This window comes from Hymenobacter glacieicola (assembly GCF_014640315.1).
Classification (GTDB): Bacteria; Bacteroidota; Bacteroidia; order Cytophagales; family Hymenobacteraceae; genus Hymenobacter; species Hymenobacter glacieicola.
In genome coordinates this window covers 227,866-343,208 of the sequence record NZ_BMGS01000004.1, presented here as the reverse complement: position 1 = coordinate 343,208, position 115,343 = coordinate 227,866, and the positions used below count along the sequence as shown (strand labels likewise).

General features: G+C 60.1%; 88 protein-coding genes and 3 tRNA genes (1 of these 91 running past the window's edge). 48 read left to right on the top strand and 43 right to left on the bottom strand.

The window, feature by feature from the left end; genetic code table 11:
* Positions 1 to 4,126, top strand: the 3' portion of a protein-coding gene (locus IEW18_RS09390) for an Ig-like domain-containing protein (RefSeq protein WP_188557579.1). The gene continues 533 nt to the left of window position 1, outside the view; the window shows 4,126 of its 4,659 coding nt (coding positions 534-4,659); its start codon lies beyond the left edge, outside the window; the stop codon is at positions 4,124 to 4,126.
* 176 nt (positions 4,127 to 4,302) lie between these two features.
* Here IEW18_RS09390 and IEW18_RS09385 read toward each other — a convergent pair whose 3' ends face one another.
* The gene (locus IEW18_RS09385; protein WP_188557578.1) at positions 4,303 to 5,352 is read right to left on the bottom strand and encodes an LLM class flavin-dependent oxidoreductase; all 1,050 of its coding nucleotides are present in this window, start codon (positions 5,350 to 5,352) and stop codon (positions 4,303 to 4,305) included.
* Between the two features lie 362 nt (positions 5,353 to 5,714).
* On the opposite strand from IEW18_RS09385, the gene IEW18_RS09380 reads away from it, so the two are divergent.
* Both IEW18_RS09380 and IEW18_RS09375 read left to right on the top strand, forming a co-directional pair.
* The gene (locus IEW18_RS09380) at positions 5,715 to 6,353 is read left to right on the top strand and encodes a sulfite oxidase-like oxidoreductase (RefSeq protein WP_188557577.1); all 639 of its coding nucleotides are present in this window, start codon (positions 5,715 to 5,717) and stop codon (positions 6,351 to 6,353) included.
* Positions 6,350 to 7,090: a ferredoxin reductase gene (locus tag IEW18_RS09375; protein WP_188557576.1), complete on the top strand. Its 741-nt coding sequence runs from the start codon at positions 6,350 to 6,352 to the stop codon at positions 7,088 to 7,090. Before IEW18_RS09380 ends, IEW18_RS09375 begins: the two co-directional genes overlap by 4 nt.
* Before the next feature lie 15 nt (positions 7,091 to 7,105).
* Here the strand turns inward: IEW18_RS09375 and IEW18_RS09370 are convergent, their stop codons facing one another.
* The 3 genes from IEW18_RS09370 to IEW18_RS09360 form a co-directional block, all read right to left on the bottom strand.
* A complete protein-coding gene (locus IEW18_RS09370) occupies positions 7,106 to 7,876 on the bottom strand; it encodes a YdcF family protein (protein ID WP_188557575.1) in 771 nt (256 codons plus the stop codon).
* A 339-nt stretch (positions 7,877 to 8,215) separates the two neighbouring features.
* A complete protein-coding gene (locus IEW18_RS09365) occupies positions 8,216 to 8,563 on the bottom strand; it encodes a thioredoxin family protein (protein ID WP_188557574.1) in 348 nt (115 codons plus the stop codon).
* A gap of 133 nt (positions 8,564 to 8,696) precedes the next feature.
* Positions 8,697 to 10,478: a DUF885 domain-containing protein gene (locus IEW18_RS09360; protein ID WP_188557573.1), complete on the bottom strand. Its 1,782-nt coding sequence runs from the start codon at positions 10,476 to 10,478 to the stop codon at positions 8,697 to 8,699.
* A gap of 144 nt (positions 10,479 to 10,622) precedes the next feature.
* Here IEW18_RS09360 and IEW18_RS09355 point away from each other — a divergent pair, with 144 nt between their 5' ends.
* Positions 10,623 to 11,816 (top strand): lactonase family protein, encoded by a 1,194-nt coding sequence (locus IEW18_RS09355; protein WP_188557572.1) that lies wholly within the window; start codon positions 10,623 to 10,625, stop codon positions 11,814 to 11,816.
* Positions 11,817 to 12,196: 380 nt separating this feature from the next.
* Positions 12,197 to 12,679, top strand: a complete 483-nt coding sequence (locus tag IEW18_RS09350; RefSeq protein WP_188557571.1) for a hypothetical protein — start codon at positions 12,197 to 12,199, stop codon at positions 12,677 to 12,679.
* 4 nt (positions 12,680 to 12,683) lie between these two features.
* Here IEW18_RS09350 and IEW18_RS09345 read toward each other — a convergent pair whose 3' ends face one another.
* The 4 genes from IEW18_RS09345 to IEW18_RS09330 all read right to left on the bottom strand — a co-directional run bounded on the left by IEW18_RS09345 (position 12,684) and on the right by IEW18_RS09330 (position 19,990).
* Positions 12,684 to 13,886, bottom strand: a complete 1,203-nt coding sequence (locus IEW18_RS09345) for an acetate/propionate family kinase (protein ID WP_188557570.1) — start codon at positions 13,884 to 13,886, stop codon at positions 12,684 to 12,686.
* 73 nt (positions 13,887 to 13,959) lie between these two features.
* The gene (locus IEW18_RS09340; RefSeq protein WP_188557569.1) at positions 13,960 to 14,898 is read right to left on the bottom strand and encodes a DUF808 domain-containing protein; all 939 of its coding nucleotides are present in this window, start codon (positions 14,896 to 14,898) and stop codon (positions 13,960 to 13,962) included.
* A 133-nt stretch (positions 14,899 to 15,031) separates the two neighbouring features.
* A complete protein-coding gene (gene pta, locus IEW18_RS09335; protein WP_188557568.1) occupies positions 15,032 to 17,122 on the bottom strand; it encodes a phosphate acetyltransferase in 2,091 nt (696 codons plus the stop codon).
* Between the two features lie 267 nt (positions 17,123 to 17,389).
* Positions 17,390 to 19,990, bottom strand: a complete 2,601-nt coding sequence (locus IEW18_RS09330; protein ID WP_188557567.1) for a PAS domain-containing sensor histidine kinase — start codon at positions 19,988 to 19,990, stop codon at positions 17,390 to 17,392.
* 174 nt (positions 19,991 to 20,164) lie between these two features.
* On the opposite strand from IEW18_RS09330, the gene IEW18_RS09325 reads away from it, so the two are divergent.
* Both IEW18_RS09325 and IEW18_RS09320 read left to right on the top strand, forming a co-directional pair.
* Positions 20,165 to 21,616: a DNA/RNA non-specific endonuclease gene (locus IEW18_RS09325; protein WP_188557566.1), complete on the top strand. Its 1,452-nt coding sequence runs from the start codon at positions 20,165 to 20,167 to the stop codon at positions 21,614 to 21,616.
* Between the two features lie 199 nt (positions 21,617 to 21,815).
* The gene (locus tag IEW18_RS09320) at positions 21,816 to 22,979 is read left to right on the top strand and encodes an MFS transporter (protein ID WP_188557565.1); all 1,164 of its coding nucleotides are present in this window, start codon (positions 21,816 to 21,818) and stop codon (positions 22,977 to 22,979) included.
* Between the two features lie 209 nt (positions 22,980 to 23,188).
* Here the strand turns inward: IEW18_RS09320 and IEW18_RS21955 are convergent, their stop codons facing one another.
* From IEW18_RS21955 to rsmA, 4 genes are all read right to left on the bottom strand, one after another.
* Positions 23,189 to 24,064, bottom strand: coding sequence for a nuclease A inhibitor family protein (locus IEW18_RS21955; protein ID WP_188557564.1), 876 nt, complete (start codon positions 24,062 to 24,064; stop codon positions 23,189 to 23,191).
* A gap of 191 nt (positions 24,065 to 24,255) precedes the next feature.
* Positions 24,256 to 24,729 (bottom strand): transcription elongation factor GreA, encoded by a 474-nt coding sequence (gene greA, locus IEW18_RS09310; RefSeq protein WP_188557563.1) that lies wholly within the window; start codon positions 24,727 to 24,729, stop codon positions 24,256 to 24,258.
* Positions 24,730 to 24,925: 196 nt separating this feature from the next.
* Positions 24,926 to 25,870 carry an NAD(P)-dependent oxidoreductase gene (locus IEW18_RS09305; RefSeq protein ID WP_188557562.1) on the bottom strand — a complete coding sequence of 315 codons (945 nt, stop codon included), beginning with the start codon at positions 25,868 to 25,870 and terminating at the stop codon, positions 24,926 to 24,928.
* Positions 25,871 to 25,970: 100 nt separating this feature from the next.
* A complete protein-coding gene (rsmA, locus tag IEW18_RS09300) occupies positions 25,971 to 26,759 on the bottom strand; it encodes a 16S rRNA (adenine(1518)-N(6)/adenine(1519)-N(6))-dimethyltransferase RsmA (RefSeq protein WP_188557561.1) in 789 nt (262 codons plus the stop codon).
* Between the two features lie 217 nt (positions 26,760 to 26,976).
* Here rsmA and IEW18_RS09295 point away from each other — a divergent pair, with 217 nt between their 5' ends.
* The 11 genes from IEW18_RS09295 to IEW18_RS09245 all read left to right on the top strand — a co-directional run bounded on the left by IEW18_RS09295 (position 26,977) and on the right by IEW18_RS09245 (position 37,966).
* Positions 26,977 to 28,425, top strand: a complete 1,449-nt coding sequence (locus IEW18_RS09295) for a leucyl aminopeptidase family protein (protein ID WP_188557560.1) — start codon at positions 26,977 to 26,979, stop codon at positions 28,423 to 28,425.
* A gap of 181 nt (positions 28,426 to 28,606) precedes the next feature.
* Positions 28,607 to 29,659, top strand: a complete 1,053-nt coding sequence (gene pdxA, locus IEW18_RS09290; protein ID WP_188557559.1) for a 4-hydroxythreonine-4-phosphate dehydrogenase PdxA — start codon at positions 28,607 to 28,609, stop codon at positions 29,657 to 29,659.
* Between the two features lie 337 nt (positions 29,660 to 29,996).
* Positions 29,997 to 30,365 carry a helix-turn-helix domain-containing protein gene (locus IEW18_RS09285; RefSeq protein WP_188557558.1) on the top strand — a complete coding sequence of 123 codons (369 nt, stop codon included), beginning with the start codon at positions 29,997 to 29,999 and terminating at the stop codon, positions 30,363 to 30,365.
* Positions 30,366 to 30,441: 76 nt separating this feature from the next.
* Positions 30,442 to 30,981 carry a YceD family protein gene (locus IEW18_RS09280; RefSeq protein WP_188557557.1) on the top strand — a complete coding sequence of 180 codons (540 nt, stop codon included), beginning with the start codon at positions 30,442 to 30,444 and terminating at the stop codon, positions 30,979 to 30,981.
* Positions 30,982 to 31,046: 65 nt separating this feature from the next.
* Positions 31,047 to 31,271, top strand: coding sequence for a 50S ribosomal protein L32 (gene rpmF, locus IEW18_RS09275; RefSeq protein ID WP_188557556.1), 225 nt, complete (start codon positions 31,047 to 31,049; stop codon positions 31,269 to 31,271).
* Between the two features lie 137 nt (positions 31,272 to 31,408).
* Complete coding sequence (gene plsX, locus IEW18_RS09270) at positions 31,409 to 32,350, top strand: phosphate acyltransferase PlsX (RefSeq protein WP_188557555.1); 942 nt, start codon at positions 31,409 to 31,411, stop codon at positions 32,348 to 32,350.
* 65 nt (positions 32,351 to 32,415) lie between these two features.
* Positions 32,416 to 33,429, top strand: a complete 1,014-nt coding sequence (locus tag IEW18_RS09265) for a beta-ketoacyl-ACP synthase III (protein ID WP_188557554.1) — start codon at positions 32,416 to 32,418, stop codon at positions 33,427 to 33,429.
* Positions 33,430 to 33,619: 190 nt separating this feature from the next.
* Positions 33,620 to 34,183: an elongation factor P gene (gene efp / locus IEW18_RS09260; protein ID WP_188557553.1), complete on the top strand. Its 564-nt coding sequence runs from the start codon at positions 33,620 to 33,622 to the stop codon at positions 34,181 to 34,183.
* Between the two features lie 28 nt (positions 34,184 to 34,211).
* Entirely contained in the window at positions 34,212 to 34,703 is a 492-nt protein-coding gene (gene accB / locus IEW18_RS09255) for an acetyl-CoA carboxylase biotin carboxyl carrier protein (protein ID WP_188557552.1), read from the top strand.
* Between the two features lie 111 nt (positions 34,704 to 34,814).
* Complete coding sequence (accC, locus tag IEW18_RS09250) at positions 34,815 to 36,161, top strand: acetyl-CoA carboxylase biotin carboxylase subunit (protein WP_188557714.1); 1,347 nt, start codon at positions 34,815 to 34,817, stop codon at positions 36,159 to 36,161.
* Between the two features lie 305 nt (positions 36,162 to 36,466).
* Positions 36,467 to 37,966, top strand: a complete 1,500-nt coding sequence (locus tag IEW18_RS09245; protein ID WP_188557551.1) for an alpha-amylase — start codon at positions 36,467 to 36,469, stop codon at positions 37,964 to 37,966.
* A gap of 99 nt (positions 37,967 to 38,065) precedes the next feature.
* On the opposite strand, the gene IEW18_RS09240 is transcribed toward IEW18_RS09245, so the two are convergent.
* The 3 genes from IEW18_RS09240 to IEW18_RS09230 all read right to left on the bottom strand — a co-directional run bounded on the left by IEW18_RS09240 (position 38,066) and on the right by IEW18_RS09230 (position 40,509).
* Positions 38,066 to 38,548 (bottom strand): hypothetical protein, encoded by a 483-nt coding sequence (locus tag IEW18_RS09240; RefSeq protein ID WP_188557550.1) that lies wholly within the window; start codon positions 38,546 to 38,548, stop codon positions 38,066 to 38,068.
* Positions 38,549 to 38,665: 117 nt separating this feature from the next.
* Positions 38,666 to 39,244 (bottom strand): DUF3109 family protein, encoded by a 579-nt coding sequence (locus IEW18_RS09235; protein ID WP_188557549.1) that lies wholly within the window; start codon positions 39,242 to 39,244, stop codon positions 38,666 to 38,668.
* A 107-nt stretch (positions 39,245 to 39,351) separates the two neighbouring features.
* Positions 39,352 to 40,509: a glycosyltransferase family 4 protein gene (locus tag IEW18_RS09230; protein ID WP_188557548.1), complete on the bottom strand. Its 1,158-nt coding sequence runs from the start codon at positions 40,507 to 40,509 to the stop codon at positions 39,352 to 39,354.
* Positions 40,510 to 41,118: 609 nt separating this feature from the next.
* Between IEW18_RS09230 and IEW18_RS09225 the strand changes: the two genes are divergently transcribed.
* From IEW18_RS09225 to IEW18_RS09210, 4 genes are all read left to right on the top strand, one after another.
* Positions 41,119 to 43,371: an ATP-dependent helicase gene (locus IEW18_RS09225; protein WP_188557713.1), complete on the top strand. Its 2,253-nt coding sequence runs from the start codon at positions 41,119 to 41,121 to the stop codon at positions 43,369 to 43,371.
* A 273-nt stretch (positions 43,372 to 43,644) separates the two neighbouring features.
* Positions 43,645 to 44,346: a DUF4290 domain-containing protein gene (locus tag IEW18_RS09220; protein ID WP_188557547.1), complete on the top strand. Its 702-nt coding sequence runs from the start codon at positions 43,645 to 43,647 to the stop codon at positions 44,344 to 44,346.
* 102 nt (positions 44,347 to 44,448) lie between these two features.
* Entirely contained in the window at positions 44,449 to 45,753 is a 1,305-nt protein-coding gene (gene murA / locus IEW18_RS09215; protein ID WP_188557546.1) for a UDP-N-acetylglucosamine 1-carboxyvinyltransferase, read from the top strand.
* 168 nt (positions 45,754 to 45,921) lie between these two features.
* The gene (locus IEW18_RS09210; RefSeq protein WP_188557545.1) at positions 45,922 to 46,683 is read left to right on the top strand and encodes a DUF4349 domain-containing protein; all 762 of its coding nucleotides are present in this window, start codon (positions 45,922 to 45,924) and stop codon (positions 46,681 to 46,683) included.
* A gap of 170 nt (positions 46,684 to 46,853) precedes the next feature.
* Here the strand turns inward: IEW18_RS09210 and IEW18_RS09205 are convergent, their stop codons facing one another.
* The 8 genes from IEW18_RS09205 to IEW18_RS09170 form a co-directional block, all read right to left on the bottom strand.
* The gene (locus IEW18_RS09205) at positions 46,854 to 47,195 is read right to left on the bottom strand and encodes a phage holin family protein (protein WP_188557544.1); all 342 of its coding nucleotides are present in this window, start codon (positions 47,193 to 47,195) and stop codon (positions 46,854 to 46,856) included.
* Between the two features lie 158 nt (positions 47,196 to 47,353).
* On the bottom strand, positions 47,354 to 48,445 hold the full coding sequence (locus tag IEW18_RS09200; protein WP_188557543.1) for an agmatinase family protein: 1,092 nt from the start codon (positions 48,443 to 48,445) through the stop codon (positions 47,354 to 47,356).
* 139 nt (positions 48,446 to 48,584) lie between these two features.
* The gene (locus tag IEW18_RS09195) at positions 48,585 to 49,223 is read right to left on the bottom strand and encodes a chemotaxis protein CheC (RefSeq protein WP_229728666.1); all 639 of its coding nucleotides are present in this window, start codon (positions 49,221 to 49,223) and stop codon (positions 48,585 to 48,587) included.
* 60 nt (positions 49,224 to 49,283) lie between these two features.
* On the bottom strand, positions 49,284 to 50,915 hold the full coding sequence (locus IEW18_RS09190; protein WP_188557542.1) for a chemotaxis protein CheA: 1,632 nt from the start codon (positions 50,913 to 50,915) through the stop codon (positions 49,284 to 49,286).
* Entirely contained in the window at positions 50,912 to 52,000 is a 1,089-nt protein-coding gene (locus IEW18_RS09185; protein WP_188557541.1) for a chemotaxis protein CheB, read from the bottom strand. The genes IEW18_RS09190 and IEW18_RS09185 overlap by 4 nt, the downstream gene beginning before the upstream one ends.
* Positions 52,001 to 52,061: 61 nt before the next feature.
* Positions 52,062 to 52,445: a response regulator gene (locus IEW18_RS09180; protein ID WP_188557540.1), complete on the bottom strand. Its 384-nt coding sequence runs from the start codon at positions 52,443 to 52,445 to the stop codon at positions 52,062 to 52,064.
* 47 nt (positions 52,446 to 52,492) lie between these two features.
* Entirely contained in the window at positions 52,493 to 53,020 is a 528-nt protein-coding gene (locus tag IEW18_RS09175) for a chemotaxis protein CheW (RefSeq protein WP_188557539.1), read from the bottom strand.
* Positions 53,021 to 53,091: 71 nt separating this feature from the next.
* A complete protein-coding gene (locus IEW18_RS09170; RefSeq protein WP_188557538.1) occupies positions 53,092 to 57,459 on the bottom strand; it encodes a methyl-accepting chemotaxis protein in 4,368 nt (1,455 codons plus the stop codon).
* A gap of 330 nt (positions 57,460 to 57,789) precedes the next feature.
* Between IEW18_RS09170 and topA the strand changes: the two genes are divergently transcribed.
* The 5 genes from topA to IEW18_RS09145 all read left to right on the top strand — a co-directional run bounded on the left by topA (position 57,790) and on the right by IEW18_RS09145 (position 67,107).
* Positions 57,790 to 60,264, top strand: a complete 2,475-nt coding sequence (topA, locus tag IEW18_RS09165; RefSeq protein WP_188557537.1) for a type I DNA topoisomerase — start codon at positions 57,790 to 57,792, stop codon at positions 60,262 to 60,264.
* A 125-nt stretch (positions 60,265 to 60,389) separates the two neighbouring features.
* Positions 60,390 to 61,277 (top strand): DUF4846 domain-containing protein, encoded by an 888-nt coding sequence (locus IEW18_RS09160; protein ID WP_188557536.1) that lies wholly within the window; start codon positions 60,390 to 60,392, stop codon positions 61,275 to 61,277.
* Between the two features lie 79 nt (positions 61,278 to 61,356).
* On the top strand, positions 61,357 to 62,049 hold the full coding sequence (locus tag IEW18_RS09155) for an SIR2 family NAD-dependent protein deacylase (RefSeq protein ID WP_188557535.1): 693 nt from the start codon (positions 61,357 to 61,359) through the stop codon (positions 62,047 to 62,049).
* A 200-nt stretch (positions 62,050 to 62,249) separates the two neighbouring features.
* On the top strand, positions 62,250 to 65,978 hold the full coding sequence (locus IEW18_RS09150) for a BamA/TamA family outer membrane protein (protein WP_188557534.1): 3,729 nt from the start codon (positions 62,250 to 62,252) through the stop codon (positions 65,976 to 65,978).
* A gap of 136 nt (positions 65,979 to 66,114) precedes the next feature.
* Positions 66,115 to 67,107: a Ppx/GppA phosphatase family protein gene (locus tag IEW18_RS09145; RefSeq protein ID WP_188557533.1), complete on the top strand. Its 993-nt coding sequence runs from the start codon at positions 66,115 to 66,117 to the stop codon at positions 67,105 to 67,107.
* A 115-nt stretch (positions 67,108 to 67,222) separates the two neighbouring features.
* Here the strand turns inward: IEW18_RS09145 and ppk1 are convergent, their stop codons facing one another.
* The 6 genes from ppk1 to IEW18_RS09115 form a co-directional block, all read right to left on the bottom strand.
* Positions 67,223 to 69,508 carry a polyphosphate kinase 1 gene (gene ppk1, locus IEW18_RS09140; protein ID WP_188557532.1) on the bottom strand — a complete coding sequence of 762 codons (2,286 nt, stop codon included), beginning with the start codon at positions 69,506 to 69,508 and terminating at the stop codon, positions 67,223 to 67,225.
* 53 nt (positions 69,509 to 69,561) lie between these two features.
* Positions 69,562 to 69,942, bottom strand: coding sequence for a RidA family protein (locus tag IEW18_RS09135; protein ID WP_188557531.1), 381 nt, complete (start codon positions 69,940 to 69,942; stop codon positions 69,562 to 69,564).
* 60 nt (positions 69,943 to 70,002) lie between these two features.
* Positions 70,003 to 71,991, bottom strand: a complete 1,989-nt coding sequence (gene gyrB, locus IEW18_RS09130; RefSeq protein ID WP_188557530.1) for a DNA topoisomerase (ATP-hydrolyzing) subunit B — start codon at positions 71,989 to 71,991, stop codon at positions 70,003 to 70,005.
* A 439-nt stretch (positions 71,992 to 72,430) separates the two neighbouring features.
* A tRNA-Arg gene (locus IEW18_RS09125) sits at positions 72,431 to 72,507 on the bottom strand.
* 47 nt (positions 72,508 to 72,554) lie between these two features.
* Positions 72,555 to 72,631 (bottom strand) — tRNA-Pro (locus tag IEW18_RS09120).
* Positions 72,632 to 72,718: 87 nt separating this feature from the next.
* Positions 72,719 to 72,806 (bottom strand) — tRNA-Ser (locus tag IEW18_RS09115).
* A 192-nt stretch (positions 72,807 to 72,998) separates the two neighbouring features.
* Here IEW18_RS09115 and IEW18_RS09110 point away from each other — a divergent pair.
* The 5 genes from IEW18_RS09110 (at position 72,999) to IEW18_RS09090 (ending at position 79,850) form a co-directional block, all read left to right on the top strand.
* Positions 72,999 to 73,982 (top strand): vWA domain-containing protein, encoded by a 984-nt coding sequence (locus IEW18_RS09110; protein WP_229728664.1) that lies wholly within the window; start codon positions 72,999 to 73,001, stop codon positions 73,980 to 73,982.
* Positions 73,979 to 74,944, top strand: a complete 966-nt coding sequence (locus tag IEW18_RS09105; RefSeq protein ID WP_188557528.1) for a hypothetical protein — start codon at positions 73,979 to 73,981, stop codon at positions 74,942 to 74,944. Before IEW18_RS09110 ends, IEW18_RS09105 begins: the two co-directional genes overlap by 4 nt.
* 178 nt (positions 74,945 to 75,122) lie before the next feature.
* Complete coding sequence (locus tag IEW18_RS09100) at positions 75,123 to 76,304, top strand: acetyl-CoA C-acyltransferase (RefSeq protein WP_308428047.1); 1,182 nt, start codon at positions 75,123 to 75,125, stop codon at positions 76,302 to 76,304.
* Between the two features lie 218 nt (positions 76,305 to 76,522).
* Entirely contained in the window at positions 76,523 to 77,980 is a 1,458-nt protein-coding gene (locus tag IEW18_RS09095; protein ID WP_188557527.1) for a toxin-antitoxin system YwqK family antitoxin, read from the top strand.
* 202 nt (positions 77,981 to 78,182) lie between these two features.
* Complete coding sequence (locus IEW18_RS09090) at positions 78,183 to 79,850, top strand: SBBP repeat-containing protein (RefSeq protein ID WP_188557526.1); 1,668 nt, start codon at positions 78,183 to 78,185, stop codon at positions 79,848 to 79,850.
* Positions 79,851 to 79,888: 38 nt separating this feature from the next.
* Here the strand turns inward: IEW18_RS09090 and IEW18_RS09085 are convergent, their stop codons facing one another.
* From IEW18_RS09085 to IEW18_RS09055, 7 genes are all read right to left on the bottom strand, one after another.
* On the bottom strand, positions 79,889 to 81,190 hold the full coding sequence (locus IEW18_RS09085) for a sensor histidine kinase (protein ID WP_188557525.1): 1,302 nt from the start codon (positions 81,188 to 81,190) through the stop codon (positions 79,889 to 79,891).
* 94 nt (positions 81,191 to 81,284) lie between these two features.
* Positions 81,285 to 82,667 (bottom strand): sigma-54-dependent transcriptional regulator, encoded by a 1,383-nt coding sequence (locus IEW18_RS09080; RefSeq protein WP_188557524.1) that lies wholly within the window; start codon positions 82,665 to 82,667, stop codon positions 81,285 to 81,287.
* Positions 82,668 to 82,825: 158 nt separating this feature from the next.
* Positions 82,826 to 84,010, bottom strand: a complete 1,185-nt coding sequence (locus IEW18_RS09075; RefSeq protein ID WP_188557523.1) for an ABC transporter permease — start codon at positions 84,008 to 84,010, stop codon at positions 82,826 to 82,828.
* A gap of 43 nt (positions 84,011 to 84,053) precedes the next feature.
* Entirely contained in the window at positions 84,054 to 85,307 is a 1,254-nt protein-coding gene (locus tag IEW18_RS09070) for an ABC transporter permease (protein ID WP_188557522.1), read from the bottom strand.
* A 111-nt stretch (positions 85,308 to 85,418) separates the two neighbouring features.
* Positions 85,419 to 86,162, bottom strand: a complete 744-nt coding sequence (locus IEW18_RS09065) for an ABC transporter ATP-binding protein (protein ID WP_188557521.1) — start codon at positions 86,160 to 86,162, stop codon at positions 85,419 to 85,421.
* A gap of 248 nt (positions 86,163 to 86,410) precedes the next feature.
* Positions 86,411 to 87,970 (bottom strand): TolC family protein, encoded by a 1,560-nt coding sequence (locus IEW18_RS09060; protein WP_188557520.1) that lies wholly within the window; start codon positions 87,968 to 87,970, stop codon positions 86,411 to 86,413.
* A 7-nt stretch (positions 87,971 to 87,977) separates the two neighbouring features.
* Positions 87,978 to 89,225: an efflux RND transporter periplasmic adaptor subunit gene (locus IEW18_RS09055; protein WP_188557519.1), complete on the bottom strand. Its 1,248-nt coding sequence runs from the start codon at positions 89,223 to 89,225 to the stop codon at positions 87,978 to 87,980.
* Positions 89,226 to 90,175: 950 nt separating this feature from the next.
* On the opposite strand from IEW18_RS09055, the gene IEW18_RS09050 reads away from it, so the two are divergent.
* The 10 genes from IEW18_RS09050 to IEW18_RS09005 all read left to right on the top strand — a co-directional run bounded on the left by IEW18_RS09050 (position 90,176) and on the right by IEW18_RS09005 (position 102,648).
* Positions 90,176 to 92,638: a TonB-dependent receptor gene (locus IEW18_RS09050; RefSeq protein ID WP_188557518.1), complete on the top strand. Its 2,463-nt coding sequence runs from the start codon at positions 90,176 to 90,178 to the stop codon at positions 92,636 to 92,638.
* Between the two features lie 493 nt (positions 92,639 to 93,131).
* On the top strand, positions 93,132 to 93,515 hold the full coding sequence (locus IEW18_RS09045; RefSeq protein WP_188557517.1) for a hypothetical protein: 384 nt from the start codon (positions 93,132 to 93,134) through the stop codon (positions 93,513 to 93,515).
* 322 nt (positions 93,516 to 93,837) lie between these two features.
* The gene (locus tag IEW18_RS09040; protein ID WP_188557516.1) at positions 93,838 to 94,305 is read left to right on the top strand and encodes a carboxypeptidase-like regulatory domain-containing protein; all 468 of its coding nucleotides are present in this window, start codon (positions 93,838 to 93,840) and stop codon (positions 94,303 to 94,305) included.
* A gap of 213 nt (positions 94,306 to 94,518) precedes the next feature.
* On the top strand, positions 94,519 to 95,166 hold the full coding sequence (locus IEW18_RS09035) for a TIGR02117 family protein (RefSeq protein ID WP_188557515.1): 648 nt from the start codon (positions 94,519 to 94,521) through the stop codon (positions 95,164 to 95,166).
* A gap of 267 nt (positions 95,167 to 95,433) precedes the next feature.
* Positions 95,434 to 95,748, top strand: a complete 315-nt coding sequence (locus tag IEW18_RS09030; RefSeq protein WP_188557514.1) for a hypothetical protein — start codon at positions 95,434 to 95,436, stop codon at positions 95,746 to 95,748.
* Positions 95,749 to 95,846: 98 nt separating this feature from the next.
* Positions 95,847 to 97,244: a histidine--tRNA ligase gene (gene hisS, locus IEW18_RS09025; RefSeq protein ID WP_188557513.1), complete on the top strand. Its 1,398-nt coding sequence runs from the start codon at positions 95,847 to 95,849 to the stop codon at positions 97,242 to 97,244.
* 189 nt (positions 97,245 to 97,433) lie between these two features.
* Positions 97,434 to 98,933 carry a histidine ammonia-lyase gene (gene hutH / locus IEW18_RS09020; RefSeq protein WP_188557512.1) on the top strand — a complete coding sequence of 500 codons (1,500 nt, stop codon included), beginning with the start codon at positions 97,434 to 97,436 and terminating at the stop codon, positions 98,931 to 98,933.
* A gap of 168 nt (positions 98,934 to 99,101) precedes the next feature.
* Positions 99,102 to 101,045, top strand: coding sequence for a T9SS type B sorting domain-containing protein (locus tag IEW18_RS09015; protein ID WP_188557511.1), 1,944 nt, complete (start codon positions 99,102 to 99,104; stop codon positions 101,043 to 101,045).
* A gap of 120 nt (positions 101,046 to 101,165) precedes the next feature.
* A complete protein-coding gene (locus IEW18_RS09010) occupies positions 101,166 to 101,501 on the top strand; it encodes a YbaB/EbfC family nucleoid-associated protein (RefSeq protein ID WP_188557510.1) in 336 nt (111 codons plus the stop codon).
* Positions 101,491 to 102,648, top strand: coding sequence for a glycosyltransferase family 2 protein (locus IEW18_RS09005; protein WP_188557509.1), 1,158 nt, complete (start codon positions 101,491 to 101,493; stop codon positions 102,646 to 102,648). The genes IEW18_RS09010 and IEW18_RS09005 overlap by 11 nt, the downstream gene beginning before the upstream one ends.
* Positions 102,649 to 102,745: 97 nt before the next feature.
* On the opposite strand, the gene IEW18_RS09000 is transcribed toward IEW18_RS09005, so the two are convergent.
* Positions 102,746 to 102,964 carry a PspC domain-containing protein gene (locus tag IEW18_RS09000; protein WP_188557508.1) on the bottom strand — a complete coding sequence of 73 codons (219 nt, stop codon included), beginning with the start codon at positions 102,962 to 102,964 and terminating at the stop codon, positions 102,746 to 102,748.
* Between the two features lie 164 nt (positions 102,965 to 103,128).
* On the opposite strand from IEW18_RS09000, the gene IEW18_RS08995 reads away from it, so the two are divergent.
* The 4 genes from IEW18_RS08995 to IEW18_RS08980 all read left to right on the top strand — a co-directional run bounded on the left by IEW18_RS08995 (position 103,129) and on the right by IEW18_RS08980 (position 108,000).
* Positions 103,129 to 104,943 (top strand): tetratricopeptide repeat protein, encoded by a 1,815-nt coding sequence (locus IEW18_RS08995; RefSeq protein WP_188557507.1) that lies wholly within the window; start codon positions 103,129 to 103,131, stop codon positions 104,941 to 104,943.
* Positions 104,944 to 105,062: 119 nt separating this feature from the next.
* Positions 105,063 to 106,016 carry a bifunctional helix-turn-helix transcriptional regulator/GNAT family N-acetyltransferase gene (locus tag IEW18_RS08990; protein ID WP_188557506.1) on the top strand — a complete coding sequence of 318 codons (954 nt, stop codon included), beginning with the start codon at positions 105,063 to 105,065 and terminating at the stop codon, positions 106,014 to 106,016.
* Positions 106,017 to 106,209: 193 nt separating this feature from the next.
* Complete coding sequence (locus IEW18_RS08985; RefSeq protein WP_188557505.1) at positions 106,210 to 107,193, top strand: pyruvate dehydrogenase complex E1 component subunit beta; 984 nt, start codon at positions 106,210 to 106,212, stop codon at positions 107,191 to 107,193.
* Positions 107,194 to 107,463: 270 nt separating this feature from the next.
* Positions 107,464 to 108,000 (top strand): DinB family protein, encoded by a 537-nt coding sequence (locus IEW18_RS08980; RefSeq protein ID WP_188557504.1) that lies wholly within the window; start codon positions 107,464 to 107,466, stop codon positions 107,998 to 108,000.
* 83 nt (positions 108,001 to 108,083) lie between these two features.
* Here the strand turns inward: IEW18_RS08980 and IEW18_RS08975 are convergent, their stop codons facing one another.
* Positions 108,084 to 108,536: an acyl-CoA thioesterase gene (locus IEW18_RS08975; RefSeq protein WP_188557503.1), complete on the bottom strand. Its 453-nt coding sequence runs from the start codon at positions 108,534 to 108,536 to the stop codon at positions 108,084 to 108,086.
* Between the two features lie 83 nt (positions 108,537 to 108,619).
* Entirely contained in the window at positions 108,620 to 109,354 is a 735-nt protein-coding gene (locus IEW18_RS08970; protein WP_188557502.1) for a class I SAM-dependent methyltransferase, read from the bottom strand.
* 94 nt (positions 109,355 to 109,448) lie between these two features.
* Between IEW18_RS08970 and IEW18_RS08965 the strand changes: the two genes are divergently transcribed.
* Both IEW18_RS08965 and IEW18_RS08960 read left to right on the top strand, forming a co-directional pair.
* Complete coding sequence (locus IEW18_RS08965; protein ID WP_188557501.1) at positions 109,449 to 109,628, top strand: DUF2256 domain-containing protein; 180 nt, start codon at positions 109,449 to 109,451, stop codon at positions 109,626 to 109,628.
* A 98-nt stretch (positions 109,629 to 109,726) separates the two neighbouring features.
* Positions 109,727 to 110,107, top strand: a complete 381-nt coding sequence (locus tag IEW18_RS08960; protein WP_188557500.1) for a hypothetical protein — start codon at positions 109,727 to 109,729, stop codon at positions 110,105 to 110,107.
* A 266-nt stretch (positions 110,108 to 110,373) separates the two neighbouring features.
* Here the strand turns inward: IEW18_RS08960 and phbB are convergent, their stop codons facing one another.
* The 4 genes from phbB to IEW18_RS08940 are packed head-to-tail and all read right to left on the bottom strand — an operon-like array spanning position 110,374 to position 114,329.
* Entirely contained in the window at positions 110,374 to 111,120 is a 747-nt protein-coding gene (phbB, locus tag IEW18_RS08955; RefSeq protein WP_188557499.1) for an acetoacetyl-CoA reductase, read from the bottom strand.
* Positions 111,121 to 111,132: 12 nt separating this feature from the next.
* Complete coding sequence (locus IEW18_RS08950) at positions 111,133 to 112,101, bottom strand: alpha/beta fold hydrolase (RefSeq protein ID WP_188557498.1); 969 nt, start codon at positions 112,099 to 112,101, stop codon at positions 111,133 to 111,135.
* Entirely contained in the window at positions 112,101 to 113,159 is a 1,059-nt protein-coding gene (gene phaC, locus IEW18_RS08945) for a class III poly(R)-hydroxyalkanoic acid synthase subunit PhaC (protein ID WP_188557497.1), read from the bottom strand. Before phaC ends, IEW18_RS08950 begins: the two co-directional genes overlap by 1 nt.
* Complete coding sequence (locus IEW18_RS08940) at positions 113,160 to 114,329, bottom strand: poly(R)-hydroxyalkanoic acid synthase subunit PhaE (protein WP_188557496.1); 1,170 nt, start codon at positions 114,327 to 114,329, stop codon at positions 113,160 to 113,162.
* Positions 114,330 to 115,343 lie beyond the last annotated feature (1,014 nt).

Here is a 115,343-nt window from a genome sequence, read left to right as displayed (position 1 = left end):
CCACTGGGAAAACGCCGGCACTCACGCCGCCTACGACACCCACTACGACAGCCCCACCGACCTCACGGCCGACTACCACGTGTACCGCATGAGCTGGGACAGTCAGCTTATCCGCATGTTTATTGATGGCACCGAGTACTACGCCATCGACATATCCAAGGCCGCAGCCGCTGATTTAGAGGAGTTTCACCAGGCCCAGTACATTTTGCTGAACCTGGCCGTGGGCGGGCAGTACACCGGCATTTACGACCCAAATGCCATTACGGCGCCCCTGCCGGGCCAGATGCTGGTCGACTACATCCGCCTCTACCAGAGCCCCGGCGACGAACTCTACCTGGGCACCAACAACAGCATTGCCGGCGACTTCGGCATTTACACCGAAAACCCGGCCATACCCAACCGGCTCCGCTACGGGCAGGACGCCAACCTCTACCTCTGGAACAACCTCACCAACCTTGCCGGCGCTACGCCTTTCGAGGGCCAGGAAGTGCTGGCTCTGCGCGCCAACGCGGGCAGCTGGTTTGGCTTCGGGGTTGATAATCAGGTGAAAAACCTGGCCGCTTTTGCCAATGGCTCCCTCAAGTTTCAGTTTAAGACTACCTACGCCGGACAATTCAAGTTCGGGATGAAGTCGGGGGCCGGGGAAAGCTGGGTTGATTTTCCGGCCGGCAGCAGCAAGTACGGACTGGTGCGCGACGGGCAGTGGCACGAAGTGGTGCTGCCCCTGTCGGCCTTCAATAACGGCGACCTGGCCGCAGTGACGCAGACGTTTATGTTTGCCGGCGACGCGGCCAGCTCCCAGGCCGATTTTTACTTCGACCACATCTACTACAGCGGCGGCGTGGCCGCCAACCCCGCCCCCACCGTCAGCCTGACTTCGCCCGCCCCCGAGGCCCTGATTACCACTCCGGCCACCCTCACCCTCACGGCCAACGCCGCCGATGCCAACGGCTCGGTTACGAAAGTGGAGTTTTACAGCGGATTTACTCTCGTTGGCACGGCCACTACGGCGCCCTATAGCGCCACCTGGCCAAGCGTAGCACCAGGCACCTACACGCTCACGGCCAAGGCGACGGATAACGAAGGGGTAGTGACTACCTCGGCCCCGGTTACCGTGTTTGTGGCCGCGCCAAATAACGCAGACCCGGCCGTCAGCCTCACTGCTCCCACGGCCACGACCAGCTTCACCACGCCCGCTACCATCACGCTGGAAGCCAATGCCACCGATGCTGATGGCAGCGTGTACAAGGTAGAGTTCTATAACGGCACCACCCTGCTGGGCACCGATTTCACCAGCCCGCACACCTACACCTGGAGCGGGGTAGCCGCCGGCACCTACTCGCTCACGGCCAAGGTAACCGACAACGGCAAGCGCACGACCACCTCGGCAGCGGTGAGCATCACGGTCCGCAGCAACGTGATGGCGGGCCCGAACTTCGGGGTGTACACGGATAACGCCCAGATGACAGACAAGCTAGCGCTGGGTCAGGATGCGAATCTGTATATCTGGAACAACCTCAGCCCCCTTGCCTCCCCTACCCCTTTTGAGGGCCCGAACGTGCTGGCTTTGCGCGCCAGCGCCGGCAACTGGTTTGGCTTCGGTATTGCCAATGACATCAAGAACCTGGCGGCATTCAAGGGGGGAGCCCTGAAGTTTCAGTTCAAGACTACCTACGGCGGGCAGTTCAAGTTCGGGGTCAAAACTGGCGGGGCCGAAGGCTGGGTTGATTTCCCGGCCGGCGCCACCCAATTTGGTCTGCAGCGCGACGGGCAGTGGCACGAGGTAAGTATTCCGCTGCAGGCGTTCGGCAACCTCGACTGGGCTACCCTGGAGCAGGCCCTGATGTTTGCCGGCGACGCCCCGGCCGCTCCGGCGGATTTCTACTTCGATAACGTGTACTACAACACCCAGCCAGTGGTAGTAGCCCCGGTCACCTATTGCGGCACCGCCGCCAGCGGCGACTATAGTTACGCCGTAACCACTACCGGCACCAGTGTAAACTTCACGTTTCACCCCCTGGGAAGCGTAGCGGGCGGTAACCTGGCTATCCTGTACGTAAACGGCCCGGGCTACAGCATGACCAAGAACGCGGCTGGTGACTTCACCTACACCCTGCCCAACCAAACGGCCGGTCAGGCCTTAAGCTTCTACTTTACCTACGCCGTGCCCGGCGCCGGCGAGCGAAATTCCGCTGCTACGCCCCACAGCTACACCGTGGGCACTCCCTGTGGCAGCACGCCGGCTCCTGCCGCACCCACCGTTAGCCTGACTTCGCCGGCCGCTTCGGCCAGCTTTACGGCCCCGGCTACCATTACCCTCACGGCCACGGCGGCCGATACGGATGGTACCATTACCAAGGTAGAGTTTTACCAGGGCACTACCCTGCTAGGCACCAGCACCGCCAGCCCCTACAGCTTTACCTGGACTGGCGCAGCGGCCGGCTCATACTCACTGACTGCCAAAGCCTTCGACAATGCGGGCCTTTCCGCTGCCTCCGCAGCCGTGGCCGTAACGGTAACGGGCGGCTCTGCTCCGGGCGGCAATATGGGCTATTGCGGTACGGCCGCCAACGGCGACTACAGCTGGCAAGCCGTCACGACGGGTAGCAGCGTGGCCTTTACTTTCCATCCGCTGGGGGCTACGGCGGGGGGTAACCTGGCTATTGTATACGTGAATGGCCCGGGCTATATGATGAGCAAAAATTCAGCGGGCGACTTTACCTACACGGTTCCGAACCAGACCAATGGCACTGTCCTGAACGTGTACTTCACTTACCAGGTAGGCCCCGGCGGGCCGGAGCGCAACTCGGCCGCTACTCCACACGCGTACACCGTAGGGGCCAGCTGCGGCGCGGCACCCGTTAACGCGGCGCCCACCGTGGCCTTAACTTCGCCTACGGCTACCAGCTTCCCAGCGCCGGCCACTATTACCCTCACAGCTTCGGCCTCGGACTCGGATGGCACCATCAGCAAAGTAGAGTTCTACCAGGGCACTACCCTGCTCGGCTCCGATGCTACGGCTCCGTACAGCTTCACCTGGGGCAACGTGCCGGTGGGCGCTTACTCGCTCACGGCCAAGGCGTTTGACGATAAAAACTTGTCAACCACTTCGACTGCCGTGCTCATTACCGTTGCGGTTCCGGATGCCGATAACGACGGCTACCCCGCCGACCAGGACTGCGACGACAACAATGCCGCCGTGCACCCGGGCCTCGTATTCTACGCCGATGCCGACGGCGACGGCTTCGGCAATGCGGCCGCTCCTCCGGTAACGGCCTGCGCTACTCCCGCCGGCTACACCTTGCGGGCCGGCGACTGCAACGACCAGGATGCCGCCATTAACCCCGCCGCTCAGGACGCGTGCGGCCAGGACCGCAACTGCGACGGTAAGCTGGACTTGCCCGCCCAGGTGGCTCCCACTGTTGCCGTGCAGCCTACCTCTACTGTGCAAACCGGCGGCCCGGCCACAACTATCTATTTGGGCTACGGCGCGCAGAACGTGCAACTGACCGCTAGCGCGGCCGCGGCGACAAGCTACACCTGGAGCCCAGCCACGGGCCTGAGCGCCAGCACCGGAGCCAGCGTAGTAGTTACGCCCACCGCCGCTGGTAGCTACACCTACACGGTAACGGCCCGGAACGCAGCCGGCTGCACCGCTGAGGCCACGGTGACCATCACCGTAATCGATGCTCGCGGGGTTAAGCATTCCGACAAAGTACGGGTGTGCCACCAGGGGCAGGTGCTGGAAATCAGTGCCCCTGCGGTGGCGGCTCACCTAAGCCACGGCGACAAGCTCGGAAGCTGCTCCACGGTGGCTGCCCGGCCCGCGGCGGCCGCCACGGCTGGCAACGCCTCAGCCCTGACCACCACCGCCCTGGCTCTTTTCCCGAACCCCGCCCAAAACCGGGTGAGCCTAGAAGTAGCGCTGGCGCAGGATGCTACCTATTCGCTGGCCATCTACGATTTGAAAGGCACGCTGGTCAAAACCATCAGCAGCGGCCAAGCCGCAGCAGGCCAGCGGCTTTCTCTGGAGTGGAATGCAACTGATTACGCGCAGGGCGTGTACCTGGTGCGCCTGACGACGGAGAAGGAGGTCATCAGCAAACGCCTGATAATTCAGCACTAATTGACTACAAACTTAGCTTTCAACACAAAGCCCCAGCCAAACGGTTGGGGCTTTGTGTTGAAAGCTAGTTGTCTCCGCAACGCAGAAGGAAGCTGGCTTTATCTTCTTTATTGGAGCCCAACTTCTTTCGGCGTTGGAATAACTAAGAAGGGAAATGACACGGTGGGGCAGTGAGGCTACCCCTGGTTCGAGGCTACTTCTACCCGTGCCGCATCGTGGGCGCTACCCTTCAGCTCAGCCAGGATTTCGTAGGAGCGCAGGCGGGCGGCGTGGTCGTAGATGTGCGAAACAACCATGAGCTCCGCCACTTGGGTTTGCGCAACAAAGGCTTCCAGCTGCCGGGCAATGGTGCTGGGGCCGCCAATGAAGACGTAGGTCATCATCTGGCGCACGGCGGCTTCCTCGTAGTCGGTCCAGTAGCCCTCCATCGTATCCAGCGGGGGCTGCAGGGGAAGCGTGGTGCCGCGGATGATGCCCAGGGCAAACACGTAGAACGAGGTAGCTAGGCGCTCGGCCTCCTCGTCGGTATCCGCCGCAATTACATTCACACAGGCCATGGCATACGGCTCGGAGAGCTGATCTGAGGGCCGGAAGTTGCGGCGGTATAACCCCAGGGCCTCGTGCAAATAGGTAGGCGCAAAGTGGCTGGCGAAGGCAAACGGCAAACCCAGCAAGGCCGCCAGCTGGGCGCTGTACGTGCTGGAGCCGAGCAGCCACATCGGAATATCGAGGCCCTCGCCCGGCACGGCCCGCACCCGGCTCCCCCGGTTTTCGGCCGAAAGGTAGGTTTGCAGCTCCTGCACGTTGCGGGGGAAGTCGTTGGCGGCCGTGTGCTGGTCGCGGCGCAGGGCCTGGGCCGTCAGCTGGTCGGTGCCGGGGGCGCGACCCAGGCCCAGGTCGATGCGGCCGGGGTAGAGCGAGGCCAGGGTCCCGAACTGCTCGGCAACAACCAGCGGGGCGTGGTTAGGCAGCATAATCCCGCCCGAGCCTACCCGGATGCTGGAAGTGCCGCCCGCCACGTGCCCAATCAGAATGGCCGTGGCCGAGGAGGCAATGCTGGCCATGTTGTGGTGCTCGGCCAGCCAGTAGCGCCGGTAGCCCCATTGCTCGGCGTGGCGGGCCAAATCAACGCTGTTGCGGAAAGTATCGGCGGGCGTGTAGCCGGCCAGAATGGCGGCCAGATCCAGCACCGAGAGGGTGAGGCTGGCAAGCGGGGTAGTGTTCATGTCAGAGGTGGATAAGGAAGGCCAGCCGATGGGCGGAATGAGTAGGTCGCGCGGCTAGTAGCTCCAGAGTTGCCGGCTAGGGTCTTTTCAGCCAGTAGGCCCAACCAACAGGCCGCGCGACTCACTGCCGGAGCCGGGCGTACCCCGCGGCGCGGGGCCGCGCTTTCGGGTTACAACTGAATCGAAGGCGTAAAAACCAAGCTCGGGTCCAAAAGGTTTAGAGCCCCCAGAAACTCCTTTTTTCAGTACTTGGCCCCCGGGCGGCCGCTGGCTTAGGCTGGCCGCAGGTGCGCGCCCGCGGCTTTCTTGCTTAGCGGGCAGAATGGCAGTGTCGTATTTTCCTGGCTCATACCCTGATTTTTATGCAGAACTCCTTTTTCAACCGCGGCTTCCAGCGCAAGCGCCCCGCTACTGCCCACGTGCTGCCCCCGGGCCAGTACGAAACCCAGGATTTTCCGGTGCTCAGCGCCGGACCCACTCCGCGACTTAGCCTTGACCGATGGTCCTTCGGACTGGACGGGCTGGTGAGCAGCGCGCAGCAGTGGAGCTGGGCTGAGTTCAACGCCCTGCCCCAGCAGGATTTCACTGTCGATATCCACTGCGTCACGCAATGGTCGAAGTTTGGCACCCAGTGGCGCGGCGTGAGCCTGGATACGCTGCTCGAACTGGCCGGACCCACTACGGAGGCGCACTACGTGATGGCCCACTGCTACGGGGGCTACACCACCAATCTGCCCCTGACCGACCTGACGGGCGGTAAAGCCTTTATTGGCCTACAATACGATGGGCAGCCTCTGACTCCTGACCACGGCGGCCCGGCCCGCTTGGTGGTGCCCCACCTCTATTTCTGGAAAAGCGCCAAGTGGGTGCAGCGCCTGGAGCTGCGGGCCGAGGATGCCCCCGGCTTCTGGGAACGGGCCGGCTACAGCATGTACGGCGACCCGTGGAAGGAGCAGCGCTACCTCGACGATGATGAGGACCTGGCCGCCGGCACCCGATGAGCCGCCTGGACTGGCAGTTGGCCACCGTAGAAAAGGTAGTCACGGAAACCCCGCGCGTGAAAATCTTCCTCCTGCGCCTACCCCACTGGACGCCCCACCAACCCGGCCAGCACTACACCCTGCGCCTTACTGCTCCGGATGGCTACCAGGCCCAGCGCAGTTACTCCGTGGCTTCCCCACCCGAGCAAACCGGCCAGATTGCGCTTACCGTGGAACTGGTGGAGGACGGTGAGGTTTCAAGCTACCTGTTCGAAGGCGTTGAGAGCGGCGACCAACTGGAAGTGCGCGGCCCGATTGGCGGGTATTTCGTGTGGGAGGCTACCCCCGAGGCCGGGCCGTTACTGCTGGTGGCGGGTGGCTCGGGCGTGGTGCCCCTAATGGCGATGCTGCGGCATCGGCAGCGCCGGGGCTTGCGCAACCCCACGGTGCTGCTCTACAGCGTCCGCACTCCCCAGGACGTAATCTACCACCGGGAGCTGCTGAGCATGGCCGCGGCGGATGCTTCGTTTACGCTGCTGCTTACGTTTACCCGCGCCGCACCGCCGCAGTGGACCGGCTACCAGCGCCGCCTGGATGCCGGACTGCTCACGGAAGTTCTTAACCGATTCAGCGCCGCGCCGGCGTGCTTTATCTGCGGGCCAACGGGACTGGTGGAGGCAGCTGCAAGCAGGCTGGCGGCCCTGGGAGTACCGCCGGAAGCCATTCGGACGGAGCGGTTTGGGCCCAGCGGCACCTAACGCGGCCGGTTGCGGCTAGGCCACATACCCCTGAACCCGGTACACGGCATAGCCTACCATCTCATGAATCAGGATGCTCCACAGGCGCGGGGCATCGTCGCTGGGAATCAGCCAGTACGTGAGCGTAGCCTGCCGGTCAGAGGAGTAGTAGGATGCCGGAAAGACGGCGGGAGCCAAGCCTACCCTGCGGAAGCACCCCACCGCGCGGCGCTCGTGAAAAGCGGACGTAATCAGCACAATCGATTTGATTTCCGGGTGTTGAGCCAGGACTTCCTGGGTATTAAGCGCATTTTCGCGGGTGTTGCGGCTGCGGGTTTCCAGCAGAATGTCTTGCCGGGGCACGCCCGCCAGCCGCAGCAGGATGCCTAATTCCTCGGCCTCTGAGCGGGTCCTGACGCCGCCCAAGGCTCCCGAACCGCCCGATACAATGATTTTGCGGATGCGCCCGGCCCGGTACAGCCACAACGTGTGCAGCAACCGGTCGGCGCCCTGCTCCACGTACACCCGGTCGTGGGGCGACTTGCGGCCCTTGGTGATGCCCGTCAGCAGTACGCCCGCATCGTGGCGGCCCAGTTGGGTGAGCGTTACGGGCGGAATTTCCCAGGCCAGCAGAGCTTCGTTAACCAGGGCGCCGTTGGTTAGCACCAGCAGCAAAGCTACCCCCAACAGCAGCAGCCGTGGCCCCCACTTGGAGCGACGCAGCACGGCCGCCAGTACCAGCACTGCTACCACCCATACCAGGGGCGAAATCAGGAAATCGAGGAGTTTGGACAGAATAAAGAACATAGCCGCGAAGCTACGAGCGCCCGGCAAGTATGCCACGCTTGTTCCCAACTGCTACCCCTGGTTTCCTAGCAGAAGCAAACCAGAAGGTCTGATGAGCGCACAAAAAAGTCTGTCATCCTGGGCCCGGCGTAGATTCTTGCCCCGCCTGAAGAGCTGTCGTTGTTACGGCTCGTTCTCGGGTGACAAGGTCCTTCGCGGGGCTCCGGATGACAGACTTTAGTGACTATTTCGTGCCTGTTTTATGCACGGGGCATACTAAAACAAGCTCTGCCGTTTCTACTGAAGTGCGCTAACTGCACGCTTAAGCAGGCAGCAAAGCCGCCAGCGCTGCCCGGGGCATTACTGGGCTACCTCAACGGCATCAGTGCAGGTTTGCAGATGGGTTAGCATGGTTAGCACTTCCTGTTCTGTGCGCAACGTGTCGCACTCCACCAACCGTCCGCGGCAGTAAGCCACGAAAAACGGGGCCACTTTGGCATCCATCATTTTGCGGGCCACGGGGTTTTCATCGGCATCCAGGCGAAGAAAAACCGTCGTTAAAAAGCGTGAATCCACAGAGAACTGCTCGAAGGGAGGAGCCAACAGGTCGCAAACGGCGCAGTTTTCTGAAGTAAACTTGGCCAGTACCCGGGGGTAGTCGTGAATAAGGGTGCGCAGACCTTCGTCGTTGGTGTCAATAACTTTCATACAATGCATGCTACGTAAGCAGGTAGTCTGGGAACCCATACTGCCCGCAAACTTCTCCGGCAGAGAAAAAATTCGCCCTGAAAAATCTTTCCAGGGCTCATTTTTTGATTCCTAAAACGAGAAACTACCCGCCTTAGTTATCGCCTAGCATCATCTGGCGGATATATTTTACCGGGGCGCTACCGTAGCTCAGGAATTGCTCGTGAAAGGTTTTCAGGTCGAATTTGCTTCCCTGCTGCTTTTTCAGTTCCTGGCGCAAATCATAGATTTCGGTAGAGCCGGTGAAGTAGCTGCTCAGTTGCACCTGGCTTAGCGTCGCGCGGCGCCATTTGTTGCGGGCCTCGGCTTCTTCCTGGAATCCGTCGCGCTGGAGCAGGGCCACGGCCTGGGCCTCCGTGATGGTGCCGGCTTGCACGTCGTGGTCGAGGATGGCGTTCAGGGTCACGCGCATGTTCCACTTGTCCCACATCAGCCAGATTTCGTCGGTGTTGCCGCCGTAGCCACTTTCCAGCATCATGCGCTCGGTGTACACGGCCCAGCCCTCAATCATGGCCCCGTTGCCGAAGATGGATTTCACCAGCGAGGGGCTGCGGTTGGCGTACACCAGCTGGGTGTAGTGGCCCGGAATGGCCTCGTGGATGTTGAGAATCTGGAGGGTGTACTGGTTGTATTCGCGCAGGTAGCTTTCGGCCTGGGCCGCCGGCTGCCCATCCAGGGGCTCCACGTTATAATAGGTGTTGGCGGCTTTGTCGTAGGGGCCGGGGGCCGAAATGCTGGCGCCGGCGCCGCTGCCGCGCATGTAGAGCGGGGTTTCGCGCACCACCAGGGGCTTAGTGGGGTCCTGGGTGAGCAGCTGGTGGTCATCCACCCACTTTACCAGGGTCGGCATCTGGTCTTTCACGGCCTGCACGAAGCCGGCGGGGGTAGCGTGCTTTTCGGATAGCTTACTGATAACCTGTTTAATCAGGGCTACTGAATCTGCAGGCATGGCTTGACCAGGGAAGTACTTGGGCCAGAGGCGGGTAGCCCGGCGGCCCATGTCGCGGAGCAGCTCCCGGCGGTGCTGCTGGGCCTTCTGGTACACCTGGTCGGCGGAGTAGGTCGACTGAATATCCAGCGCAAATTTGCGGTCAAACAGGGGCTTGCCGATGCGGAAGGAGCGGAACTTACCGGCCGGTAGCACCTCCTGCTGCAGAAAGCGCACGTAGCCTTCCATTACGAGGCGGGTGGTAGCAATGCGGCTGGTTAGGTCCTTTTTCTCCTGGGCCGACAAGCCCGACTTGGCCACCGAATCCTGCAGGGCCGGCCCGAATACGGCCAAACCGCCCTGGGTTTGCAGAATGGCCAGGTTGGTATGCTCGCGGGTGGGCGTCTGGATGTTCTGCTTGGCAGCCTCGTAGTAGTCGGCGGCGCGGCTGATTTTGGTGCTGATGGCGCGCAGGCGACGGTCCAGCGGGTGGTAGCGCCCGTTCAGGATTTCCGCCACCGAGGAACCCAGGTTATAGTTTGCGGGGTTCCACTGCCAGTCGCGTAGGGTGTCAGCGTAGAAGCGGGCCGAGGCCAGGTAGTTCTGCAGCAGACGGTAGTCGGTCTGGTTGTTGACCGAGAGGTCCTCGACCTTGAAAATTTCCATTTCCTGGCGGCGGCGGGCGAGGGCGGCAGCTTCCGTCTGGCGGCGGCCTGCGTTAGGAATCACCAGCAGCGAATCGTAGCGGTGGTAGCCGGCGGAAGAGGCCCATTCGGGGTTGTAGTACCACAGCGAGTCAATGAAGCGCTGCTTGTACCGGTCGAAGTCGGCATCCACGGTTTCGGGCGTACCGGAAGTGGGCTTGGTGTTGGAATTGCAGGCGCTGAAAGCCGCTAGGCCCGCCACGGCCGCTGCCAGCACCAGCCGGGAGGGGTAGGAATTCGTCATAAATACAGTAAAAGGGGGTAGTTCAGGTGCCAAGGTAGCGGACAAGGACGTGGATTGCCGCCGGGCGTTGCCGAAAGCAGCAACATGCCACATTTATATCCCATTTTTACATTCTTCCTATCCTAATTACTTTTTACCTCGCTCATGCCCCAGCCTTCCCGCAGCCGCCGCCACTTCCTCCAAATGCTTAGCGCCGGGCTAGCCGGTAGCGCCCTGCTCGCGGCCTGCGCCCGGGTTGGGTCAAGTTCCACTGCCGCCACAAGCTACCTGGTGTACGTGGGCACCTACGGCCCCGCCGACCAGGATAACATCTGGCTGTATCGGTTGGAGCCGGCCACGGGGGGCCTGACGCGGGTAACGGGGGCCCGGGGTGGCGCCAGCCCTTCTTTTCTGACGGTGGATGCCAGGCACCGCACCCTCTACGCCGTCAATGAAATCGATAATTACCAGGGCACGCCCAACGGCGGCGTCAGCGCCTTTGCCATCGACCAGCAAAGCGGGGGCCTCACGCTGCTGAACCAGCAGGCCTCGGGCGGCACTATTCCGTGCTACATCAGCCTGGATAAGTCGGGGCGACACGCGCTGGTAGCGAATTACGGCAACGGCACGGTGGCGGCTCTACCTCTCGGGGAAGGTGGCAAGCTGCAGCCAGCTTCTTCGGTGGACCAGCACACGGGCCACGGTCCGCACAAAAACCAAACGAATCCGCGCGGCCACTGCATGCTCCCCGACCCTAGCGGCAAGTTTCTGTTTGCCGTGGATTTGGGCAACGATACCGTATACGGCTACACCCTGGCCCCCGGCGGCCAACTGCAGCGCCTGCCCGCTCCGGCCCACCAGGCCAAGCCCGGCGCGGGGCCGCGCATCCTTACCTTCCACCCTAGCAAGCCCCTGGCCTACCTCATCAACGAGCTGGATTCCACCATGACGGCCCTGGCCTACGATGCCAGCCGGGGCACGTTCCGGGAAATTCAGACGATAACCACGCTACCCGCCGGCTTTACCGAGTGGAATGCCTGCGCCGACGTGCATGTGTCGCCCAATGGCAAGTTCCTGTACGGCTCCAACCGCGGGCACAACAGCTTGGTGGTGTACGCCATCGACCCCAGCAGCGGCCGCCTCACGCTGGTGGAGCACGTGATGCTCCCCGGCAAAACGCCCCGCAGCTTCACCTTCGACCCCAGCGGGCGGGTAGTGCTGGTGGCCCACCAGCAGTCCGATACAGTGGTTACCTACTTCGCCGATGCCCGCACCGGCCGCCTCACCCCCGCCGGTATCAGCGTGGATATGACCTCCCCCGTGTGCCTGCAGGTCTACCCCGACTTTCTGCGAGGCTAGCCAGGAGCTGGTAGAAAGAGGTAATAGTACATCCATCTTTCAGCGCTACTGTCCTGCCGTGGCATATTAGGCACTGATAATGTGACTACTACCTACAGCGGCGGATTAAAGCCAAGGCTCTTTCCCCTCCTTCCCAAGGAGGGGAAAGAGCTTTCTAACTCTACTATTCGTCGTTCCCATCTCGCTTGGCTAATGTCTAGTTACTCTACTGCAACCTCAGCCGCGAGCGGCTTCGCCTCCGGCTCTACAAGACGTTCTTTATCCAACCACATGCCTGATGGAAGGTGGTACTATTTTGGCTGGCTTGACGTTTGCTTAGCGGCATTCAGTCGTTTTACTCGACATAACTGGCCTACCTTTCTTTCCTTCCGCTGCTTTTTATGAAACGTCTTGGTGGCCTGGCTCTGCTGGCTTTCCTGCCCCTTTCCTTACATGCTCAGCAAGCCGGCTCGGTGCAGCGGCTGGATGAGAGCAACGGTTTTCGGGGCTTGCGCTTTGGCGCTCCACTTACCGAGGCCCTGCACCTGCGCCTCGTCAGGGATGGCGGCGACGAAAAGATTTACGAGCGCACCGATGAGGATTTGCGGCTGGGCTCGTTTTCGGCTACGCGCATTCACTACAAGTTTTTTCGGGGCCAGTTTGCCGCCGTGACTATCATCGTGAAGGGGGCCGAACACGCCCCGCGCGTGCTGCCTACCTTCCAGCAGGTGTACGGACCAGGCAAGATGGAAGGCTTCAGCTGCAAGTGGCAGGGCCGGCAGGTGGCCCTTTCCTGCGCCTCCTGGAGCAACGACAACGCCATTCTAGCCATGTCGAGCCTACCCCTAGCGGCCCAGATGAAACAGGCCAAGGGCCACAAGTAAGCCCCTACCCTGCCAGCAGCGCGGCGCACTGACGCGCTATTTCCAGCTCCTCGTTGGTGGGCACCACCAGCACCTTCACGCGGGCACCTGGCTTACTGATTTCCCGGATGCCGGGGCGGCGCTGCTGGTTTTCCTGCTCCTCTAGCTCAATACCCAGAAATGCCAGCCCCTCGCAGGCTTTACGGCGCACCAGGGCGTCGTTTTCGCCCACCCCGGCCGTGAATACTACCGCATCTAGCCCGCCCAGCGCGGCCGCGTAGGCCCCAATGTACTTGCGGATGCGGTAGGCGTAGAGGTCGTAGGCCAGGGTAGCGCGGGCGTCGCCCTGCTCCAAGGCCCGGGTGATGTCGCGCATGTCAGAGAGGCCGGTGAGGCCCAGCATGCCGCTTTCCTTGTTCAGCAGCGTACTGATTTGCTCGGCCGAGTAACCCAGCTGGCCCATCAGGTGCAAGACCACCGAGGGGTCCAGGTCGCCGGTGCGGGTGCCCATCACCAGCCCGGTCAGGGGGCCGAAACCCATGCTGGTATCGAGGCAGCGGCCCGCGTGCACGGCGGCGGCGCTGCAGCCGTTGCCCAGGTGCAGGGTCACGAGGCGGGCATCGGGCTGGCCCAGGTAGGTAGCGGCCTGCTGGGCTACGTACTGGTGGCTGGTGCCGTGGAAACCGTACACCCGCACCCGTTCCTCGGTGTAGAGCTGCTCGGGCAGGGCGTAGCGAAAGGCGTGCTCGGGCAGGGTCTGGTGGAAAGCGGTGTCGAACACGGCTATCTGGCGGGCCCGGGGGAAGATGCGCTCCGCCACGTCGATGCCCAGCAGGTTGGCCGGGTTGTGCAGGGGCGCCAGGGCAAACAAGCGGCGGATTTCGGCCTTTACTTCTTCGTTTATCTGGGTGGTAGCCGCGAAACTCTCCCCGCCGTGCACCACCCGGTGGCCCACTACCTCCACCTCCGCCGGGTCGCGGAGTACGCCGTGCGCTGCGTCGGTTAACAGGGCCACCACTTCGCGCAGGCCGGCTTCGTGGTCGGGCAGGGCCAGGGTCCGCCGGGTTTCCTGGGGCGCATCAGCAGCGGTAAACACTTTGTGGGTGATGGTGGCATTCGGGTAGCCGATGCGCTCCACTAGGCCGCTGCACACCGGCTGCTGAGCCGGCCACCGGAACAACTGGTATTTGATGGAGGAGCTGCCCGAGTTAACGACGAATATGTTCATGCAGGAGAAGCAGAAAGTCAACCAAAGAATACAAGAGCTAAAAAGCCAGGCCCGCTCCTCGGAAAGTGATGTACTACGCTGTGGGCGCCTCCTTTTTGGTGGGCCATACCTTCTTCACCAGCCGTACCACCTGGTCGATAAAGAAGCCCAGGATAAGGCCGCCAATGCCGCAGGCCAGCACCTTGGCAAGCCAGGCCAGGGCCGGCACGTTGGCCAGGGCCTGCTCTAAGTCGTGCAGTAAGTGGGCGGTGAAGGGGATGCCGTGGGCAATGATTTCGGCCCCTACCCACAGCATGGCCGCCGTGCCTACGTAGCTCAGAACCCGCAGGAAGCTGGGCATAAACTTGACGATGCCGCGCCCAATTTTCTGGGTGGCGGGGCCGAACTTTTCCCCGGCCAAGTGCAGGCCGATGTCGTCCGCTTTTACAATCAGGCCCACAAAGCCGTACACGGCCACGGTAATAAACACCGCCACGGCCAGCATCACCAGAATCTGGTTGGCTATGGGTTGGCCGGTTACCTGGCTGTAGGCAATGGCCATGATTTCGGCCGATAAAATAATATCGGTTCTGACGGCGCCCGTAACCCGCTCTTTCTCCAGCTCCTCCGGGGTAATGGCTTTCACCTGCTCACTTTCCGCGTGCACCTCGTCGTGCTTGCTCAGCATGGAATGCACCTTCTCGTAGCCCTCAAAGCACAGATAGGCCCCGCCCAGCATCAGGATCGGCGTAATGGCCCAGGGCGCGAAATACCCCAGCACCAAGGCCGCCGGACTTAAAATCAGGATTTTGTTGATGAGGGATTTCTTGGCAATCTGGTAGATGATGGACAGCTCCCGGGAGGGGTCCAGGCCCACGACGTACTTGGGCGTCACGGCCGTATCATCTATCACGATGCCGGACACCTTGCCGGTGGTTTTGGCTACCTGCGCCGGCACATCGTCGAGGCTGGCCGCGCTGACTTTCACCAAAGCCGAAATATCATCTAGTAAAGCAAAAAGTCCTGAAGGCATAGGTTGGATTGACTGCGCTGTTGCGGTGTGAAAAAATGGGGGCTTGCTACCCGTTTTACCAGGCTGCAAGCTACAAGGAAAGTAAACGAGGTAGCAGCGTTTCCCCCGCTGCCGCCGGCCAACGGCCTGTTCTCTACCCCTGCTGGCTCTGGATGGCCGTGATGATGACCGTGTTGTACACGTCGTCGACGGTGCAGCCGCGGCTTAGGTCGTTCACGGGTTTGTTGAGGCCTTGCAGCACCGGCCCGATGGCCAGGGCCCCGGTTTCGCGCTGCACGGCTTTGTAGGTATTGTTGCCCGTGTTCAAATCAGGGAAGATGAGCACGCTGGCCTGGCCGGCTACTTCCGAGTCGGGCAATTTCTGGCGGCCCACGATGGGGTCCACGGCGGCGTCGTACTGAATGGGACCGTCCACTTTCAGGTCGGGGCGCTTCTGCCGGACCAGCTCCGTGGCCTGGCGCACCTTCTCCACGTCAGCCCCCGCCCCCGACGTGCCCGATGAGTAGGACAGCATGGCAATGCGGGGCTCGATGCCGAAGGCCTGGCTGCTTTCGGCCGAGGAAATAGCAATTTCCGCCAGCTGCTCGGCCGTGGGGTTGGGGTTCACGGCGCAGTCGCCGAATACGGCCACCCGGTCGGGCAGGCACATAAAGAACACCGACGACACCACCGACACGCCCGGTTTGGTTTTGATGAACTGCAGGGCCGGCCGGATGGTGTGCTGGGTGGTGTGCACCGCCCCCGACACCATGCCGTCGGCGTGGCCCTGGTGCACCATCATGCTCCCGAAGTACGACACGTCGCGCATCATGTCCCGGGCCATGTCCTCGTTTACGCCCTTGCTGCGGCGCAGCTCATAAAAAGCCTGCACGTAGCCGGGGTAGTAGCTGGAACTCACCGGGTCCAGCACCTGCAAATGCTCGCCGACGGGCAGGTGCAGGCCCAGCCGTTTGGCCGACGCCGCTACCTCCTGGGGGTTGCCGAGAATGGTCAGGTCCACAATGTCCTGGTGCAGGAGCAGGGCGGCGGCGCGCAGAATCCGGTCGTCGTTGCCCTCGGGCAGCACAATGTGCTGGCGCTTCCGCTTGGCCCACTGCAGCAGCCGGTACTGGAACATGTGGGGCGTGATGCCCTCGGGCTGGTAGCTGACCATACGCTCCTGCAGGGCGCGCACGTCCACGTAGCGCTCAAACGTCTGGATGGCCAGCTGAATCTTCTGCGGATTGTCGGGCGAGATGCGCGACTTGATGGCCCCTACCCGGGTGCTCGTCTCGAAGGTGCCGGTGGGCACGGCCAGGATGGGCACCACCGTTTGCAGGCCTGCAATCAGACGGCGCACCGGCTCCTCCGGCTCCGAGCCGGCCGTGAGTACAATGCCGGCCACGCGGGGGTAGCTGGCCGAGAGGTTGGCTTGCAGGGCCCCAATGATGATGTCGCCCCGGTCGCCGGGGGTTACGATGAGCACGTTTTCCTTGAGGTAGTTCAGGAAGTTGGGCAGCTGCATGGCCCCAATCACGTAGTTATCGACCTGGTTGCCCAGCTCGGCCTCGCCCAGCAGCACCTTGCCGCCCAGCCCCTGCTGAATTTCGCGCATGGTGGGGTGCAGCAGGTTTACATCCTCGGGAATGACGGCCAGCAGCACTTCTGCCGGCAGCTGGGCGCGCAGCAATTCGCGCACGTCTGCCGCCTGCTCGGGCCGGATGCGGTTGGCTACGGCGGCCAGCACCTGCACTTCCCGGGCCTCGAAGCTGCGCAGCACGGTAAGCACCGTGCTGACTACCTGGGCCGTAGTTTTGCCTTCCCCCGACACCACCATCAGCACCGGCACGCCCAGGTTTTTGGCAATGGACACGTTGGCGTCGAACTCAAACGCGGCGCCGGGGCCCACAAAGTCGCTGCCTTCTACCACCGTGAAATCGTACTGTTCCTCCAGCAGCTTGTACTTGTGAATGACGGTGTCAATCAGCTCGCCCTGGGCGTCGGCCTCCAGCAAACGTAGCGCTTCGGGGCGGGTGTAGGCAAAGGTATCCTCGTAGGCCAGCGGGAGCTTGAAGTAGCTGAGCACGGTAGCAATGTGCGGGTCCTGGGGCTGGTCGCCGGCAATGATGGGCTTGAAGTAGCCCACCCGTTGGGCCTGGCCCAGCAGCAGGTTCACCAGGCCCAGAGCCAGCAACGATTTGCCGCTGTACGGCTCAGCCGAGGCAATAAAGATGGTTTTGGTCATTGCCGTGAAAGTTGGTAGCAGATGCGGCAGGACGGCGGATGAGGCCGGGGCCGCAGGGAAGTACTGCCTACGCAAGCCAATCGGGCAAGGATAACAGGTGGGCAGTTCAGACTTGAAAATTTAAGTTTTCCGCTACAGCAGCGGCCTGACAGCACACTACACGGCCTTCTATTTTCACACTGAAAATCAGTTCTTTACAGCTTCTCTATCCCTCTTAAGACACTTCTACGCTGGCAAGCCTGCCCAGCAGCCAGCCCAAGCGCCTTCCTACCGCGGCAGGTACACGGAAAACGTGGAGCCCTCCCCAACCGTGCTGGCTACCTCAATGCGGCCGCCGGCATTTTCCACCATTTTATTAACCATGTACAGCCCGATACCTGTGCCCTCGACGTGGGCGTGGTAGCGGCGAAACATCACGAATAGCTTTTGCCCGTTGGCCATGTCTAGACCCAGGCCGTTATCCCGCACTTCCAGCACCAGAAACTGCGGCTCCGTTCGGCACTGCACCTGCACCCGCGGCACCCGCTCGGGGTGGTGATACTTCACGGCGTTGCTGATGAGGTTGTACACCACGGAGCGTAGGTTTTTCTCGGAAAAGGCCACCATGGGGCAATCCTCCACGTGCAGCTCCAGTTGGGCGCCAGTTTCCTGAAGCAGGGGCGCCAGGTCCAGGAGTACGCCTTCCAGCACCGGAGCCAGGGCTACCTCCGTAGACGGCTGGGCGTATTCCTGCTGGAGGCGGGCCACGTCGGTGAGCTGGGCAATGGTGGTTTTAAAGCGCTCCACTGACCCGTACATCAGCTCCAGAATCTGGGTTACCTCTGGGGTATCGGGGGTAGAAGGCAGGCTATCCTGCAAGGCGTTCAGCAACCCTTCAATGTTGAGAATAGGCGCTTTCAGATCGTGGGAGGCCGTGTAAATAAAGTTGTCCAGGTCCACATTGGTGCGCTTGAGCTGCTGGTTGGTTAGTAGCAGGTCTTGGTTTCTGCCTTCCAGCTTGGCATTGGTTGCTTCCAGCTCGTCCGTCAGAAGCTGTAGCTGCTGCTGCACTACCTTGCGCGCAGTTATCTCCGTCACAACGCCCGCCATACGCAGGGCTTCCCCATCTTCGGCGTAGAAGACCTTGCCTCGCACTTCAATCCAGCGGCGCTGCCCATCGAGGCGGACAATCTGGGTTTCAAATTGCAACGCCCCCGTACGACGGGCCTCCTCAAATGCTGCTACTACCAGCGGCCGGTGCTCGGGTACTATGTGGTTCATAAACCGTTCCAGGCCCCACTCGGCCTGTGCCGTGGCGTAACCAAACAGCTGATCGTGCTGCAAGGACCGCTCGGAGGCATCCGTGCGCAAATCCAGGTGCCAGGTTCCCATCTGGCCGGCCGTCAAGGCCAGTTGCAGCAGCTCTTGGCTACGCTCCCCCTCCCGGCGGGCCAGTACCTTATCGGTGGCATCCACAATAAAGGCCAGAATTCCTTGGGTGTTGCCTTGCTCCGTTACCAAGGGCTGGTACACGAAATCGATGTACTGCTGCCGGGGCGCGTTGCTGACTGGGTCGTACAGCAGTACGGGCGCTTCTACCCCTACAAAAGGCTGGCCCGTGCTGTACACCTTATCTAGCAGGCGCACAAACCCCTGTGCGTTTACTTCCGGCAGGGCCTCGGCCACAGACAAGCCACGCTGGGCCCGTTGCCCAGTTAGCACGTAGTAGCTGCTATTGAAAAAAGTGTACTGATGCTCAGGGCCGGCAAGGGTGGCAATGGAGGCCGGAACCTGGCTTAGGATATGCTGAAGCAACTGCTTTTGCTGCTCCAGCAGCTGGCCCTGCTGCTCGGCTTTGCGTAGAGCTTCCGCTACCTGGGTCGTACGCACCTCCACGCGCGCCTCCAGTTCCTGGTTTAGGTTCAGCAGGCTGCGTTGCGCCTCTGCCAGCTCCGTGTTGTTGATGCTGAACTCCTCGTTGGCCGCTTGCAGCTCTTCGTTGTAAATGGCCAGTTCCTGATTCAGCAGCTCCACCTGCCGGCGGGCAGTTACTTGCTCCGTTACGTCGTTGGCAAAATTCAGCAGGCCATAAATGCTCCCATCCGCATCGCGCAGGGCTTGGAAAAACACGTTGAAGTAGCGCTTTTCCAGCCGCCCCGATTTAGTTAAGTCAACCCAGGTTTCCTGTTCCTGGTGGTAATATGGCTCCCCGGTGCGGTACACGTGGGCCAGCACCTCATATATACCCTGACTCCTGAGCTCAGGTAAAGCCACGGCCAGGGGCAAGCCCTGCATAACACGCTCCGGAAACAGTTGCTGGTAGTGCGGATTTACCAACTCAAACACCAGGTCGGGGCCGTGGGTGATGGCCACGCACACGGGCAGTTGCATAAGCATATCGTGCAGGCGCTGGCGTTGGGTTTCGGTATCGGCGCGGGCCTGCCGCTCCCGGGCGTGACTTTCCCGCAGCACCTGCTCCACGGTGCTGCGGTTCTGGTCGGCGGTATCAGTAAAGCTGACCACTAGCAAGCTGCCGCTACGCCGGGCGACCAGGTGAAAAAAATTATCCAGCCGGTCGGCTTGGTAGTTGACATCGAAGCGTTCGGCCTGCCCGTTCTCAAAGGCCTGGCAGTAATAGGTAAACACGCCGTTCTGCTGGCAGGATGGATACTGGGAAAGCAGGGTCCAGCCGACTTTCTCCGTCAGCTCCAGCATCCGCTGGGCCGCCTGGTTAAGGCGTACGCACCGGAAATCAACGATTTCTGGGGTGCCAGGGGCATACACCGGCTGGTAGAACAGCACGCCCGTCAGCGACACGAACAGCACATCATCGAGCAGTTCCGTGGCGGAAGGCGACTCAGTAGCCGGAAAAGGAGGGGTAGCGGACATGGCAGCAGGGGCGGCGTAACTAGGAATAAGATCTGCAAGTTCACAGAACGCGCAGGGAATCCAACCTGCACGGTAGTTAGTTGCCTGCGCACGGCACGATATTCCCCGCTGGTAACTCGGCGCGGAATGCTCAGCTTCTGCACTACATTCGTTGCGCATTTTGTACCGCTGTTTATGTTTTCACGCCCCGCTCCCTTGCTTTCCTTCGCTCTGCTGCTCAGCCTGACCACGCTGGGCTGCTCCCAAAACTCCCCCGAAACGGCCCGCACGCCCCCGGCCAACCCGTCGGCTGCTCAGCCAGTGCAGTCGGACATGGGGCGCTTCCCGGAAACCTTTGAGTCGGCCGAGAAAGGAGCCTACGCTACTGCCGATGAAAACCTAAGCTCCGGATCCTGGCACTTCGAGGATGCCCTGATCGGCTCTTCTGAACAGGACCACAAAAACGGGCAGCGCGCGGCGCGCCTGCGCGGGCAGGGGCGGCTGCGCATGAACTTTGATGCCCCAAGTGGCGTGCAAACCATCCGCATCAAAAGCGCCGCCTACGGCAACGACCCGGCCAGCACCTGGGAGCTGTGGGGCAGCCTAGACCAGGGCCGCACGTTTCGGCGCATCGGGCAGCCGGTGCGGGCCCAGGGGCCGCGGCTCATTGTAACGACGTTTCAGGGCGGAGCGGCCGGCCCCTTGCGTCTGGAAATCCGCAAGACCGATGGGGGTACGGGCCGCCTGAACATCGACGACATTGCCCTGGAAGCAAGCAGCGGTGGGGTGGCCGGCGGTGGGGTGGCCCCGGCTCCCTCAGCCCCTACCCCACCAGCACCCAGCCTACCCCCCAGCACTACCGCCCAGGCCGAGGCCGTAGTAATGGGCCGCGACGAGAACCTGGCCCTAGGCAACCCCAGCGGCGCCACCCCGGACGTAAACACGCCCACCAACTACCTGCTCATCAAGCCCCAGTTCACTATTGGCTACAACGCCCTCCGCGGTACGCCCACCTGGGTTAGCTGGCACCTGAACCGGGCCTGGATGGGCGCGGCTCCCCGCCAGGATGACTTCCGCCCCGACCCGGCCCTGCCCCGCCAGTTTTACCAGGTGTCGCGCAACTCCTACGCGGGCTCCGGCTTCGACAAAGGCCACAACTGCCCCAGCGCCGACCGCACCACGGACCTGGACGACAACTCGGCTACCTTCCTGATGACCAACATGATTCCGCAGGCCGGCAACAACAACCAGCGCACCTGGAGCGCCCTGGAGGAATGGGGCCGCGACCAAGTGCGCCAGGGTCAGGAAATCTACGTTATCATGGGCAGCTACGGCAAGGGCGGCACCGGCCAGAACGGCAAACTAACGACCATCGACCAGGGCCGGGTAACGGTGCCCGCCCGCATCTGGAAGGTGCTGGTGCTGCTACCAGAAGGCAGCAACGACCTGCAGCGCATCGCCGCCGGCCAAGCCCGCGTCGTAGCCGTGGATACGCCCAACGACCAGTCGGTGAGCCCCGACTGGAGCCGGTACCGCGTGAGCGTGGACGCCATTGAGGCCGCTTCCGGCCTGGATTTACTCAGTAAGCTTCCGCTGGCCGTCCAAGACCGGCTGGAAGCGCGCGTTGACACGGGCCCGGTGCGGTAGCGCGGGCGGGCCCCAACCTCGGCAGCAACCTCTCGGGTAGGTGGGCGTACATGCCAGCAGTAGAAACCAAGAGGGCTTCCGCAGTTTTGCTGATCTTTACCCCGGCGCGCCCCACCGCGCTTACTTCTGCTCTAACTCCCACCCATTATGCCCCTACCGGGGTGTAATGGGTGTTTTTTTGACTTGCCAACCGTTTCCTATGCCTGCTCCGACCCTTACTTCGTCTCTGCTCCGGCCCCACCGCACGTACCGCCTGGCCGTTAGCGCCGCGTTTTTGCTGCAGGGCCTGTGCTTTTCCACGTGGGCGGCGCGCATTCCTACCGTGCAGCAGCAGCTCGGCCTTTCCGATACCGAGCTAGGAGGCGTATTGCTGGCCGTGCCCGTGGGCTCCATGGCCTCGCTGCCGCTGTCGGGGTGGCTGGTGGCCCGCTTTGGCAGCCGGTTGCTCACGGTGCTGGGCCTGTTTCTGTACGCGGCGTTTCTGCCGTTGCTGGGGCTGGCCACTACTATCCCGCTGCTGATGGGGGCCCTGGTTTTGTTCGGGCTGGCCAGCAACATGGCCAACATCAGCATTAACACCCAGGCCGTGGGCGTGGAGGCCCTGTACGGCAAGTCCATTATGGCGGCCTTCCACGGCTTGTGGAGCCTGGCGGGCTTTGCGGGCGCGGCCCTCGGCACCTTTATGATCAGCAACGCCATTGCGCCCTTGCCCCACTTTCTGCTGGTGGCGGCCGTGGTCATCAGCAGTGTGTTTCTGGTCCGCCCGTATTTGCTGCCGGCCGATGCGCCCCGGGAAGCGGATGCCCCGATTTTTGTGCTCCCCGACAAGTCGTTGCTGCTGCTGGGCGTGCTGGCCTTCTGCTCCCTGCTCTGCGAGGGCACCATGTTTGACTGGAGCGGGGTATACTTCGGCAAAATTGTGCGGGCCGATAAAGACCTAGTGGGCGTGGGGTTTGCCGCCTTTATGAGCACCATGGCGGCGGGCCGTTTCGTGGCCGATTGGTTTGCGGACCGCTTCGGCCGCCAGCGTACCCTGGTGCTGAGTGGTTTGCTCGAAGCCGCGGGCTTACTCATTGCGGTGGCTTTTCCGAATGTGGTTGCTGCTACCCTGGGCTTTATGCTGGTAGGATTGGGGGTGTCGTCGGTGGTGCCGCTGGTGTACGGAGCCGCCGGGCGTTCCAAAACCATGTCGCCGGGCGTGGCGCTGGCTGCGGTGTCTACGGTTGGGTTTGCCGGTTTTTTGCTCGGCCCGCCTGTCATCGGGCTGGTGGCCGGCGCTACCAACTTGCGGGTGTCATTTACCCTGATTGCCCTCATGGGCTTAGCGGTAGCCGCCCTGGCCCGCCGCTCAGATATTGACTAACTGACCACGTTACCCATCTTCACTCAGCTTGGCAACCAGCCGGCTACTCAGGGGCGCGGTTCTGAACGCTACAGCTTGCGCAAACTGTAGCGTTAAAAACCGATATGAGCCAATTCCTGGATTCAACGCCAGCGGCCCGCCGTTTCGGGGCGGGCCGCTGGTAGTATGCGAGTTGCAATGACGCAGTAGGGCCAGACACTTACATTTGTTTAGGTTTCCGTCAGCACGGTTTTGAAGCCAGCTAGCTTTCCACCTTCGGCCTCGCCCAGTACCAGCACCGGCACCTGCGGACCGCTCCCGAAACGATAGACTTGCACCTTGTTAAGCTCCTGCTTTAAGTACATCTGTAGCGCTTTGAAGCGGTTAGCCAGCTCCGGGTTGCCCAGCACACCATTGTCGGCGGTGTGGTTGCGCAGAAAGTAAGTTAGCTCCTGCTTTTCCACTGGCGTATCCGCGGGCACGCCGGCCAGCGTGGCCAGGGCCGCATCGGTAGCGGCGCCCGCCGGCGCGGGGTAGCTCACGGCCTTCAGCGGCGCATCCGATTCGCTCATGTACACGAGGCCTTGGGTTAGCTGCTGGAGCTGCTGCAGGGTAGCGTCGGAGGTAGCTGGGGCATCGTTGGCTTCGGTGGTTTCGCGGCTGGCTTTGCTGGTCAGGGCGGTAGCCGAAGCGGCGACACCTTCCGCGCCGCCCGGTACCTGGGCCGCAATGGCGGCGGCCAGCTCCTGCATGCGCGCATCGGCCACTTTTATCTTGGGGTTGGCAAAGTTCATGTCCGAAACCTGCTTCATCGGAATCAGGTGAATGTGCGCATGGGGCACTTCCAGCCCGATTACCGCTACCCCAATCCGCTTGCAGGCTACGGCCGCCTTCACGCCCTTGGCCACGCGCTGGGCAAACTGGTGCAGGGCGGCCAACTCAGCGGGCGGCAAATCGAAAATGTAGTCGACCTCCTTTTTGGGGATGACCAGCGTGTGGCCTTCCACCAGCGGGGTAATGTCCAGAAACGCCAGGTGCTGGTCGTCCTCGGCCACTTTGTAGGCGGGCAGCTCGCCCGATACGATACGAGAAAAGATAGAAGGCATACGGTGAAATGGTGAGGGGTGAAAGGGGAAGTGGCAGGGTAGCCGGCCCCGCCCGCAGGACGATAAGGCAGTTCAGGGCTTCAAAGTACGGGGCAAAACGCAAAAGGGCGAAGCCGGTTGGCCTCGCCCTTTCCCAGACGGAAACGATGCAGTACGTTAACGCACGCATGCATCAGCTTCCGGCGTCATTGCTAGCGGCTGATTTCCAGGATTTCAAACTGGAGCTTGCCGGCGGGCACCGTAATTTCAGCCGTGTCGCCGGCCGATTTGCCCAGCAACCCTTTCCCGATGGGCGACTTTACGGAGATTTTGCCGGCGGCCAGATTGGCTTCCTCCTCCGCTACCAGGGTATAGTCCAGAACCATGTTGTTTTTCAGGTTCTTCAGTTTCACTTTGCTCATAATGAGCACCTTGGAAGTATCCAGATTGGTTTCATCCAGCACGCGGGCGTTGCCGACGATTTCTTCCAGCTTGGAAATCTTGAGTTCGAGCAAGCCCTGGGCTTCCTTGGCTGCGTCGTACTCCGCGTTTTCGCTCAGGTCGCCTTTGTCACGGGCTTCGCGCAGGTCATCGGCGGCTTTGGCCCGACCGCGGATTTTGAGGTCCTGCAGCTCATCCTTCAGCTTCTGAAGACCTTCCGGAGTGTAATAGTTGATGGTAGCCATGGTGGGGTGATGTAAGCTCAAAAAACAAGGAGAACGGCCAGCGTGGCTGGCCGTTCTCCCCGAACAGGTTTAGGCAAATATACGAAACGTTAGGGAAAAATCGGCGAGCAGGTCCTGCGCAAGCGGTATTCCGTAACGGAGTAAACGGCCGCCGCCAGCTGCTGCACTGGCCCTTTCCTACCCTGTTACCCCTCGGTTACTTTCTGGCCAGAAAGTCGCGCAGCTTGCGGGCCAGCACCGTGTTGATGCGCTCGTAGCTCTGGAAGCTCCAGCCGCCCACGTGCGGGGAAAGCACCACGTTCGGGGCGGCCGCCAGGTATGCAAACCGGGCCCGCTGCTCGGGGCTGAGGGTAGCGAGCTTTTCGTTTTCCAGCACATCCAGGGCGGCGCCGCGCAGCTGCCCGGCTTGCAAGCCCCGCACCAGGGCCGCATGGTCGAGTACTTCGCCCCGGGCCGTGTTCAGCAGCCACAACGGCTGGCGGAAGCCGGCCAGAAACTCCTCGTTCACGAAATGGTGGTTGGCCGCCGAGTATGGGATGTGCACGCTCAGCACTTCGGCCCGGGCCTGTAGCTCCGCCCGGCTCACGAGGGTAGCGTGGTGGTTGGCTTCCACACCAGGGTCGTGGTCGTAGGCCAGCACGGTGCAGTCGAAGGCCTGCAGGCGGCGGGCAAAGGCCTTGCCCATGTGCCCGTAGCCGAGCAGCCCGATGGTTTTGCCCCCGATTTCCTCGCCCCGGTTGGCCTCGCGCCGCCACTGCCCGGCCCGCACTTCCCGGTCAGCCCGCACAATGTTCCGAAACAAAGCCAGCAGCAGCCCCACGGCGTATTCCCCCACCGCGTCGCGGTTGCCCTCCGGCGCGTTAAGCAGGGAGACACCGGCCGCGGCCAGGGCTTCCTCATCAATGTTGTCCACGCCGGCCCCAGCCCGGCACACGTAACGCAATGCGGGTCCCCGAGCTAGCAATTCGGCCGTCACGCGCACCTTGGAGCGCACGATCAGGCCGTCGTAGGGGTGCGCGGCCAGGGCGGCGGGTACTTCGGCGGCTTTCAGGTCGGGGCGGTAGTGCAGTTCAACCCCCAACGGCTGCAGCAAATCGGGCAGGTTGGGGTGCATTTCGTCGATGACGAGGCAGAGGGACATGTTTGAACTAGAAACTATACAATGGAGAATAAAGAAGGGGGGGTTTGGGGGTCAGGCTCGGTTCAAGGCCCACTCAATACCTCTGTTACTTCTTACTTTTTTACTTCTTCATTCTCAATTCAATATGCTGCGTCAGGCCCACAAAATCCGGCACGCTGAGCTGCTCGGCGCGCTTGTCGAAAATGGGGTCGGTGGTGGCTTCGGGGGGTAGGCCGAAGGGCTTGAGGGCGTTGCGCAGGGTTTTGCGGCGGGTCTGGAAGGCCTGCTTCACCACCTGGAAAAACAGCTTCTCGTCGCAGGCCAGCTTTTCCGTTTGGTTGCGGGTGAGGCGAATGACGGCCGACTGCACCTTGGGCGGGGGGCTGAACACGTGCGGGGGCACCGTGAACAGGTAGTCGATGTCGTAGAAGGCCTGCAGCAGCACACTCAGGATACCGTAGGTTTTGGTGCCCGGCCCCTCGGCGAGGCGGTCGGCCACTTCCTTCTGAATCATGCCCACGCACTCGCGCACCTGCTGGCGGTGGGCCAGCACCTGAAAGTAAATCTGGGAACTGATGTTGTAGGGAAAGTTGCCGATGATGCTCAGGGGCTGCCCCGCGTAGAGCTGGCCTAGGTCCATCTTCAGAAAATCCTGGGAGTAAATCCGCCCTTCCAGAGCCGGAAAGTGCTGCCCCAGGTAGGCCACCGACTCCCGGTCGATTTCCACTACCGAGGTGCGGTACTCCGGGTGTTGCAGCAGGGTTTGGGTAAGCACGCCCATGCCCGGACCAATTTCGAGCACCTCCCGCACCCCGTCGGGCAGGCGCAGGGCTTCCACAATATTGCGGGCAATGTTGGGGTCAGTAAGGAAGTGCTGGCCGAGGTGCTTTTTGGCTTTAACAGAATCCAAAGCAAATGAGGAATGAAGCGTGAGGAATGAGCAAGGCAGTCAGAATTTAGGGTAGGGCAGCTGAAATCAGGAATACCGGCGCGTTGCTCGCCGCTCATTCTTTACTCCTCATGAACAAATCGGCTACCTTCACGCCCAAAGATACGCCGGCGGCTGCCGTTTCTCCGCGCCCGGAGCCCGGAGCAGGGGTAGTAGCTGGCCTTACGGACTTCGTCTCATGCCCCTATCCCTCGCTTACGCCACCGATTTCCCTTCCTTCGCGGATACCGTATTTATCCTGCCCGCCGGCACCACCGAGCTACCCATCAGCGCCGCCGCCGACCTGCCCGAGGCGGCCCGCCAGTACGTGGCCGCGCAGCTGGCCGCCGGAGAAAAGCTATTTGGCATCAACCAGTACTCCCACCGGCATTATTACGTGGTGGCCGAGCCGAAGAAAACGGCCGACCTCTCGGCCGAAGCCCTGCGCAAAGCCGGCCACCAACTCCACGCCCGGCTGAAGTCTGACAAGGTACCCGAGCTGTTCGTTCACGACCTGACCGGCACCGGTGCCCTGCCCCTGGCCGAGGGCATCGCCCTGACAGCCTATCAGTTCGAAGGCTACAAAACCGACGAGAAGTCGAAAAAAGCGCCCGATCTGCAGCTACTCACTCTGGTCAGCGCCGAGCTGACCGCCGAGCAAGTGCAGGAGCTGGACAACGTGCTACACGGCGTGTACCTGGCCCGCGACTTGGTAAACATGCCCTACAGTCACCTGAACGCCACCCAGCTGGCCCAGCGTTTCGAGGAGGTAGGAGACGCGGCAGGTTTCCACGTAGAAGTGCTGGACTTGGTGCGCATTGAGGCCCTGCGCATGGGCGGTTTGCTGGCCGTCAACCAGGGCAGCCCCGAGCCGCCTACCTTCACCATCATGGAATACAAGCCGGAAGGCGCTACCAATGCCCGGCCGATTGTGCTGGTGGGCAAGGGGGTAGTGTTTGATACGGGCGGCCTTAGTCTTAAGCCTACGCCCAACAGCATGGATTTAATGAAGTGCGACATGGCTGGTTCGGCCGTAGTCGTGGGCGTGCTGTCGGCCCTGGCCAAAAACCGGGTGCCCCTGCACGTTATCGGGCTGGTACCGGCCACCGACAACCGCCCCGGCGGCCCGGCCCTGGCCCCTGGCGACGTAATTACCATGTACAGCGGCCTGACGGTGGAAGTGATGAACACCGATGCGGAGGGCCGCCTGATTCTGGCCGACGCCCTGGCTTTTGCCAAAAAGTACGACCCCGAGCTGGTACTGGACTACGCGACGCTGACCGGCTCGGCCGTGCGCGCCATTGGCGTAGAAGGCATTGTGTGCATGGGCACGGCCGAAGAAGAAACCCTCAGCGCCCTGAAGCGGGCCGGCCACGCTACCCATGAGCGGCTGGTGGAGTTTCCGCTCTGGGATGAGTACGCCGACCACATCAAGAGCGCCATTGCCGACATCAGCAACCTGGGCAAGGCCGAAGCAGGGGCCATTTCGGCGGGCAAATTTCTGGAGCGCTTCACCGAAGGCTACCCCTGGGTGCACTTTGATATTGCCGGCCCCGCCTTCCTGACCGCCCCTGATTCCTACCGCGGCAAGGGCGGTACCGGCGCTGCTGTGCGCCTCACCTACGAGTTTCTGAAAAACCGGGTCTAGAAAATTCGGTTGGCCTTTTTAGGCAGTCACCTTTCCACGCTGAGCGCCACCGGAGCCTATTCAAAGAAGTGGTTCTGGCTGCTCAGCTATATAGGCTTCGATGGGGCTTTCAACGCCCGTTCTCCGGGTAGCGCCCTGAGGGGCTGCCTCTTCCTTTCTTCCCTGTTAGCTTCCTACCTCCATGCTTCCACGCATTGGCATTTCCGTCGGCGACCTAGCCGGCATTGGACCGGAAATCATTTATAAAACCTTTCTCGATCAGCGCCTGCTCAAGTACTGTACTCCCGTGGTGTACGGCACGGCTACGGTGCTCTTCGACGACTTTCCCACCGACGCAGCCCACGAGCCGCTTACCTTCCGGCAGGTGCGGGAGGCCGCCGACATTGCCCCCGGCAAGCACAACGCCGTTACCTGCTGGGACGAGGACTTCACCCTCACCCCCGGCCAGCCGAGTACGGCCAGCGGCGCGGCCGCCCGGCAAAGCCTGCTCGCCGCCGCCCGCGACCTGAAAGCCGGCCTGCTCGATGCCCTCGTCACGGCCCCCATCAGCAAGGAGAACACCCAGTCGGACGACTTCCGCTACCCTGGCCACACGGAGTTCCTGACGTCCTTTTTCGGGGCCAAGGAAAGCCTGATGCTGCTGGCCAGCGAAGACTTGCGCGTGGCGACCCTCACGGGCCACATACCGCTCAAAGACGTACCGGGCCGCGTTACTCAGCCGCTGCTCACTACCAAGTTGCGCATTCTGCTGCAGTCGCTAAAGCAGGATTTCGGCATTGAAAAGCCGCGCGTAGCAGTGCTGGGCCTAAACCCGCACGCCGGAGAAAACGGATTATTAGGCTCCGAAGAAGCCGACGTCGTAACGCCCGTACTGCAGCAGTTTCAGCAGGAAGGCCACTTAGTGTATGGTCCCTTCCCTGCTGATGGCTATTTCGGAACGGCGCAATTTCGGCAGTTCGATGCTACCCTGTCCTTGTACCACGACCAGGGCCTGATTCCGTTCAAAACCATAGCCTTTGAGCGGGGCGTCAACTTCACGGCTGGGCTGCCTGTCATCCGCACCTCCCCCGACCACGGCACAGCTTACGGGCTGGCCGGCCAGTACAAAGCCGACGAAACCTCCTTCCGCGAGGCCCTGTACATGGCCTGCGACTTGGTACGGCAGCGCAAAGCCCTGGCCGACATTGTACCGCTTGTGCCGGGTCCCGCCCCGCGCGGCGGCCGCCACGAGTAGTTTTTGACTTTGTAATGAGAGCGGCCATCGTTTCTTCTGGGAAGCGGTGGCCGCTTCTTGTTGATGCCTAGTAACGCGTACAAGGATGCTAATCTGCTCTGTTGAGGCAGTTGTTCTGTCTTGCAACTGACGGATGCGAATAAATGCCTAAAAATAACTCACATATTCTTGATTATCAGCTATATAATAGCCTATTCATATAGACCGGATTAAAGCACCAATCTGAAAACATTCTTTTCAAAAACGAAATTTACTTTGCCTTTTTAAAATAACACCGTAAGTTTGCAACCGTACTCAACGGAGCCACTTCGGTTCCGTTCTGCTTTTACCCCGTTTCATGACGCTGCACACTCCCTCCGACTACCGTACCGCCCTGCGCCGTCTCGACGCATTGGTGGCGGCTGGGGTGGAGGGAAATGCCACGTTGGAAGCAGAATTCCGGGAGTTAATTGCGGCCCTGGATACGTACGAAAGCAAGCTTGGTCTGCTTCCAATTCCCAATCTGCCTACCTCGCTGGCTGAGATGATAGAGTTGAAACGGCAGCAGATGCGGCTCAAGCAAAAAGAGCTGGCGCAATTGCTAGAAGTACCGGCCGGCCGCCTTTCGCAGATTCTCAACGGCAAGCGCCGCGTGACGCTCGACTTAGCGAAACGCTTGTATGAGCGGCTGGATATTCCACCGGATTTTATTCTCAAAAACGCCTAGCCCGCCGCCCTACCCCGCAACTGCTTTTACAAAACGGGGAAAACTTTCTACTTTTGCCCTCTGCTACAAATTAGCCGTGAAAAAGGACGCCCAATACGACATCAATATTGCCAAGCTGGCCGATAAAACGCATCACTTTGCGTTTGAGCTGGACAAGGCTTTTTTTGAGCAGTTCGAGCAGCAACTCATCCCCGAAGGGCAGGTACACGCCGATGTGACCCTGACCAAAACGGAGCGGCTTATCACCGTAGATTTTGACTTGCACGGCACCGTGCGCCAGATATGCGACCGTAGTTTGGATGAGTACGACCAAGTAGTGGAAGCACATGAGCAACTGTTGGTTCGCTTCGGCGACCAGAACCAGGAGCTTGACGACAACGTGCTGCAAATCACGCCTGATACGCAGACCCTACCCCTGGCCCAGCACCTATTCGACTACATTGGCCTGGCCCTGCCCATGAAGAAGCTGCACCCGCGCTTTCAGAATGAGCCCGATGAAAACCCCGACGCCGACGCCAAACTCATCTTCACTACCCGCCCCGAAGGCGACAGTACTGAAGGTGGCGACAACGACGACATCGACCCGCGCTGGAATGCGCTGCGCAACCTTAACTAAGGCCGGCGCATCCCCGCTGACTTCCGTTTGTATTTTTTCTTTGCTTTTAATTACCCTTTTCAACCATGGCACATCCTAAGCGCCGGACCTCCTCCGCTACCCGCGACAAGCGTCGTAGCCACTACAAACTGACTCCCAAAGCCGTTTCGGTTTGCTCCACTACCGGCGAGCTGCACCTGCGTCACAAGGCCTACGTGGTAGACGGTGACCTGTACCTGAACGGCAAAGTAGCCATCAAAGACTACGCTCCCGTAGCGGCTGCAGCCCCAACTGACAACGACGAAGAATAGTCGAGCGTTAGCTGCTTACCCGCCTTGCGGTGGGGCCTTGTGTATAGTCCCCGACCTTTGGCTTTCCCTGGAAGGCCAGGGTCGGGGATTCGGCCCGCCCCGAGGATTCTCTCCCGGACCTCTTTGATTTCCCGTTCATGAAGATAGCCCTGGACGCAATGGGGGGCGATTTTGCTCCTCAGGCCGCCGTCGATGGGGCCGTACTGGCCGCCAAACAGCTGGCGGGCAAGGCCCAGATAGTGCTCATTGGCCAGGAAGATGCCGTGCGCCCCTTGCTGGCGCAGCACGGCCCCGATGCTGCCGATTTATTGGTAGTGCAGGCTTCCCAAATCATTGAGATGGGCGAGCACCCGGCCAAAGCCTACCAGCAGAAGCAAGACTCCAGCATTGCCGTGGGGTACCGCTTGCTGGCTACCGGTGAGGTCGAGGCTTTCTGCTCAGCGGGTAACACGGGCGCCATGCTCGTAGGCGCTATGTTCAGCGTGAAAGCCGTACCCGGCGTATTGCGTCCCGCCATTGCCAACTTCGTTCCGAAGCTAAGCGGTGGCATGGGCATCATGCTGGACGTGGGGGCCAACGCCGAATGCAAACCCGAAATGCTGGAGCAGTTCGGGGAGCTTGGCTCGCTTTACGCGCAGTACGTGCTGGGCATCAACCAGCCCAAAGTGGGGCTGATGAACTTAGGGGAAGAGGAAGGCAAAGGCACTGCCATCACCCAGGCGGCCCACCAGCTGCTGAAAGTAAACCCCCATATTCATTTCGTGGGCAACATTGAAGGGCGCGACCTGTTCAATGAGAAAGCCGATGTAATTGTCTGCGACGGCTTTACGGGGAACGTGGTGCTGAAGATGGCCGAATCGGTGTATGACATCATTGCCGAGAAAAACATCCATGACCCTTTCCTCGACCATTTTAATTACGAAGCGGTAGGGGGCTCCCCTATTCTGGGCATCAACGACAACGCCATTATTGGGCACGGGGTAAGCACGCCCCTGGCTATTTGCAACATGCTGCTGCAAGGCTACCAAATGGCTAGCTCTGGCATTGCTGACCAGATAAAAAACACCTTCAAGTCTTAAAAGCGACTGTAAGTCCGGCTGCCGAGCCGGACTTTTCCTTTGCCGCGTTTTCCGTTTTCTCTCTAATGAAGATTACCGCTGCCATTACCGGAGTCGGTTCCTACGTGCCCGACTACGTGCTTACAAACCAAGAGCTCGAAACCATGGTCGACACGACCGACGAGTGGATTATGAGCCGAACCGGGATAAAGGAGCGACATATTCTGAAGGGGGAAGACCAGGGCACGTCCGTTATGGGCGTAAAAGCCGTGCAGCAATTGCTGGCCAAGACAGGCAACAAAGCCGAGGACATCGACCTGATTATCTGCGCTACCACTACCCCGGACCTGGTGTTTCCGGCTACGGCCAATATTATTTCGGCGGCCGTAGGCGCTACCAAGGCCTTTAGCTTCGATATGCAGGCGGCTTGCTCAGGCTTCATGTACGCCTTGGCAACGGGCTCGCAGTTTATTGCTACCGGCACCTATAAGAAAGTAATTGTGGTGGGCGCCGATAAAATGTCGAGCATCATCGACTACACGGACCGCGCTACCTGCATCATCTTCGGGGACGGGGCCGGGGCCGTGCTGCTGGAGCCTAACACCGAAGGCCTGGGTTTGCTGGACCAGGAGTTGCACTCCGATGGCAGCGGCGAGCAGTACCTGCACCAGAAAGCCGGTGGCTCGCGCCGGCCGCCTTCCGCCGAAACGGTTGCCAACCGGGAGCATTTTGTGCACCAGGAAGGCGCGGCGGTATTTAAGTTTGCCGTGAAAAACATGGCCGATGTGGCTGCTCAGGTAGCCGACCGCAACGGCTTAAACCCCGACACCATCGACTGGTTGGTACCGCACCAGGCCAACAAGCGCATTATTGACGCTACGGCCAACCGCGTAGGTATTGGCCCCGAGAAGGTCATGCTCAACATTCACCGCTACGGCAACACCACCAACGGAACCATTCCCCTGTGCCTGGCCGACTATGAGTCGCAGTTGCGCAAGGGCGACAACCTGATTATTGCCGCGTTTGGCGGGGGCTTTACCTGGGGTTCCCTGTACCTGAAATGGGCCTACGACCCCAAACCCGACCCTACGGCAGCCTAAAGTGGCGGCCCGCAAGCGGAAAAACTTCTATACTTGCACTCCCGACGTGCCGCCCCGCCATCTCTCCGGGGCGGCACGTTGCGTTTCCACCCGAGTAACTCACTTTCTGACAGTTGAAGATTCGGGCCGGAACCGGCCGTTTCCGGCCGCTCTTCACCTTATTTTCCTTTTCTAATTCTTTTCTCCCACCATGGCCACGACCGCAGACTTTCGCAACGGGCTCGTTCTGAACTACAACGGCGAGTTGCACGTCATCACCGAATTCCAGCACGTAAAACCTGGCAAAGGCCCGGCTTTTGTGCGTACCAAGCTCCGTAACATCAAAACCGGCCGCGTAATCGATAACACCTTCAACGCCGGGGTGAAAGTGGAAACTGCCCGCGTGGAGCAGCGTCCCCACCAGTTCCTGTACAAGGATGATTACGGCTACACCTTCATGGATAACGAGTCGTTTGAGCAGGTAGTGCTGCCCGAGGCCATGGTGCCCTTCGCCGACCTCATGAAGGAAGGCCAGGTGGCTACCATCCTCTTCCACGCCGAAACCGAGCAGCCGCTTACGGCCGAACTGCCGACGACGGTAGAGCTGGTAGTAACCTACACCGAGCCCGGCCTCAAGGGCGACACGGCCACCAACACCCTCAAGCCCGCCATCGTGGAGACGGGGGCCCGGATTCAGGTGCCGCTTTTCATTGATACCGACACTAAAATTCGCATCAAGACCAGCGACTACTCCTATGTCGAAAGAGTCAAGTAAGCAGCCCAACAAGCCCTCTCCCGCCCCCATGAAAGCCAAAGAACTACAGGAACTCATCGACTTCATCGCCAAGTCGGGTCTGAACAAAGTCAACATCGAAACCGAGGAGTTTAAAATCTCGGTGCAGCGCGAGCCCAGCACGAAAGTGGTTAGCGGGAGCGTAGCCGCCGCCCCGGCCCCCGCTCCCGTAGCCGCGCCAGTTGCGGCCGCCGCTCCGGCGGCCACGGCTCCAGCAGCCGCGCCTACCCCGGCCGCCCCCGCAGAACCCGCCGGTGGCAACTACACGCCGCTGAAGTCGCCGATGATTGGCACGTTCTACCGCAGCAGCAGCCCCGACACTCCCGCTTTCGTGCAGGTAGGCGACCTGGTAGAGAAAGGCCAGGTGATCTGCATCATCGAAGCCATGAAGCTCTTCAACGAAATCGAGGCCGAGCAGTCGGGCCGCGTGGTGAAGGCATTGGTGGAAAACGCCTCGCCCGTGGAGTATGACCAGCCTTTGTTCCTGATTGAGCCAATGTAAGTCAATTAAAAATTGAGAATTAAAAATTAAAAATGGACTGCTGCTTGGCCTTGTGCTGGGCCTGTCGCCAATTTTTAATTCTTCATTTTTAATTTTTAATTGAAGAAACCTGTGTTCAAGAAAATACTAATTGCCAACCGGGGCGAAATTGCGCTACGCGTGATTCGGACCTGTAAGGAAATGGGCATCAAGACGGTAGCCGTGTACTCGACTGCCGATAAGGAAAGCCTGCACGTGCGCTTCGCCGACGAGGCCGTGTGCATCGGTCCCCCGAGCTCCGCGCAGAGCTACCTGAGCATTCCTACCCTGATTGCCGCCGCCGAAATTACCAACGCCGACGCCATTCACCCCGGCTACGGCTTCCTGTCGGAAAACGCGGAATTCTCGCGCGTGTGCCAGGAAAACGGCATCAAGTTCATCGGGGCCTCGCCCGAGATGATCAACCAGATGGGCGACAAGGCCTCGGCCAAAGCAACCATGATTGCCGCCGGCGTACCCTGCATTCCGGGCTCCGTGGGCCTGCTCGACTCGGTGGAGCAGGGCAAGAAGGTAGCCGCCAAAATCAAGTATCCGGTTATTCTGAAGGCTACGGCCGGCGGGGGTGGCCGCGGCATGCGCATCATCAACTCCGAGGAAGAGTTCGAGAAAGCCTGGAACGATGCCCGCACCGAAGCCAAAGCCGCTTTCGGCAACGACGGTGTGTACCTGGAGAAGTTTGTGGAGGAGCCCCGCCACATTGAAATTCAGGTGTGCGGCGACCAGTTCGGCCACGTCTGCCACCTTTCCGAGCGGGACTGCTCCATTCAGCGCCGCCACCAGAAGCTGGTAGAAGAGGCGCCCTCCCCTTTCATGACTGATGATCTGCGGGAGCGAATGGGCGCGGCCGCCATTGCCGGCGCTTCGGCCATTGGCTACGAGGGCGTGGGCACGATTGAGTTCCTGGTGGATAAAAACCGGGACTTCTACTTCATGGAGATGAACACCCGCATTCAGGTGGAGCACCCCGTGACGGAGGAAGTTATCAACTACGACCTGATCAAAGAGCAGATCAAGGTGGCAGCCGGTATCCCGATTACGGGCAACAACTACGGCCCCAAGATGCACGCCATGGAGTGCCGCATCAACGCCGAGGACCCCGCCAACGGCTTCCGGCCCTCGCCCGGCAAAATCACGGTGCTGCACATTCCCGGCGGCCACGGGGTGCGCGTGGATACCCACGTGTACGCGGGCTACCAGATTCCGCCCAACTATGATTCCATGATTGCCAAGCTCATTACCGTGGCCCAAACCCGGGAAGAGTGCATTGTGAAGATGAAGCGGGCGCTGTCGGAATTTGTAGTGGAGGGCGTGAAGACCACGATTCCCTTCCACCTGCGCCTGATGGACAATGCGCAGTTTAAGGCCGGTGACTTCACGACGAAATTTCTGGAAACCTCCTTCGATTTTTCGGAGCTGTAGACACGCCTAGCCTCTGGGCTATAGAAAGGGCCGCTCAAGTATGAGCGGCCCTTTTTGTTTTCTTTCCGCACGCATGAGTCAACAAAGCACCGGTTTGTGTAAATAGAACATTATCCATAAGAAGCATTTCTGAAATTGCACTAAACTGATCAATTAAGCATCAGAAAACCCGATTCAAACAGTCAAGAAGCGGTTAGTAACCACTTACTATTTATTTATCAACAGCCGAAATAGTATTGCATAATTCCGGCAGGCAGCTTCTATACTTGCCCTGTTCTTATCCCACAACCAAAACCCACCATCGTATGAACAAGTATTCAGCGGCGGCCCTGCTTGGGCTGCTGACTGCCGGACCACTCGTGTCGTCCTGCAACAAAGAAGCGGTTACGCCCGGAGTTCCCGGCCCCGCGGCAACCTCTACGCCCCAAAACGCCGTAGCCGTAAACGGGGTGATGCTGCAGGGCTTTTACTGGGATACGCCCATTAGTAATACGCAGGGCACGTGGTGGCAGGTGCTGGGCTCCCGGGCCGCCGAGTTTAAATCGGCCGGATTTACGGCCGTGTGGCTACCGCCAGCCTACAAGGGTGGCAGCATCAATGACGTAGGCTACGGCGTGTATGACCGCTACGACCTGGGCGAATTCAACCAGAAAGGCACCGTGGCGACCCGCTACGGCACGCTGGCGCAGCTGCAGTCGGCCATCACGGCTTTGCACGGCCAGGGCGTGCAAGTGTACGAGGACATGGTGATGAACCACCTGACCTCGGCCGATGCCCAGGAAACTTTTAACGTGGGCGGTACCAACTACACCGTCTGGACCAGCTTTACCTACCCGGGCCGGGGCAACACGTACAGCGCCTACAAGTGGCACTATTACAACTTCAACGGCACCCAGCAGGCGCCCAACAACGGCTGGTACCAGTGGAACGCGTGGGACTTTAACGCTTATGCCAACGGCGACGCGTACGACAACCTGCTCGGCTCCGAAATTCGCTACGCCGACGTTAACCAGCGCACGGAAACCAAGAACTGGGGCAACTGGATTACCACCAAGCTCGGCCTCGACGGCTACCGTCTCGACGCGACCAAGCACATCCAGACCGGCTTCGTGAATGAGTGGCTGGACGCGGTGAAAGGCACCAGTGGCCGCTTTGCCGTGAGCGAGGCCTGGTTCCGCAACCTGACCGATATGAACAACTACGCCGCCGCCACCGGGGGCCGCACCAGCCTCTTCGACGTGCCCTTGCACTACACCTTCCAGAGCATGAGCAGTGGCAACGGGGCCTGGGATATGCGCGGGCTGCAGTTTGCGGGCTTTACCGAAGCCAATGGGCCGCTGTCGGTTTCCTTTGTGGATAACCACGACACGGACCACTCAACCGGGGGGCTCTACTCGCCGGTAGTAAACCTGAAGATGCTGGCCTACGCCTACATTCTGACCCGGGCCAAAGGCTACCCCTGCGTGTACTACAAGGACTACTACAACTACGGCCTGGGCAACCAAATCAAAACCCTGATGGCCATCCGCAAGGCCAACGCCTACGGGGCGGCCTACGAGTACACGGGGGTAAATGATGCCGACTACTACGCCTACTCCCGCGCCGGCGACGCTACCCACAAGGGTCTGATGATGATTCTCAACGACGGCAGCGCCGCCCGCACCAAGGGCATCACCTCCCCGTTTAAAAACGCGACCCTCACCGACAAAACCGGCAACCGCACCGGCACCGTTACCACCGATGCCAACGGCTTCGGCAACTTCCCGGTGCAGGCCCGCAGCTACTCCGTGTGGGTACCGAACTAAGCGCAGCCCCCCTTACCGCTCCTACCTAACTGACGCAGTAGCCTGAGCTAAGGGGCGTATCACCAGGCCAACTTCACCGTCGGCCTGGTGATACGCCCCTTAGTCGATGATTAACCTACCAAACAAATCAAAATCAACCCTGGGCAATGCGTGGGGGCCAAGCAGGCGAACGGGCTTGGCGTCTGGTTCACCAAAAGCCGTTTCCCTGTCATCCGCCAGGTAGCTTACGCCCTGCCGAAATACGATGTCGTAAAACGGATCCTGGGGTTTTTCCGGATGGGTAAAGGGCACCAACACGTTGAGGCAATGCTGCCGGGAGAGTGCTTGCGCCAACCACAACGCCCGGGCCTCCTCGTCTGTGGAGGGAGTGCGGTAAATGGCTAGGTGGTGCGGAAACTGCGGAACCTCCGACGCAGTAACTTCAAAGAAGATGTGAGCCGGATTGGCCGAGTCAAACTCCATGGGCTGTTCTGCGCCCAGCAGCGCTGACCACGGAAATACGGTCAGCCCCGGCAGGGCCGCTTGCAGAAACTGTTGTATCTGGGCGGCACTGAGACTTTCACTGAGGTACATTTCTTCCACGTTGAAGAGCAGCTGAGTAAATGTTCGACCTACCAAAAAGGCCAACTGTAGAGTTGGCCTTTTTTACGTGCGCGGCACCGGGGTACGGGCGGGTTACTTGCGGTGGCGGGGCGTCTGTTACCAAACTTGGCCGTTGCCCTGCTCGATTTCCTGTACCAGCTCGCCGTACCACTGCTCCCCGTACTTGCGGATAAGCGGCTCGCGCAGGAACTGGTACACCCGTACGCCCAGGTTGGCCCCGAAGGAGCAGGCGGGCGAGCAGATGCTCCACCGGTCGTAGTTCAGCGCTTCGAATCCCTCGTATTTGGTGATGCGGATCGGATACAGATGGCAGCTGATGGGCTTCTTGAAAGACGTAACGCCGGCTAGGTAGGCCTGCTCGATGCCGCACTTCAGAATGCCCCGCTCATCATAGAGGGCGTATGCGCACTCCCGGTCGTTGATGGTAGTGGTGCTGTAGTCGCCCTCCCAGTCCTTGATGTAGAGGCCCTGCTGCTCGATGGCCTGGCGGCCGGCTTCGGTCAGGAAGGGCTTGATGGCCTCGTACTCGTTGTGCAGGATTTGCAGCTCCTCGTCTTCCAAAGGGGCGCCCAGGTCGCCTTCCACGCAGCAGGCGCCCTTGCAGGCTTCGAGGTTGCACACAAAGAAATTATCCCGAACGTCGTCGGAAATCAGGGTATTCTGAATCTGAATCATGGTAGGGGCGGCGGGCTCAGGTTCTGGGGGGCCGTGGGGCAGCTAACAAACCCGTAGCGTTTCCAGTGCCGCGCTGAGCAGGCAAATAATCCCCAAAGATACCAGATTTAGCCCAGGCTGTGCAGTACCTTTTCCGTCAGCGCGCACTGGCGGTGGTGCGAATACGTCGCCAGCGCCTCGGCCTGGGCCTGCTGGCCCAGCCTTGCGGCCAGCCCCGGCTCCTGCAGCAGCCGCTCAATAGCAGCGCAAAACTCGGCTTGGTTGCGCAACGGGTACAGCAGGCCGGTACGGCCATCGGCCACTAGTTCCAGGGTGCCGCCTGCCGCCGACGCCACTACCGGCAGCCCCGTCGCCATGGCCTCAATGGTGACCATGCCGTAGGTTTCATTGACGGAGGCCGTAATTGAAATATCGAGGGCGCGGTAGGCTACCTCGGGCTGCAGCGTGAACGGGCGCAGGTGCACTACCTCCGCTAGGCCTAGTTGCTGCACCCGCGCCAGCACGGCCTGCTGGTAGGCATTGCCCTCGTTGCGAGTAGCCTCGCCCACGAACAGCACGTGCAGGTGAGGGCAGCGCACACGAAGCACTCCGAGGGCTTCTACCACAAAATCCTGGCCCTTCCCATCGTCGAGGCGGCCAATTACGCCGAGCAGCACCGCGCCGGGCGGCAGCGGCAGGTTCAGTTGCTGCCGGGCCTGGGCTTGGGTCAGGCCCGCGTGGGCAAACTTCTCCAGCTCTATGCCCAGGGGTACCACGTGCAGGCGCTGGGCGGGGAAGCGCGTTTTCTCCAGCACCTGCCGGGCCAGCCCGGGCAGCGGGGAAAGCCAGGCGTCCAGGGCCCGGTAGCGCAGCGTGTGCACCAGGCCGCGCTTGGCCAGCCCCAGCTGCATGTGCTGCTGATACACGAGCCGGAGCCCGGGCAGCCGCAAGCTTTTGCAGAGCACGGCCAGCCCCAGGTCGCCGTTGCGCGTGACGATGAGCGCCCGGGTGCCGAAGCCGCGCAGCAAGCTGGCCAGCCGCCCCGCCGCGGGTACATCGGCCGCTTTCCAGGGGTTGCGCAGAGCCACGACCGGCAGGTTCAGCTCGGTGGTGCGGGTAGCAATGGGCGAACCGGCCAGGGTAATGACCTGCACGGGCCAGCCCCGCTGCCGCATCCAGTCGGCAAACCGGACGGTGTTCAGCTCTAGCCCGCCCCAGCTTCCGGACAGGCACAAAACAGACAAGGGAAACGGGGCGGGGGCAGCAGAGGCAGAAGCAGAATTCACCGGGCGAAGATACTAGCCCCGCTAGTTGTCCGGCTAGCCGCGGTTGGTTACCCCCTCCGGACCTGGGCGGTTCGCAAGCCAATACCGCCGCGCAACTCCCGCCGCTTGCGGCCCCTGGCCACCCACTTGTTCGGGCACGCAAGCCGCCGGAGTTGCGCGGCCACCCACTGAGTTACTGCTGGTACTGCTTGCCTACCTGGCCAAAACCAGGTGGTTCTGACCCGGTAGGGGGCCTACCTGAGCAAATCCAGGTGGTGTTGCCCTGGTAGGGCCCCTACCTGGCCACAAGCAAGCGGTTCTCGGTCGGTAGGCCGCCTGCCTGGATTAAACCAATCAGTTGGAAGCCGTTGGCATTCCTGCGGGGTGAAAACCAGGTGGTTGTGGCAAGGCAGGTAGTCCAGCGGCCGAAAAACAACGGTTTTTCGCCAGGCAATGGCATGAAGATGCGCTCCGCAGTGTTTACCCAAGACGGGGCCAACGTCTGGCACTGCCAACGCGGCGAGGAACATGCTGCCGCAGGCGGCCCATATTTCCTTCCCCCATCGGAAAGCCCTACCTTTGCTAACAAGCCAAAAAGCTTAGTTTTCGATCTGACTGACACGCATGGCACTGGATTATCACGCATTATTGAACCCCTCGCAGGCGGCGGCCGTGCTGCACACCGAAGGCCCCTGCATGATTATAGCCGGCGCGGGCTCCGGCAAAACCCGCGTACTTACCTACCGCATTGCCCACCTGCTGGAAAAAGGCGTCGACCCGTTCAATATCCTGGCCCTGACCTTTACCAACAAGGCCGCCAAGGAAATGCGCGCCCGCATTGAGAAGGTAGTCGGCCCGAACGCCAAGAACCTGTGGATGGGCACTTTCCACAGCATCTTTGCCCGCATCCTGCGCTCTGAGGCCGATAAGATTGGCTACCCTCGCTCCTTCACCATCTATGACACCCAGGACTCTAAAACCCTGATTGGGCAAATCCTGAAGGAGCTGGAGCTGGACGACAAGCTCTACAAGCCCAACATGGTGCTGGGGCGGATTTCGGCTGCTAAGAACAAGCTGATTTCGGTGCAGCAGTACCTCAACGACCCCGTGATTCGGCAGGACGACGAGGCAGCGCTGCGGCCCAAGCTGGGCGTGATTTATCAGCAGTATGCCAACCGCTGCTTTAAAGCCGGCGCCATGGACTTCGACGATTTGCTCTACCAGACCAACGTGTTGTTCAAAGACCACCCCGACGTGCTGAACAAGTACCAGAACATGTTCCGGTACGTGATGGTGGACGAGTACCAGGATACGAACTACTCCCAGTACCTGATTGCGCGCAAGCTTGCGGCCAAGGAGCGCAACATCTGCGTGGTGGGCGACGACGCGCAGAGCATCTACGCCTTCCGGGGCGCCGATATTCAGAATATTCTCAACTTCGAGAAGGACTATCCCGAGCTGCAGGTATTTAAGCTGGAGCAGAACTACCGCTCCACCAAAAACATTGTACGCGCGGCCAACTCGGTTATTAAAAATAACCAGGCCCAGCTACGCAAGGATGTTTTCTCGGATAACGAGGAAGGTCCGCTAATTGAGGTATTTAAGGCTGCTTCCGACAACGAGGAGGGCAAGCTGGTAGCCAACAGCATCTACGAGGACAGGATGAACCACCACTTGTCCTACGATGACTTTGCCATCCTGTACCGCACCAACGCCCAGAGCCGGGCCATGGAAGAAGCCCTGCGCAAGCTCAACATCAAGTACAAGATTGTCGGGGGCCTCTCCTTCTACCAGCGCAAGGAAATCAAGGATTTGGTGGCCTACCTGCGCCTGACGGTAAACCCCAACGACGAGCAGGCCCTGCGCCGGGTGATAAACTACCCCAAGCGCGGCATCGGCGACACGACCATTGCCAAGCTCATCAACGCGGCCGAGGAATCGAACCATACGATTTGGGAAGTGGTAGCCAATGCCGACCAGTTCCTGCCGGCCCGGGCGGCCAACCCGATTGTGGATTTCGCCGAAAAAATCAAGGCCTACACGGCGGTAGCGGCCAAGGACGATGCCTTTGAGGCGGCCAAGTTTATTGCCAAAAACTCGGGCCTGATCGAGGATCTGTACGCCGATAAAAGCATTGAGGGCCTCTCCCGCTACGAAAACATTCAGGAACTGCTGAACGGTATCAAAGCCTTCGTGGAAGACCCCGAGCGGGAAGACAAAACGCTGGCTTCCTTCCTGCAAGACATTGCCCTGGTAACCGACGCCGACACCAAAGACGCCCAAAGTGAAGGCGAGCAGGTGACGTTGATGACGATTCACTCGGCCAAGGGCCTGGAATTCCGCAACGTCTACATCGTGGGCATGGAGGAAAACCTGTTTCCCTCGCAGATGATGATTACCTCCCGGGCCGACCTGGAAGAGGAGCGCCGCCTGTTTTACGTAGCCATTACGCGGGCCGAGAAGAAGCTAACCCTGAGCTATGCTACTTCCCGCTACCAGTGGGGTAACCTGCGCAGCTGCGAGAAAAGCCGCTTCCTCGACGAAATTGACCCGCAATTCGTCGACTTTAAGTTCTCGGCCGGGCCGGTGGGTAGCGCCGGGCCAGGTGAGTCACCGTTCGGCCACGTGTTTGAGCGGCGCAGCAACCTGGTGCCCCCGGCCCCGCGCAAAACCGTTGCTACCAAATACTCCCCGCCCGCCGACTTCAAGCCTTCCGACACCAGCAATCTGCAGACCGGGCAGCGCGTGGAGCACCCCAAGTTCGGGTTCGGAACCGTGACGAAGCTGGAAGATCAAGCTGGCTCTGTGAAAGCCATTATTCAGTTCGAGGAAGTTGGGGAGAAAACCCTGCTTCTGAGCTTCGCCAAGCTGCGGGTGCATTAACTATTCTCTTTGTCATTGTGAGTAGAACGAGGAATCTGGGTCGGCCTGGTACTGGTAACCTAGATTCCTCGTCTCTGCTTAATGCTCAGAACGCACCAATGACAACAAGCTTTGTGCACCCAAATTGCCCTATTCGCGTTACTTTAGATGCGCATCGTGCAGCCTTACCCTGCTGCCACTACTTATTAAACCTTGCCGCTGGCTGTCCTGTGCAAAATAGGAGGTCATTGGGGCAAGGTTTGACGTATATTTGGCCCTTCGAATACCATTTTCATGACCTTACCTTCCCTTCATAAGCACGAACTGCTCCAGCGCGAGTACGGGCAAAGCACCTTTCAGCTCGTGCAACAACTGCGCGACGTAGAGGACCGCACCGAGCGCACCCGCCGGGCCCAGCAGATCGTGCAGCTTATCTTCCGCATTCAGCCTGCCCTGCGCGACCAGCCTGATTCCCAGCATAAAGTGTGGAATCATCTGTTTGAAATGGCCGACGGCGAGTTGGACGTAGACGCGCCGTTTCCGCTGGTAGCCCAGGCCAACATGGCCCCTCCCAAGCGGGTAGCCTACCCTAGCAAAGGGCCCAAGCTGCGGGCTTACGGCCGGGCTGTGGAACAGCTCATTGAGAAAGCCGTAACCTTGGAAGACGCCTCGGAGCGGGAGCAGGCTACCATCATTATCGGGCGGACCATGAAGTTTCTCTACCGCTCCCACAACAAGGAAAACGCCAAGGACGTCACCATCCTCAAACACTTGAAGGAGCTTTCAGGTGGCCAGCTTACCCTGGACCCAGCTCAGGTCGATGCTCAGAACCTGTTCGAGTTTACCACCGGTGGCCGGCCCGCGCCCTTTATTGTACCCCAGCCCCGCCAGGAACGGGAGGTGCGCCGGGGCAGCGGTGGCAACAACAACCGGCGCGACAAGCAGCGCCGCGGCGGCAAAAAAGGCCGTCAGGAACCCCAGCAACCTCCGCAGTAATAATTTTGCAGAAGTTAGGCGCCAAAAGCTAGGAGCTAGAAGGTCCGTGTGGTCATCTTCTCGCTCCTAGCTTTTGGCTCCTAATTCCTAACCCCTCCATAAATGGCCTCTTTTGAAGTTATCGGCGGCAAGCCGCTGAAAGGTGAAATTGTGCCCCAGGGCGCCAAAAACGAAGCTCTTCAGATTCTGTGCGCAGTTTTGCTTACGGATGAGCCCGTTACGATTTCCAACATTCCGGACATTCGCGACGTGAACAGGCTCATTGAGCTGCTGCGCGATATGGGCGTGAAGGTGGGCAAGCTTGCGGGCGACACCTACCGCTTCCAGGCCGACGACGTGCATCTGGACTACCTTGATACCCCTGAGTTTGTGGCTCAGGCTGGGGCTCTTCGTGGCTCGGTCATGATTCTGGGTCCTATGCTAGCTCGCTTCGGCAAGTGCCAGCTACCCAAACCCGGCGGCGACAAAATTGGTCGGCGGCCCATGGATACCCACTTTTTAGGCTTGGAAAAGCTGGGCGGCAAGCTCACGCTGGAAGGCACCGACTTCTACCGCATCAGTACCGAAGGCCGCCTGCGCGGTGCTTACATGCTGCTGGACGAAGCCTCAGTAACCGGCACGGCTAACATTGTAATGGGCGCGGTACTAGCCGAAGGCACGACCACCATTTACAACGCGGCCTGTGAGCCGTACCTGCAGCAGCTCTGCAAGATGTTGGTGCGCATGGGCGCCAAAATCAACGGCATCGGCTCCAACTTGCTGACCATCGAAGGCGTGGAGCGTTTGGGAGGCACCGAGCACCGCATGTTGCCGGACATGATTGAAATCGGTTCTTTTATTGGTCTTGCGGCCATGACGGGCTCCGAAATTACTATCAAGGATTGTCAGATTCCGGAGTTGGGCTTGATTCCGGATACGTTCCGTAAACTGGGCATCCAGCTGGAATTTCGCGGCGACGATATCTACGTGCCGGCTCAGGACCACTATGAAATTGCGACCTACCTCGATGGTAGCATTCTTACCATCTCCGACCACACCTGGCCCGGCCTCACCCCCGACCTGCTGAGCGTGCTGCTGGTAGTGGCTACCCAGGCCAAAGGCACCGTGCTGATTCACCAGAAAATGTTTGAGTCGCGCCTTTTCTTCGTAGACAAGCTAATTGATATGGGTGCCCAGATTATCCTCTGCGACCCGCACCGCGCCACCGTTATCGGCCTGGACAAGCGCACGCGCCTGCACGGCATCACCATGACCTCGCCCGACATCCGCGCCGGTGTGGCGCTGCTAATTGCAGCCCTTTCGGCTGAGGGACGGAGCGTAATTGAGAACGTGGAGCAGATTGACCGGGGCTACCAGAACATTGACAAGCGCCTCACGGCCCTTGGTGCCCAGATCCGCCGCCTCTAGCCCTACCTTACCCAAGCAGACATCTTGCGCACCGCCCGGTTTCACATTTGAAGCCGGGCGGTGTTGCGTTATAGCCGGATGGCGAGAGGGTTACGTTCCGGGCCCGATGGTATAAACCGGCAGAAGCTGCGCAGCTTTTTTCATCCCACCATTTTACCCTTTTACCCGATGAAAAAGTATGTGCGTCTGCTCCCGTTTGTGGGGCTGATGCTGGCTGGGTGCGCCCAGTCAGCCGAGCAGCAAGAACTGGCTACCACGGCAGGCCCTATGCCCGAAGCGGCAACTCCTGAGTTGCCTAATCCTGTGCCACCTAACGCTGTATCAGAAGTACCCTTAGCTAGGCTGTGGCGAGTAGCGGGTCATCCGGTTATTTACCAAGGCTCCATGGAGGTAGAAGTAGCTGACTTCGCGGCCGCATCCGCCCGCCTAGATACTACCCTACTGCGCCGGGGCGCCTACCTTACCAGCGCCCGCGAAACCACCGACTCAGACCGCCATCAGCAGACCCTGACAATTCGGGTCCCATCGGCACAATTTCTGGCTCTGACCTCCGAGCTAACCCAAATAGGGCTTGTGCGTGGCAAAGAACTCACCTCCCGAAACATTGCCGCCGAGCTAGCCAAGCTCCGAAGCGCCATTCGCACTTCATCTAAGGACACTATGGCAGCGCAGTTATCAGAACAGGAAATTCAGCGGCTTACCGAGCAAGCCACCTTGGCCACGTTGCAGCTTACGTATTACCAGCTCCGCCCAACCACTGAACTATCGCCAGCGGCGGGTATAACTAGTCAGGTGCAAACGGGTTTGTGGTTTGGCTGGCGGGCGTTGAGTGTATTCCTGATTGCGGCATGCTACATCTGGCCACTCCTGCTGGTGGCAGGTCTGTGGGCCGGATACCGTTGGTATCGTGGCAAGCTGCTTATAGAGTAAAACTGAAGGCGTTAGCTCCTGCCCTGCTACCGGTCATGCACAGCTAACGAACGTGTTTTGCTACAATGAACTTCCTGCCTGACTAACTAGCTACACTAGCGGAGCAGAAAAGCCCGCCCGAGCATGCTCGGGCGGGCTTTTCTGCTCCGCTGATACTACGAACCAGTAGCTTAGCTTCGGTCGGTTACCATATCGATTACTGAGGTAACCAACGACAAAACGACGCTGAAGATAAGGGCAGAAACAAACCCATCCAGCTTAAAGCCACCCAGCAGCCAGTCAGCTATCATCACAATCAAGGCATTGATAACCAGCAAGAACAGGCCCAACGTCAGGATGGTAATAGGAAAGCCGATGATTTTCAGGATGGGCTTTACAATAGCATTTAGAATGGCCAGCACAATGACCAGAATAAATGCGTCACCGATGCCGCTGATATCAGCCCCGGGCAGAAACTTAGCCAGCACATAAGTAATGATGGCCGTGAGAATGAATTTTAAAATGAAGCCCATAGAGGAAGAAGAGGGATTGGGTGAGAGAAAAGTACAGTGTAAGGGAGTTGCTCACTTTACGCACGATACGCAAAAAAGTACGACAAGCAGCTGAATCAGCCGTCTGTCGTACTTTTTGCGCGCTCTGCTCGACCACGCGAGCCACTGAAGGATATACCTTACTTCTCTACGGCCCGGGCTTTCAGCCGGCCCTGCGACACCCCCATCCAGTTGGCCATGTGGTAAAGCAGCCGGGCACCTACAATGGCGTTCCATTCCGTGTCGCCGGGGGCTACCTCGTTCAGGTCGCAGCCAATAATGGTGCGGCCCGAGCGTACTACCATTCGAATAAGGTAGAGTGCCTGCTCGAACTCCAACCCACCGGGTACGGGCGTACCGGTGCCGGGGCATAGCTTCGGATCAAGTCCGTCGATGTCGAAGCTCAAATACACCTTTTGGGGTAGCTGGGCAATGATTTTTTTACACTCCTTCTTCCAGGATTTACCGCCCAGCATTTCGGCCTGAAGAAATCGGTCGGCAAACAGGGCCACCCGGCCGTTGCTCTGGTCAATGTACTCGGCTTCCTGCTGGCAGTAGTCGCGGATGCCAACTTGCACCAGCTTCTTAATCTGAGGCAGTTTCAGGGCATTATACATAATGGAGGCATGCGAAAACTCGAAGCCTTCGTAGGCGGGTCGTAAGTCACAGTGCGCATCAATCTGCAGAATCCCGAACTCTTCGTGCCGCTCGGCCAGAGCATGCAGGTAGCCCAGGGGCGTGCTATGGTCGCCGCCCAGCACAACTACCCCTTTCCCAGCGTCCAAGAGGGCGCCGGTTTTTTGCTTGAGCCACTCCAGCAGCGCCTGACCGCGCTGGTTGATATGGGCGGGCACCTGGGAAAATGTTCCGTGCGTTGCTTCAGGCTCACCTTCTTCCAGCCAGCCAATGTACTCTTCGGCCGTAGGGCGTAGAGCTAGGCTTTCGGCGGCAATTTTCTCGTCGGACTCCTCCATGGCCAGACCCATTTGCCAGGCATTGGGCAAGTCAGGGTCGTAGAGGTCTACTTGCAGGGACGCATCCCGAATGGCCTCGGGCCCTTCGGCCGTACCGGCGCGGTACGAAACGGTTACTTCCCAAGGCACGGGCACGATTACAACCTGGGCCTCCTCGGGGGTGAAGGGCAGACCATAAATCCCGCCCGCCGAATCACCAAGGGCATTGGGGTCGAAGGCGGCAAGCTTTTGTTCCAGCGAGGACGCAGAATTAGCCATAAAAAAGAAAGGTTAAAGTGTAGATGAGGCCAGCCGGAAATGGTAGCAGCCCCCGCTTCCAGGTCTCGACGCCTTTGTTAGGCATGATTCCTGGCCACGAGGGCCGCTACAGTGCACCCCGGCCCTAGGGCCGGTAAAGTTATGAGCCGGCTTGCTGGCCGCCCATAAAATCGTAAGTGCGGATGATATCCAGAATTTTCTCGAAGGTATCCCGATCAAAGAAAATCATTAGCGGCAGCTCAACTGAGTTATCCTTATCCGAGAACTGGGTTATAACCGAAAAAATCAGTGGTTGCACCATGGGCCGGTTCAGCAGCAGGTTATGCAGGGCATCGGCAATGTCACCACGCGGGTGCGTAGGCGGAGCGCCATAGATGCTAGCTTTCAGAATGTTAGCTAGTTGTGTTACCAGCGCCCCGGTAATGATATTGCTGATTTCCAGCAGCAACGACTCCTGCATTTCGTCAATCTGCGTGGAGTCCGAGGTGCTCATGCGCAAACAAACGCGGGAAAGCCGCTGGACATGCTGGCCGGAAAAGAACATAAGGGTCGTTCCATTGAAGTCGCCCCGGATATCCGACTGAATAATGACGTGACCCGCCTGCAGGTCGCGCACTTTATCCAGAATTGTCTTACCCGACACGATATCGAGGTTGGGTACTTCCAGCAGCACCTTTTCCTGGGCGACAACCGCGAATGAATCGGCCGCGCGTGCTAGGCCGATATTCAGGATTTCGCGGATGATATCCCGCTCCAGTTCCGTCATGTGCAAATCCATAGGAATCAAGTGAAAGGGCGGCCAGCCAAAGTCGGCCGCCACAAGTCTGCAATACGTGAGTTACGGTCGTTTGGCCAGAAATAGTCGAGTCAGGGCCGGAACATCGAGCACCAGGCAAACTTGCCCGCTGCCCAATAGGGTAACGCCCCCAAACAAGTCAATGGTATCCAGTGGTTTACTCATGGGTTTTACCACGATATCCTGCTGGCGTAAAAACCGGTCGACAATCAAGCCCAGCCGGCGGTTACTGTAGTTGACGATGATTATATCCTGACGACCATTTAGATCAGCTTTAGTAGCGGGCGCAAGCGGTCCGTCACCATTGTGCAGCAAGCGACGCAGCGACACGACCGGAACATTTTCGTCCTGAACTCGAGTCAGTAATACGCCTCCTACTACGTTAAAATTTTCCGGCAGTAAGGACACCACCGAGTCGGTATGCATGAGCGGAATAGCGTAGTTACGCTGGTCCAGTTGGAAAAGCAGAGCGCCCTTCACGGCAATGGAAGTGGGCAGCACCAAGGTAAAGGTAGTGCCTTCGCCTAGCGTTGAATCTACGCGCAATTGACCGCCTAGAGAGTCGATGGCCAATTTCACCACGTCCAGACCCACACCGCGCCCTGATATTTCGGTTACTTCCTTGGCCATGGAAAAGCCCGGCTCGAACAGAAAATCACGCACGGCGTCATCATCCAGATTGGCGGCCGTAGCGGCTGGAACCAAGCCACGTTCAACGGCCTTGCGCCGGACGCTCTCCACATTGATGCCACGGCCATCGTCGCGTACTTGGATCAGCACATCATCGCGCTCGGCCTGGGCTGAGAGCGTCAGGTGGCCCTGGGCAGTTTTGCCAGCCGCCACTCGCTCTTCTGGCGTCTCCAGTCCGTGTCCTATGGCATTGCGCACCAAGTGCAACAGGGCATCCGTAATGATTTGCAGGATGTTACGGTCAATCTGAATATCCTCGCCGACTACCGTTAGCTCGACATCCTTCTTTTCCGTGGTGGCAACGTCGCGTACTACCCTTGGAAACTTGTTAAATAGGGAGCCAACGCCCACCAGACGGGCGTCCATAACGCTGTACTGCAACTCGTCCGCAATGCGCGAGAGGTGAGCCGCCGCCGCGGCCAGCGCTGGGTTGCCGATTTCTTGGCTAAGCGTCAGCACTCGGTCCCGATCAATGGTTAGCTCACCCACCAAGTTCAGCAGGTGGTCAAGCTTGCGAATTTGAATATAGACCAGATCCGACAGCTCCAGCTTACGGCTGGCATCTTCCTCATCCTCGGGGCCAGTTTCCAGGATAGGTTCTTCCCCGCGGACCAGGCGGTCCAGGTTTTCCAACAGCTGTTCTACTTCCGGCAGGGCTTCATCTTCGCCAACGGCGCGAATCATCTGGCCAATGGTGTCAATACCCGTAAATAAAACAGGTACTACGGAGCCAGTAAAGGTTTTCTCCCGGCTGCGGATAAGCCCGAAGATAGTTTCCATGTGGTGGGCCAACTCCCCAATGGGGTTATAGCCCATAGCCCGCGCATTGGATTTGAGGTTGTGCATGAGCCGGAACAGCTCATTCAGCGCTGGCTCATCGGTAGGATTACGCTCTAGCTCACTTATGTGGCGACTCATGGCGTCGTAATACTCGAGCGCCTCAGCTATGAAAATTTCGCGATACTCCTGCTCTCTTGACTTCATTGCGCCTGCACGGGTTGAGAGAGAACGGAAGAGCGGCCCCGACGAGAGGTAGTTCCAGATTGCACGTGGCTCACCAGAAAGTCGGCAATGTCGGGCAAGGGCAGGACGACCGAAGCCAAACCGGCCTGGATAACCGATTTGGGCATTCCAAATACCGCCGAAGAAGCTTCATCTTGTGCTACCACTGTGCCACCCTGCTGACGAATAGCCTGGGCCCCGGCGGTACCGTCTTGCCCGAGTCCGGTAAGAATCACACCTACCACGTTGCGACCCACGGCGCCAACAATGGAATGCATCAGGATATCCACGGAGGGGACATCAAGGCTGGCTTCCTTCACGAAGTCAGTTTGCCAGCCAACCCAGGGACTATCCATGACCGGCTTCACTACCAGATTACGCCCGCCAGGGGCAACCACAATACGGCCTGGCTCCAAGCGCATGCCGCTGGTTGCGGCCATAACGGGCAGCCGGGCCGACCGGCGCAGACGCTCCACCAGCGTATCAGTAAACAGTTCGGGTAAGTGAACAGCCACCAGCACTGCCCAAGGAAAATCGAGCGGTAGCTCCCGAAGCACCGTTTCGACGGCAGGTGCCCCACCCGTTGAGCCTCCGATGACGACTACCCCGCGCGGAGGCAAGGGCACGGCTGTACGCCGCAGGATAACTGACGGTTCTGGTTTGGATACGGGAGCTATTGAAGGCCGGGCAGCCAGCAGCTTGCGGCGCAGCGCTAGGCGCCACTCGATCAACTCGCTACCTGCCCCAGGAGGAGCAATGATGTAGTCATATACTCCCAAACGTGTTGCCTCGCGCAGCATGCCGGGAAGCGGTACCTGGGTGCTATACAGCAGCACTGGAACCGAAAAATGCCGCTGCAGTTGCTCCAAGCCTAATAGTTGATCATCACTTATTACCACTACTCCTGGCCGTAGACGCCGCGCCAGGGTAGGCAGCTCGTCAGTAGTCACAGCAGCACCTACCATTTCCAGTTCCGGATCGGTATGCAGCAGCCGAGTGACTTCCGAGCGCACAAACGTGGGCAGGTTGCCGAGCAATAAGGTGAAAGGAGAAACTAGGGCGGACACAGGAAAGAAAAGCAGCTACTACGAGAAGCGGACTTCAACTACCGCAGTGGGTGGGGTTTAACTACTCTTGCTCGGAACCAGTTTCCTGCAGGGCGCTTCCTACAATTTCCAGCACCTTCTCTTCGGAGAAAGGCTTCACGATGTAGGCTGTAGCGCCGCTTTCTAGTGCTTCGTTTACGATAACTTCTTGGCCCACTGCCGAGCACATAACCACTTTCACTTCGGGCTGTTCTTGGCGGATGCCTTTCAGTACATCAAGGCCAGTGTTATCAGGCAGAATAACGTCGAGGGTAATTAAGTCAGGCTTGGTTGCCAAGGCCATTTCCAAAGCTTGTTGCCCATTAGCGGCTTCTCCTACTACCTCATAGCCGGCGTCGGTAAGCATGTTCTTGAGCATCGTGCGCATGTAGAAAGAGTCGTCGACGATGAGGATGCGGTTTTTCATGGAGAAAGTAAGAATGAGGAAAACAGGAGCTGAACAATACGTGTGGACTAGGCCTTTGTACGGCTGCCTGCGGCGGAAGATTCCGCTTTAGGCTGCAACTGCATGATTTCAGAGGGGGTGAGCAGTTTCAGCATATCGAGTACCACAATGATGCGGCCATCGACCTTGGCAATTCCCTCAATGTATTTATCGTGAATGTTGATGTCTTGAATAAACTCCGGGGCCTTCTCAATGATGGACACGGGAATAGACAAGGGCTGGGGCACTTCGCGCACCATGATGCCGATGGTGTACTCTTTAGCCTCAATGGCCATCGTGTACGACATAGTCGGCATTTCTACCTGGCTGGACCGCAGTTTAAACCGCTCCTCCAGATCGATGATGGCAATAATGTCGCCGCGCAGGTTGGCAATTCCCTTTACGAAGGGCGGAGTTTTAGGCATACGAGCAATTTCAGGGGTAATGGTTACCTCCTTCACTTGCTCAATGCGAATCCCGTACTCTTCTTCACCCAGGCGAAAAACTATCAGCTGAATGATGGGGTCCTGTTTGGCGTTCTTTTCGGACTCAGGCATGCCTGAAAGGATAGCGCAGGTCCTGGGCCTCCCTTATCAGGCGGCCCAGGGGCGCGGTTAGAGAAAATTTCTTATTTGTTTTTGCCTTTAGCCGTCCGGGACTTCGCGGGGGCCGGGGTATCGGCTACCGGCTGGGGGGCATCCTTCTTACGATCCTTGCGACGACGGCTATCCTTAACCGCAGGCGAATCAGCCTGGTTTGGGGCGGCCGTGTCAGCGGGAGCAGTGGGTGCTGCCGCTGAGGCCCGGCGCGACGTTTTGCGGGCAGTAGCTGGAGCCTCCGCAGTAACAGCTGCCGTGGCACCCCGACGGCTAGGCCGGGTGGCGGGGGCTGCTACTGGCGCGGCCGTGGTCGTGCGACGCATTAGCGGCCGCCGACGGGTTGGCTCAGGCTCCGGCTCGGGCTCCGGCTGCAAGTCTTCCATCAACTGGAAGGCTGAGAGGCCAAGCTGCAGGTCGTCGGCAATGTCGGTCAGGTTCTGGCTGCTGGTAGTCAGCTCCTGCATGCTCGTGGAGAGTTGCTTGGCGGTGCTGGCTACCTGCTGGGTACCGGAGGCGGTCTGCTCGGCAATGGCTACTACCTCTTCCACGTACTTTACCACGTCGCCAATCGAGGTTTTCTGAATTTCGGTGGCCGTCAGAATGTCGCGGGAAGTGCGGAGCGTTTCACCGCTGCTAGTGGCAATGTTCTTAAAGGCCGAGCTGGCTTCAAACGTGGCGTTCTTGCCCTTGAGTACCCGGCCCTCCATGGTGCTGATTGCCGTAGCGGCCGAGGTCGTATCCTTTTTAACGTCTTCTACCAGGGTAGCAATTTCACTGGCCGACTTGCGGGAGCCTTCGGCCAGCTTGCGGATTTCTTCGGCTACTACCGCAAAACCACGGCCGGCTTCCCCGGCGCGGGCGGCTTCGATAGCGGCGTTCAGAGCCAGCAGGTTGGTTTGCGAGGCAATGTCGGTGATAACGCCCAGCGACTTGCTGATTTCCTGTGAACGGGTGCTTAGTACTTCGATGGTTTTGGAGGTCTGGGCGGCAGCCGAGCTGATTTCCTCCATGTTTTTTACCACTTCCGCTACGGTCTTCAAACCCAGCTGCGAAGTCTGCTCCCCGAGAATAGCGGCCTTGATACCAACATCGGCTTTACCGGCCGTTTCCTTGGTAGCCTGCATGATTTCTTCGATCAGCTTGAAGGCCTGGTCGGTCTTGAGAGCTTGGTTCTGCGCGCCTTCGGCCATCTGCTGCATGGCCAGGGCCACGTCAACGGTTACCCGACTCATCTCCTGCCCTTTTACCACCATTTCCTCCGACGACTCCCCTACAATCTGCGACGACTCGTTGATTTCGCCGAGCAGCTCATTGAGGTTGTCCACGGCCAGGTTCAGCGCGTCGGCCATGGCGCGGATGTCGCCGGTGGTTTCGATTTCCACCTGCTGCTGCAAGTCGCCTTCCGAAATGGCCCGTACCACCCGCGACACTTCCAGTACCGGCGAGGCAATGGATTCAATCAGGGCGTTCAGGGTGTCCACCAGTTCTTTCCAGGAGCCCGACACGTCGGTTACCGTGGCGCGTTCGGTCAGCTTGCCTTCGCCACCCGCTACGCGCGCCACGCGGCTTACTTCCGAAGCCAGACGGTTCAGGTCGTCCACCATTCGGTTAATTGTTTCGGCCAGGTCAGCTACCTCACCCTTAGCATCCAGAGTCAGCTTTTGGGTCAAGTCACCCTGCGATACAGCCGTTACTACCTTCACGATACCACGTACCTGCGTCGTGAGGTTCGAGGCCATGGTGTTTACCCGGTCGGTCAACTCTTTCCATACCCCGCTCACGCTGGGCACGTTAGCTTGGCCACCGAGGCGGCCTTCCGTACCTACTTCCAGGGCCACGCGAGTTACCTCACCGGCGAATACGTTCAAGGAGTCCACCATCACGTTGATGTTGTCCTTGAGGTCGAGCAGCTCGCCCTTTACGTCTACCGATACCTTCTGGCTTAGGTCGCCCCGGGCTACGGCCGAGGTTACGTTGGCAATGTCCCGCACCTGCGAGGTGAGCGAGGCAGCCATGGTATTTACGTTGTCTGTCAGGTCTTTCCAGGTGCCGCGCACGTTCGGTACTACGGCCTGACCACCGAGGCGGCCTTCCGTACCTACCTCGCGGGCCACGCGGGTTACTTCGTCGCCGAACGTGTTCAGCGAGTCCACCATCTGGTTGAGGTTTTCTTTCAGCTGCAACAGCTCGCCCCGCACGTTTACCGTTACCTTCTGCGACAAGTCGCCGCGGGCTACGGCCGTGGCCACGTTGGCAATGTCCCGTACCTGTGAGGTCAGGTTCGAGGCCATTGTATTTACGTTGTCGGTGAGGTCTTTCCAGGTACCCGAAACGCTCGGCACGTTGGCCTGACCGCCCAGAATACCCTCTGTACCTACCTCGCGGGCCACGCGGGTTACTTCGCCGGCAAAGATGTTCAGGGAGTCCACCATCTGATTGAGGATGTTTTTCAGGTCGAGAATCTCGCCTTTCACATCCACCGTCATCTTCTGGGTCAGGTCACCTTTGGCTACCGCAGTAGCTACGTTAGCAATGTCTCGCACCTGAAGCGTCAGATTCGAGGCCATCGTATTTACGTTGTCCGTCAGCTCTTTCCAGGTTCCACCTACGCGGGGCACTACGGCCTGGCCACCCAGCTTTCCTTCCGTACCTACTTCGCGCGCCACGCGGGTTACTTCGTCACCGAAGATGTTGAGCGAGTCCACCATCTGATTGAGGATGTTCTTCAGCTCCAGGATTTCTCCTTTCACATCCACGGTCATTTTCTGCGACAAGTCGCCGCGGGCTACGGCCGTAGCTACGTTGGCAATGTCCCGTACCTGCAGCGTCAGGTTTGAGGCCATGTAGTTTACGTTGTCCGTCAGCTCCTTCCACACACCGGCCACGTTCGGCACGCTAGCCTGACCACCCAGCTTTCCTTCCGTACCTACTTCCAGCGCCACGCGGGTTACCTCGCCGGCAAATAGGTTAAGCGAGTCCACCATCTGGTTCAGGTTCTGCTTGAGCTGCAGCAGTTCACCCTTTACGTCCACGGTGATTTTCTGTGACAAGTCGCCCTTGGCTACGGCGGTAGCCACGTTAGCAATGTCCCGCACCTGCAAAGTCAGGTTCGAGGCCATGTAGTTTACGTTGTCGGTCAACTCCTTCCACACGCCGGCCACATTCGGTACCACGGCCTGGCCGCCGAGGCGGCCTTCTGTACCTACTTCCTGGGCCACGCGGGTTACCTCACCGGCGAAGAGGTTCAGCGAGTCCACCATCTGGTTCAGATTCTGCTTCAACTGCAGCAGCTCCCCTTTCACGTCCACCGTAATCTTTTGAGTCAGGTCGCCCTTTGCTACGGCGGTAGCCACGTTAGCAATGTCTCGCACCTGCAAAGTCAGGTTCGAGGCCATGGTGTTTACGTTGTCCGTCAGCTGCTTCCACACGCCCCCTACGTTCGGTACCGAGGCCTGGCCGCCCAGCTTTCCTTCCGTACCTACCTCCTGGGCCACGCGGGTTACCTCGCCGGCAAACAAGTTGAGCGAGTCCACCATCTGGTTCAGGTTCTGCTTGAGCTGCAGCAGCTCGCCCTTTACATCCACGGTGATTTTCTGGGTCAGGTCGCCCTTGGCTACCGCGGTAGCTACGTTGGCAATGTCCCGTACCTGAGAGGTCAGGTTCGAGGCCATGTAGTTTACGTTGTCGGTCAGCTCTTTCCAGATACCACCTACGTTCGGTACGCTAGCCTGGCCGCCTAGCTTTCCTTCGGTACCTACCTCCTGCGCCACGCGGGTTACTTCGCCGGCAAACAGGTTGAGGTTGTCGATGGTCTTGTTGATGGTTTCGGCCATTACCTTGAAGTCGCCCGACACGGGAATCTGGAAGGTTTCGTCCAGATTGCCCTTGCTGATGTTCTTCAGTACTTTGCCTACTTCCAATACCGGCACGGCAATGCTATCCACCAGGCCGTTGATATTGTTGATCATGTCGCGCCAGAAGCCCGCGGCATTGTCGGCCGAGGCCCGGGCTTTGAGGTTACCCTCTACCCCGGCCACTTTCGAAATGCGCGACACCTCACCGCCTACCCCGCCAATCATCTCCACCATGGAGTTGTAGGCCTCGGCTATTTCGGCAAAGATGTCGTCGTTCTGCTTGGTCAGGCGCACCGATACGTCGCCCTTTTTGAAGGCATCGAGAGCGTAAAGTACCCGATTAAGCTGATCGTTGATATAATCTGGGTCCTGGGCCGTATAGCTCACGGAGCTGGCCATTCCCCGCTTGCGGGTAAGGTTGCTGCTCTGCGGCACCGGACCGGTACCATTATCGGCCGAGTCAGTGACGAGGGTTGATTCTTCTAGCGTGTCCGGAGCGGCGGGAGCCGGGCGGTTGTTTCTGGGCGTCTTAGCTGAAGCCATAAACTGGGTATGGTGGCGAAACCTGCCGAAGCAAGGCGAGGCACAAACGGAACCCCAGATAGCAGGGTTCCAGAACGTGCAAAGGTAGCGAATAGACTTGTCTGGTCACAATTCCGGCGGAAAACTTCCGAGTGTTCAGTAACTCACGGAATCTGAACGATTTGCCCGGCGGTGGGGTCCTCTGTATTCCTTGGTTGGGACAGTTGCTAGGCCAATATTCCCGTATGGCTACTGCTACGCCGGATTATTCCAGCATCTTTGCGGCAAAATTCAACTTTTGCGCTGTCCCGACCGTTTCCTACCGAAACCAGCCTAGCGTATCCCACCCCTATGGTCAAAAATCTAGTCATTGTCGAATCTCCCGCTAAGGCCAAAACTATTGAGGGCTATCTGGGCAAGGATTTCGTGGTCAAGTCGAGTTTCGGCCACGTCCGCGACCTACCCAAGGATAATAATGCCATTGATATTGCCAACGGTTTCAAGCCGACCTATGTGGTATCGGCCGATAAGCGGGAAATTATCAGTCAGCTGAAAAAGCTGGCCAAGGAGGCCGAAACCGTATGGTTGGCCAGTGACGATGACCGGGAGGGCGAGGCCATTTCCTGGCACTTATCGGAAACCCTGAACCTGAGCGACGCCAAAACCCGACGCATCGTTTTCCGGGAAATCACCAAAAATGCCATTCTCAACGCCATTGCCACGCCCCGGGAAATTGACCTGAACCTGGTAAACGCCCAGCAGGCGCGCCGGGTGCTGGACCGGCTGGTGGGCTTTGAGTTGAGTCCGGTACTCTGGAAAAAAGTAAAAACCGGCCTGTCGGCGGGGCGCGTGCAATCCGTGGCTGTACGGCTGGTGGTGGAGCGCGAGCGGGAAATCAGCCAGTTCAAAACTTCCTCGGCCTACCGGGTGGTAGCCAAGTTTGATGCCGGCCGCGGCGCGGTGCTGGAAGCCGAACTGCCGACTCGTTATAAAACGCGCGAAGAAGCCGAGGCCTTCCTGGCCCGCTGCGTAAACGCGGCCTACCGGATCGAGAACCTGGAGAAGAAACCCGGCAAGCGCAGCCCCGCCCCGCCGTTTACTACCTCCACCCTGCAGCAGGAAGCTTCGCGCAAGCTCGGCTTCTCGGTAGCCCAAACCATGAGCGTGGCCCAAAAGCTCTACGAAGCGGGCAAGATTAGCTACATGCGGACGGACTCGGTGAACCTGTCGCAGGACGCGCTGGCCGCGGCTCAGGAAGCCATAACCGCCGCCTACGGCGCAGAGTACGCCCAGACCCGGCAGTTCAAAACCAAGTCGGCCTCAGCCCAGGAAGCGCACGAAGCCATCCGCCCCACCGATTTTGCCCTGGTGAAAGCGGGAGCCGACTCCCAGGAGCAGCGCCTCTACGATTTAATCCGCAAGCGGGCCCTCGCCTCGCAGATGGCCGACGCCGTAATTGAGCGCACGGTAGCCACCATCGGCATCAGCACCCAGCCCGGGGTAACCCTCACGGCAACCGGAGAAGTCATTACTTTCGAGGGCTTTTTGAAGGCCTACGCCGAGTCCAAGGACGACGAGGAGCAGGACGGCGAGTCGTCGTTTTCGCGCGGGCTGCCGCCGCTGAGCGTGGGTCAGGAATTGCCCCTGCAACAGCTGCGGGCCACGGAACGCTACGCCGCGCCGGCTGCCCGCTACACGGAGGCCTCCCTGGTGAAGAAGCTGGAGGAAATGGGCATCGGTCGGCCTTCTACTTACGCGCCCACCATCAGCACCATTCAGAAGCGGGGCTACGTGGAAAAAGACACCCGCGAAGGCAAGGAGCGCAAATTCCACGTGCTGACGCTGGAGGGTGACACCGTAAAAACCGAAGTAAAAACCGAAACCTACGGCGCCGACAAGGCCAAGCTGTTTCCTACGGATACGGCCATGGTAGTCAATGATTTCCTGGTGGAACACTTCCCCGTCATTGTCGACTATCAGTTTACGGCGAAGGTGGAAGATGAGTTTGACCGGATTGCCGATGGGCAGGAGCAGTGGACCGACATGCTAGCTGGTTTCTACACCACGTTCCACGAGACGGTGGAGCGCGGGCAGGACATTGAGCGGAGCACACTGGGGAGCACCCGCGAAATTGGCGCCCACCCTGAAACGGGCCAGAAGCTAACGGCGCGCCTGGGCCGCTTTGGTCCCTACGTGCAGATTGAGCCCAAGGAAGGCTCCGAAGAAAAAGCCGTGTACGCCAGCCTGCGCAAAGGTCAATTCATCGAGAGCATTACGCTGGAAGAGGCGCTTGATCTGTTCAAGCTGCCCCGCATTGTGGGGCAGTTTGAGGACAAGGACATGACGGCCGCCTTGGGTCGTTTCGGTCCGTACATCCGTCACGACAGCAAGTTTTATTCGCTTACCAAGGAGCAGGACCCGCACACCATCACGGCCCAGGAAGCCATTGACCTGATTGAGGCCAAGCGCAAAGCCGACGCCGAGCGCCTGATCAAGCAGTTCCCGGAGCGTGAGGATGTGCAAATCCTGAACGGCCGCTTCGGTCCTTACATCGTGGTAGGCAAAAAGAACGTCAAGATTCCCAAGGGCGAAGAGCCGGCCGAGCTGACCCTGGAACGCTGCCTGGAGTTGGCCGACGCTACCCCCGATAAGCCCGCCAAAGGCGGCCGCTTCGCCAAGAAAGCAGCCCCTGCCGCCGACAAAGAAGACAAAGCCGATAAGCCCGCGCGCAAAGCCCCCGCCGCAAAAAAGCCGGCGGCCAAGAAACCAGCCGCCAAAAAGCCCGCGGGTACTACTGCCAAAAAGGCTACCGGCAAAGCCAAGTAGATCCTACTTCGCTAAGGAATAAAAAAGGCCCGACTGAGTTCAGTGGGGCTTTTTTATTTAACCCAGTACCTAATACGGCCCGGGAAATTCTCGTTATATCAAATAGTACAGATATAAATTACCTGATGATGTGTGCCGTATTGCTGCCTAGCCTGGTGCTGGGGTTTACTACCCTGTTTCCCACTTTTGATGCTCCGGCCCCTGGGCCCCGGGTGGCAGCCCCGGCCCCACCGCCCAACTGGTATCCGTGGCTGCCGGCGGGGCGCTACCAAACCCGCCAAACGCTGGCTGCCCGCTTTCCGCCCCCGCCCGGCTACGAGCGGATCGGGGCGCAACCCGGCTCGTTTGCTTACTGGCTGCGGTTTCTGCCCCTGCTGCCCGTCGGTACTCCGGTGCGCTTGCACTCGGGCCAGCTCAAGGACCGCCAGGATGTGCACGCCGCCGTGCTCGACCTGGACGTGGGCAAGCGCGACCTGCAGCAGTGCGCCGATGCCGTCATCCGGTTGCGGGGCGAGTACCTGTTCAGCCAGAATCCTGATGCGGTGCACTTTCACCTCACCAGTGGGCATGATGTTGCCTTCCGGGACTGGTATTCAGGCATGGGCTTCCGGGTGGTAGGCGCGCAGGTTGAGGCCGTGCCGAAAGCCGTTGAGAAGGCCGACCACGCAGTTTTCCGCCGTTACCTCGACCAGATTTTCACGTACGCCGGCACCCTTTCCCTGAGCCGGGAGCTGCGCCCGGTGCCGCTACCCCAAGTAGAGCCCGGTGACGTGCTGATTCGGGGCGGCTCGCCGGGCCACGCGGTGCTGGTGCTGGATGTGGCCGTGGAGGCGCAAACGGGCCGCCGCAAAGCCTTGCTGGCTCAGAGCTACATGCCCGCCCAGCAAATGCACGTTGTAAAAGCGGGTCCGCGGGCCGGGGCGGGCGCCTGGGTGCTGCTGGACCCCGCGCGGGATGAGGTCATTACCCCGGAGTGGACCTTCCGCCGCGACGAGCTGGGACGATTCGAGTAAGCGCCGGCCGGCAAGTCAGGCTTGGGCGCTAAACCCTCGCGTGACAAGTTTCGTCTTTGCTTACGTAAACCTAGCCTGTATGAAAAAGAAACTGGTAGCTCTGACGGGGGCTGGAATTTCGGCGGAAAGTGGGCTGGCTACCTTCCGCGGCTCCGATGGGCTGTGGGAAGGCCACCGCCTTGAGGATGTAGCCACCCCCGAGGGCTGGGCCAAGAACCCCGGCCTAGTGCTGGAGTTTTACAACCAACGCCGGGCGGCGGCCCGCGCGGCCCAGCCCAACGCCGGCCACCGCGCCTTGGCCGAGTTGGAGCAAGACTTCGAGGTAGTAGTAATAACGCAGAACGTGGATGATTTGCACGAGCGGGCGGGCTCTTCCCGCGTCATTCACTTGCACGGCAAGCTCCTGGAGTCGCGCAGCTCCTACTTCGACCAGCTGGTGTACCCCATGGAGGAAGACCGGATTGAGCTGGGCCAGAAGTGCGAGAAAGGCCACCAGCTCCGGCCCAACATTGTGTGGTTTGGCGAAGACGTGCCCCTGATGCAGCGCGCCCTGGAGGAAACGGCCATTGCTGACGTTTTTCTGGTGGTGGGCACTTCCCTGCAGGTGTATCCGGCGGCCAGCCTGGTAAACTATACCCCGCCGGGCTGCCCTATTTACATCATCGACCCCAGCCAGCCTCCCGTGGCGGCGCGGCCGAACCTACACTTCATTACCGAGCCCGCCACCACCGGCGTGCCCCGGGTAGCCGCCGAACTGCGCGCCCGAGCTTAGACCAGCTTCCTACATGCGGAGGCGTATCACCTGCTGCCGGCCCCGTTTGTAGCAAGGGATACGGTTCTGCTTCGGCATTTACCTCCGGCGCCTGGCCCCCGGTGGCATCTTCCGTTTTGGTGCTGCCCTGGTAAGTTAAAGCGGAGTTAAATCAGATATGCGGACTTTTGCGTAGAACGGCGTTCTATACTCCCCTCCTTATGCCCTTACGCTACACTCGTGCGCTACTAACTGGCCTGGGCCTGGCGGCTACGTTTCCGGTTTTTGCCCAATCAACTCCTCCAGCGCACACGGTTTTTCTGCTGGGCAACACCGCTTCTGCGGAGCTACCTGCCAGTCGGTTACAGGCCTTGCGCCGCACGATGGAACAGCAGACTGGCCCTTTCACGGTGGTTCACCTCGGCGACGTGGTGGGCAATACCGGCTTGGGCAGCCAGAAAGATTCCAGCCAAGCCGGCCAAACCGCCCGGGCCGATGCGCTGATTGCGCTGGTGCAGGGCCTGCCCAATGGCAAGCTTTACTTCGTGCCCGGCGATAAGGACTGGGCCAACTCTGGGCCCGACGGGCTGAAGCGGGTGCGCCGGCTGGAAAAGTACATCGAGCAGAAGCTACCCGGCCAAAACGCCTTCGTGCCCACGGGCGGCTGCCCCGGCCCCGAAATTGTGGATGTGGCCCCCACCGTGCGCCTCGTGGCCATCAACTCCCCCTGGTGGACCCACCCCTACGACCGGCCCGAGGCGCCCGATACCGATTGCAAGACCATGACCCCCGAGGAGTCTCGGGAGCAGCTCCAGGACGTGCTGGACGAAACCAAGGGCCGCAACGTGCTGCTGGTGGGTCATCAGCCCGTTATCAGCAACGGCGTGTACGGCGGCCATATGCCCCTGAGCCGCCACTTGCTCCCCCCGGTAGCGGGCACGGTGTACGCAGCCTACCGCCAGAACGTAGGCTCGCCCCGCGACCTGGCCAACCCGGCCTACCAGCAGTTTCAGAAGGAGATGCTGAACACGCTCAAGGACCACCCCGGGGCCGTGTACGCCGCCGCCCACGATTTCAGCTTGCAGCTCACCGAGGCCGAGGGCAGCTACCACTTGGTTTCGGGTTCCTTCGCCGAAAAGCAGCACGTAGGCGCCAGCGCCCGGTCCCAGTTTAATGAGTCGGCCGAAGGGTTTTCCAAATTGGACTATTACGCCGACGGTACGGTGAAAGCCACGTTCTACACCTTTGCCGGGGGTAGTACCACCGTGAAGGAAGCGTACGCGGCCACGCTGTTTCAGTCGGCTTGCCAGCAGCCGCCGCTGCCCAAGGTGCCGGTTAACAGCTTTATTCCCGACTGTCCGGGTGCGCCGGCAGGGGTAGCGGAAAGCAAGCCCGACGCGCCCTTCCAGCCTACCCAAACGCTGGCCGCCGGCAAGCAGTACGCCGGCACCCGTTCCTCCCGCTTCTGGCTCGGCGACCTGTACCGCACCTCCTGGACCCAGCCCGTGCCGGTGCCAACCCTGAACCTGGCTACTGGGAAGGGCGGTTTGCGCCCCTTTGGCCGCGGGGGTGGGCGCCAGACCACTTCCCTCAAGCTCATTGCCGCCGATTCCTCGGAATACGTGTTTCGCTCCGTGGACAAAGACGTGACCCGCATTCTGCCCCCGGAACTGCGCCGCTCCTTCGCCGCCGATGTGCTGCGCGACATTACGCCCACGGCCCACCCCTACTCGGCGCTGGTCACGGGCTCCTTGCTCGATAAAACCGACATTCTGCACGCCCGCCCCCTGCTGTTTGTGCTGCCCGATAACAACCAGCTGGGTCCCTACCGCCAAGAGTACGCCGGCTTGCTCGGCACGCTGGAAGACCGCCCCGTCGACCCCAAGCCCAACCTACCCGGCTTCGGGGGCGCCGATGAGGTGCGCCGCTCCTTCAGCTTTTTCCGCCAGCTCTACAAAGACAACGACAACCGTATTGATGCCGTGAACCTGGGGCGCGCCCGGGCCTTTGATATGCTGGTGGCCGACTTCGGCAAGCACGAGGACAACTGGAAGTGGGCCGGCTATAAACAGGGCAAACAGACGGTGTACAAGCCCATTCCGCGCGACCGGGACCAGTCGTTTACTCTCTGGAACGGGGCGCTTACCTACCTGGCCAACCGGGAGTGGGCCGTGCCCAGCATTGAGGATTTTCAGGCCGAGTTTCACGATATGAAAAGCCTGAACTGGCCGGCCCGCCACCTCGACCGGTTTCTGCTGCAAAGTCTGAGCCGGGAGCAATGGCAGGAAATCGGGCGCTATATGCAGGAGCGCATTACCCCCGCCGCCATTGACGAAGCCACCGCCACGCTACCCGCCGAGCTGCAGCCGCTGTCGGGCCAGGAGTTAAACCGCAAGCTCAAAGCCCGCATCCAGGCCCTACCCCAGGCCCTGGACGAATACTACCTGCTGCTGGCCCAGCGCGTGGACGTGGTCGGCTCCAATAAGGCCGAGGTGTTCCGGGTAGAGCGCCAGGCCGACGGCCGGGTGCGGGTGCAGATGTTCGACAAGGCCAAGGAAGGCAACGAGCCCAACGGCCCGGCTCTCTTCGACCGCACCTTTTCGCCCAAGGAAACCCAGGAAATCAGTCTGTTCGGTCTGGATGGCAAAGACACGTTCACGGTAACCGGCGCGGCCAAGCGCAGCGTGCTGGTGCGCATCATTGGGGGCGACGGCAAAGACCAGATTGCCGATAGCTCACGCGCAGCCGGTTTGCGCACGCTCACCAAAGTGTACGATGTACCCGATACGGACCTGAAGCTAGGCCCGGAAAGCGACAACCGCACCTCTGCCCGTCCTGACGTGAACCGCTACAATCAAGAGGAGTTCGAGTACCACACGTACAAGCCCCGCGCTACCGTTATTGTAAACGCCAACGACGGGCTGGGGGTAGGCGCCGGCGTTGATTTCGTGCGCCAGGGCTTCCGCAAGCCCGGCTTCAAAAACCTGTATTCCTTTGATATCCGGGGTTCTAGCGGCGGCAACTTCCAGGTTTCTCTGGCCTCGCGCCACCGCTACGCCTTTGGCCAGTGGGACGTGGGAGCCCGCACCGAGTACGGCAACTTCTTTCCCTTCTACAACTTCTTCGGGCTGGGCAACGACACGGACAAGGATCAGGCCCGCTACGACGATAAGTACTATAAGGCCCGCTACAAGGGTTTCACGCTGAATGGCTTCGCCGAGCGGGTTTTCTGGCAGCGTAGCCTATTCCGCATCGGGCCCACCTACGAGCAGTACACGTCTAACTACGCTGGCAATAGCTACCTGGGGCAACTGGAGCGCCGCGAGACGACCGTACCGGACGACCGAATCCCCAACACCGATTTTCAGCGCCTGATCGGGGTGAATGCCCTGCTCGATGTGGATTTGCGCGACCGGCAGAGCTTTGCCCGGCGCGGGGTGCGCCTGCGGGTGCAGCACGACACCTACCACCAGCTCAACGGCAATAAAGGCAACTTCGGCCTGACTCAGGGCTTTGCAGAATACTACGGCACGGCGCGGCTGGGCATTCCGGTAACGCTGGTGGTGAAGGGGGGCGGTGGCCGTAACTATGGCAACGACGATGATATTCCTTTCTACAAGTTCATTAGCCTGGGCCTGCGCGAAAACCTGCGCGGCTACTACCGCAACCGTTTCACCGGCGACGCCAGCCTGTACCTGAACACGGAGCTGCGCCTGGCTTTGGGCCGGGTGCAAACCTCCTTCCTACCCTTTTCCTACGGCGTATTTGGGTTCTACGACCGGGGCCGCGTGTACTTTAAGGGTAGCTCGCCGGCTGGCTGGCACGAAGGCTACGGGGCCGGTTTCTACCTGGCGCCCGTCTCCGACCAACTGGCGTTGTCGGTATCCTACCAAAAATCACCGGAAAACGGCTTGATTCAGGTGGGGCTAGGCTTCCGCATTGATAACTAAGGGGTTGCCCACGCTAAAGCCAGTCCCGGTCTAAAACGAGTAGGGCGCGCTTTGCTCGTTAGGCCGGTCCCAATGACTTTCTCCCCCTTCTGACCGGCTATATTTGCTTATCTCCTTCCGCCTCACCTTCTCCTGAATGGAATATCCGCTCCTGAAACTAGCCGCCATTGATATTGGGTCCAACGCCGTACGCTGCCAGATTTCGGCCGTGCTGCACTACGGCGACCGGTACCGGCTCAAGCGCGTGGAATACGTGCGCTACCCCCTGCGGCTAGGCGAAGATGTGTTTGCCAGCGGCCGGATTTCAGCCAAGAAGGAAGAGAAATTCATCAAGTTTCTGCACGCCCTGCGGCTGCTGATGGAGGTGCACGATGTGGCACCCAACCACTACTTGATCTGCGCTACTTCGGCCATGCGCACGGCCGAGAACGGCCGGGAAGTAGCCGTCCGCATTCAGCAGCAGTTGGGTATGACGGTGCGGGTAATTGACGGGCAGGACGAGGCCGCCTTCATCAACCGCGTGATTGAAAACCTGCTCGAAGACAAAAAGCACTACATCCACATCGACGTAGGCGGAGGCAGCACGGAGTTCAACATCTACCACGACCGGCGCAAGGTAGCCTCGCAGTCGTTTGAGGTAGGCTCTATCCGGCGGATGCAGCAGGAAGAAGCGGGCCTGAGCACGGAAGCCATGCGTGAAACCTGGCAGCGCATGGAAGAATGGGTAACGGAAAACGCCCGGCGCTACCACGTAACCCGCGCCATTGGCACGGGCGGCAACATCAACAAGCTGTACAGCATGGCCCAAACCGCCGTGGATAAGCCCGTTACCCGCCGCCGCATTGCCACCATCCTCGACCACCTGACCTCTATGAGCATGGACGAGCGGGTGAACGTAGCTCTGCTTAACCCCGACCGCGCCGACGTTATCGTGCCCGCGGGTCACATTTACTTGTCCGCCATGGAATGGGCCAATGTGCACCAGATGATTGTGCCCGACATTGGCTTGAAGGATGGCATGCTGCAAACCCTATTCGAGGAGCACTTCGATGAGTTCCGGGCTGAAGGCGACCTGAAGCCCGGCTGCCCTAAACCTGCCATGCAAAGCCGCCCTACGGAGGTAGAGTAAGGTAAGAGCAGGCGGGTAAGAAGGCAGGAGGGCAAGAGTTGGAGTGCTATATCGGCCCGTTTGCCATTCACCCAACTCCTGCCCTCCTACACCTTCTTCCCCGTCCGCCCTAGCTTTACTCCAGCGCTGCCTCGGAGTCAGCGGCAGGCTCGGCCCCCAGGTCCAGGGCAACTACTGCTTCCTCGGTGGCGTTGGGCTCGTCGTCAACGGGTACGGAGGGTGGGTTATCTACCGCATCGGAAGTAGCGCTGGCCCGGATGGTGGCGCAGGACAGCCACTCGTCGTAGAGCAGGGTTTCGGACACCAGCCCGAAGTTCTTGTTATAGAACTCCTTGTGCACGTTGAAGGCCGGTTCTTCATCATCGGGCAGGCGCTGGATGTAGGCCCCGTCTTCGCGCATCACGTAGGTATTCTGGTTGTCCTTCAGGTTGAAGTACAGAATGTTAATGGCCTCGCGCTTGAGCTGGGGGTTCACAATCAGGAACAGAGCCTCGATGCGCCGGTCGAAGGAGCGTACCATCAGGTCGGCGGAGCCGGCGTACACTTTGGGGTGTCCGGCCTGGTGGAAGTAGAACATGCGGGAGTGCTCCAGGTAGTCGCCCACGATGCTGCGCACTTCGATATTTTCACTGAGCCCGGCCCGGCCCGGCCGCAGGCAGCAAATGCCCCGCACAATAAACCGGATGGGCACCCCGGCCTTGCTGGCCTTGTAGAACTCGTCAATCATTTCCTTGTCTTCCAAGGAGTTCATCTTCATGACGATGCCGCTGGGCAAACCCTTCTTGGCGTTGCGCACTTCCTCCCGGATCAGGGAAATCAGCTGCTGGCGCATGTCCTTGGGCGCCGTGATGAGGTACTCGTAGTCGTCGGGCTGGGAGTGGCCGGTAATTACATTGAAGAATTCCGACACGTCGTGGCCGTACACGTCGTTGGTGGTGAGCAGGCTTACGTCGGTGTAAATGCGCGAGGTTTGCTCGTTGTAGTTACCCGAGCCGATGTGCACGTAGCGGGTCACCTTTTCGCCTTCCTTGCGGATAATCATCATCATTTTGGTGTGCGTCTTGTACTTGCTCACCCCGTAAATGACAAAGCAGCCTGCTTTTTCCAGTTTGGCCCCCTCCCGAATGTTGCGTTCCTCATCAAAGCGCGCCTTCACCTCGAACAGCACCGATACGTGCTTGCCGTTTTCGGCCGCTTTGAGCAGCGCCGCCGTTACGCGGGAGTCGTCGGCGAGGCGGTAAATGGTTTGCTTGATGCCCAGCACGTGGGGGTCTTCGGCGGCCTGCTCCAGCAACCGCACCACGGGGTCGATATTGTTGTAGGGGTGGTGCAGCAGCACGTCGTGGTGCTTCAGGTACTCGAACAGGTTTTCGTCGGCCCCTTCCGGCAAGCTCAGCGGCGTGACGGCGGCGGGCTGCCGGAAACCCTTGCCCCGGAAGTTCGGGTGCTTCAGAATCTGCAGCAACCCCTTCAGGTCAATCAGGGAATTGATGACGAAGACGTTACCGTTGTCGATGTTCCACCGCTCCCGCAGCACCTGCATGAGCAGCTGCGAGGCGTTGGGCTCCACCTCCAGGCGCACTACCCTACCCTTCTTGCGGGTTTTCAGGCCCAGCTGAATTTCCTTGATGAAGTCTACGTCAATGTCATCGGACTCTTCCAGGGTAAAGTCGCCGTTGCGGGTGATGCGGAACAGGTTAGCCGACACGATTTCGACGTTGCGAAACAGCTTAGGCAGGTTAGCCCGCACAATTTCTTCAATCGGCACGAACATCACCTTGTCCTTGCGGGTCAACTCGAAGAAACGCGACAGGTTCTGCGGAATCTGCACGAAGGTGAGGCGTTCCTGGCCTTTGTCGGGCTCCGCATCCAGCACGCTGCCGGCCCGCGTGACTACCCCAAAGATGAGCATCTGGTTCATCATCAGCGGGAAGCCGTGGTAGGAGTCGTACACCATGGGCGTGAGCAGCGGGAAGATGGTGTGCTTGAAGTAGCCATCGGCCTTCTTCAGCTCCAGTTCCGTCAGCTCCTCCATTTTAAGCACGTTGAAGCCGTTTTTCTCGAACAGGGGCTTCAGCTCATTCAGGTACGTCAGCGACTGGTCGTTGATGAAACGATGGGCAAAGTCCAGCAGCTTGCGCCGGAAGGGCAGTTCCCGCAGGCCCGAGTAGTCGACCCGCTCCTTGCCGTAATCGATATAGTTGTAGAGCGAGCCCACCCGAATCATGAAAAATTCATCGAGGTTGCTGCTGGTAATGGCCATAAACCGCAATCGGTCGAAGAGCGAGCGGCTAGCGTCGCGCGCCTGATCTAGCACCCGGTAATTAAAGCGCAGCCAACTCAGGTCGCGGCTGATGTACTTGCTTTTGCGGATGAGGTCGGCAGATTTGAATAATTTCATACTGAGTAAGGAAAGGCCGGACAAAATACGAGCAAACGCCCGTAGAAGTATGGCTACTCCGGAATAATAGCAGTCGCTTCGATTTCTACCAGCAGCCGCGGATCAATCAGAGCGCTTACCGCCAGCATGGTAGAAGCCGGCCGGATGGCCCCAAACACCTCCCCGTGGGCCCGGCCTACGGCTTCCCAATCGGCCATGTTGGTGAGGTAGATGCGGGTCCGGACGACATGCTCCACTGTAGCGCCCGCGGCGGCCAAGGCATCCTCGATTTTAGCTAAGATGCGCTGCGCCTGCTGGTAGGCATCGGCGCCCGTAATGGTGTTGCCCTCCTGAGCGGTAGTTCCGGCCACTTCCACCACGTTGCCCACCCGCACGGCCCGGGAGTAGCCCACAATCGGCTCCCAAGGAGCCCCCGATGAAATCAACTGCCGCATTGTTGCGCTTGGTTTAAAAGCAAAAAGGCCCGCTTTGCAGCGGGCCTTTTCCAGATTTACTTACACGTCAAGCTTGGCGTATTTAGCGTTTTTCTCGATGAAGTCGCGGCGGGGAGCTACCTCGTCGCCCATGAGCATGGAGAACAGGTGGTCGGCTTCCGCGGCCGATTCCACGGTTACTTGCTTCAGGGAGCGGGTAGCGGGCTGCATGGTGGTTTCCCAGAGCTGCTCGGCGTTCATCTCGCCCAGCCCTTTGTAGCGCTGCACATTCACCGTTTCGGGCTTGCCCCGGCCGAGTTCTTCCTGGGCCTGGGCGCGCTCGTCCTCGGTCCAGCAGTAGCGCTCCTCTTTGCCGCGCTTTACAAGATAAAGGGGCGGCAGGGCAATGTAGATGTAGCCCCGGTCGACCAGCTCGCGCATGTAGCGGAAGAAGAAAGTCAGAATCAGCGTCCGAATGTGAGAGCCGTCGATGTCGGCGTCCGTCATGATAATGACCTTGTGGTAGCGCAGCTTGGCCGTGTTCAGGGCTTTGGCGTCGGCCTCGATGCCTTTTTCCACGTCGGCGTTTACCCCAAAGCTCACGCCCAGGGCCGTAATCATGTTCCGGATTTCCTCGTTTTCCAGAATCCGGTGCTCCTGGGCTTTTTCCACGTTCAGGATTTTACCCCGCAGTGGCAGAATAGCTTGAAAGGCGCGGTTACGGCCCTGCTTGGCAGTACCGCCGGCGGAGTCACCTTCTACCAGGTAAATCTCGCAGATTTCCGGGTCCGATTCCGAGCAGTCAGCCAGCTTGCCGGGCAGGGAGGTGGAACCCAGCACGGTTTTGCGCTGCACCATTTCGCGGGCCTTGCGGGCGGCAATGCGGGCTTTAGCGGCCAGAATTACTTTCTCCACGATGATGCCGGCTTCCTTGGGGTTTTCCTCCAGGTACTGGCTCAGAATTTCGCCCACTACGGTGTTTACCGCGCCGCTAACCTCGTTGTTGCCCAGCTTGGTTTTGGTCTGGCCTTCGAACTGGGGCTCGGCTACCTTCACCGAAATAACGGCCGTCAGTCCTTCCCGAAAGTCTTCCCCGGAAATTTCCACCTTGGCTTTCTCCAGCTTGCCTGATTTGTCGGCGTAGGCCTTCAGGGTACGGGTCAGGGCCGAGCGGAAACCGGCCACGTGCGTGCCGCCCTCGTGGGTATTGATGTTATTGACGTAGGAGAAAATGTTCTCCTGGTAGGAGTCGTTGTACTGCAAGGCTACCTCCACCGGGGTGCTGCCCTTCTCACTGATAACGTGAATGGGGGCCGGCATCAAGGCGTGGCGCTCCGAGCCATCGAGGTACTGCACGAACTCGGCCAGGCCGCCCGTGGAGTAGAACTCTTCGCCCAGAAACTCCGCGCCATTCTCGCCGGGCTCCCGGCGGTCAGTCAGGGTAATGCGGATGCCGCGGTTCAGGTAGGCCAGCTCCCGCAGACGGGAAGCAATGGTAGCGTACTTATAGACGGACTCCGTGAAAATGGTATCGTCGGGCAGGAACTCTACCTGCGTGCCGTGCTCCTCGGTTTCGCCGATTTCCTTAACCGGATACTGGGGCGCCCCGATTTTATACTCCTGCTCGTACACTTTGCCGTTGCGGCGCACGGTTACTTTCAGGTCCTTGCTCAGGGCATTCACGCAGCTGACGCCTACCCCGTGCAAGCCACCGGATACTTTGTAGCTGTCCTTGTCGAACTTGCCGCCGGCGTGCAGCACCGTCATGACCACTTCCAGGGCCGAGCGGCCTTCCTTCTGGTGGAAATCAACGGGGATACCGCGGCCGTTGTCGCGGACGGTTATGGAGTTGTTCTCATTAATGGTCACGTGGATCGTGTCGCAGTGGCCGGCCAAGGCTTCGTCAATGGAGTTATCGACTACTTCCCACACCAAGTGGTGCAGGCCTTTGATGCCGGTGTCGCCGATATACATCGAGGGACGTTTGCGCACGGCTTCTAGCCCTTCGAGTACCTGAATGCTGTTGGCGGAGTACTCGGCGGGGGCTTTTTTCTCTTTAGTTTCGCTCATGTTGCGGTTGGTTCAGCGCTTAGTGCGTAAGTAGGCAAAGATAGCGAAAAAAATCGTTTTTTACCAGTGAAAAGGCCGATTTACCACTGCTTCAGCGGTGGCCACTTATTCGCTTGCCTGGTGCCCAATGCGGCGCTTACTACCCCCGATAAATGCTTTGGTTTCCACTCACTCAATAGTACGTATCCTAGCTCCCTTATTGCAATGACTAGTCACCAGCTTTAATTATTCCGGGCCTATTGGGTTTTACCGCTTTCCATCCAACAGCCCGACTTCCTCCAGCCTACCTACGGACGGAACAACGTATACCAAAGCAGGCGACTAACAGCAAGCTGGCTTACCAGTACTGCTTGCTACCTCGAACGGAGTCTTTCTGTTTAGCGGCAAAAATGTTGGCAAGAAGTAAAAAACCCGCCCTACTAAAGTGTAAAGCGGGTTTTGGTGGCCCCGATTGGATTCGAACCAATGACCGGCTGCTTAGAAGGCAGCTGCTCTATCCAGCTGAGCTACGGGGTCAAAAACAAATAGCCGCCCGCCCCAAAGGTGGGCTGACGGCTATCTGGTGGTCGGGGTGGCAGGATTCGAACCTGCGGCCTCCTGCTCCCAAAGCAGGCGCGATACCGGGCTACGCTACACCCCGAAAAAGAATTATGAGTTAAAAACCAGGGCTGCCAAGGTTGTTGTGCAACATATTGCCCACAATTTCTAACTCATAATAGGAACTATGTGGAGAGGGGGGGATTCGAACCCCCGGTAACCTTTAGAGCTACGGCAGTTTAGCAAACTACTGGTTTAAGCCACTCACCCACCTCTCCAGGTGGTACTCCTTTCCGGCTGAAAGGTGTGCAAATATACAAGCGGAATGGAGAAACAAACCCTTTTCAAAAAAAATATCTTCCATCTTGCCGTTGCATTGCGAGCCACTGAGGGCATTTTCACCCCTTGAAGTCCTGGGCTCAGCCTTACTTTTGCAGCGCTTGTATTGTGAACAATAAGTGGTTACCATCGTGCTGAACTGGGCATATCCGCTGGGCTGGCCCGAGGGGCTGGTGGTTTTCTTTTTTTTTATCTTCTACCTCGGCTATGCTCTCCGGACCCGGCGGCTGGCGGCTCCGTTGGGGCAGCGCGGCTGGCGACTAGGCTGGAAGCTGGGGCTGCGGCTGCTCTACGTGAGCCTGCTGGGGGCTGCACTGCTAGGCCCGGCTTATGGAGTGACCCAGCGCCCCGTGCGCACGGCGGGCAAGGATGTGTGGCTGCTAGTCGACCTTTCCCGCTCCATGAATGCTATGGACGTAGTGCCTTCCCGCCTGCAAAAAGCCAAATCGGAGCTGAGCACCCTGGTTAGTCGGTTCCAGGCCGACCGCCTCGGGCTTATTGTATTCGCCGGTGAAGCTTACGTGCAATGCCCCCTCACCTACGACCAAGGGGCGCTGCAGCTGTTTTTGCGCACGCTGCAAACCTCACTGGTGCCCGCCGGCAGCACCGATTTGGCGCCGCCACTAGAGCTGGTGCTGCAGCGGCTGGGTAGCACCCAAACGGCTACTCCGGAAGCCGTACCCCGGGCTACGGCCATTGTGTTGGTAACTGACGGGGAGGATTTTGGCGAAAACCTGGAGCCTACGGTGCGCGTGCTGGCCCGCTCCGGCACGCGGGTGTTTCCTATGGGGGTCGGCTCGGTGGAAGGCAGCCGCATCCCGCAGTCGGGGGGGCGGGGCTACCTGCGCGATGCCCGGGGCCGGGAAGTGGTGACGCGCCTGGCCCCAGTACCGCTGCGCCGGTTAGCGGAGCAGACTGGCGGGCAGTATTTTGAACTCACGGATCGGCGAAATGAGTTTCCGTTGCTGCTAAACGCCCTCAACCGCGTAGAAGGCCAGGCCGAGCAGGTCCGCACGGTAGCCGTGGCCGACAACCGGTACCGCTACCCGCTGGTGCTGGCCCTGGTGCTGCTGGTGCTCGACGTATTGATTACCATAAAAGTGATTCGGCCGTGAAAAATACCCTGTTAGGTGGCGTGCTGCTGCTCAGCACCTGGGGCGGGCTAACCCGCATTCATAACCGGAACGAAGCCATTCGGAAGGGAGCGGCGGCTTACGCGCGGAAGGAGTACGCGGTGGCCGCGGCAGCCTATAAAACGGCGGCAGTAACCCTGGGCTCCCGCGAAGAGGTGGTGTGGTTGAACCTTGCCCACGCTACTGCCCAGGCGGGGCAGCCGGGGGCTGCCCGCGGCTACTACAGCCGATTGGTAACCAGCAAAACACCCAACATTCGGAGCGTGGCCCTGCAGCAGCTGGCCGCGCTAGCCGCGGCCCAGAACGACCATGTGCAGGCGGTAGGTCTGCTGCGGCAGGCGCTGGTCGCCAATCCGGCTAATCAGGACGCCCGTTACAACTACGAGGCGCTGCGCAACTTTCTGTCGAGGCGGGCCGCCGCTCCCCAAGCTCCCGCACCCGGCACGGATGGCGGCCCCCAGGACAGCGAATCGGCTTCCTCTGCTCCGCGCGCCGGCACTGACCAGTTGGGCAACCTAGCTGACCCTACTCAGCCGCAAAACCCCAACTCAGTTGCCCAATCCAAGGCGGACCCCAACGGGCAGCGCGACCCCAACCAGCCGTCGGCTACGGCCGGCAGCACCGCCAACCAGGGGTTCCGGCCGGGGCCAGGACAACAACGCAGCGTGGCCAAGGGTAGTGAGCCGGGGTCAGTGCGCGGCCTTAGTGATGCAGAGAGCGGCCCGGAAGCACCGGGCGGCACGAGCCGGCGGGGAGGAACCGAGGCGGCCACCAATGCCGAAGCCAACACGCAAACTCAGCGGGCCCGTTTGCAACAGATGAACCTGAGCCCAGGCCAGGCGCGCCAACTACTGGAAGCCCTGCACACGGCCGAGCAGCAGTACCTGCAGCAACTGCCCCGCAAGGCCACCACCCCGGCCCCGAAGGGCAAGCCCGGCTGGTAAGCCCGCCCCAGCTACCCACTGTTGGACCAGCTAGTGGTTGCCCTTCAGGGCAGCAGCCCTAGCTGCTGACTTAAGCCTGGGTTCAGCCCAGGCCGCCCTCCTACCCTATTGGCCTAATTCCTACCTTTACGGGGAAAGCAGCCCACCCACAATCAACCAACCCCACCCTAGCCAACTTATGCAAATCAAAGAAGTAGTAATTGTAGCCGCCGTACGCACGCCCATCGGCTCATTTGGGGGCAGCTTGGCCTCGTTGTCGGCCACGGAGCTGGGTGCCATTGCCCTGAAAGGTGCCCTGGACAAAGCCGGGATTGACGGCAACGAAGTTGACCAGGTAATTATGGGCAACGTTATTTCGGCTAACCTAGGCCAGGCTCCGGCCCGGCAGGCCGCCAAGAAAGCCGGCCTGCCCGACACGGTAGAGTGCACGACGGTCAATAAAGTGTGTGCTTCGGGCACGAAAGCCATTATGTTCGGCGCCCAGGCCATTATGCTGGGCCAGTCGGAGGTGGTGCTGGCGGGCGGCATGGAAAGCATGTCGAACGTGCCGTACTACCTCGATAAGGCCCGTTTTGGCGCCAAGTACGGCCACGGCCAAATGATTGACGGCCTGATGAAGGACGGTCTGTGGGACCCTTACCACGATTTCGCCATGGGCGTAGCCGCCGACCGCACCGCAACCCACTACGGCATCACCCGCGAGGAGCAGGACGCCTTTGCCCAGCAGAGCTACGAGCGGAGCGCCGCTGCTGCCAAAGCCGGCAAGAAGAAGGACGAAATCGTGCCCGTGACCATTACGGTGCGCGGCAAGGAAACCGTCATCAGCGACGATGAAGAGTACACCAAGGCTGACTTCACGAAGTTTGCCAGCCTGAAGCCCGCTTTCGGCAAGGAAGGCACCGTAACGGCCGCTAACGCTTCTACCCTCAACGACGGGGCCGCCGCCGTGCTGCTCATGAGCCGGGAAAAGGCCGAGCAGTTGGGCGTGAAACCCCTAGCCCTGATTCGGGGCTTTGCTGATGCCGAGCAGGCCCCGGAGTGGTTTACCACTTCTCCGGCCCTGGCCATTCCCAAGGCACTGAAGCACGCCGGCCTGGAAGCCAAAGACGTTGATTTCTACGAAATCAATGAGGCTTTCTCGGTGGTTTCGCTGGCCAATAACAAGCTACTGGAACTGGAAGGCACCAAGGTAAACCCCTACGGCGGCGCCGTATCGTTGGGGCACCCGCTGGGCGCTTCGGGCGCACGCATTGTTACTACCCTGGTAAACGTGCTGCACAACGAAGGCGGCAAAATTGGGGTAGCCGGCATCTGCAACGGTGGCGGCGGGGCTAGCAGCCTCGTGGTAGAAAAACTGTAAGTCCGGATTTCAGCCGGATTTTTTCCGGTTCGTCCGGATGTTGTCGACAATTCACGTGTTAAAGCCCTGCCGCATTTTTACGGCAGGGCTTTTGTTTTGAGCCGGGCCGGTCGATGGGGTTGTTGGGCTAGGCTGCGTTGTGATGTGCGCCCCTTGCGGCCTGCCGCCCACCCTGTGGCCCCCGAAAATACTTTCTGATTTACTGCGTTCTTGCGCCTATGAAACGACTTGCCCTTGCTCTGCTGCTGTTAACTTCCACGGCCGCTCAGGCCCAGAAGCTGCGGCGCCTCACCACTTATTTCGACTCCACGAATACCCGCAAACGCGAAATTTTCTCGGCCCTGGTAGCCGCCGATACCGTAATGCAGGGCCCGTACAAGCGGTTTTATTACTCCGGCAAGCTAGAGGCCCAAACCCGCTACACCGATGGCAAGCGCGACTCGGCCTACGTAGAGTTTCACCCGAACGGCGGCCGGCGGCTGGAGGTAACCTACCAGCAGGGCGTCCGCCAAGGTCCTTTCAAAACGTACTACCCTACCGGTAAAATTGCGCAGGAAGGCACCTACGAGGACGATCAGCCGACGGGCACATTGCGCTACTACCACCCCAGTGGGGAGGTGAAGCTGGAAACCACGCTCAGCAACGGTCAGCCCGCCGGGGCCATCCGGGAGCTGTATCCGTCGGGCAAGCCCCAGGTGGAAATCACCTACCAGAACGGGCAAGCCAACGGCCCGGTTAAAACCTACTTTGAAAACGGCCAGTTGCAGAGCGAGGGCGTGTACAGCAAAGGGCTGCTGGCCGGCCCGTACAAAACGTACTACGACAACGGCCAGGTAGAAACCGACGTGCAGGCCGATAAAAGCGGCAAAGGGAGCTACCGCAGCTTTTACCGCTCGGGCAAGCTGCGCACCGAGGGCACCTACGCCCCCGCTACCCTCGTGGGTCGGGCCGTGAAAAACCCCTTGGCCGACGACCTCACCAAACAAGCCAAAAACCTGGCCGGCGGCACCAGCAACCTCGATGGTCCCGCGAAATCCTACTACGAAAGCGGGGCCGTGAAAAGCACCCAAACCTACCGCCAGGGCGTGCTAGTGGGCACTCAGCAGGATTTCTACGAGTCGGGGAAGGCCCAGCAGAAGATTGAGTACGCCAACCAGGGCCGCGACCGGCGCATCACGGCCTACTACGAGGACGGCCTACCGAGGGAAGAGCAGCAATACAAAAACGGCCAGCCCGCGGGCCAGTGGCGCACCTTTCACCCCGGCGGCAAGCAAGTGCAGAAGCAGGAAACCTACGTGAATGGCAAGCTGGCCGGCGAACAGGTTACCTACTACCCCACCGGCACCGTGCAAAGCAAGCTGACCTTCGAAAACGGCAAACCCATAGGTGTGGGACAGGATTTTTACCCTTCTGGCAAGCTGAAAGCGGAGACTACCTACGTGAAGGGCCTCAAAATGGGAGCCTTCCGCCAACTGCGCGAAGATGGCACGGCCGAGGTAGCCGGCGCCTTCCGCAACGGCAAGGAGACGGGCGTGTGGGCTTATTTTGGGCCCGATGGCAAAACGGTACAGGAAAAAAAGACCTTTCGCAACGGGCAGGTAGCCGCTGAGGGCACGGCCCCTGCCAACCGCCCCGCCCCGGCCCGCAAGCCCGCCGCACCGGTGAAACGCAAATAATGTAAATTCACTATATCTGGCCTTACTTTTGCGGTGCCCAAATCAAGTAGCCGGCTTTAGCGGCCTGCTTGGTTTGGGCACCGTTGCATTTCTGAGTATGTCATCAGTATTGTGGCGTTTCCCTTGCTTTGCGCCCTGCTGAAGGCTACGTTGGCTACCGCTATTTCTTGGCTAATCTGTTCTACTTCTTCCTCTCCTTTCTATGCGGCTACCCTTACGCTTCGTGCACGTACTTTTACTAGGGGCGCTGCTCCTGCTGACTGGGCCTAGCTATGCTCAGATACCCGCTTTTGCCTGGGCGACGGGCGGCGAAAAACCCGCCGACTATGGCCAGCAGGCCCAGGCGCGCAGCATCGTCACCGACCAGGCTGGTAACACGGTGGTAGTAGGCACCTTCCGGCAAACCCTCACGCTGGGCAGCACTACCCTTACCGCAGCCGGCGATTATGACATTTTTGTGGCCCTGCTGGATGCCGCTGGCACCTACCAGTGGGCCATCCGGGCCGGGGGAAGCGACGAGGATATTGCTACCGATGTAGCCCTGGATGCCGCTGGCACTATTTACCTCACGGGCCACACAAGAAGCTACGAGGCCAATTTTGGGCCCCTGCAAATACAAAACCCAGGGTACGGCATCCACTTATTCGTGGCCAAGCTGAGTGCAGCCGGGCAGTGGCTCCGGGTAAGCCACACCAGCGGCAAGAACATCAACAACTACATCTTCGGGACGGCCCTGGCCGTTGATGCGGCCGGCAACGCCTACGTTACGGGTGGCTTGCGCGTGCATGATGCCACGTTCGGCGCTATTCCTGTTCGCAACGAAGGACTCTACAATGCCTTTGTTGCCAAGCTAAGCGCGGCAGGGACCTGGGAATGGGTCATGGTGGAAGGCGGCACCGGCGGCTACGACTTTGGGCAGGGCATTGGGCTGGACGCTGGCGGCAACGTGTACGTAACCGGTTCCTTCGAAGGCAACGAAGCCCGTTTCGGTTCCCAGACGTTGCGCCGGGGCAACTGGCGGAGCAGCTTGTTCGTGACTAAGTTAACCAACCAGGGCCAATGGCAGTGGGCAACCGCGGGCGGCGGCACGGCTCAAACCCGAGGCAACGGCCTAGCCACTGACCCGGCCGGTAACGTGTACCTGACGGGCATGGTAGCCGGAAAACAAGCCTTCATCGGTACTACCTCTCTGCCCAAAGACGATAATAACCCCGACCTACTCGTGGCCAAGCTTAATACCAGCGGCGTCTGGCAGTGGGCGGTGCGCGGCGGTGGCCCTGAAACGGACACCGGCAACGGCATTGCGCTGGATGCGGCCGGCAACGTACTGGTAACCGGCTGCTTTTCCGGCGCCAAGGTTTCTTTTGGGCCGTTGCCCGCCCTGAGCGCCGCTGGCCAGACCGATGTGGTAGTAGCCCAACTTGACCCGCAGGGGGCCTGGCGCTGGGCGGCGGGTGGGGGTGGCAGCGGCTCCGATTTGGGTTTGGCCGTGGCCTCCAGTGCTACCGGTACACTGCAAGTTGCGGGCACCTTTCAGGGTCCGGGCCTTACGTTGGGCCAGACTACCCTGCCCGGCGGTGTGCCTTCCTACGAGTACTTTGCCGACCGCTTCTTCGTGACAACTATCCGCGACCTGGCCTTGCCCACGCCGGCTGAACTCACGCTGTGGCCCAACCCAAGCCGGGGCACCGTGTGGGCCGCCGGCCTAGAAGCTAATCAGCCCGTACAGGTATTCGATGCGGTGGGCCGCTTGGTGGCCGCTGACGCCCGTCCCGCCTATGAGGTGGAAGGCCTTTCCCTACCCTCGCTCAAGCCCGGCATCTACGTAGTACGGTGCGGCAAGCAGACGCGGCGCCTGACCATTGAGTAAGCGTAGCGCGTTGAGCCGTGACCTCTTTGCACCGGGTGCTACGCGAATCGGATGGTAAAAGCCGTGGTACCCTGCGGCGTTGGAGCCAGCTCAAACGAAAAATTGTGAGCTAGTAGAATGTCGCGCACCAGGGTAAGGCCGATGCCTTGGCCGTCGCGCTTGGTGCTGAAGAAGGGCGTGAACAGGCGGCGCTGCACGTCGGGCGCAATGCCGGGGCCGTCGTTTTCAATAATGATGCTGGCGGGCTCCGGGCTGGTACGCACCCACAGGTTGCCGTCTTCGCCAATGGCTTCCAGCGCGTTCTTACAGATGTTGAGCAGGGCCTGTTCCAGCTGCTGGGCATCGAGGTGAACGACCAGCGGGCCGGGCGCAAAACGGGGGTGCCACCGGATGCGGCGGCGCTCGGTTTGTACGTGCAGCAGCCGCTCAATCGTGCGTAGCAGCTCATGCACGTCGGTCGGCTGGCGCTGGGGCAAGGGCAGGCGCACCAGGTTGGCGAAGTCGGCAATGAAGTTAGCCAGGTGCGTATTGCGGCTGATGGACACGTCGAGGGCCTCCGTGAAATCGGGCTGGTCGTCGGGGCGGAGCTGGGGCGCGTAGTGGTGGAAGCTTTGCAGAATGGAGTTGACAGCCCCGATGGAATTGTTGATTTCGTGCGACATCATCCGGATCAGCTTCTCGTAGGCCTGCTTTTCCTGCCGAATCAACTCCTGGGTCAGCTCCTCCAGCACGATAAACCGGCGCGAAAATCCCCGGTCGATGAAGCGCGAGCAGTGGGCGCGGTAGGTTTGAATGCCCGAGAGCTGCACCACCTGCGGCATCTGCTCCGAGAGGTTGGCCAGCGTACTACCCCAGTCGCCGGGCAGGTAGGCGGGCTGCTCGCCGAGCAGCTGCGCGGCCGGCAGGCCCAGCATTCGTTCGGCGGCCGGGTTCACGCCCTCAATCCGGCCATCGAAGGTGAGCAGCAGCACCCCGGCCGGGGAAGCCTGAATCAGGCTTTCCAGCAGGTAGCTTTTCTCGTGCTGGGTGACCCGCTCCCGGCGCAGCTCCTCAATCATGTGGTTGTACACGTCGATGAGCTGGTCCATCTCGCGCTGCCCTACCGGCACAAACTTCATGGAGAAATCCTTGGCCCGGATAGCTTCGGTGCCGGCGGCAATCAGGTGAAAGGGGCGCACGAAACCCTTGTACAGCTGCACCGTGAGCAGGATACTGATGGCCAGCAGCACTTCCAACCCCACAAACAGCGGCGCGTTTGTGCGCATCACCTGCCCCGCCAGCACGATAAGCACGGCGTGAATCAGGACGACAAACAGAATAAACTTGACGCGCAGGGACATGAAAGCAGATGAAATAATAGCTCCCTAAAGTATACGATAACCGGAAAGCCCGCTTCCTTCCTCAGCGGAGAAAGGGAGCGGGCTTTCCGGTGTTTTATTCCACATCAAAGGGAATGGCGTATTTCTCCAGCCTGCGGTAGAGGGCGCCGCGGCTCAGGCCCAGGGCTTTGGCTACGCGGCTGATGTTGCCGCTGTAGTGCTCCAGGGTGCGGCGGATCATCTGGGCTTCCAGCTCATCGAGGGTGATGGTGCCGGGTTGGGGTAGCTCACCCGCCTCGGCGGGGCGGGCGGGTGCCCGTTGGAATTGGGCCTGGAAGTCCTCGGGGCCGAGCTCATCCTTACCACTGACCAGCACGGCGCGCTCCACCAGGTTTTTCAGCTCCCGGATGTTGCCGGGCAAGGGCTGCTCCTGCAGCCAGTGCTGGGCGCGGGTGCCTACCTTCAGGGCCGGACGGTTGTAGGTGGCGCGCAGCCCATCCACGAAGTGCTGCACCAGCAGCGGAATGTCGTGGGGCCGCTCGCGCAGGGCGGGCAGGCGCACGGTAATCAGATTGATGCGGTAGAACAGGTCCTCGCGGAAGCGCCCCTGCTGCACCATGTCGGCCAGGTTGCGGTTGGTGGCGCAAATCACCCGGATGTCGAGGCGGCGCGGCTTACTGTCGCCGAGCACCTCGTAGGTGCGGTCCTGCAGCACCCGCAGCAGCTTCACCTGGGAGCCCAGGTCCAGCTCCCCGATTTCATCCAGAAAAATGGTGCCGCCGTTGGCTAGTTCAAAGCGGCCTACCCGGTCGGTTTTGGCATCCGTGAAAGCCCCGCGACGGTGCCCGAACATTTCGCTTTCAAACAAAGAGGCCGAGATGCCGCCCAGGTTTACTTTCACGAAGGGCTGGCGGCGGCGCTGGCTGTTCTGGTGCACGGCCTCCGCAATCAACTCCTTGCCCGTCCCCGACTCGCCTTCGATGAGCACGGACGCATCGGTGGCCGCTACCTGCCCCACATTGCGCAACACCTGCACAAGACGAGCATCCTGGCCCACAATGCCTTGGAAATTGAATTGCTTATCGAGCTGGCGGCGCGAAAAGGCGGTGGGGTCGGCGTCGGGGTCCGGCTCGTGCAGGGCCAGAATAGTGCGGATGGTTTGCAGCAGGGAGTTGTTGTGCCAGGGCTTGGTGATGAACTCGGCGGCGCCGGCCTTCATGCCTTCCACCGCTAAAGCAATGGAGCCCCAGCCGGTAATCAGAATCACGGGCACCTGCGGGGTTAGCTGCTTTACTTGGGCCAGCAGGCGCAATCCATCCTGGCCGCTGGTATCCAGGGAAAAGTTCATGTCCATGAGCACCAGCTGGGGCGGGGCTTCCTGCACCAGACGCAGGGCCTCCTCGGGGGTAGCTACGCCTTTGGCTGCGTACCCCGCCTGTTTCAGCAAGAGTCCCAGCGAAGTGCGCACGGCCACATCGTCGTCAATAATCAGTATCATAGCTCAGGGTAGGCGAAGGACGGAATTCACAGCATAAAAAGCTGGGCCAGCTCAGAAAAAACTGCATCACTCCTGCCTTTTTCTGCTGCCGCGGCTTTGCGCGGCAACTCACATGGGCATCTTGTGGACCGGGCTATTACCTAGAAAGCCCCCCGGCTCTACTCTTCCCGCAACGCCACGGCCGGATGAATGCCGGCGGCAGTGCGGCTGGGCTGCAGGGCGCAGATGGCCGTCAGGGCGAAGATGAGCAGCGTGGCCAGGCTCATGGCCAGTGCGTATACTTGGGGCGGCAAGCCGAACACCCCGAGCAGGGGAAACTGCACCGCCAGCAGCAGCCCCCCAGTCACGCCCAGGGTCGTCACGACCAGCATTTCGCCCAGGAACTGCCGACTGATGCCGCGGCCCGTGGCCCCCAGGGCCCGGCGCAGCCCGATTTCGGCCTTGCGCTGGCTGATGTTGTACCACAGCACCCCGAACAGCCCCAGCGCCACGTTGAGAATCAGAAACCCGCCCACCAGGCCCAGCGCCACGAGGGGCGTGAGCATGATTCGGAGCTTGTCCTGGCGGTTTTCGGCCAGGGTGTTCACGTTGGCATCCCAGCCCTTGGTCACGGCCTTGATTTTGCGCACCAGCTGCTGCTCCAGCACGGCCCCGCTGCCCGGCTGCACGCGCACCAGCAGGGTGTTGTTGCCGTACTGGGCCGTATCCTGAAGTACGTGCCGCTCGAAGAGGGCGGCTTCGTTGGCCGCGAAGTCGTTGCCGGAGCGGTAGGCTTCAATGACGCCCACCACCTGCCACTGCCGGGTGCGCTTGTCATCGGTCAGCACCTTGCCCACGGCCGACTCCTGGCCGAACATGGCTTCGGCGAACTTCTGGTTTACTACCACGGGCGTGTGGGTGGCGGCATCGTCGCGGCGGTCGAACCAGCGGCCTGCCACCACTTTCTGCCCCAGCACGCGCACCATCTCGTCGTCGGCATCATACACTTCCGTTAGCGGCGCTTTTTGGTCTTTGTAGCGGTACTGGTCGGTGTTCATGTTGCTGAACGAGTAGGGCGTGTTGGAGCTGGTCCAGGTGACGGCCGCTACCCCCGGCGTGGCCTGCAACTCCTGCACCAACCGGCGCAGGGTGCCCTTGCGGTCCACCGTATCCTGGCCGGGGTCCACGTTGAATTCCCACACGTTATCGGGCGCGAAGCCCTTGGGCTGGCGGTAGTTGTGGTAGTTGTTGACCAGCAGCAGACTCACCACGAACAGGACGAAAAACGAGAGCAGAATTTCGGCCATGAGCAGGAAGTTGGCGCGCTTGCGGTTCCATATCAGGGTAAACAGGTGACGAATCATAACGGAGAAAAATAGCGGGCGGAAGGAAACAGCGGTGCGGGGCCTAGTTGCGCACGCCCTTCAGGGCCTGCACCGGCAGCAGCCGCGACATTTTAAAGGCTGGATACCCCCCCGACAGCACCCCGAAAAACAGGGTCACGAGCAGGGCCCACCCGAAAATGCGCCAGTTCAGCTCGAACTGGGCGTAGGCCAGAATCTGGGCCCCGCCAATGAGCTGCAAGGCCACGTAGGCCATCAGCAGGCCCAGCAACCCACCCAGGGCCGTCAGGAACACGTTTTCCACCAGGAACTGTCCAATCAGGGTGCGGCTGGTGGCCCCGAAGGCCTTGCGCACCCCAATCTCGGAGGAGCGCTCCATGATGCGGCTCACGTTGATGTTGACTAGGTTCAGAGCCGGCAGCAGCATGAACAGCAGGGCCAGGCCGCCCAGAATTGAGTACAACATATTCAGGCCGTCGGAGGTGTAGTTGGTGAGCGGGCTCATGAGTTGCCGCGAGTACGAGGCGAGAATCTCGTCGGCGTGCAAATCCAGGTGGTCCATTTCCTTGGGGTCGGGCAGCGGAATGCGCTTCACCATCTGGTCGAACTCGGCCTGCACGGCCGCCTTATCGGCGGGCGACTTGGCCAAGATGATGGCCGCGAATTCGCCGGTAAGCGTGACGCGGTTCAGGTCGTTGGGGCTGGTGGTGAGGGGCACCCACACGTCGGCGTAGGAGGAAATCCGCATCACGGGCACGTCCTCCACCACGCCCAGCACCCGGAAGGCCGTCTGGTTGATTTCAATGGTGCGCCCCACTACCCCCTGGTCGGTGCCGAAGTACTTGCGGGCCGTGGTGCGGTTGATAACCGCCACCCGGGCCGCCGACTTCACCTCGGCTTCCCCGAAGGGCTTGCCCTCCGCGAAGGTGAAGTCCAGCACCTGCCAGAAGGCGTCATCGGTGTACTTCAGGTCCAGGTCGAGGCGGGTGTTGCCCACGTAGCTGGGGGTAGCGTGGAAGAGCGAGTGGATGGCCACCTTGGCCGGGGTCCGAAGCTGGCGCACGTACCGGTTGAGCAGGTAATAGCTGGGCGGCGAGTTCTGGTTGCCCCCGTTCTTATACTTGATGTGCAGGAAGTTAACGAACAGCATCCGGTCGAGGCGCGTTTCGGGTGCGTGGGGCCCCACCGCATGGTCGAACAGGGCCACCACCACCAGCAGCACCATGAGCGTAAAGGAGATGCCGAACAGGCTGATAAAGGTAAAGAACTTGCGACGCAGCAAGACTTTCCAGGCAATTTTGAGGTAGGAAAGAAGCATGGGAGAAGGTGAAATGGTGAGATGGTGAAATGGTGAGGTTAATGTTCTAATGGGGCAAATGGGCTTGGCTGAACAGCAACTCACCAATTCACCGCCTCACCATTTCACCATTTACTGAACTTGGCTCCCGTCGAAGAAGCGGATGAGGCGCTGGGTTTTGTGGGCCTGCTGCTCGTCGTGGGTTACCATCACGATGGTGGTGCCCTCCTGGCGGTTAAGGCCCAGCAGCAGGTCCATAATTTCCTCGCCCATCACCGAGTCGAGGTTGCCGGTGGGCTCATCGGCCAGAATGATTTCGGGGTTGCCGGCCAGGGCCCGAGCAATGGCCACGCGCTGGCGCTGCCCGCCGGAAAGCTGGCTGGGAAAGTGGTTGGTGCGGGCGCTCAGCCCTACCTTGTCGAGGGCGGCATAGGCCCGCTCCCGCCGCTCCCGGCCCCCTACCCCGGAGCGGTACAGCAATGGCAACTCCACGTTATCCAGCACCGAGAGGTCGTTGATGAGGTGGTAGCTCTGGAAAACAAACCCGATTTTCTGGTTGCGCAGCGCGGCCAGCTCCTTATCGGAGTACGACTGCACCGGGCGGCCGTCCAGCTCAATTACGCCGCTGGTAGGCTCATCCAGTAGCCCAATAATGCTGAGCAACGTAGACTTGCCGCAGCCCGAGGGGCCCATAATCGAGACGAATTCGCCTTTGTGGATGGTCAGGTTTACCCGGTTCAGGGCTACGGTTTCAATGGTTTTGGTCTGGTAGACTTTCTCGATGTCGCGCAGTTGAATAACGGGCTGGGCGGTAGCGGCCAGCGTGGCAGCAGTGGCCTGGGGCCGCACGGCCGATTGGGCGAGGATGTTTTCCATGAGCAGGTCGGAGTAGGAGAAGATGAAGAAGGCGGGCGAAAGAAGCTGTCCGGTTTTGGGCAGTAGCCTACCCAAGCTATAGTAGGATTGCCAAGCAGCATGCCATTTTAATAAATTACTGCAAATCAGTTAATTACAGTACATTTATCAATTAATCATGTAGCAAAATATGTCCAGTTCCGGACAGGGTGTTCGATAATGGAGGGCGACTTGCGCGGGGGGTGGCAGCTACGGCCGACGGGACGCAGCTACTGGGCCGTTAGGGGTAGCTGGCGCTCGAAGTCGAAGAGCGTAAGGGCCCGGAGGCGGTAATGCGCCACCCAGGCCGCGCGCAGGGCCAGGATGTACGTGCGGCGGGCCTGGTCTTTTTCGGCGGAAGCAATGGTGAGGTCAGTAAGGCTGATGCGGCCGACTTTGTAAGTGGCCTGGGCAATGTCGTAGCGCCGCTGGGCCAACGAATCGGCGCGGGTGGCCAGGTCCAGCTGCTCACCGAGGGTAGGGAGCTGGGTGGCCTGCACCTGCACGCTCTGCTCGAAGGAGGCTTCTTCCTGGGCCACGTCGGTTTGCACTTGGCGGCGGGTTAGCTCCGCCGTTTTCACGATGGATTTCTGCTTGCCCCAATCGACCAGCGGCAGGGCAAAGGTGAGGCGTACCTGCTGTTGATTTTGCAAGGCGGCGTACGTAGCCCAGAGGTTGCCGGCCTGGTTCACGTAGCCCAGGTTGGCCGCCAGCGTGGCCTGAAAACCCGTGGTGCCCCGGGCCAGCGCTACCTCGCGCTCGGCCAGCAACAGGCGCCGACGAAAGGCCAGCACCAGGCTGCGATTCTCGCGGGCTTGCTGCAGGGCCTGCTCGGCGGGCACTGCCAAGCGCGGGGCGGCGGGCGGCACCGCCAGGCGCAGGGCATCGGCCCGCAGGCCCGTATAGCTCTGCAGATTCACGGCCGCGTTCTGGGCGTCCAATCGACCCTGGGCCACGGCCTGACGGGCATTCAGCAGGTTCAGCTCCAGGCGCAGCAGGTCGCTCTGGGAGAGGCGGCCGAGTTGGTGCCGCTCCTTGCCAATGCGCAGCAATTCCTCGTTGGCTTGCACGTTCTGGCTGGCTACCTCGGCGTTTACCTGCTCCTGCAGCACATCAAAGTACAGCTCCGTAATGCGCTGGGCAATACCTTCGCGCTCCTCTACGTACTGACGCTGGCTTTCCTGGTAGCGCAGCGGCTCAATGCGCCGGGCCCACTTCAGCCCGTTGAACAGGCCCAGTGGCTGGGTCAGGCCCACGGCCACGGGTTGGTTGTTGTAGCGCTTCAGGCCGCCGTTAAAGTCGTCGAAGCGCTGCACCTCGGAGGCCACGAAAATCTGCCCACCCGTCAGGCCAATGTTCTGGCTTACCGACAAGTTGAGGTTGGAATTGTTGATGCGCACGGCCCGAAAGTCGGTGGTACCATCGGGCTGCACCACGGGCGTAATCACGCGGCTGAAACCCGGCAGGGTACCTTGCAGCCCCAGCTGCGGCTTGTAATTCGCCTGGTACGTGCGCCACTCCCAGTAGCTTTTGTCGCGGGAGGTCTGGGTTTGCTGGGCGGCGGCCGACTGGCTTAGGGCCAGCTCAATAACCTGGTTCAGGGTTAAGGCCGAGGGGAGCGTTTGGGCCCCGGCCGGCGTAGTCAGCAGCAGGGAAACCACGAGGCACAGAAGCGCCGCGTGGGGTTTTGGCGCGGCTGAGGTTGCGTGCACGGGCCCCTTCTGGTCGTTTTGAGGCTGCGGACGCTTCTCTACAACCCACTTGGCAACAGCAAGAAATATCCGTTTCATGGCCCTGCTAGTCGTTGAGGGTGAGTTCGGGCGTATCGGCGTGGTCCTTCATGTCGGACACGATGATTTCCTCGCCGGGGCGCAGGCCGCCGGTTACTTGCACGTAGTCGAAGTTGCTTTCCCCGAACTGCACGGTGCGGCGCGCCGCCTTGCCTTCCTGCACCACGAACACTGCCTGCTCTTTGCCGCCTTTATAAAACGGGCCGTTTTTTACCCGTACCACGTTGCGCAAAGCTTTGGTCACCACAAACACATCGGCCCGCAGATTGGAGCGCAAGGCCGGGTGGTGGTCCTGGGCCAGGACGGCGTAGAAAGTGACTACCCCCTTGTCCACGGCCGGACTTACGGTAGTAATGGTGCCGCGCAAATCAGTGCCGTTCACGCGAACCACGACGGGGTCTTGCAGGTGCAGGGCATCGGCGTAGGCATCGGAGATGGTGGCGCGCACCCGGAAGCGGCTCAAATCGGCTACCCGGGCCAGCGGGTCGCCGGCCTGCACGGTGCTGCCCAGGTTTTCGTTGACCCAGGTAAGCACGCCCGGCTGCTGGCTGCTGATGTTGGCCTGCTGCAGCTTGCCGGCCAGCTCGGCAATGCTGCGGTCCTGAATCTGCATGGTAAAGCCCAGCTCCCGCACATCGGCGGCGTTGGCGGCGCGCTGGTTCCGGATTTGCTCGCCCAGGCGCTGCAGCTCCAATTGGGCTACTTTCAAGCTTAGCTCAGCCTGGCGCACGCTCTCGGAGGTACCGCCGCCAATCTTGAGCAAGTACTGCTCATCGCGCAGGGCCGACTGCAGGCTGCGGACCTTCACCTGCTGCACCTGCTCCTGGGAGCGAAGGTCGTTGAGGGCTTTTTCCAGGGTGAGCTGCAGCTGGCTGTTTTTGTTGCGGTTCTGCTGCTGCTCGTCCTGGAGCTTGGCCAGGGCCGTGGTGGTCAGTTCCCGGTCCAGCTCCAGAATGGCTTGGCCGGGCTGTACCTTGCTGCCCACCGCTACCAGCACCCGGCGGATAGTACTCTGGATGGGGCTGGTGATGACGGCCTCATGGGCGGGAATAATAACGCCGGCCGCCGTAAGGGAGGCTTCCACGTCGCCGGTTTCGGTGCGGGCTGTCAGTACGCTGTTGCGCTCCAGGCTGGGCTTCAGCACCCGGCGAAACGCCAGCAGCCCCGCTGCCAGCAGCACCAGCAGGCCCAAGCCCAGCAGCCAGCGGCGGCGTTGGCGGCGGTTTAGGGTTGCGGTAGGTATAGCTCTGTCCATTTTCGTACAGGAAGGGAATGTTTTCCTGTAGAGTCAGCCAAGAGGTATGCCAACCATTTAAAGCACATTGCATCAACATCTTACATCCATTCCAAGAAAACGGTAGGGTAAGAAATATGTCCGGAAATGGACAGGCTGTTCGGAAACGAAAGGTCCTACGGGTGTGGCCTCATGAGGCGCAACTCTACTGCATACTGACAGGCGGAAGCGCAGCCAAAGCGGACCGCCTGCTGACCTTGCTATTCTAGTGTCCTGCTGAGCGAAATCGGAGCATTCCTACCGGTAGCTACCTTCATTGTAAAGGCCAGGCGGGAAGGCCGCTTCACCGGTGGCTACGAACCCTAGCATGATGCGCCACACGCTTCACGGGGCAGGTGGGTTAGCGGCGGCAACACCGCAAGAGGCTTCTACTTCGGCTCGACTTCCCCTTAATCCATCTATATCAGCGCAATAAGATATTTTCCGCTTTCCAGGCAACCGGTGCTGCGCGCCCCGCATCTATTCCCCTGATAGCCAGCTACTGCCCTTGCTGCCGCCCGGGCTTCGGGGTATGCGGCGGGCCCGCTACCTTCTGCTTCCTCCTAAATCCAAGGTTTTCCCCGATACAGAAATTAATTTCCACAGGTACCTTGCTTTACATAGTACCTTCACTTACCTTTGAACTGTTGATTAGCTGAACTCTTTGCCGCGGCGCAGCTCCTACCCCGAGCCTCCCGCGGCGCCTGCCGGACACCACCGCGCGCCAACCGGGCCGGGTGCTGAGCCGCCCGCCGGAAACCCTGGTTTCTGGCCGCGGCGCTTGTGTTCCGGTTGCCTGGCCTCCCCGCAGCAACTGCCCGGGGCCCCTGCTTTTCGTGTCTGAATTTCTGGCAGCCCTGCCAGCCCAGCGGAACCGCGGCCGCCGGGCCCGGCCTCTCCTTGCCCGATTCGTCCCCAACCACTCCCATTTTATGACTACCTCCCTGTCTTCCGGCCGGGCCCTGCGGGGCCTGGGGTTCCTCGCTATGCTCTTTCCCCTGGCCGCCGCGGCCCAGCAACAACCGGCCGGCTCCATCAGGGGCACCCTGCTCGACCAAGCCACCGGGCAGCCGCTGCCCTTCACCAACGTGGTGGTGCTGCGGGCCCAGGATTCAAGCTTCGTGGCCGGGGCCGAAACCGCGGAAAATGGCCGATTCGCGCTGGAAAAGCTGGGGCTGGGCAACTACTTGCTGAAAGCTACGGCGGTGGGCTACCAGGGCCTGCGCCGCGCCGTGGCCCTGACCAGCGCCGCGCCTACCTTGCAACTGGGCCCGATGAAGCTGAAATCTACCGCTACCCAGCTGGCTGGCGTAACGGTGCAGGGCGAGCGGGCCGCCGTGCAGGAAAGCTTGGACAAGAAGGTAATTAACGTAGAAAAAGACTTGAGCAGCGTGGGCGGTACGGCCGTGAACGTGCTCCAGAACGTGCCCTCCGTCACAGTAGCCCCCGATGGCACCGTGAGCATGCGCGGCTCCTCCAACATCACCATCCTAATTGATGGCAAGCCCAGCAACTCGGCCAACAGCGGGGCCGGCGGCAACCGCCTGGAGCAGATTCCGGCCAGCAGCATCGAGCGGGTGGAAGTTGTCACGAACCCCTCGGCCCGCTACGATGCCGCCGGGGCGGGCGGGGTGCTCAACATCATCCTGAAAAAGCAGAAAAAGGACGGCTGGAACGGGCAGGCCATCCTCAACGTGGGCACCCGCGACAAGTACAACACCAGCCTGAGCCTGAACCGCCGCACCGGCAAGCTCAACGTGTTCGGCTCCTTTGATCTGCGCGATGACCACTACCGCAGCCGCATGTGGAGCGACCAGTACACGACCCTGGAAAACCGCACCCTGCGCACCTACCAGCAGGGCAACAACCTGCGCCACAGCAAAAGCTACAACGGCCGTCTGGGCTTCGACTACACCCTACCCGCTAACCAGACGCTGACCTTTACGGTAGAGCCCAACTTCAACCGCAGCCGCAACACCGGCACCCAACTGGCTACCCTCAGCGGCGACACCACGGCCCGCATTGGCAGCACCTTTCGCGTCACTGAAAACATCGACAACCTTGATGCCTCCGTGGATTACCGCCGCACCTGGGACGCGCACAAGGGCCGGGAGCTGACGGGCAGCGTGAACTACACCTTCCTGAACGCCGATGTGGTAGTGGCCCAGCGCAACACGGAGGGCTCCAACGACTTGCGCGAGTGGCAGCAAGACCTGGACGTGCGCCTGAACGCCGTGGCCGGCCAGCTCGACTACGTGCACCCCCTGGGCGAAAAGGCCCGCCTGGATGCGGGCTTCAAGGGCCAGTACCAGCGCAACGGCGGCACCGACAACTTCCTGCGCCAGCAGGCCGACGGCCCCGCCTTCGACCGCCTCCCCGACCGTTCCTACGAGTACACCTTCCGGGAGCTAACCCAGGCTGCTTACGCTACCTACCAGCAGGAAATAAACAAATGGCGCATGCAGGGCGGCCTGCGGGCCGAATACACCCACACCAGCGGCGAGGTGCTGAACGGCAACGGGCCCTTCCGTCTGCGCTACCTGAACCTGTTCCCCTCGGCCACCGTGGAGCGCACCCTGCCCGGCAAAGACCAGCGCGTGAAGCTGAGCTACTCCCGCCGCCTGAACCGGCCCGGCTTCATGCAGCTGCTGGCCTTCCCGCTCTACCAGGACCAGCGCAGCTACCGCATCGGCAACCCCACGCTGCGGCCTGAGTACATCAACGCCTTCGAGCTGGGCCACCAGGTGAGCGTGGGCCAAGCGTCGCTGACGTCGACCTTGTTCTACCGCCACACCGACAACACCATTCAGCGCCTGGTGCGGGTAGATGAGGAAGCTACCCAGCGCTACGGCTCCGGGGCTGTCATCACGGCTCAGTACGTGCGCAACTTCGGGCAGGCCACCAGCTACGGGGCCGAAGTTTCCCTGAACCAGCCCCTGGCCAAGTGGTGGCGCCTGACGGCCAGCGGCTCCTTGTTCCAAAACACCGTGACGGCCGCCACCGGCAATGAAGCCAACCGCCGGATTATTTCGGGCACGGCCCGCGTGATGAACTCCTTCACCCCTACCCCCAAGCTGGACATGCAACTAACGGGCAACTACCGCGCCGCCGCCGTAACGGCCCAGGGCCGGGTGGCGCCGGTGGGCTCCGTGGATGTGGCCCTGCGCCAGCGCCTGTTCTCCGACCGCGCCGCCCTGACCCTGCGCGTATCGGACATCTTCAACACCCAGCGCAACCGCTCCGAGTCGTTCACGGAAAACTTCCGGGCCGAGTACTACAACAAGTGGGAGTCGCGGGTAGGCTACCTGGGCTTCAGCTGGTATTTGGGCTCCAACAAGCCCCCTAAGAAGATTGAAAACCAGCCCCAGGGCGGTGGGGGCGGCTTCGGCGGCTAGCCAAGGCTACAGGCTGAAAAATAAATTTTCGATTCGCTGTAACGCCCAGTCCGATGCGCGGTATTCACAGCAGCAACGGCCCTTAAGGCTTGCCGCCGCGGGTGCGGTGTACCTGAAAACTCCTACCCGCGGCGGCAAAAGGCAACATAAAATATTCCGAATATTTTTTATCATCCAGGCAGCCTTTCCTACCCGATTACCATCTTTTAAATACCGGCGCCTCAACCCGCTATCCGGCAGACAGCTAGCTACTTCTGCTGCGTTTTACAGCTCCCGCTTCAACCTGCGGCGACGATGCTTCCTGGCATCGTCATGGCCTCCCGCCCGCTGAAGCTGCCCGCCGCTCCTAGGCCGGGCGTTGTCCTCGCGCCGCCTCTACGGCCGTACTGCGGGGCCTGACTTTTCTCTTGCGTTGTTGCTGCTTTCGTGTTTCGGCAGGCCCGTTGGCCCGCCGGTGAGTGGCTTGTTGTGTCCATTTTTTTCACTACCCATCATGAAAACTTCCCTGCTTTCCCGCCTTGGTATCCTCTGCGCCTCCCTGGTAGTGCTACCCGCCTCCCTGGCCCTGGCCCAAACAACGTCGTACAGCGAAGCGCCCATCATTGCCAAATCGGGCTACTGGATGCTGGAAACCGACCCCAAGCGCCCCGACTACACCGTGGTTCGGTTCTATAACGACCAGCACGAAGAACTGTACCGGGAGCGGCTGAGCGGTGTTTGCCTGGATCCGCTGAAAAACCGGGCCACCCACCGCCGCGTCGCTCTCATGCTGGGCACCGCCCTGGACCAGGTGCAACGCATGCAGGCTAACTCCGTGGTATCCATGACGCTGGCCACCACGGCCCGGCGCATGCCCCGGACTTACGCCGTAAAGTAGCCTCCGCGCTGGTGACTACCCGAGCGGCTACCCCACTATCCTTCGCTATCCTTGTGCTATATCCCGTTTCCCCGCTATTCTATCCTTCCGCGCTGGCCAGGCTGATTTGCGTGGCACCCAGCACCTTGCTTTAAAGCCCCGCCGCCCTCATCAGCGGGGCGCATGACCCAGCCCGGGCCCGGCTTTCGGCCCGGCCTCCCTCTCTGGGCTCGACGCTTCTACCCTGCTTTTACTGACCCTTGCTGGTACCTCCAGAACGGAACCGCGGCCCTTCTCCGGCCCGGCAAGGGCCACGCCTTTCCCTTCTCATTTTCCGACTACCATGAAAACTTCCTTTGTTTCCAGCACCCTGTTAGGCCTTTCCCTTCTCGTAACGGGCCTCCATTTGCCTGCGCAGGCCAGCTCCGCGCCGAACCGCGGTACGGTATCGGGCCGCCTTTTCGATGGGCAAACCCAGGAGCCCATTCCGCACTCCTACGTGGTGGTGCTGCGAGCCTCCGATGGGCGCCTAATGAAATCAGTGGAAACCGATGCCCAGGGCCATTTCCGGGCGACGGGCCTGCCCCTGGGCCGCTACGTGGTGCGCACTACGGTGCTAGGCTACCACGCCGTTCGGCCCGCCGTAACCCTGCATCAGGCCCGCACCCAGCACGCACTGGGCACCGTGGTGCTGGTGCCCGTGAGCATGCCCCAAGTAGCCCGCGCCGACCAGCAGGCCTGGGCCAAGCGCACCGCCGCCGTTGCGGCCGTAGAGCCACGCCGCCCCTTACTGGTACGCACCCGGTCCTAGGTACCGCGGAACGTAGGACCGGTAGTTTCTAGCCCGTGCAGCCAGGCCAGCCAGCAGGTGCTTCCTTCTAGGGAAGGCTGCTGGCTGGCCTGCTGCGTTTACGCTGCTCGGGGTGGGGTTACCGGGCCGGAAAATGGGTATCAAGCCGGAGAACTGTTACGGCTTCTCGTGCTGATGCGCCTACCTTCGTTTTCCCTTGCCCTTCGCTTGCTTATGTCAGTTGTTGCTGCTCTTGTGCTCTTTCTGCTGACCGGAACCGTGGTGCCCCTGAATCGTCAGTTCCGGCAGACGCCCGACGGCGTGCCCATTTTTGTGGTATCCAACGGCTTTCACACCGATGTGGTGCTGCCCATGCGGGAGGCGCGCACCGGGCAGGATTGGCTTCAAACACTCAGCCAGCCGGCCCTGTCGGCGCGCTTTGCCCGCTACCCCTACGTGGCTTTTGGCTGGGGCAACGAGGGATTTTACCTGGGCTCGATGGGTGGCAAATTCCCGGGTCCGAAAACCATTGGGGGGGCCTTGTTTCCCTCCCGCACCCTCATGCACGTCGATTTTTACCGCGCCGCCCCCGATTCCGGGGCCCGGGTAGTGCCCCTGCGCATTTCCCCTGAGCAGTACCGCACCCTGGCGGCCTACGTGCAACGCTCCTTCCGTCCCGACAGCCTGAACCGCCCGCAACTGCACCAGCCTACCGGCTACTCGCCCGAGGACTTTTTCTTCCGGGCCCGGGGCCGCTACCACGCCCTGCGCACCTGCAACGACTGGACCAACCAGGGCCTGCGGCAGGCAGGCATCCGGGCGGCGCTAAAAGCGCCCCTGGCCGCCGGCGTCATCTTCCAGGCCCGCCGCACGAAACGGTAGCGCCTGCTTAGCTCGTAGGGGTCCGGTTGAGCTTACATCCTACTTTGTCAATTTTAGTCCCTATTTAAACGTAGTGCGCTGATATATCCATCTTTAAAGTTCTACTTATTCTGTTTTTCACGCAGAACTTTCGCGGGGCCAACTACAGTATTACTTACTGTCCCACCCCATCCCCGCTGGATATCGGCTATGTTAGATGTACACCGCGAAGTGCTGCCGAATGGTTTTCTACTTATCCTTTCCCCGGACACTACCTCCCCCAACGAGGTGAAGTTAGCCCGTGCCTTGCACCGCGCCTGCCGCAGCGACAAAGGCGCCATTCTGATTGACCTGAGCCTGGTTGATTCGCTTTCCGAGGACGTGATTGATTTGCTGCTGGCCTACGCTTTTATGCTGCACGCCCAGGACCGGCGCCTGATTTTGTGCCATGTGCCCCAGCCCGCCCAGCATCACTTCCTGTTTCTGGACGCTGCTTCGCAGCCTTTGCTGGTGCCGTCCTTGCTGGATGCCATGCAGGAAATCGATTTTGCCGGTGATCAAAATCACTCTCCGCGAACCGGTAATAGCCGGGCCGCCTACTAAGCAAACCAGCGCTTACATCGGTCTTTGCACCGGCTTTCCGGAAAATCCAATGCAAACCGCGAATTTTGCAGCCGTATTTCCGCATCCTGATTTTCCTGATGAGCGCACAGAAGCCCAGCATCCCGCGCGGTACCCGCGACTTTGGCCCCGCCGTAGTAGCCCGCCGTAACTATATTTTCGGCGTCATCCGCCACGTGTTCGAGAAGTTTGGCTACGCCCCGCTCGAAACGCCTACCCTCGAAAACCTCTCGGTACTGACCGGCAAGTACGGCGAAGAAGGCGACCAGCTCCTGTTCAAAGTCCTGAACTCTGGTGACTTCGCCAAGGAAGTTACCGCCGAGGACCTGGCCGCCGACAACCCCAGCAAGCGCCTGCTGCCCAAGGTAGCCGAGAAAGGCCTGCGCTACGACCTGACGGTTCCCTTTGCCCGCTACGTGGTCATGAATCGGAACACGCTGGTGTTTCCCTTCAAGCGCTACCAGATTCAGCCCGTGTGGCGCGCCGATCGGCCCCAGCGCGGCCGCTACCGGGAGTTTTACCAGTGCGACGCCGACGTGGTGGGCACCGATTCCCTGCTTTGCGAGGCGGAAATTGTGCTGATGATGTCGGAGGTGCTGACCACCCTGGGCCTGACGGAGCACACCATCAAAATCAACCACCGCCGGGTGCTGGGCGCCTTCTACCAGGCCCTGGGCGGCGAGGGTACGGAGGTAGACCTGTTCACGGCCATTGATAAGCTGGATAAGATTGGGCGCGAAGGGGTAGAAAAAGAGCTGCTAGGCCGGGGCTTCTCGCCGGAGGCGACGGAGCGCCTGTTCGATTTGCTGAGCGTGGGTGGCGACTTCGAGGAAAAGCTGGAGCGCCTGCTGGCAGCCTTCGCCACGGCCGCCGTGGCGCCCGACAACGCCGACGGCTACAAAGGTTTGCAGGACCTGACGCGGGTGCTGGAGTATTTGCGCAGCTTCGGATTTGATAAATGGCAGAACCTGGAGTTCGACGTGACGCTGGCCCGCGGGCTGAGCTACTACACGGGCTGCATCTTCGAAATCAAGATCAACAACGTGAACATGGGTAGCGTATCGGGTGGGGGCCGCTACGACAACCTCACCGGCGCTTTCGGCTTACCGGGCGTGTCGGGCGTGGGCTTCTCCTTCGGCGTAGACCGCCTCTACGACTGCTTGGAGGAACTGAATCTTTTCCCCGAAGCGGTGGCGACTACCACCCGCTGCCTGGTGGCTAACTTTGACGCGGAAAGCGAAACGGCGGTGCTGCCCGTGCTGCGGCAATTGCGCGAAGCCGGCGTGGCCAGCGAGCTGTTTCCCGAAGCGGGCAAGCTCGGCAAGCAGTTCAAGTACGCCGATGCCAAGGGTATTCCCTACGTGCTGATTCAGGGCCCGGAGGAACGCGCCGCGGGCCAGTTTAAGCTCAAAACCCTTGCCTCCGGTCAGGAAAGCACACTTTCTCTGGCAGAAGTACTAACTGAACTTGCCCCGTAGCTCACTCTAAACACTGCATTATCCTGCTCATCCTTCCTTCTGGGCGGAAAGTCAAGCATCTGGTTTGAACTTCCAGACCTAGTCCACTAGCGTAGGCTGACTACGCCGCGGTGGCAGGTGGCTTCTGTTAAATTAAAGAAGCTACCTGCCGCCTTCTTCTCACCCGCCCGTTCCCCCTTTCTCACCCGCATGGCCCAGGACTTCGCCCTTACTCCGTCTACTCGCCTCGACCTCAGCACGCTGGAGGAGTTGCTGCGCACTAAGGCCCGCGTGGTGCTCAGCGAGGAAGCCCGGCAGCGCGTGGCCGCCTGCCACCAGTACCTGCACGAGCGGCTGGAGCGCACTCCGGATGCCGCCATTTACGGCATCAATACCGGTTTCGGCGCCCTGTGCAACCAGGCCATTCCGGCCGAGCAGCGTCAGCAGCTGCAAGTAAACCTGGTGATGTCGCACGCCTGCGGCACGGGAGAGGAAGTGCCGGCCGAGCTGGTGCGGCTCATGCTGCTGCTCAAGGCCCAGAGCCTGAGCTACGGGCACAGCGGGGTGCAGGCTAGCACCGTGCAGCGCCTGCTCGATTTCTACAACCGCGGCATGCTGCCCGTGGTGTATCAGCAGGGCTCCCTGGGCGCCAGCGGCGACCTGGCCCCGCTGGCCCACCTTTGCCTCCCCCTGCTGGGCCTGGGCGAAGTAAACTACGAGGGCTACCGCCTGGCCGCTTCGGATGCCATGAGTTTGTTTAGCTGGCCGCCCCTGACGCTGGAAGCCAAGGAAGGCCTGGCCTTGCTCAACGGCACCCAGTTTATGCTGGCCTACGCCGTGCATTGCCTGCTGCGCACCCGCCGCCTGCTGGCCGCTGCCGACGTGATTGGGACGCTTTCCCTGGAAGCGTTTGATGGGCGGAGCGAACCGTTTGATGAGCGCCTGCACCGGATTCGGCCCCACGCCGGGCAGCTGACGGTGGCCGGGCGCGTGCGGGAGCTGCTGGCTGGCAGCCACTTGCAGCAGCAAGCCAAAACGGCCGTGCAGGACCCCTACTCCTTCCGCTGCATGCCCCAGGTACACGGCGCCTCCCGCGACGCGCTGGCCTACGTGGAGCAGGTAGTGGAAACCGAGTGCAACGCCGTCACGGACAATCCCAACCTTTTCCCCGAAGACGACGCCATTCTGAGCGGAGGCAACTTCCACGGGCAGCCCCTGGCCCTGGCCCTGGACATGCTGGCCATTGCCACGGCCGAGCTGGGCAGCATTTCCCAGCAGCGCACCACCCAGCTGATCAGTGGACAGCGGGGCCTGCCGCCTTTCCTGGTCGCAGAGCCGGGCCTGAACTCCGGCCTGATGATTCCGCAGTACACGGCCGCCGGCATCGTAAGCCAGAACAAGCAGCTCTGCACGCCGGCCTCCGTGGACAGCCTCGTGAGCAGTAATGGCCAGGAAGACCACGTAAGCATGGGAGCCAACGCCGCCACCAAGGCCCGCCGGGTGGTAGAAAACGTGGAGCAGCTGCTGGGCATTGAGCTGCTGAACGCCACCCAGGCCCTGGCTTTCCGGAGGCCAACTCGTACCAGCGACGCCCTGGAACAGGTAGTGGCCAGCTTCCGCGAAAAGGTGCCCTTCGTGGCGCAGGACCGGGTACTCTACCCTGATCTGCACGCCGCCGCCGCCTTTGTGCGCACCTACGAGTGGCGGTAAACCGGCTGGAGGTGAAGCCCGGGGATTCGAACAGTACGTGAGCACAGGCCAGGCAACTTCCCGGACTGGCAGCCGAGGAAAACCCCTGGCCCAGCTTGCCCCCAGACGAAACCTGCTACTTTCGCTTCGCGCGCATAGACGCAACCACGCAGCTGCTTCGTTATGGAGATGGTGAAAAAACTACTCGTCTTTCTGCTGATTCTGGGGCTGGGCGTACTAGGCGGGCAGCCGGATGCCGTGGCCCAATGCGCGCCTACGCCCAATTCGGGCGCCTGTTTCAAGGCCTACGATGCCGCCACGGGCCAGGAAATGCCCTTTTACCTGTGCGTGGGCCGCCCGGTGCGGCTGCGGGACTGCAGCGGCAAAAACCTGGATCCGGCCCAGATTTACTACCAGCGCGGCTCAGCCATTACCTGCAGCGGCTTCCGGGATACGGCCACCACGTTCACGCCCACGGCGGCCGGTGTGCTCATCATTACGCAAAACACCCAGGGCGCGCAAGGAGGTAGTCAGGGCATCATCTTCTCCCGCAGCTTCGAGGTCAAATCGACCCCGGCCCCCACTTTCACGCTGACCAACTGCGCGCCGGGGTTTGTGGAAGTCACCGTCACGGATACAAACTACGACCAGTATTTTGTGCAGGTGGGCAACGCGGCGCCGGTGGCGGCCGTCCGCAACACGCCCGCTACCTACCCCACCAACGGCGCCACCCAAGTGAAAGTCATTGGTCAGTACGCCATTGCCAATCTGTGCGCGGGCACCAATCCGCAAACCTTTACCCCGCTTTCTACCCCCCAGCGCCCCACCCTAGCTTCCCTGACCGTGCAGGGCGGGGCCGCGCAGTTGCAGTTTTCGGGCCTGCAAGCGGAATACCAGTACCGCCTGCAGGTTGCCGATGCCGGAGCGGCGGGCGGCTACCGCACGCTGGCCACAGTGCCCAGCACCGCCACCACGTTTACCCTCAACAACGCCCCTCTGCCGGGCTGTTACCGGCTGCTGCTCCAGGATGCCTGCCAACCCTCAGTAGCCAGTGTTCCGTCTTTGGAGGTGTGCTCCGTGAGCTTGACCGGCACTTCTCAGGGTGGGCGCAACGTGCTGCGCTGGACTAGCCAGAGCAGCGGCACCTACACGCTAACCCGTACCGATGGTCCGAATACCGTCCGGATTCCGCTCCCCCCCGGCCCTCCGCAGTACGAGGACACAACGGCTTCCTGCGGCACTACCTACCGCTACCGGCTCAGCCTGACAATGGGCAGCACTACCTCGGTTTCAGAGGAGGTAGCCCTGACCACTACTCCTGGCCTGGCTCCTACGCCGCCTCGCTTGGCCGCTACGTTTAACCTGCGCAACCACGTGGAGCTCAGCGCCTTGCTCGTGCGCAGCCCAACCAACAACCAGCTCACGTATCTGCGTAACGGCACCGAGTTGCGCATCACGGCGGCCCGCACGCTTACTGATTCGCTGGTTAGCCCGGCACTAGCCAATCCGCTGTGCTACTCCGTGCGGTTTCTGGACGCCTGCGGCAACCGCTCCGCCGAAAGTCCGACGGTGTGTCCGGTGCTGCTGGAAGCCAAGCCCGCCACCGACGACGGCAGCACCATCCGCCTCACCTGGACGGCCCTGCGCGGCCCCGACCCCAGCGCCCCGGTCAGCTACCGGGTGCTAACCCTCTCGCCTACCAACGCGGTGCTCAGTTCCCGCCCCGTAGCCACTGGGCTGACCTACCTTGACCTGCAACCACCCCAGGATCAGCAGGTAGTACGCTACCGCATTGAGGCCACGGGCGGGGGGCAGTTGCTGGTCCCGAGCTACTCTAACGTTGCCTCCGTGGCCCGGGCGGTGAAAGTGTTCGTGCCCACAGCCTTCACGCCCAACGGCGACGGCCTGAATGACGTGCTGGAGCTGAAAGGGCGCTACCTCGACACGTTCCGGTTTACGGTCGTGGACCGCAACGGTCAGCAAGTGTTCCAGGCCACCTCGCGCACCCAAACCTGGGACGGCCGCATCGGCTCAGCCCCGCCCGTGCCCGGCACCTACGTGTGGCGCTTTGAATCCCAGGACCAGACGGGCAAGCGCAGCGCCCAGAGCGGCACGGTTACTATTCTGCGCTAGCTGCCCCTACCGGCTTGCGTAGCCACCGGGTCAGGGGCGCCGTATGAGAGTTGGCGCCTACCTTTGCGCGCGGCGGACTGTGTTTCGCGCTTATTTCTCCACTTTAACTACGACGCGCTGATGTTTGATATGATGGGCATGATGGGCAAAATGAAAGAGCTTCAGGACAAAATGAAGCAAGCCCAGGACAACTTGCAACACGTTACGGCCACGGCCGAATCGGGTGGTGGCCTGGTGCGGGCCACGGCCAACGGCCAGCGCCGCCTGCTCAAGCTTGAAATCGACGAGAGCCTGCTCCAGCCCCAGGACCGCGACATGCTGGCTGACCTGGTGGTAGCAGCCGTGAACAAGGTGATGGAAGAGGCCAGCGAGAAAGCCAAGGAAGAAATGAAGAACTCCACGGCCGGCCTGATTCCTAACATTCCGGGCCTCGACCTCGGTGGCTTTGGCCTCTAGTTCGCGGTCAGCAAGCACCGGCAGCTGCGCCGACGTAGCGGTAGTTATCCTCAACTGGAACGGCCGGGACTTTCTGCGAAGGTTCCTGCCTTCAGTGGTAGCGCACTCCGACGGCGCCACCATTTTCGTAGCCGACAACGCCTCCACCGATGACTCGGTGGCCCTGCTAGCCCGGGAGTTTCCGCAGGTGCGGCTCGTGCAACTGGCCGATAACCTGGGGTTTTGCCGGGGCTATAATGCAGCTCTCGAGGATGTGCGCTGGGAAGGCCCCCTCGTCGACCGGCCGGAGCAAGTCCGCCCCCGGCCAGAGCGTGGGCAGGATTGGGTGGACGTGTTCGGCTTCAAGTACTACGTGCTGCTGAACTCGGATGTGGAGGTAACCCCAGGCTGGCTCCTGCCCCAGCGGGAGCTGCTGGAAAGCAACCCGCGTATTGCCGCCTGCCAGCCCAAAATTCGGCAGCACAGCCCCGTACCGGAACAGCGTCGGCAGTTTGAGTACGCCGGGGCCGGGGGCGGCTACCTCGATCAGTTGGGCTACCCCTTCTGCCGGGGCCGCCTTTTCGATACGCTCGAAACCGACACTGGTCAGTACGACGACCCACGGCCGGTGGCCTGGGCTACCGGGGCCTGCATGCTGGTGCGGGCCAGGGCCTGGCACGAGCTGGGCGGCCTGGAGTCAACTTTCTTTGCGCACATGGAGGAAATCGACTTGTGCTGGCGCCTGCAGAACGCGGGCCACGAAGTATGGTACCACGGCGGGGCCACGGTATTTCACGTCGGCGGTGGCACCCTGCACAAATCCAACCCGCGCAAAACCTACCTTAACTTCCGCAACGGGCTGGCCCTGGTGTACAAGAACACCCACCCGGCCGAGCTGCCGGGCGTGATGATCAGCCGGGTAGCCCTGGATTGGGTAGCGGCCCTGCGCCTGCTGCTGCAAGGCGCTACCTCCGACTTTCAGGCTATTCTGCGGGCGCATTGGCACTTTGTGCGGCGGCTTTCTTACTGGCGCGCCCAGCGGCAGAAGTTTCCGCCTCGCTTGCGCGCTGCGGAGCGTACGGGTGTATTTCAGGGTAGCCTAGTGTGGGCCTACTTTGGGCAGGGCAAGCGCCAGTTCTCGGAGTTGGACCCGGAGCGGCTGAGCTAAGGCGGGGCCGGGGGCGCTACCCGAAAAAAAGCCCGCGGCGGCTATCAAGCGGCGCGGGCTTTCCGGAAAGTTCAGTAAATCGGGGGTTCAAGAGGGGCTACAAGTCCCAGACGGTGCTGCGCTGCCGGCGCATGGCCCGGCGCACGTTCATCCAGAAAGCCAGGGCAAAGTACAGTACGATGGGCGAGCCAAACGTAAAAAATGAGGCATACACGAATGACAACCGGACGCTGCTGGTTGAAAAGCCCACCCGCTTGCCTATGACGTCGCAGACGCCGAAGCTTTGCTTCTCAATAAAGTCGGTTAGTCGTTTCATAACTCCTGCTGTTTCCGTTGGCCGCGGTGGCTAACCTGCTTTCAAAATACAATGATTTGCGGCCTGTGTCAAGCACTTACGCAGGAAAGCTCCCGCAAGATACGTCGGTCGGCAGCCTTTTTCCGTTTGTTGTCTGAATTTCGCGCTACCCCTGCCCATTGCCCATGAGAATTCTGTTGTTGCGTACCCTGCCGGCAGCGGCGCTCCTCGTTACCGGCGGCCTGTTGCCGGCCTGCTCCCCCCTGTCGAAGGTGCTGAAAAACGCCCAGGTCGGGCAGGAAATAACGGTGCAGCCCACGGTGCTGGAAAGCAACGGCGAAAACGTGCTGTTTGAAGTGACGGCCAAAGTTCCCGCCAGCCACCTGCGCAAGGGCGCCGCCTACAACCTGGGCCTGAGCTACCGCTACAACAATGGCCTGCGCGAGGACACCATCGGGCGGCTCACCTTTATTTCGGGCGAATATCTCTACGACGAGGAGCAAAAGAACAAGCTGGTCATCCGCAAGCAGTTTTCCTTTCCGTACTCACCCCAGAAAAGCCCCGGCGAGCTGCTGGCCTTCCCCGACGCGCGCGAAACCAAGCCCAACGGCAAGCGCGTGAAAGGCAAGCAGTTTACGCTGGCGCGTGGCATTGTAACCACCAGCCGCCTGGTAGTGCGCCAGGACACGGCCATTACGCTGCTGCCCGAAACGGCCGACAACAACATGAGCGGTACCCGGGTACTACCGTTCTTCTTTGACGCGGGCAAGGCCGAAATCCGCAACTACCTGGGTACCAACGTGGCGGCCCTGGAAGACTTCATCGAAGCCAACCAGCACACCGACAAGGTGATGATTGTGGCGGGCCACTCCCCCGATTCCCTGGACCGGCACGATGCCCGCCTGGCCGACAAGCGCGTGCGGGTGCTGCTTAGCTACTACAAAAAGCGCGTCGATACGGATTCCTACCTCAACAAAGTCAGCAACATTGACTTCGAGACGGAAGCCTACCACCGCCGCTGGGACCTGTTTCTGAACAAGGTGCAGCAGTCGGCCCTGAAGCCGGCTCAGGTTGATTCGGTGCTGCTGCTCATTAACGACACGCCCGGCTCCTACGCTACCAAGGAAAAGAGCCTGCACCAGCTCACGTTCTATGATTATATAGAGCAGTACATCTACCCGGTGATGCGCTTCGGCACCATTGCCGTGCGCTACACCGCCCCCAAGCGCTACGACTCGGAAATTTACCTGCTCTCCAAAAGGATTGTGGAAAAGCAAACCGAGGCCGACGCCCTCACGCCCGAGGAACTCCGCTACTCCGCCACCCTCACGCCCCTGCTGGCCGAAAAGCAGCGCATCTACGAAACGTCCGTGGCTACCACGGGCCTTTGGCAAGCTTACCATAACCTGGCCGTGGTACTGCTGCAGCGCTCCGAGAAGGAAGTAAACCCCAAAGTGCAGAAAGCCTACCAGCGTCGGGCCGCCGTGAACTTTACCCTGGCCGCCCACCGCAACCCCACGGCCGAGCTGTTCTACCGCGTGGGCAGCGCCTACCACCGCGCCGGCGACAAGCTGGAGGCCCTCCAGAACTACGACTACGCCATCAAGCTGGGCGGCCCCCGCGCCGTGCTCAGCAAGGTATTTGCCGACAAGGCGGCCCTGGAAATTGAGGTGGGTCAGCTCGACGATGCCCTGCGCAGCCTGAGCTACAGCTCGAAAACCTACCAGAACATTATGAACCGGGCCCTGATTTACGTGCTGAAGGGCAACTACCAGGGTGCGGCCAACATTTACGCCGAGGCCATTGCCCTACGCCCCCAGGATCCGCTGCTCTACTACTGCCTGGCCATTGTAGCGGCCCGCCAGCAGAATGAGTCGGCTATGGCCATGCACTTACGCCGCGCTGTGCAGCTGGACCGCGCCTATGCTAACCGCGCCGTGGAGGACCTGGAGTTTCGGGATTTTGCTAAGGGCAAGCAGTTTCTGGAAGCCTTGCGGTAGGCTGAGTTGCTGGAGTACACCGGCTTGTGGTACCCTAAAATTTTATTTCAACTACGCATTCTCAAACAAAGCAACCTGCGTCGTATATTTGTAAGTACTTACGTAAATGTAAATAGTAAATGGATTTCTTTGAACAGTTGGGACCAGCGGCCTTGGGAAGCCGGCTTCGGCGGCTGAGCGAGCAAATGACCGCACAGGCAGCTGAAGTGTACTCGTTGTATCACGTGCCGGTGGAGCCACGTTGGTTTCCAGTGTTTTACGTGGTAGCCACTGAGCCAGAGCGGCCCGTTGGCGAAATTGCGGAGGCCATTGGGCAAACGCACGCGGCCGTCAGTCAGGTAGTAAAAGAGCTGGTCAAGCAGGACCTGGTTCGGGTGCAGCGCGGCGAGGCCGACCTGCGCCGCAGCGTGGTTAGCCTTACGGAAAAAGGCCAGGCCGCCTGGCCCTCGCTGCAGCAGCAGACAGCCGACGTGCGCCAGGCTACGGAGGCCCTACTCACCGAAACGCGGCATAACCTCTGGCTGGCCCTGGGAGAAATGGAGTACGCCTTGTCGCGCCAAAGCCTGGCCAGTCGGGTGAAAGCCATCCGTGACCAGCGTGCGGCCGGTGAGGTGCACATCATTGACTACGCGCCTCAATACCAGCCTGACTTCAAGCGGCTGAACGCGGAGTGGATTGAGCGTTATTTTCGGCTCGAAGCGGCTGACCTCAAAGCCCTCGACCACCCTGATGAGTACATTATTCAGCGCGGCGGCCACATTCTGCTGGCCTCCTACCAGGGGCAGATGGTGGGTACCTGCGCCTTGATTCCGATGGTTGATGCCACCTATGAACTGGCGAAAATGGCCGTGTCGCCCGCGGCGCAAGGGCTCGGCATTGGGTGGCGCCTCGGCGAGGCGGCCATTGCCAAAGCCCGCAGCCTGGGAGCCCAGCGCCTGTACCTGGAAAGCAATACCAAGCTGGCTCCGGCTCTGAGTCTCTACCACAAACTCGGGTTTCGCAAAACGGTTTCCGGCCCGCCTTCGCCCTACGAGCGGTGCAACATTCAGATGGAATTGCTCCTGGGTTCTTAAGCTCCGGAGCAAGAAGTTGAACTGCTATGCCGAGGTAGGAAAGCGTTTACTTCCCGCTAATAAGTCAAACGCACTATTTCACCAGTTCACAATTTCACCGTTTGCCCGTCCCGGCTAGTCGTTGTAGCTTTACGGGCCGGACTTGCGCCGGCTTTTTGTTTCTGAACGGATCTTTTGACTTTCCTTTTCGATTATGCGGACCATCCAATTCCGGGAAGCCCTGCGTGAAGCCATGTCAGAGGAAATGCGCCGCGACCCGCGCGTGTTTCTGATGGGCGAAGAAGTTGCCGAATACAACGGCGCCTACAAAGTAAGCCAGGGCATGCTCGACGAATTCGGCCCGGAGCGCGTGATTGACACGCCCATTGCCGAGCTCGGTTTCGCCGGTATCGGGGTGGGCGCGGCCGCCAACGGCCTGCTCCCCATCATCGAGTTCATGACTTTCAACTTCTCGTTGGTGGCCATTGACCAGGTGATTAACTCGGCCGCCAAAATCTACTCTATGTCGGGCGGACAGTACTCCTGCCCCATCGTGTTCCGCGGCCCTACCGGCAATGCCGGCATGCTGTCCTCCCAGCACTCCCAGAACTTCGAAAACTGGTACGCCAACACCCCCGGCCTGAAAGTGGTCGTGCCCTCTACCCCCTACGACGCCAAAGGCCTGCTGAAAAGCGCCATCCGCGACGCCGACCCGGTTATCTTCATGGAGTCGGAGCTGATGTACGGCGACAAGGGCGAGGTGCCGGAAGAGGAATACCTGATTCCGATTGGCAAAGCCAACGTAGTACGCCCGGGCGAAAACGTTACCATCGTGAGCTTCGGCAAAATGATGAAGGTAGCCCTGGCCGCCGCCGATGAGCTGGCCAAGGAAGGCATCAGCGCCGAGGTTATCGACCTGCGCTCCGTGCGCCCGATTGACTACGATACCCTCATTGAGTCGGTAAAGAAAACCAACCGCATGGTGGTAGTAGAGGAGGCCTGGCCCCTAGCCAGCATCAGCTCGGAGCTGTCTTACATGGTGCAGCGCCGGGCCTTCGACTACCTTGATGCTCCCGTGCTACGCATCACCAACATGGACGTGCCCCTGCCCTACGCCCCTACCCTCATTGAGGCCGCTCTGCCTAACGTGGAGCGCACCGTAAAGGCCGTAAAGGAAGTACTGTACCTAAATAAGTAAGCAGCTGGAGCAGTAGCTTCGAGCTTCATGCTTCAATTAAAGGCCCCGCCCGGTATGGTGCGGGGCCTTTGGCGTTCGTCGGCAAGCGTACTGCGGAGTATCAGTATAGGCATTAGGTTGCGGCGGCGTGCAGCGTTATTTCTTTGGTCAGAATGGCGTCTTGCGCAGCATAGCGGCGTAGCGCACGCCGTACTCTGTGGTTTTTGTCTAAGCTGGACGGGAAGATTTTACGTACCTTTTGCCCACAGCTACGCGTCTTCCTACCCCAGCATGAACCACCGCCTACACCTTCGGTTTGAACAACTCGAATGGGCTACCACCCAGTTATTCCGCTCCGTAGAAGCCCTCGGCGACAAGGCCCGAACAGCGCCCGGCCCCGGACAATGGTCGGCGGTGCAGGTAGTGCAGCACCTGGTGGTAGCCGAAACGGGCATTGGCCAGTACATGGAAAAGAAACTGCTGCAGGCCGAAGGCTTGCACAAGGCCGGGTTCGGCTCGTTTCTGAAGTCAAGGCTGCTGCGGGTGCTGCTGCGGCTGCCATTCACGCGCTTTAAGGCGCCGGCCTCCCTGGCCAAGCTCACGCCCGCTGAAATTCCTCCCTTGTCCGAGTTGCAGGCCGAGTGGGAAGCTGTGCGGCGCCGCCTGGAGCGCCTGCTCAATGAGTACCCTGGCAACCTACTCGACCGTGCCATTTTCAAGCACCCCCGCTCGGGCATGCTCACCATCTATCAAACCCTGGACTTTATGCTCGACCACGTGCTGCACCACCAGAAACAGGTTGAGCGCATCAGCAAAGCCCTTGCGTAGGCAGCACCACCCAATAGGAGGCCCCACCAGCAACTTGCTCGTGGGGCCTCTTAGTTAACAGGTGGCGCGCGGGTAGGCCGGTGTTAGTTGGCTTTGCGTACGATGTCGGCGTAGGACTCGTGGCGGGGCAGCTCGCGCATGAGGGCCGTAATTTCGGGGGGCGGCACCAGCAGCTTGCGGGCCCGCAAATCCAGCCAGGCGCCTTCCACGGCCACCGTAGCAGCGGGCCGGCCATCGGGCTTGAACAGGGTGTGCAGGATGTTCCAGCGGCTGCCGTCCTCGCTCAGGCCCGAAAGCTCGCCGGTTACCCGCAGGGTTTCGTTGATGTGCAGCTCCTTGAGGAAGCGCGTGTCTTCGCGAAATAATATCGGACCGAGGCCCAGCTGGGCAAAGCGCATGAGCGTGAAGCCGTGCGCGGCCAGGTATTCAATGCGGTGCTGGGCGGCGTAGTCGGCGTAGGCAGAATGACGCATGTGGCCGTTGGGGTCCATATCGGCCCAACGCACGGTATAAGTTCTCTCGAAGGAAGCGGACATAAGCAAGATTCGTTGGCGGAAAAGTAACCCGTCGCGTGCAAATTAGTGCGCAAGCCTACTATGTAGCAACCCGGCTGGCGAACCTAGCGCAGCGTGAGGCGCACCAGGTACTGCTGCTGGTCATCTTCTTCCAAGAACTCAACCTCGTAGCCCGCTGCTTCGGCGCAGTCCTGCAACAGGGCCGGATCGGCGAAAATCCAGGGGAAGCTCGCCCCGGTTTCAGTGGCATACTGCATGGTATATTCCACCTCGCCGTAATAGGGGCCATTTAAATCGAACACCAGAGCTCCTTCCTCATCTTCGTAGAGGTAGCTAATGTCGGAGGAGGTAGCCAGAATCTGGCCGCCGGGGGCCAGCAGACTTTTGGCGTGCTGCAGAAAGCGCTCCAGCCCGTCGAGCGTGCCCGTCAGCCCGATGCCATTCATGAGCATAAGCAGGGTATCAAACTTCTCGCCGTGCGTGAGAGCCGCATCGAAAATATCGTGGCAGGCTACTTCGCGCAGCCCCCGCTCCTGCATCACCTGCACCGCACCGGGCGAAATATCCACGGCTTTCACCACGAAGCCCCGCTGCTGCAGTTCCAGAGCGTGGCACCCGGCCCCAGCCCCCAGGTCGAGGATGCGGCCGCGGCATTCTTCCAGCGCCGTCCGCTCCATTTCGGGCATTTCCCACAGGGAGCGGAAGAAATAGGACGCGGGCAGCACCTCCTCGTCGGCCACGGAACTATGGACGGCCAAGGTGGCGCTCAGGTGGCCGCGCTGGTAGGCCAGCAGGGCCTGGCCCAGGGCATCGGGAGCAGTTGAAGCAGATTGTGACATAGGGCAAAGATACGGGCCTAGGCACGGCCTAGCAGCGGCGGTGCTTAACTTCTGCTCCGTAAAGCCGTTAGCCGGGTGTTATTCCCGCTGCCCTATGCCTGCCTCCAACCTGCCTAAACGCCTGACCAAGGGCAACCTACCCAGCAAAATATGCGCTACCTGCGGCCGCCCTTTTGCGTACCGCAAGAAGTGGCGCGCCTGCTGGGACGAGGTAAAGTATTGCGGGGAGAAATGTCAGCGCAACCGTCCGACCAGCGCCACTACCGCCACTTAGCTAGCAGTACGTGGGGGTAGCGAAACTGGCCGCACGCATCTTTTCAGCGGCATCCTGCGTTCTGAAGCCCAACCTATATTTTCAAGCTCTCCCCACTTATGGCTAGCAACCTCGACTACCTAGACCCCACCCTACAACCTCTGGCCGACAAAGTACAGGCCTATATTCAGGCCGAAAAAGAATTCCAACGGGCCGAAGTGGCGGTCGTTGCCTCAACCCACCAGCCACCCAATGCCACTTCCGATGCTGCTGCCGGCCAGAGCCTGGCACAGCCCCACGAACAGCTACAACTGAAACTGCAGGGCTTGCGTGATGAGCTTCATCAGCTGCGCCAGGAAGTTATCGACCTACTGCCGGTACGTGATGAATGGGTAAAAATAAACCTGGGGTACGGCCCCAGCCGGGTAGGCGCATTTTCTACCTCTACTCCGGACGCTGCATTGGCGGCCCCTGAATACGATTTACGCGTTGTCGTGTAGCGACTCGCCATTCATGCCGCCGGGTTTATCTGCCCTGAGAGGTATACTTCTCAGGGTATTTTTTTGTCACGGCCTAGCTTGAAAAGCGGTAGTCGACAACGCCCATGAACTTGGTTACTGGACAATACAGTGGAATACCTTGGGGCGCTCTTTTTCGACAAGAGACAACGCAAAGCCAAGGAAGCCTTTGGTGTAGTACCTCTCACTTGCTTTATGGCTTCTGGTAGACGCAACTAGTTACGCAAGTTCACGCCCGCCCCAGCATGTCAGTACATGTGCTGGCCGCCGTTGATGCTCAGGTTGGAGCCCGTAATGAAGCCGGATTTATCTGACACCAGGTAGGAAACGGCCTCGGCTACCTCTTCGATATAGCCCATGCGCCCAACCGGAATCTGGGCCACAATTTGCTCCCGGATGTTTTGCGGTACGGCCATGACCATTTCCGTTTCGATGTAGCCCGGCGAAATGGTATTGACGGTTATGCCGTACTTGGCTACTTCCAGGGCCAGGGATTTAGTAAACCCGTGGATGCCAGCTTTGGCGGCCGAGTAGTTGGTTTGCCCGAATTGTCCCTTCTGCCCATTGATGGACGAGATATTGATGATGCGACCGTAGCGCCGCGCCATCATCCCGTCGATGACGTGGCGGGTGCAGTTGAAGACACCGTTGAGGTTGGTGTTCATCACGTCGTCCCAGTCGGCTTTTTCCATCTTAGTGAAGCGCACGTCGCGGGCAATACCAGCATTGTTAATCAGGACGTCAATCGGGCCGATTTCACTTTCTACTGCCCTCACCATGCGGCCCACCGAGTCGAAGTCAGCTACGTCGCCCTGGCGCATATCTACCTCGCAGCCAACGTCCTGCAGGGTGTTTTGCATGGCTTGGGCCTTTTCCCAGCAGCGAAAGTTCCCGACTACTCGGAACCCTTCCTCGCATAGTTTCTTGCACAGCGCCGTGCCAATGCCTCCCGTACTTCCCGTAATCAAGGCAACTCTTCCAGTGGAATTTTTCATGAGATGAGCTCATTAGAGTACTGTATGCGGCTTTTCTTCTTTTAAAAACTCCAGCACTTCCGCGTTGAAGGCCTCGGGGCACTGGTACTGCACAAAGTGTCCGCAGCGGGGCACCACCACCAGTTTTCCATGCGGTAGTTTGGCCGACTCCCGCTCTACTATCTGGTAATACTCCTGGCCCCGCAGGTATTGGAAGGGACTCAGCTTGTCCTCCTTGCCAATCAGCAGCAGGCAGGGCTGCCTGATTTCGGTCAGGGAGTGGTTCAGGGATTCCAGCAGCATGGCTTCGATGGAGCGCTGCATGGCCCGGCTGAATACGGCGGCATCTTCCTTGAAGAAAGCCAGTCGTTTGGCTAGGTCGCCGGCCAGCTCGGCATTGTTGCAGAAGCCAATCAGGAAGTTGAGCCGGTTTTTGGTAAAGGCATTGCCACTGGCCACTACCCCCGCCGACAAATTGATGAGCAATTGCTTTTCGACCGAGGTGTAAGGCTCAATGCCCGCCGGCGAAATCAGAATCAGTTTCTGAATGAGGCTGGGGTTGCGCAAGCCGGCCATGATGGCGGTTTGCCCGCCCATAGAATGTCCAACCAAGGTCACCGGCCCTACCCCTAGGGCATTGATAAAGCCCAGCACCACGTCGCAGTAGAACGAAATGGTATAGGGGTAGTCGCCCTTGGAGGAGTAACCGTGGGCGGGCAAATCGAGGGCCAGGCAGCGGAACTGCTTTTTCAGCTCCTCGATGTTCTTGCGCCAGGTCGGGATGCCACCACCCATGCCGTGTACCAGCACCAGTACGTCCGCACCCTGTGGGCCCTCATCTATGTAGGCAATATCCAGTTCGAGCCCACTTAGCCGCACTTTCTTGACGGGGTACGGGTAGGGAATCTGCTGGCCAGGGTCGTTTTCGGTGAGCGGCATGCGGGCCGCTGGTTCGCTGGCAGGGTGCCAGAACGATTTCCACGCATGAATGAAATCAAACATCAAGTATCTCTTTCGTGTAGCCAGTGAGCAATGCCCGGCGCTAATTCTTTCTGGGAGCGGGAGCCTACGAAGACTCCAATGTGCCCGCCGGCAAATGGGGTCAGGCTTTTATCCGTGCTGCCGACCAGGTCGTTGAGGGGAATGGAGGCCTCCGGGGGTACGAGGTGGTCTTCCTGGGCATAAATATTGAGCAGGGGCATGGTTATGGCAGCCAGCCGAACAGGGCGCCCACCCAGCTCCAGGGTGCCTTTAACGAGCCGGTTCTGCTGGTACAACTCCTTGACAAACTGCCGAAAACACTCCCCTGCTTGGTTGGGGCTGTCGGCAATCCAGTGCTCCATGCGCAGAAAGTTGAGCAGCTGCTCTGGCTTGTCTACGGCGTTAAGGATGGACACGTATTTGGTGGTTTTCAGTAGGGGCTTGAGCAGGGCAAAACCGGCGTTGAGCAGTTCGCCAGGCACATTGCCCTGGTTGTCCACCAACGCGTCCACATCCAGGTGCTGAGCCCATTTGGAGAGCAGGTCGCGCGGGGTAGCAAAGTCGATGGGCGTCACCAGCGTCACCAGATTCTTAACCTTGTGCGGATGCAGGGCCGAGTACACGACGCTAAAGGTGCCGCCCTGGCAAATACCCATCAGGGTAATGGCCGGCTGCCCCGTCCGGGCCCGAATAACATCCACGGCGGCGTCGAGGTAGCCATTGATGTACTCGTCCATGGTGAAGTACCGATCCTCTGGCGTGGGGTAGCCCCAGTCGATGAGGTACAGGTCCAGCCCGGCAGCCTGCAGGTTGCGGATGAAGCTGCGGTCATCCTGCAGATCCATCATGTTGTGCCGGTTGACCAGCGCATACACAATAAGAATGGGCGTTTGCGCAGTGGCAGGCGTTTCGCGCGCATACTGCAGCAGTTGCACTTTATCCTTTTGCCAGACAGCTTGCTTGGGCGCGGCGCCCACCGCTACCTGGTCTAGTTGCTTGAGGGCCTCGAAGCCCTGGGCTAGTTTGGCAGTAGTAGCGGAAAACTCTTCCAGGACCCGCTGCGGAGACAGAAAATCCATTTATTTATTTTCCTTTCTGCCGGGCTTATTTTCTTCCGCGGAGGAAGTTTTTATTTCCGACTGATTTTGCGGAGCCGAAGTTTCTGGTTTATTACTTTGATTACTCTGCAACTCACTGACGAGTTTTTCCAGCGTATTTATTCTGCCACGCAGCTCATGGTTCACCTTATACACTTCATCTAACTGGGAGCGTAACACCACTGGGTAAGGCTGCAGAAAAACCTCCATTTGTTTTTCATATGCCTTGGTTAATTCAGAATTTAATTTAATTAATTCACCCTGAAGCGCGGCATACTCATCCGTATTAAACAGGGCCACAAACTCGGCCTCATTAATTGCCGACCACTCGTTGTAAAACTGATTAAAGTCGGTTGGCACGTTGCCTTCTCTGGCCCTGTCGGCCATGGTTTGCATTACCTTCTCCCAGGCCGAAACGCTCTGCTTGTAGAGCATGGTTTGTAGCTGGTTAACCTTGGCCATGTAGTTGCCCCACTGCTGCATCATCTCTACCACCGACTGCAGGGAGGGCATTTGCCCCTTATCAGTAGAGCCCCAGAAGGGTGCGAAGCTGCGCTGGGCAGTTTGGGCCATTTGCATGTACCACTGCGTCAATGACTGAGGGTTGAGTTGGGCGAATGAGCCGAAGAAGGGCATGCTGTTGCCGAACATCGGCCCGAAGCTCTTGCTTGCTTCCGTTGCAGAGTCCATCCACAGCTTCATCATCTGGGTCGACTGGTCCATGAAGGCGCGCACCGGCGTAACGGCATCAAACCCAAAGAGCTTATCCACAAAGGTTTTGAACCCTTGCTGATCGATGAGTTTCCAGAAGTCCTGGCTCTGGCAGGTGTTGTGTTGCATGGCCTGCAGGACCGGTTGCCAGAGCTGGAATAAGCGGGTGTAGATGTCGGTGCTTTTCAACATGTTGAAAAAAGCATCCTGCATGCCTGTGTGCGCAAAGGGGCTGGAGGTACCGCTCCCACCCATGAAGGGCAGCTGCATATTCTGCATCATAGTTTGAAACGAATGCATCCAGTTCTGCTGCATTTTACCAGCCTCCTCCCACATGCTCTTTTGCTCGCCGCTGAGCTTTTCCGTGGCTTCGCGCCAGTCGTTCACGAGCTTTGTTGTACTGTTGTACCAAGTGTCGAAAAACGTCACCGTCTGTTCCATAGGTAAAGTATGTGATTTATTTTTTCAAGTGTCAGATAACAAGCTTAACATTATCAATAACTGCAGCGCTTAGAAGCCTATAAGTATTTTTTCTACCCGATTTTATAGGTATAATCTATACATCATTCCACAGATAACCGATTATGTTTTACGCCTCGGAGCGAGGATGTTTATACTTACTTTGTTAAAATAAACCCTTATTAATTGAAGGAGATAAATACAACGGATGAGATAAATAGATAATAAATAATTTCAGCTACGGACACCAGCACACGGCAACCAGGCCGCACTCAAATGAAGGAACCTCTACTGAAGGCATGTTTTGTGGCAGCACTTTTCCCCGCAAATACGGCCACGCATTTCACTAAGCACGATCAGCCTTCACGTCTCCTTCTCCCGTCGAAAGCGTACCGTGGCGACAAATGAGCTGGTTGTGTTGCGCGCAGTTTCCGCATATGCTACGCGCTCAGACGAGCTTGCCTTCCCATAAGCAAATCCCTGGCTTTTTCAGCTGTCCTTTCGGTCTGGTTTCGCTTGATGTTGCAGCTGTTCGGCAAGTACTGAGGCTCCGGGTGCTGCTCTCTCTAAGACAACTGTCTTTGTATAGGTAGGTGCTGGTCAGGGCCAGCAAGGTCCAAGCGGCCAGCGCAAACACAACGCAATCAGGTATAGCAATCCTCTAGTAGTGCCTGATACCGGGTTGAATAATCAGCCGCCTGCGAGTATGCGCTTCTACCACTGCCCAGTTCCCGACGGGGCTAAGACTTAAATTCCTCGAAAGTGTAATTCAGTTATAACTACTACTGAGGGTACCTCAACAGAATCAACTTTTCTGCCTTAGTCATCACACAAGGATAATGTTCTTTAAAACCAGCAAATAAAGCCGAGGGCTGTTATAAGTATCGTTGGCTTATCCGCCCAATGCTAAGCGGCACTCATGCTCACTGGAAACACAAAGTTCTAGGCACACTTTCGGTATTCATAACTCATTGCTTTTCAAGCAATAAAAAAAGG

Bases quoted from the DNA above. Each gene is read 5' to 3' on its own strand.
- IEW18_RS09175 (WP_188557539.1), bottom strand. From the start codon at position 53,020: ATGCCTGAGTCCGAAAAGAACGCCAAACAGGACCCCATCATTCAGCTG.
- IEW18_RS08975 (WP_188557503.1), bottom strand. From the start codon at position 108,536: ATGTCCGCTTCCTTCGAGAGAACTTATACCGTGCGTTGGGCCGATATG.
- IEW18_RS09330 (WP_188557567.1), bottom strand. From the start codon at position 19,990: ATGTCCGCTACCCCTCCTTTTCCGGCTACTGAGTCGCCTTCCGCCACG.
- IEW18_RS08960 (WP_188557500.1), top strand. From the start codon at position 109,727: ATGGCTAGCAACCTCGACTACCTAGACCCCACCCTACAACCTCTGGCC.
- IEW18_RS09015 (WP_188557511.1), top strand. From the start codon at position 99,102: ATGGTGAAAAAACTACTCGTCTTTCTGCTGATTCTGGGGCTGGGCGTA.
- IEW18_RS09245 (WP_188557551.1), top strand. From the start codon at position 36,467: ATGAACAAGTATTCAGCGGCGGCCCTGCTTGGGCTGCTGACTGCCGGA.
- IEW18_RS09265 (WP_188557554.1), top strand. From the start codon at position 32,416: ATGAAGATTACCGCTGCCATTACCGGAGTCGGTTCCTACGTGCCCGAC.
- IEW18_RS09160 (WP_188557536.1), top strand. From the start codon at position 60,390: ATGATGTGTGCCGTATTGCTGCCTAGCCTGGTGCTGGGGTTTACTACC.
- IEW18_RS09340 (WP_188557569.1), bottom strand. From the start codon at position 14,898: ATGCCTTCAGGACTTTTTGCTTTACTAGATGATATTTCGGCTTTGGTG.
- IEW18_RS09040 (WP_188557516.1), top strand. From the start codon at position 93,838: ATGAAAACTTCCTTTGTTTCCAGCACCCTGTTAGGCCTTTCCCTTCTC.
- IEW18_RS09100 (WP_308428047.1), top strand. From the start codon at position 75,123: ATGCAAATCAAAGAAGTAGTAATTGTAGCCGCCGTACGCACGCCCATC.
- IEW18_RS09180 (WP_188557540.1), bottom strand. From the start codon at position 52,445: ATGAAAAACCGCATCCTCATCGTCGACGACTCTTTCTACATGCGCACG.
- IEW18_RS09285 (WP_188557558.1), top strand. From the start codon at position 29,997: ATGACGCTGCACACTCCCTCCGACTACCGTACCGCCCTGCGCCGTCTC.
- IEW18_RS09380 (WP_188557577.1), top strand. From the start codon at position 5,715: ATGCAGAACTCCTTTTTCAACCGCGGCTTCCAGCGCAAGCGCCCCGCT.
- greA (WP_188557563.1), bottom strand. From the start codon at position 24,729: ATGGCTACCATCAACTATTACACTCCGGAAGGTCTTCAGAAGCTGAAG.
- pta (WP_188557568.1), bottom strand. From the start codon at position 17,122: ATGACCAAAACCATCTTTATTGCCTCGGCTGAGCCGTACAGCGGCAAA.
- IEW18_RS08995 (WP_188557507.1), top strand. From the start codon at position 103,129: ATGAGAATTCTGTTGTTGCGTACCCTGCCGGCAGCGGCGCTCCTCGTT.
- IEW18_RS09205 (WP_188557544.1), bottom strand. From the start codon at position 47,195: ATGGGCTTCATTTTAAAATTCATTCTCACGGCCATCATTACTTATGTG.
- IEW18_RS08965 (WP_188557501.1), top strand. From the start codon at position 109,449: ATGCCTGCCTCCAACCTGCCTAAACGCCTGACCAAGGGCAACCTACCC.
- IEW18_RS09070 (WP_188557522.1), bottom strand. From the start codon at position 85,307: ATGCTTCTTTCCTACCTCAAAATTGCCTGGAAAGTCTTGCTGCGTCGC.
- IEW18_RS08940 (WP_188557496.1), bottom strand. From the start codon at position 114,329: ATGGAACAGACGGTGACGTTTTTCGACACTTGGTACAACAGTACAACA.
- IEW18_RS09195 (WP_229728666.1), bottom strand. From the start codon at position 49,223: ATGGATTTGCACATGACGGAACTGGAGCGGGATATCATCCGCGAAATC.
- IEW18_RS09145 (WP_188557533.1), top strand. From the start codon at position 66,115: ATGGAATATCCGCTCCTGAAACTAGCCGCCATTGATATTGGGTCCAAC.
- phaC (WP_188557497.1), bottom strand. From the start codon at position 113,159: ATGGATTTTCTGTCTCCGCAGCGGGTCCTGGAAGAGTTTTCCGCTACT.
- IEW18_RS08990 (WP_188557506.1), top strand. From the start codon at position 105,063: ATGGATTTCTTTGAACAGTTGGGACCAGCGGCCTTGGGAAGCCGGCTT.
- IEW18_RS09080 (WP_188557524.1), bottom strand. From the start codon at position 82,667: ATGATACTGATTATTGACGACGATGTGGCCGTGCGCACTTCGCTGGGA.
- plsX (WP_188557555.1), top strand. From the start codon at position 31,409: ATGAAGATAGCCCTGGACGCAATGGGGGGCGATTTTGCTCCTCAGGCC.
- hutH (WP_188557512.1), top strand. From the start codon at position 97,434: ATGGCCCAGGACTTCGCCCTTACTCCGTCTACTCGCCTCGACCTCAGC.
- IEW18_RS21955 (WP_188557564.1), bottom strand. From the start codon at position 24,064: ATGCCTTCTATCTTTTCTCGTATCGTATCGGGCGAGCTGCCCGCCTAC.
- efp (WP_188557553.1), top strand. From the start codon at position 33,620: ATGGCCACGACCGCAGACTTTCGCAACGGGCTCGTTCTGAACTACAAC.
- IEW18_RS09055 (WP_188557519.1), bottom strand. From the start codon at position 89,225: ATGGACAGAGCTATACCTACCGCAACCCTAAACCGCCGCCAACGCCGC.
- IEW18_RS09085 (WP_188557525.1), bottom strand. From the start codon at position 81,190: ATGTCCCTGCGCGTCAAGTTTATTCTGTTTGTCGTCCTGATTCACGCC.
- IEW18_RS09155 (WP_188557535.1), top strand. From the start codon at position 61,357: ATGAAAAAGAAACTGGTAGCTCTGACGGGGGCTGGAATTTCGGCGGAA.
- IEW18_RS09320 (WP_188557565.1), top strand. From the start codon at position 21,816: ATGCCTGCTCCGACCCTTACTTCGTCTCTGCTCCGGCCCCACCGCACG.
- IEW18_RS09170 (WP_188557538.1), bottom strand. From the start codon at position 57,459: ATGGCTTCAGCTAAGACGCCCAGAAACAACCGCCCGGCTCCCGCCGCT.
- hisS (WP_188557513.1), top strand. From the start codon at position 95,847: ATGAGCGCACAGAAGCCCAGCATCCCGCGCGGTACCCGCGACTTTGGC.
- ppk1 (WP_188557532.1), bottom strand. From the start codon at position 69,508: ATGAAATTATTCAAATCTGCCGACCTCATCCGCAAAAGCAAGTACATC.
- IEW18_RS09385 (WP_188557578.1), bottom strand. From the start codon at position 5,352: ATGAACACTACCCCGCTTGCCAGCCTCACCCTCTCGGTGCTGGATCTG.
- IEW18_RS08980 (WP_188557504.1), top strand. From the start codon at position 107,464: ATGAACCACCGCCTACACCTTCGGTTTGAACAACTCGAATGGGCTACC.
- IEW18_RS09235 (WP_188557549.1), bottom strand. From the start codon at position 39,244: ATGATTCAGATTCAGAATACCCTGATTTCCGACGACGTTCGGGATAAT.
- IEW18_RS09190 (WP_188557542.1), bottom strand. From the start codon at position 50,915: ATGAAGTCAAGAGAGCAGGAGTATCGCGAAATTTTCATAGCTGAGGCG.
- IEW18_RS09365 (WP_188557574.1), bottom strand. From the start codon at position 8,563: ATGAAAGTTATTGACACCAACGACGAAGGTCTGCGCACCCTTATTCAC.
- IEW18_RS09345 (WP_188557570.1), bottom strand. From the start codon at position 13,886: ATGAACATATTCGTCGTTAACTCGGGCAGCTCCTCCATCAAATACCAG.
- IEW18_RS08950 (WP_188557498.1), bottom strand. From the start codon at position 112,101: ATGTTTGATTTCATTCATGCGTGGAAATCGTTCTGGCACCCTGCCAGC.
- IEW18_RS09210 (WP_188557545.1), top strand. From the start codon at position 45,922: ATGAAAAAGTATGTGCGTCTGCTCCCGTTTGTGGGGCTGATGCTGGCT.
- IEW18_RS09150 (WP_188557534.1), top strand. From the start codon at position 62,250: ATGCCCTTACGCTACACTCGTGCGCTACTAACTGGCCTGGGCCTGGCG.
- topA (WP_188557537.1), top strand. From the start codon at position 57,790: ATGGTCAAAAATCTAGTCATTGTCGAATCTCCCGCTAAGGCCAAAACT.
- IEW18_RS09065 (WP_188557521.1), bottom strand. From the start codon at position 86,162: ATGGAAAACATCCTCGCCCAATCGGCCGTGCGGCCCCAGGCCACTGCT.
- murA (WP_188557546.1), top strand. From the start codon at position 44,449: ATGGCCTCTTTTGAAGTTATCGGCGGCAAGCCGCTGAAAGGTGAAATT.
- IEW18_RS09375 (WP_188557576.1), top strand. From the start codon at position 6,350: ATGAGCCGCCTGGACTGGCAGTTGGCCACCGTAGAAAAGGTAGTCACG.
- IEW18_RS08970 (WP_188557502.1), bottom strand. From the start codon at position 109,354: ATGTCACAATCTGCTTCAACTGCTCCCGATGCCCTGGGCCAGGCCCTG.
- IEW18_RS09295 (WP_188557560.1), top strand. From the start codon at position 26,977: ATGCCCCTATCCCTCGCTTACGCCACCGATTTCCCTTCCTTCGCGGAT.
- IEW18_RS09095 (WP_188557527.1), top strand. From the start codon at position 76,523: ATGAAACGACTTGCCCTTGCTCTGCTGCTGTTAACTTCCACGGCCGCT.
- IEW18_RS09200 (WP_188557543.1), bottom strand. From the start codon at position 48,445: ATGGCTAATTCTGCGTCCTCGCTGGAACAAAAGCTTGCCGCCTTCGAC.
- gyrB (WP_188557530.1), bottom strand. From the start codon at position 71,991: ATGAGCGAAACTAAAGAGAAAAAAGCCCCCGCCGAGTACTCCGCCAAC.
- IEW18_RS09010 (WP_188557510.1), top strand. From the start codon at position 101,166: ATGTTTGATATGATGGGCATGATGGGCAAAATGAAAGAGCTTCAGGAC.
- IEW18_RS09370 (WP_188557575.1), bottom strand. From the start codon at position 7,876: ATGTTCTTTATTCTGTCCAAACTCCTCGATTTCCTGATTTCGCCCCTG.
- IEW18_RS09360 (WP_188557573.1), bottom strand. From the start codon at position 10,478: ATGACGAATTCCTACCCCTCCCGGCTGGTGCTGGCAGCGGCCGTGGCG.
- phbB (WP_188557499.1), bottom strand. From the start codon at position 111,120: ATGAAAAATTCCACTGGAAGAGTTGCCTTGATTACGGGAAGTACGGGA.
- IEW18_RS09090 (WP_188557526.1), top strand. From the start codon at position 78,183: ATGCGGCTACCCTTACGCTTCGTGCACGTACTTTTACTAGGGGCGCTG.
- IEW18_RS09050 (WP_188557518.1), top strand. From the start codon at position 90,176: ATGACTACCTCCCTGTCTTCCGGCCGGGCCCTGCGGGGCCTGGGGTTC.
- IEW18_RS09045 (WP_188557517.1), top strand. From the start codon at position 93,132: ATGAAAACTTCCCTGCTTTCCCGCCTTGGTATCCTCTGCGCCTCCCTG.
- IEW18_RS08985 (WP_188557505.1), top strand. From the start codon at position 106,210: ATGCGGACCATCCAATTCCGGGAAGCCCTGCGTGAAGCCATGTCAGAG.
- IEW18_RS09135 (WP_188557531.1), bottom strand. From the start codon at position 69,942: ATGCGGCAGTTGATTTCATCGGGGGCTCCTTGGGAGCCGATTGTGGGC.
- IEW18_RS09350 (WP_188557571.1), top strand. From the start codon at position 12,197: ATGAAACGTCTTGGTGGCCTGGCTCTGCTGGCTTTCCTGCCCCTTTCC.
- IEW18_RS09060 (WP_188557520.1), bottom strand. From the start codon at position 87,970: ATGAAACGGATATTTCTTGCTGTTGCCAAGTGGGTTGTAGAGAAGCGT.
- IEW18_RS09000 (WP_188557508.1), bottom strand. From the start codon at position 102,964: ATGAAACGACTAACCGACTTTATTGAGAAGCAAAGCTTCGGCGTCTGC.
- accB (WP_188557552.1), top strand. From the start codon at position 34,212: ATGAAAGCCAAAGAACTACAGGAACTCATCGACTTCATCGCCAAGTCG.
- IEW18_RS09220 (WP_188557547.1), top strand. From the start codon at position 43,645: ATGACCTTACCTTCCCTTCATAAGCACGAACTGCTCCAGCGCGAGTAC.
- IEW18_RS09355 (WP_188557572.1), top strand. From the start codon at position 10,623: ATGCCCCAGCCTTCCCGCAGCCGCCGCCACTTCCTCCAAATGCTTAGC.
- rpmF (WP_188557556.1), top strand. From the start codon at position 31,047: ATGGCACATCCTAAGCGCCGGACCTCCTCCGCTACCCGCGACAAGCGT.
- pdxA (WP_188557559.1), top strand. From the start codon at position 28,607: ATGCTTCCACGCATTGGCATTTCCGTCGGCGACCTAGCCGGCATTGGA.
- IEW18_RS09075 (WP_188557523.1), bottom strand. From the start codon at position 84,010: ATGATTCGTCACCTGTTTACCCTGATATGGAACCGCAAGCGCGCCAAC.
- IEW18_RS09325 (WP_188557566.1), top strand. From the start codon at position 20,165: ATGTTTTCACGCCCCGCTCCCTTGCTTTCCTTCGCTCTGCTGCTCAGC.
- IEW18_RS09035 (WP_188557515.1), top strand. From the start codon at position 94,519: ATGTCAGTTGTTGCTGCTCTTGTGCTCTTTCTGCTGACCGGAACCGTG.
- IEW18_RS09305 (WP_188557562.1), bottom strand. From the start codon at position 25,870: ATGTCCCTCTGCCTCGTCATCGACGAAATGCACCCCAACCTGCCCGAT.